This window comes from Chryseobacterium sp. GW823-FHT05E08 (assembly GCF_058795655.1).
On record NZ_JBXAHY010000004.1, the window covers coordinates 422628 to 537970 of the forward strand.

The 115343-nt window shown below is 33.4% G+C and carries 106 protein-coding genes, 3 tRNA genes and 1 pseudogene (1 of these 110 only partly in view); 48 read left to right on the forward strand and 62 right to left on the reverse strand.

Annotated elements, in window-relative coordinates:
* Positions 1-308: 308 nt before the first annotated feature.
* Complete coding sequence (locus AC1Q7L_RS15995; RefSeq protein ID WP_492307722.1) at positions 309-683, reverse strand: helix-turn-helix domain-containing protein; 375 nt, start codon at positions 681-683, stop codon at positions 309-311.
* Between the two features lie 589 nt (positions 684-1272).
* Between AC1Q7L_RS15995 and AC1Q7L_RS16000 the strand changes: the two genes are divergently transcribed.
* A complete protein-coding gene (locus AC1Q7L_RS16000; protein WP_492307723.1) occupies positions 1273-1461 on the forward strand; it encodes an ImmA/IrrE family metallo-endopeptidase in 189 nt (62 codons plus the stop codon).
* Positions 1462-1999: 538 nt separating this feature from the next.
* On the opposite strand, the gene AC1Q7L_RS16005 is transcribed toward AC1Q7L_RS16000, so the two are convergent.
* Positions 2000-2404: a helix-turn-helix domain-containing protein gene (locus AC1Q7L_RS16005; protein ID WP_492307724.1), complete on the reverse strand. Its 405-nt coding sequence runs from the start codon at positions 2402-2404 to the stop codon at positions 2000-2002.
* An 885-nt stretch (positions 2405-3289) separates the two neighbouring features.
* Here AC1Q7L_RS16005 and AC1Q7L_RS16010 point away from each other — a divergent pair.
* The 3 genes and pseudogenes from AC1Q7L_RS16010 to AC1Q7L_RS16020 all read left to right on the forward strand — a co-directional run.
* Complete coding sequence (locus AC1Q7L_RS16010) at positions 3290-3622, forward strand: hypothetical protein (RefSeq protein WP_492307725.1); 333 nt, start codon at positions 3290-3292, stop codon at positions 3620-3622.
* 366 nt (positions 3623-3988) lie between these two features.
* The gene (locus AC1Q7L_RS16015) at positions 3989-4168 is read left to right on the forward strand and encodes a hypothetical protein (protein ID WP_492307726.1); all 180 of its coding nucleotides are present in this window, start codon (positions 3989-3991) and stop codon (positions 4166-4168) included.
* An 82-nt stretch (positions 4169-4250) separates the two neighbouring features.
* Positions 4251-5186 (forward strand): annotated as a pseudogene (locus tag AC1Q7L_RS16020) (recombinase family protein); the annotation flags it as partial.
* Between the two features lie 589 nt (positions 5187-5775).
* Here the strand turns inward: AC1Q7L_RS16020 and AC1Q7L_RS16025 are convergent.
* Positions 5776-5846, reverse strand: a tRNA-Gln gene (locus AC1Q7L_RS16025).
* A 164-nt stretch (positions 5847-6010) separates the two neighbouring features.
* Positions 6011-6081, reverse strand: a tRNA-Gln gene (locus AC1Q7L_RS16030).
* A 99-nt stretch (positions 6082-6180) separates the two neighbouring features.
* Here AC1Q7L_RS16030 and AC1Q7L_RS16035 point away from each other — a divergent pair.
* The 4 genes from AC1Q7L_RS16035 to AC1Q7L_RS16050 are packed head-to-tail and all read left to right on the forward strand — an operon-like array spanning position 6181 to position 9340.
* A complete protein-coding gene (locus AC1Q7L_RS16035; protein ID WP_492307829.1) occupies positions 6181-7203 on the forward strand; it encodes an AMP-binding protein in 1023 nt (340 codons plus the stop codon).
* 39 nt (positions 7204-7242) lie between these two features.
* A complete protein-coding gene (arfB, locus tag AC1Q7L_RS16040) occupies positions 7243-7635 on the forward strand; it encodes an alternative ribosome rescue aminoacyl-tRNA hydrolase ArfB (RefSeq protein ID WP_492307727.1) in 393 nt (130 codons plus the stop codon).
* A gap of 47 nt (positions 7636-7682) precedes the next feature.
* Positions 7683-8339 carry a hypothetical protein gene (locus AC1Q7L_RS16045; RefSeq protein WP_492307728.1) on the forward strand — a complete coding sequence of 219 codons (657 nt, stop codon included), beginning with the start codon at positions 7683-7685 and terminating at the stop codon, positions 8337-8339.
* Between the two features lie 26 nt (positions 8340-8365).
* Complete coding sequence (locus AC1Q7L_RS16050) at positions 8366-9340, forward strand: deoxyhypusine synthase family protein (RefSeq protein ID WP_072410693.1); 975 nt, start codon at positions 8366-8368, stop codon at positions 9338-9340.
* Positions 9341-9717: 377 nt separating this feature from the next.
* Here AC1Q7L_RS16050 and AC1Q7L_RS16055 read toward each other — a convergent pair whose 3' ends face one another.
* Complete coding sequence (locus AC1Q7L_RS16055; protein WP_492307729.1) at positions 9718-9864, reverse strand: hypothetical protein; 147 nt, start codon at positions 9862-9864, stop codon at positions 9718-9720.
* 201 nt (positions 9865-10065) lie between these two features.
* On the opposite strand from AC1Q7L_RS16055, the gene AC1Q7L_RS16060 reads away from it, so the two are divergent.
* Complete coding sequence (locus AC1Q7L_RS16060; protein WP_410693033.1) at positions 10066-10362, forward strand: MGMT family protein; 297 nt, start codon at positions 10066-10068, stop codon at positions 10360-10362.
* 50 nt (positions 10363-10412) lie between these two features.
* On the opposite strand, the gene AC1Q7L_RS16065 is transcribed toward AC1Q7L_RS16060, so the two are convergent.
* The 4 genes from AC1Q7L_RS16065 to htpG form a co-directional block, all read right to left on the reverse strand.
* Positions 10413-11204 carry a hypothetical protein gene (locus AC1Q7L_RS16065; protein WP_492307730.1) on the reverse strand — a complete coding sequence of 264 codons (792 nt, stop codon included), beginning with the start codon at positions 11202-11204 and terminating at the stop codon, positions 10413-10415.
* 378 nt (positions 11205-11582) lie between these two features.
* Positions 11583-12137 carry a LemA family protein gene (locus AC1Q7L_RS16070; RefSeq protein WP_492307731.1) on the reverse strand — a complete coding sequence of 185 codons (555 nt, stop codon included), beginning with the start codon at positions 12135-12137 and terminating at the stop codon, positions 11583-11585.
* A 12-nt stretch (positions 12138-12149) separates the two neighbouring features.
* Complete coding sequence (locus AC1Q7L_RS16075; RefSeq protein ID WP_492307732.1) at positions 12150-13229, reverse strand: hypothetical protein; 1080 nt, start codon at positions 13227-13229, stop codon at positions 12150-12152.
* Between the two features lie 136 nt (positions 13230-13365).
* Positions 13366-15258, reverse strand: a complete 1893-nt coding sequence (htpG, locus tag AC1Q7L_RS16080) for a molecular chaperone HtpG (RefSeq protein WP_492307733.1) — start codon at positions 15256-15258, stop codon at positions 13366-13368.
* 307 nt (positions 15259-15565) lie between these two features.
* On the opposite strand from htpG, the gene AC1Q7L_RS16085 reads away from it, so the two are divergent.
* Positions 15566-18460 (forward strand): S9 family peptidase, encoded by a 2895-nt coding sequence (locus AC1Q7L_RS16085; RefSeq protein WP_492307734.1) that lies wholly within the window; start codon positions 15566-15568, stop codon positions 18458-18460.
* A 65-nt stretch (positions 18461-18525) separates the two neighbouring features.
* Here the strand turns inward: AC1Q7L_RS16085 and recA are convergent, their stop codons facing one another.
* The 8 genes from recA to AC1Q7L_RS16125 all read right to left on the reverse strand — a co-directional run bounded on the left by recA (position 18526) and on the right by AC1Q7L_RS16125 (position 27478).
* Positions 18526-19533: a recombinase RecA gene (gene recA, locus AC1Q7L_RS16090; RefSeq protein WP_410693026.1), complete on the reverse strand. Its 1008-nt coding sequence runs from the start codon at positions 19531-19533 to the stop codon at positions 18526-18528.
* Positions 19534-20012: 479 nt separating this feature from the next.
* The gene (locus AC1Q7L_RS16095) at positions 20013-21209 is read right to left on the reverse strand and encodes an oxygenase MpaB family protein (protein ID WP_492307735.1); all 1197 of its coding nucleotides are present in this window, start codon (positions 21207-21209) and stop codon (positions 20013-20015) included.
* Positions 21210-21349: 140 nt separating this feature from the next.
* On the reverse strand, positions 21350-22126 hold the full coding sequence (locus AC1Q7L_RS16100; RefSeq protein ID WP_492307736.1) for a helix-turn-helix domain-containing protein: 777 nt from the start codon (positions 22124-22126) through the stop codon (positions 21350-21352).
* 318 nt (positions 22127-22444) lie between these two features.
* The gene (locus AC1Q7L_RS16105; RefSeq protein WP_492307737.1) at positions 22445-22915 is read right to left on the reverse strand and encodes a hypothetical protein; all 471 of its coding nucleotides are present in this window, start codon (positions 22913-22915) and stop codon (positions 22445-22447) included.
* A 93-nt stretch (positions 22916-23008) separates the two neighbouring features.
* On the reverse strand, positions 23009-24013 hold the full coding sequence (gene gap / locus AC1Q7L_RS16110) for a type I glyceraldehyde-3-phosphate dehydrogenase (protein WP_072410691.1): 1005 nt from the start codon (positions 24011-24013) through the stop codon (positions 23009-23011).
* Positions 24014-24039: 26 nt separating this feature from the next.
* Entirely contained in the window at positions 24040-25026 is a 987-nt protein-coding gene (gene pfkA, locus AC1Q7L_RS16115; RefSeq protein ID WP_410693022.1) for a 6-phosphofructokinase, read from the reverse strand.
* A gap of 318 nt (positions 25027-25344) precedes the next feature.
* On the reverse strand, positions 25345-26103 hold the full coding sequence (locus AC1Q7L_RS16120; RefSeq protein WP_492307738.1) for a TIGR03915 family putative DNA repair protein: 759 nt from the start codon (positions 26101-26103) through the stop codon (positions 25345-25347).
* 115 nt (positions 26104-26218) lie between these two features.
* On the reverse strand, positions 26219-27478 hold the full coding sequence (locus AC1Q7L_RS16125) for a putative DNA modification/repair radical SAM protein (protein ID WP_066755147.1): 1260 nt from the start codon (positions 27476-27478) through the stop codon (positions 26219-26221).
* A gap of 336 nt (positions 27479-27814) precedes the next feature.
* Between AC1Q7L_RS16125 and AC1Q7L_RS16130 the strand changes: the two genes are divergently transcribed.
* The 7 genes from AC1Q7L_RS16130 (at position 27815) to AC1Q7L_RS16160 (ending at position 34734) form a co-directional block, all read left to right on the forward strand.
* The gene (locus AC1Q7L_RS16130) at positions 27815-29143 is read left to right on the forward strand and encodes a hydroxymethylglutaryl-CoA reductase, degradative (RefSeq protein WP_492307739.1); all 1329 of its coding nucleotides are present in this window, start codon (positions 27815-27817) and stop codon (positions 29141-29143) included.
* Positions 29144-29309: 166 nt separating this feature from the next.
* Positions 29310-30380: a hypothetical protein gene (locus tag AC1Q7L_RS16135; RefSeq protein WP_492307740.1), complete on the forward strand. Its 1071-nt coding sequence runs from the start codon at positions 29310-29312 to the stop codon at positions 30378-30380.
* Between the two features lie 2 nt (positions 30381-30382).
* A complete protein-coding gene (locus AC1Q7L_RS16140) occupies positions 30383-30769 on the forward strand; it encodes a DUF423 domain-containing protein (RefSeq protein WP_492307741.1) in 387 nt (128 codons plus the stop codon).
* Positions 30770-30824: 55 nt separating this feature from the next.
* A complete protein-coding gene (locus AC1Q7L_RS16145) occupies positions 30825-31514 on the forward strand; it encodes a hypothetical protein (protein ID WP_492307742.1) in 690 nt (229 codons plus the stop codon).
* Positions 31515-31579: 65 nt separating this feature from the next.
* The gene (locus AC1Q7L_RS16150; RefSeq protein WP_492307743.1) at positions 31580-32857 is read left to right on the forward strand and encodes a chloride channel protein; all 1278 of its coding nucleotides are present in this window, start codon (positions 31580-31582) and stop codon (positions 32855-32857) included.
* Positions 32858-32988: 131 nt separating this feature from the next.
* The gene (sucC, locus tag AC1Q7L_RS16155) at positions 32989-34179 is read left to right on the forward strand and encodes an ADP-forming succinate--CoA ligase subunit beta (protein WP_073295277.1); all 1191 of its coding nucleotides are present in this window, start codon (positions 32989-32991) and stop codon (positions 34177-34179) included.
* An 81-nt stretch (positions 34180-34260) separates the two neighbouring features.
* Positions 34261-34734 carry a hypothetical protein gene (locus AC1Q7L_RS16160; protein WP_492307744.1) on the forward strand — a complete coding sequence of 158 codons (474 nt, stop codon included), beginning with the start codon at positions 34261-34263 and terminating at the stop codon, positions 34732-34734.
* Positions 34735-34784: 50 nt separating this feature from the next.
* Here AC1Q7L_RS16160 and AC1Q7L_RS16165 read toward each other — a convergent pair whose 3' ends face one another.
* Positions 34785-35666, reverse strand: coding sequence for a mechanosensitive ion channel family protein (locus tag AC1Q7L_RS16165; protein ID WP_492307745.1), 882 nt, complete (start codon positions 35664-35666; stop codon positions 34785-34787).
* A 99-nt stretch (positions 35667-35765) separates the two neighbouring features.
* Here AC1Q7L_RS16165 and AC1Q7L_RS16170 point away from each other — a divergent pair, with 99 nt between their 5' ends.
* Positions 35766-36401 carry a peroxiredoxin gene (locus tag AC1Q7L_RS16170; protein WP_410693011.1) on the forward strand — a complete coding sequence of 212 codons (636 nt, stop codon included), beginning with the start codon at positions 35766-35768 and terminating at the stop codon, positions 36399-36401.
* Between the two features lie 106 nt (positions 36402-36507).
* On the opposite strand, the gene AC1Q7L_RS16175 is transcribed toward AC1Q7L_RS16170, so the two are convergent.
* The 3 genes from AC1Q7L_RS16175 to AC1Q7L_RS16185 form a co-directional block, all read right to left on the reverse strand.
* Positions 36508-37098: a hypothetical protein gene (locus tag AC1Q7L_RS16175; protein WP_410693010.1), complete on the reverse strand. Its 591-nt coding sequence runs from the start codon at positions 37096-37098 to the stop codon at positions 36508-36510.
* A 162-nt stretch (positions 37099-37260) separates the two neighbouring features.
* On the reverse strand, positions 37261-37776 hold the full coding sequence (locus AC1Q7L_RS16180; protein WP_492307746.1) for a hypothetical protein: 516 nt from the start codon (positions 37774-37776) through the stop codon (positions 37261-37263).
* A 94-nt stretch (positions 37777-37870) separates the two neighbouring features.
* On the reverse strand, positions 37871-40162 hold the full coding sequence (locus AC1Q7L_RS16185; protein ID WP_492307747.1) for a TonB-dependent siderophore receptor: 2292 nt from the start codon (positions 40160-40162) through the stop codon (positions 37871-37873).
* Positions 40163-40351: 189 nt separating this feature from the next.
* Between AC1Q7L_RS16185 and AC1Q7L_RS16190 the strand changes: the two genes are divergently transcribed.
* Positions 40352-41407 carry a Gfo/Idh/MocA family oxidoreductase gene (locus AC1Q7L_RS16190; protein ID WP_492307748.1) on the forward strand — a complete coding sequence of 352 codons (1056 nt, stop codon included), beginning with the start codon at positions 40352-40354 and terminating at the stop codon, positions 41405-41407.
* A 161-nt stretch (positions 41408-41568) separates the two neighbouring features.
* On the opposite strand, the gene abc-f is transcribed toward AC1Q7L_RS16190, so the two are convergent.
* Positions 41569-43461: a ribosomal protection-like ABC-F family protein gene (gene abc-f / locus AC1Q7L_RS16195; protein ID WP_410693006.1), complete on the reverse strand. Its 1893-nt coding sequence runs from the start codon at positions 43459-43461 to the stop codon at positions 41569-41571.
* 158 nt (positions 43462-43619) lie between these two features.
* Here abc-f and AC1Q7L_RS16200 point away from each other — a divergent pair, with 158 nt between their 5' ends.
* The 4 genes from AC1Q7L_RS16200 to AC1Q7L_RS16215 all read left to right on the forward strand — a co-directional run bounded on the left by AC1Q7L_RS16200 (position 43620) and on the right by AC1Q7L_RS16215 (position 47160).
* Positions 43620-43880, forward strand: a complete 261-nt coding sequence (locus AC1Q7L_RS16200; RefSeq protein ID WP_492307749.1) for a hypothetical protein — start codon at positions 43620-43622, stop codon at positions 43878-43880.
* A gap of 437 nt (positions 43881-44317) precedes the next feature.
* A complete protein-coding gene (locus tag AC1Q7L_RS16205) occupies positions 44318-44836 on the forward strand; it encodes a DUF1761 domain-containing protein (protein ID WP_492307750.1) in 519 nt (172 codons plus the stop codon).
* Positions 44837-45140: 304 nt separating this feature from the next.
* Positions 45141-46271 carry a GNAT family N-acetyltransferase gene (locus AC1Q7L_RS16210; RefSeq protein ID WP_492307751.1) on the forward strand — a complete coding sequence of 377 codons (1131 nt, stop codon included), beginning with the start codon at positions 45141-45143 and terminating at the stop codon, positions 46269-46271.
* Positions 46207-47160, forward strand: coding sequence for an alpha/beta fold hydrolase (locus AC1Q7L_RS16215; RefSeq protein WP_492307752.1), 954 nt, complete (start codon positions 46207-46209; stop codon positions 47158-47160). Before AC1Q7L_RS16210 ends, AC1Q7L_RS16215 begins: the two co-directional genes overlap by 65 nt.
* 1 nt (position 47161) lies before the next feature.
* Here the strand turns inward: AC1Q7L_RS16215 and AC1Q7L_RS16220 are convergent, their stop codons facing one another.
* The 3 genes from AC1Q7L_RS16220 to AC1Q7L_RS16230 are packed head-to-tail and all read right to left on the reverse strand — an operon-like array spanning position 47162 to position 49182.
* Positions 47162-48025 carry a glycoside hydrolase family 25 protein gene (locus tag AC1Q7L_RS16220; RefSeq protein WP_492307753.1) on the reverse strand — a complete coding sequence of 288 codons (864 nt, stop codon included), beginning with the start codon at positions 48023-48025 and terminating at the stop codon, positions 47162-47164.
* A 34-nt stretch (positions 48026-48059) separates the two neighbouring features.
* Positions 48060-48521, reverse strand: coding sequence for a hypothetical protein (locus tag AC1Q7L_RS16225; RefSeq protein ID WP_492307754.1), 462 nt, complete (start codon positions 48519-48521; stop codon positions 48060-48062).
* Positions 48514-49182: a hypothetical protein gene (locus tag AC1Q7L_RS16230; RefSeq protein ID WP_492307755.1), complete on the reverse strand. Its 669-nt coding sequence runs from the start codon at positions 49180-49182 to the stop codon at positions 48514-48516. The genes AC1Q7L_RS16225 and AC1Q7L_RS16230 overlap by 8 nt, the downstream gene beginning before the upstream one ends.
* A gap of 114 nt (positions 49183-49296) precedes the next feature.
* Between AC1Q7L_RS16230 and AC1Q7L_RS16235 the strand changes: the two genes are divergently transcribed.
* From AC1Q7L_RS16235 to deoC, 5 genes are all read left to right on the forward strand, one after another.
* Positions 49297-50559, forward strand: a complete 1263-nt coding sequence (locus AC1Q7L_RS16235; protein WP_492307756.1) for an NAD(P)/FAD-dependent oxidoreductase — start codon at positions 49297-49299, stop codon at positions 50557-50559.
* Positions 50556-51233, forward strand: a complete 678-nt coding sequence (trmD, locus tag AC1Q7L_RS16240) for a tRNA (guanosine(37)-N1)-methyltransferase TrmD (protein WP_410692999.1) — start codon at positions 50556-50558, stop codon at positions 51231-51233. Before AC1Q7L_RS16235 ends, trmD begins: the two co-directional genes overlap by 4 nt.
* 373 nt (positions 51234-51606) lie before the next feature.
* Complete coding sequence (locus tag AC1Q7L_RS16245) at positions 51607-52536, forward strand: endonuclease/exonuclease/phosphatase family protein (protein ID WP_492307757.1); 930 nt, start codon at positions 51607-51609, stop codon at positions 52534-52536.
* Between the two features lie 41 nt (positions 52537-52577).
* Positions 52578-53048: an Lrp/AsnC family transcriptional regulator gene (locus AC1Q7L_RS16250; protein ID WP_066755185.1), complete on the forward strand. Its 471-nt coding sequence runs from the start codon at positions 52578-52580 to the stop codon at positions 53046-53048.
* 3 nt (positions 53049-53051) lie between these two features.
* Positions 53052-53798 (forward strand): deoxyribose-phosphate aldolase, encoded by a 747-nt coding sequence (gene deoC / locus AC1Q7L_RS16255; protein WP_492307830.1) that lies wholly within the window; start codon positions 53052-53054, stop codon positions 53796-53798.
* Positions 53799-53856: 58 nt separating this feature from the next.
* Here the strand turns inward: deoC and dusB are convergent, their stop codons facing one another.
* The gene (dusB, locus tag AC1Q7L_RS16260; protein ID WP_492307758.1) at positions 53857-54852 is read right to left on the reverse strand and encodes a tRNA dihydrouridine synthase DusB; all 996 of its coding nucleotides are present in this window, start codon (positions 54850-54852) and stop codon (positions 53857-53859) included.
* A gap of 200 nt (positions 54853-55052) precedes the next feature.
* Between dusB and AC1Q7L_RS16265 the strand changes: the two genes are divergently transcribed.
* Positions 55053-57017 (forward strand): T9SS type A sorting domain-containing protein, encoded by a 1965-nt coding sequence (locus AC1Q7L_RS16265; protein WP_492307759.1) that lies wholly within the window; start codon positions 55053-55055, stop codon positions 57015-57017.
* 75 nt (positions 57018-57092) lie between these two features.
* Here the strand turns inward: AC1Q7L_RS16265 and AC1Q7L_RS16270 are convergent, their stop codons facing one another.
* Positions 57093-60290, reverse strand: coding sequence for a DUF8818 domain-containing protein (locus AC1Q7L_RS16270; protein ID WP_492307760.1), 3198 nt, complete (start codon positions 60288-60290; stop codon positions 57093-57095).
* A gap of 186 nt (positions 60291-60476) precedes the next feature.
* Here AC1Q7L_RS16270 and AC1Q7L_RS16275 point away from each other — a divergent pair, with 186 nt between their 5' ends.
* The gene (locus AC1Q7L_RS16275) at positions 60477-61247 is read left to right on the forward strand and encodes a T9SS-dependent surface endonuclease, AS87_RS02955 family (protein WP_492307761.1); all 771 of its coding nucleotides are present in this window, start codon (positions 60477-60479) and stop codon (positions 61245-61247) included.
* A 221-nt stretch (positions 61248-61468) separates the two neighbouring features.
* The gene (locus AC1Q7L_RS16280) at positions 61469-62335 is read left to right on the forward strand and encodes a lamin tail domain-containing protein (protein ID WP_410692993.1); all 867 of its coding nucleotides are present in this window, start codon (positions 61469-61471) and stop codon (positions 62333-62335) included.
* Between the two features lie 54 nt (positions 62336-62389).
* On the opposite strand, the gene AC1Q7L_RS16285 is transcribed toward AC1Q7L_RS16280, so the two are convergent.
* The 9 genes from AC1Q7L_RS16285 to AC1Q7L_RS16325 all read right to left on the reverse strand — a co-directional run bounded on the left by AC1Q7L_RS16285 (position 62390) and on the right by AC1Q7L_RS16325 (position 73626).
* A complete protein-coding gene (locus AC1Q7L_RS16285) occupies positions 62390-65215 on the reverse strand; it encodes a gluzincin family metallopeptidase (RefSeq protein ID WP_492307762.1) in 2826 nt (941 codons plus the stop codon).
* A gap of 52 nt (positions 65216-65267) precedes the next feature.
* Entirely contained in the window at positions 65268-66647 is a 1380-nt protein-coding gene (gene pyrF, locus AC1Q7L_RS16290) for an orotidine-5'-phosphate decarboxylase (RefSeq protein WP_492307763.1), read from the reverse strand.
* A 208-nt stretch (positions 66648-66855) separates the two neighbouring features.
* Complete coding sequence (locus tag AC1Q7L_RS16295; protein WP_410692990.1) at positions 66856-67203, reverse strand: YkvA family protein; 348 nt, start codon at positions 67201-67203, stop codon at positions 66856-66858.
* An 84-nt stretch (positions 67204-67287) separates the two neighbouring features.
* The gene (locus AC1Q7L_RS16300) at positions 67288-67827 is read right to left on the reverse strand and encodes a TlpA family protein disulfide reductase (RefSeq protein ID WP_492307764.1); all 540 of its coding nucleotides are present in this window, start codon (positions 67825-67827) and stop codon (positions 67288-67290) included.
* A 183-nt stretch (positions 67828-68010) separates the two neighbouring features.
* Positions 68011-68574 (reverse strand): thioredoxin family protein, encoded by a 564-nt coding sequence (locus AC1Q7L_RS16305; protein ID WP_492307765.1) that lies wholly within the window; start codon positions 68572-68574, stop codon positions 68011-68013.
* 14 nt (positions 68575-68588) lie between these two features.
* On the reverse strand, positions 68589-69659 hold the full coding sequence (gene aroC, locus AC1Q7L_RS16310; protein WP_492307766.1) for a chorismate synthase: 1071 nt from the start codon (positions 69657-69659) through the stop codon (positions 68589-68591).
* Between the two features lie 50 nt (positions 69660-69709).
* A complete protein-coding gene (locus AC1Q7L_RS16315; RefSeq protein ID WP_492307767.1) occupies positions 69710-71344 on the reverse strand; it encodes an LIC_10190 family membrane protein in 1635 nt (544 codons plus the stop codon).
* 55 nt (positions 71345-71399) lie between these two features.
* Positions 71400-71948: a glycine zipper domain-containing protein gene (locus tag AC1Q7L_RS16320; RefSeq protein WP_410692986.1), complete on the reverse strand. Its 549-nt coding sequence runs from the start codon at positions 71946-71948 to the stop codon at positions 71400-71402.
* Between the two features lie 850 nt (positions 71949-72798).
* Positions 72799-73626: a glycosyltransferase family 2 protein gene (locus AC1Q7L_RS16325; RefSeq protein ID WP_492307768.1), complete on the reverse strand. Its 828-nt coding sequence runs from the start codon at positions 73624-73626 to the stop codon at positions 72799-72801.
* A gap of 1040 nt (positions 73627-74666) precedes the next feature.
* Here AC1Q7L_RS16325 and AC1Q7L_RS16330 point away from each other — a divergent pair.
* The 4 genes from AC1Q7L_RS16330 to AC1Q7L_RS16345 all read left to right on the forward strand — a co-directional run bounded on the left by AC1Q7L_RS16330 (position 74667) and on the right by AC1Q7L_RS16345 (position 77058).
* Positions 74667-75308 carry a hypothetical protein gene (locus AC1Q7L_RS16330; RefSeq protein ID WP_492307769.1) on the forward strand — a complete coding sequence of 214 codons (642 nt, stop codon included), beginning with the start codon at positions 74667-74669 and terminating at the stop codon, positions 75306-75308.
* A 72-nt stretch (positions 75309-75380) separates the two neighbouring features.
* Positions 75381-76199, forward strand: coding sequence for a hypothetical protein (locus tag AC1Q7L_RS16335; RefSeq protein WP_492307770.1), 819 nt, complete (start codon positions 75381-75383; stop codon positions 76197-76199).
* Positions 76200-76297: 98 nt separating this feature from the next.
* Positions 76298-76591, forward strand: a complete 294-nt coding sequence (locus AC1Q7L_RS16340) for a hypothetical protein (protein ID WP_492307771.1) — start codon at positions 76298-76300, stop codon at positions 76589-76591.
* 2 nt (positions 76592-76593) lie between these two features.
* Positions 76594-77058 carry a hypothetical protein gene (locus AC1Q7L_RS16345; protein ID WP_492307772.1) on the forward strand — a complete coding sequence of 155 codons (465 nt, stop codon included), beginning with the start codon at positions 76594-76596 and terminating at the stop codon, positions 77056-77058.
* An 83-nt stretch (positions 77059-77141) separates the two neighbouring features.
* Here AC1Q7L_RS16345 and AC1Q7L_RS16350 read toward each other — a convergent pair whose 3' ends face one another.
* The 8 genes from AC1Q7L_RS16350 to thrA all read right to left on the reverse strand — a co-directional run bounded on the left by AC1Q7L_RS16350 (position 77142) and on the right by thrA (position 84886).
* The gene (locus tag AC1Q7L_RS16350; protein WP_492307773.1) at positions 77142-77411 is read right to left on the reverse strand and encodes a hypothetical protein; all 270 of its coding nucleotides are present in this window, start codon (positions 77409-77411) and stop codon (positions 77142-77144) included.
* 304 nt (positions 77412-77715) lie between these two features.
* Positions 77716-77786 (reverse strand) — tRNA-Cys (locus tag AC1Q7L_RS16355).
* Between the two features lie 60 nt (positions 77787-77846).
* The gene (locus AC1Q7L_RS16360) at positions 77847-78359 is read right to left on the reverse strand and encodes an RDD family protein (protein WP_492307774.1); all 513 of its coding nucleotides are present in this window, start codon (positions 78357-78359) and stop codon (positions 77847-77849) included.
* A 36-nt stretch (positions 78360-78395) separates the two neighbouring features.
* On the reverse strand, positions 78396-79760 hold the full coding sequence (locus tag AC1Q7L_RS16365; RefSeq protein WP_492307775.1) for a DUF4403 family protein: 1365 nt from the start codon (positions 79758-79760) through the stop codon (positions 78396-78398).
* Between the two features lie 37 nt (positions 79761-79797).
* The gene (gene folB, locus AC1Q7L_RS16370) at positions 79798-80166 is read right to left on the reverse strand and encodes a dihydroneopterin aldolase (protein WP_492307776.1); all 369 of its coding nucleotides are present in this window, start codon (positions 80164-80166) and stop codon (positions 79798-79800) included.
* Between the two features lie 5 nt (positions 80167-80171).
* Positions 80172-81476 carry a threonine synthase gene (gene thrC, locus AC1Q7L_RS16375; RefSeq protein ID WP_492307831.1) on the reverse strand — a complete coding sequence of 435 codons (1305 nt, stop codon included), beginning with the start codon at positions 81474-81476 and terminating at the stop codon, positions 80172-80174.
* 25 nt (positions 81477-81501) lie between these two features.
* Positions 81502-82428, reverse strand: a complete 927-nt coding sequence (locus tag AC1Q7L_RS16380; protein WP_492307777.1) for a homoserine kinase — start codon at positions 82426-82428, stop codon at positions 81502-81504.
* Positions 82429-82438: 10 nt separating this feature from the next.
* A complete protein-coding gene (gene thrA, locus AC1Q7L_RS16385; RefSeq protein WP_492307778.1) occupies positions 82439-84886 on the reverse strand; it encodes a bifunctional aspartate kinase/homoserine dehydrogenase I in 2448 nt (815 codons plus the stop codon).
* Positions 84887-84946: 60 nt separating this feature from the next.
* Between thrA and AC1Q7L_RS16390 the strand changes: the two genes are divergently transcribed.
* From AC1Q7L_RS16390 to AC1Q7L_RS16410, 5 genes are all read left to right on the forward strand, one after another.
* Entirely contained in the window at positions 84947-85120 is a 174-nt protein-coding gene (locus AC1Q7L_RS16390) for a hypothetical protein (RefSeq protein ID WP_410692976.1), read from the forward strand.
* An 81-nt stretch (positions 85121-85201) separates the two neighbouring features.
* On the forward strand, positions 85202-85414 hold the full coding sequence (locus tag AC1Q7L_RS16395; RefSeq protein ID WP_492307779.1) for a bacteriocin-like protein: 213 nt from the start codon (positions 85202-85204) through the stop codon (positions 85412-85414).
* Between the two features lie 7 nt (positions 85415-85421).
* Positions 85422-85643 carry a bacteriocin-like protein gene (locus tag AC1Q7L_RS16400; protein WP_492307780.1) on the forward strand — a complete coding sequence of 74 codons (222 nt, stop codon included), beginning with the start codon at positions 85422-85424 and terminating at the stop codon, positions 85641-85643.
* A 55-nt stretch (positions 85644-85698) separates the two neighbouring features.
* Positions 85699-85884: a bacteriocin-like protein gene (locus AC1Q7L_RS16405; protein ID WP_492307781.1), complete on the forward strand. Its 186-nt coding sequence runs from the start codon at positions 85699-85701 to the stop codon at positions 85882-85884.
* A 29-nt stretch (positions 85885-85913) separates the two neighbouring features.
* Positions 85914-86081 (forward strand): bacteriocin-like protein, encoded by a 168-nt coding sequence (locus tag AC1Q7L_RS16410; RefSeq protein ID WP_492307782.1) that lies wholly within the window; start codon positions 85914-85916, stop codon positions 86079-86081.
* Positions 86082-86116: 35 nt separating this feature from the next.
* On the opposite strand, the gene nadA is transcribed toward AC1Q7L_RS16410, so the two are convergent.
* The 3 genes from nadA to AC1Q7L_RS16425 all read right to left on the reverse strand — a co-directional run bounded on the left by nadA (position 86117) and on the right by AC1Q7L_RS16425 (position 88735).
* Positions 86117-87136 (reverse strand): quinolinate synthase NadA, encoded by a 1020-nt coding sequence (gene nadA, locus AC1Q7L_RS16415; RefSeq protein ID WP_410692970.1) that lies wholly within the window; start codon positions 87134-87136, stop codon positions 86117-86119.
* 92 nt (positions 87137-87228) lie between these two features.
* A complete protein-coding gene (gene gmk, locus AC1Q7L_RS16420; RefSeq protein ID WP_492307783.1) occupies positions 87229-87801 on the reverse strand; it encodes a guanylate kinase in 573 nt (190 codons plus the stop codon).
* 76 nt (positions 87802-87877) lie between these two features.
* A complete protein-coding gene (locus AC1Q7L_RS16425; RefSeq protein WP_410692968.1) occupies positions 87878-88735 on the reverse strand; it encodes a YicC/YloC family endoribonuclease in 858 nt (285 codons plus the stop codon).
* A gap of 227 nt (positions 88736-88962) precedes the next feature.
* On the opposite strand from AC1Q7L_RS16425, the gene miaA reads away from it, so the two are divergent.
* On the forward strand, positions 88963-89883 hold the full coding sequence (gene miaA / locus AC1Q7L_RS16430; RefSeq protein WP_492307784.1) for a tRNA (adenosine(37)-N6)-dimethylallyltransferase MiaA: 921 nt from the start codon (positions 88963-88965) through the stop codon (positions 89881-89883).
* A gap of 479 nt (positions 89884-90362) precedes the next feature.
* Here miaA and AC1Q7L_RS16435 read toward each other — a convergent pair whose 3' ends face one another.
* The 4 genes from AC1Q7L_RS16435 to AC1Q7L_RS16450 all read right to left on the reverse strand — a co-directional run bounded on the left by AC1Q7L_RS16435 (position 90363) and on the right by AC1Q7L_RS16450 (position 97550).
* On the reverse strand, positions 90363-91775 hold the full coding sequence (locus AC1Q7L_RS16435) for an efflux transporter outer membrane subunit (RefSeq protein ID WP_492307785.1): 1413 nt from the start codon (positions 91773-91775) through the stop codon (positions 90363-90365).
* 423 nt (positions 91776-92198) lie between these two features.
* Positions 92199-95381 (reverse strand): efflux RND transporter permease subunit, encoded by a 3183-nt coding sequence (locus tag AC1Q7L_RS16440; protein WP_410692965.1) that lies wholly within the window; start codon positions 95379-95381, stop codon positions 92199-92201.
* 45 nt (positions 95382-95426) lie between these two features.
* Positions 95427-96587 (reverse strand): efflux RND transporter periplasmic adaptor subunit, encoded by a 1161-nt coding sequence (locus tag AC1Q7L_RS16445; RefSeq protein WP_410692964.1) that lies wholly within the window; start codon positions 96585-96587, stop codon positions 95427-95429.
* A gap of 366 nt (positions 96588-96953) precedes the next feature.
* The gene (locus AC1Q7L_RS16450) at positions 96954-97550 is read right to left on the reverse strand and encodes a TetR/AcrR family transcriptional regulator (protein WP_410692963.1); all 597 of its coding nucleotides are present in this window, start codon (positions 97548-97550) and stop codon (positions 96954-96956) included.
* Positions 97551-97851: 301 nt separating this feature from the next.
* Here AC1Q7L_RS16450 and AC1Q7L_RS16455 point away from each other — a divergent pair, with 301 nt between their 5' ends.
* A complete protein-coding gene (locus AC1Q7L_RS16455) occupies positions 97852-98406 on the forward strand; it encodes a thioredoxin family protein (protein WP_492307786.1) in 555 nt (184 codons plus the stop codon).
* Between the two features lie 77 nt (positions 98407-98483).
* Here the strand turns inward: AC1Q7L_RS16455 and AC1Q7L_RS16460 are convergent, their stop codons facing one another.
* Positions 98484-98777, reverse strand: a complete 294-nt coding sequence (locus AC1Q7L_RS16460; protein ID WP_492307787.1) for a DUF3892 domain-containing protein — start codon at positions 98775-98777, stop codon at positions 98484-98486.
* A gap of 191 nt (positions 98778-98968) precedes the next feature.
* Positions 98969-99874 (reverse strand): AraC family transcriptional regulator, encoded by a 906-nt coding sequence (locus AC1Q7L_RS16465; RefSeq protein WP_492307788.1) that lies wholly within the window; start codon positions 99872-99874, stop codon positions 98969-98971.
* 122 nt (positions 99875-99996) lie between these two features.
* Between AC1Q7L_RS16465 and AC1Q7L_RS16470 the strand changes: the two genes are divergently transcribed.
* Genes AC1Q7L_RS16470 through AC1Q7L_RS16480 form a run of 3 tightly spaced genes read left to right on the forward strand, consistent with a single transcriptional unit; the run spans position 99997 to position 105164 of the window.
* Positions 99997-101226, forward strand: a complete 1230-nt coding sequence (locus AC1Q7L_RS16470; protein WP_492307789.1) for an MFS transporter — start codon at positions 99997-99999, stop codon at positions 101224-101226.
* A gap of 2 nt (positions 101227-101228) precedes the next feature.
* Complete coding sequence (locus tag AC1Q7L_RS16475) at positions 101229-102701, forward strand: trehalase family glycosidase (protein WP_492307790.1); 1473 nt, start codon at positions 101229-101231, stop codon at positions 102699-102701.
* A gap of 27 nt (positions 102702-102728) precedes the next feature.
* On the forward strand, positions 102729-105164 hold the full coding sequence (locus tag AC1Q7L_RS16480) for a TonB-dependent receptor (protein WP_492307791.1): 2436 nt from the start codon (positions 102729-102731) through the stop codon (positions 105162-105164).
* 348 nt (positions 105165-105512) lie between these two features.
* Here the strand turns inward: AC1Q7L_RS16480 and AC1Q7L_RS16485 are convergent, their stop codons facing one another.
* On the reverse strand, positions 105513-106151 hold the full coding sequence (locus AC1Q7L_RS16485) for an MBL fold metallo-hydrolase (protein ID WP_492307792.1): 639 nt from the start codon (positions 106149-106151) through the stop codon (positions 105513-105515).
* Positions 106152-106361: 210 nt separating this feature from the next.
* On the opposite strand from AC1Q7L_RS16485, the gene AC1Q7L_RS16490 reads away from it, so the two are divergent.
* A complete protein-coding gene (locus AC1Q7L_RS16490; protein WP_492307793.1) occupies positions 106362-107576 on the forward strand; it encodes a type IX secretion system plug protein in 1215 nt (404 codons plus the stop codon).
* Between the two features lie 88 nt (positions 107577-107664).
* Here AC1Q7L_RS16490 and AC1Q7L_RS16495 read toward each other — a convergent pair whose 3' ends face one another.
* The 5 genes from AC1Q7L_RS16495 to AC1Q7L_RS16515 all read right to left on the reverse strand — a co-directional run bounded on the left by AC1Q7L_RS16495 (position 107665) and on the right by AC1Q7L_RS16515 (position 111203).
* Positions 107665-107922 (reverse strand): hypothetical protein, encoded by a 258-nt coding sequence (locus AC1Q7L_RS16495; RefSeq protein WP_492307794.1) that lies wholly within the window; start codon positions 107920-107922, stop codon positions 107665-107667.
* On the reverse strand, positions 107922-108149 hold the full coding sequence (locus tag AC1Q7L_RS16500; protein ID WP_066755225.1) for a hypothetical protein: 228 nt from the start codon (positions 108147-108149) through the stop codon (positions 107922-107924). The genes AC1Q7L_RS16495 and AC1Q7L_RS16500 overlap by 1 nt, the downstream gene beginning before the upstream one ends.
* Positions 108150-108837: 688 nt before the next feature.
* Positions 108838-109860, reverse strand: coding sequence for a ferrochelatase (hemH, locus tag AC1Q7L_RS16505; protein WP_410692955.1), 1023 nt, complete (start codon positions 109858-109860; stop codon positions 108838-108840).
* Positions 109860-110315 carry a hypothetical protein gene (locus AC1Q7L_RS16510; RefSeq protein WP_492307795.1) on the reverse strand — a complete coding sequence of 152 codons (456 nt, stop codon included), beginning with the start codon at positions 110313-110315 and terminating at the stop codon, positions 109860-109862. Before AC1Q7L_RS16510 ends, hemH begins: the two co-directional genes overlap by 1 nt.
* Positions 110316-110324: 9 nt before the next feature.
* Entirely contained in the window at positions 110325-111203 is an 879-nt protein-coding gene (locus tag AC1Q7L_RS16515) for a NifU family protein (protein ID WP_410692953.1), read from the reverse strand.
* Between the two features lie 153 nt (positions 111204-111356).
* Here AC1Q7L_RS16515 and AC1Q7L_RS16520 point away from each other — a divergent pair, with 153 nt between their 5' ends.
* Positions 111357-111893 (forward strand): gamma carbonic anhydrase family protein, encoded by a 537-nt coding sequence (locus tag AC1Q7L_RS16520; protein ID WP_066755230.1) that lies wholly within the window; start codon positions 111357-111359, stop codon positions 111891-111893.
* Positions 111894-112083: 190 nt separating this feature from the next.
* On the opposite strand, the gene AC1Q7L_RS16525 is transcribed toward AC1Q7L_RS16520, so the two are convergent.
* Positions 112084-112539 carry a hypothetical protein gene (locus AC1Q7L_RS16525; protein ID WP_492307796.1) on the reverse strand — a complete coding sequence of 152 codons (456 nt, stop codon included), beginning with the start codon at positions 112537-112539 and terminating at the stop codon, positions 112084-112086.
* 84 nt (positions 112540-112623) lie between these two features.
* Between AC1Q7L_RS16525 and AC1Q7L_RS16530 the strand changes: the two genes are divergently transcribed.
* Entirely contained in the window at positions 112624-114750 is a 2127-nt protein-coding gene (locus AC1Q7L_RS16530; RefSeq protein ID WP_492307797.1) for a helix-turn-helix domain-containing protein, read from the forward strand.
* 56 nt (positions 114751-114806) lie between these two features.
* Here AC1Q7L_RS16530 and AC1Q7L_RS16535 read toward each other — a convergent pair whose 3' ends face one another.
* Both AC1Q7L_RS16535 and AC1Q7L_RS16540 read right to left on the reverse strand, forming a co-directional pair.
* Positions 114807-115256, reverse strand: coding sequence for a hypothetical protein (locus AC1Q7L_RS16535; RefSeq protein ID WP_492307798.1), 450 nt, complete (start codon positions 115254-115256; stop codon positions 114807-114809).
* A gap of 4 nt (positions 115257-115260) precedes the next feature.
* Positions 115261-115343: the final stretch of an exonuclease/endonuclease/phosphatase family protein gene (locus AC1Q7L_RS16540; RefSeq protein ID WP_492307799.1), read on the reverse strand. Its footprint extends 601 nt past the window's final position; 83 of the gene's 684 nt are visible here — the last part of the coding sequence; its start codon lies beyond the right edge, outside the window — the gene reads right to left on this strand; it ends in the stop codon at positions 115261-115263.

Here is a 115343-nt window from a genome sequence, read left to right on the forward strand (position 1 = left end):
AAGTTAGTGCTTCGATTAATCTTTGTTTTTATATCTCGTTCGTTTACTGCGTAAAATCAATTTATTAAGTTTTTCTTGAGTCTGGTGGTAATCCGATAATATAATTTTTAATAGCTACATTTAGAATCGTTTTGTGAGATTTTAATATTAATCAGAAGATAAAGTTCCAACCCCATTCCATCAATCTATGGACTCTCCAAGTTCCAACTTCCACTCCTTATTCATCATTTAGAAAAAAAGCTGGAAATATCATAATTACCACTATTATTGCGAAAATATAATTTTCACCTCTCTTTTCTATGGATAGCTTACAATTTCTCATTTTCATTGATATCATTAGAGAATAACTTCTTCCATTTTCTGACAGACTGCCTGCTTACTTGAAAATGTAATGCAGTTTGAGAATTATTTAAATGGTTTTTATTCTGGTAGTTAAGAATATGACAAATCGATTCATAGCTGTACACCTTATGTCGTTGATTAAATATAAAATCCTCTTTGCAGTATTCCCCGGATAATATTGTATTTAGATTGCTAACATCTAAAGTAGAAAGTTTATCTTTTTTTAAAATAGAATAACACTGACTTTTTAAATGAGGATATTTCCTTTCAATCATGTCAGTATAAATTTTTTTATAATCTGGAGAAGAGTTACTCCACTTTAACATAAGTCCTGAATCCATATCTTCATTTCATACATTTTCTCTATTTCAGTTTCCGTACACCCGAATACATTCACAATTCTGTCCATTACAATGTCAGTGTCCCTAACCCTTTGATGAATAATTCTTCCTATGTGGATTTCTTTGAAAATTAATTGCATTCGTAAAGATTTCTTTTATTTTAACTAATGGTCGAAGTTTTGATGCTATTATATCATTCTATTGATTATTATTACCAAAAAGAACTGTTTTTATTCATAAAAATACATTTTATAATTCAATAAAAGTATAATTTTAATAACTTTCAATTTATCGGATTGATATGTCATGTCATAGAAAATTTAGTTTTTATATTTGAGATTGTTCTGCAACAAAACTAAAAGTGATTATTTAATTCTATTGATAGTTTTCTATCTACGTTTCTACATTTTCTGTGGATGCTTCAAATGACAAAATAGGAAAGGAACAACTTCACCGGCTATAATGCTTGACATCCAGACAATAGGACAGTTATGAATTTCATCACACCAATGGTAACGTGAGAATGAGATCTTGCGTCAATGGTGAATAAGGTTGATTTGGAACAAATTGCAATCATAAACTGATTCTCATGACGAATGACATAAGAAAAGCGGCAATAGAAAAATTTGATGGAATATCAATTATAACTGATCAAGGTTATCCTGTGATTATTGTAAATAAAAATTTTTCGAATGACAGAAAACGCCGAAGTTTGATCCACGAACTTGGTCATATCCTGATGCACAACGAAGGAAATTATGCAATATCAGGATACTGAGATGAAAAGTGGCATGAAAATGAAACAGAGATTTTTACTAGCGAATTTCTAATGTCATCAGCTGAGATCGGAAGATCTTTGCAATATTTAAAGATGGGCGACTTACTTCCGCTCAAACAATATTGGTTAGTAAGTATGTCATCAATTATTCGAATAGCTGGAGATATTAGTTACATATAAAAAGAACCATACAGATTTTTCTCTATCGAAATGAGTCTTAGCTGTCAAAATAAAAATGAATTAGGAAATGTATATATTGATACACCTGTCTATTTTCAACAAACTTTTTTATAAAAAATGAACTTGAGTATAGTTACTCAGACATATCTAAAGCATTTGCTCTACCAATTAATTTATTAGAGGATATTTTTTATTTTAACAGGCCTGTAATCCTAAGAAAAGTAAAATAGATCAGATTATAAAACATAAATGAGAAATTTCAAATTTTTCAAATAAAAATTGCTGTCGAAACATATAAAAGGCTCAACTTATAGTTGAGCCTCTCTTATAAAAAGTAATTATCCGATTTACTTATATTTTATTTGTTAATAAGCTTCTCAAGCCTATCCATCATTTCATTTTTCTCTTTCAACATTCTTTCATATAAAGCAATCTTTTCTTCGTGCAATTGCATTAATTTATCAATAGGTTGAAATACTGGGTTATGATTATAAACAGCTCCATTACCATTATTGGTAATAGTGTTAGCAATAATATTTATTGCAGCTTGTTCATCAAAATTCTGAAAAGCCTCTACAGGGATTTTAAGAGCATTTGAAATTGATTTCAAAAGATCATCTTCTATAATATCCTTTTGCTCCAACAAAGAAATTTTCTTTTGATTCCATTCCTCGCCCAAATCAAAAGCCAAAGCTTCCTGCTTGATGCCAAGCATTTCTCTAAAGCGTTTCACATTTCTTCCTTGATGTATTTTCTGTTCCATAGCGGTTATCCAAAATTTCAAAGGCTTAAAGATAAAGCCATTTCTGTTAATTCGTGTGAAATGTAAAGTTAAAAAATTATCCTGTAAAATATCCTTTTAATTAGATATTTTATTCCTTAGCAGTATAGATTATTCACAGATAAGCTCTGAAATGAAAAGATAAAATATCATTGAAACTAATTTCTGGGCAATCGATGAAATTATAGATATATTTAAGCTGATCAATGCTTTCTTCAACTATTTTAATGTAGATCTTTATAAAAATACACTCAGCGAGATTAAGATGTATGTAACTAAAGTTGAAGGCTGTATTAAAGAATGCCCGGGAGACATTTTTTGATTTTCATATTGCTGTCAGATCATTTATAAGAGGTGTATATCTGCTAAACTTCAAAGTTAAAAGATTGGAAGTAAAAAAAGCTCCCAACGATTGGCTAATTATAAGTCAGGGATCTTTAAAAAGAAGATATCAAAATCCATTTCTTGTATTTGAAAAAGTATTTGAATGCAAGACTTTAGAAAAATTCGAATTTTTTCTTAATGAAATTGTTTACGTATCGCTATCTCCTTATTAAGGAACAATTTGATTATCACTTCACATATCCACTTAGTTAAGATGTCGGTTGCAGCGCAGATAATTAACAAAAGAGGTTTAAAAAAATCAAGAATAAGGCAACCAAGAATCCTGAATAAAATATTCTTTATCTGAATAGAATATCTCTTATCCCTTTGTCAACTTTACTACAGAAAAATTATTGACATTAAAAAGAACAAACACTTTAGTAAAGAGAAACAGCTTGTGCAAACAAAAGAGCAGGCTGACATTGCATTAAGTATTCTGTTTCAAAATTCTCAAAGAGAAGGTATTGAAGTTGGATATTTAGATTGTGTGATCAATTGAATAATCCAAAACTTACAGAACATCTGGACAGCTATCCAGATGTAATTCAGGATTACCAACTAGAAAAACTGTTATCGGGAGAGGTTGGTATCAAGGATATCAAAACAGCAGGAATTCTGTCCTGCTTGTTATTACTTATTCATTATTATTTTGAAGACATTTCCACCGATTTAAAAAAATCCGAATCTGATAATTTCAACAATTTCGATAGTATCAGCTATATATTAAATGCAACCATATCGGAAGAGTTTATTATTGAGTTATTACTTCTTTTCTTGTCAGTAGTAGTTGGAATAGATTACTTTGAGAAATTTTAGGAAAGATGAAAGACCCTGATTTATTGTGAAAGAGACAATAGAATTTGACAGCGACCCTGAAATGAATGAGCATGTTGATATGATGGTGTGGTTTGCCTTGGTTCGTTTATTTATTGAAGCTATCATAGTGGTTTTTGAATCTAAAAACACTCAGTTATAAAATATCAAATAAATCTTCATTTTCAATTCTCACTAATGAATTTAATCTGTGATAAAACGGAAATTGCAATACTAACAGAAAAACAAATTAAACATTTAAAAAAAAATTATCTAATTGAAGACTTTCTGTTCCTAATTATGCGGTGAGATACATAACATGGAATGAATGGAATTTCTCTAAATTATATTTAGGAAAATTCTGCATTTATGTCTCAGGCAAAAGAAATAAAAAAAATACGAATTGAGGAAGTAATTGAATATTTCCGATCAGAAGGCATGGAATTAACAAAAGAGGAAGCTGAACAAATAATGGAATTTCTGTATAATCTTACTTTAATGATCATCAAAAAATATTTCGATACTGATCAGAAATTTGCTACTCATTAATAGATAGTGACTGCTGATAGATCTGACATTCTATTATTCTACCATACTTCAATATTACTCAACAGAATTAAATTTAAAAATTATGAAAACAGCAGATCTATATATACGTGTATCGACAGATGAACAAGCAGATAAAGGTTATTCCCAAAGAGACCAGGAAGAACGTTTAAGTCGTTTCTGTTCACAGAATAATTTTACTGTAGGTAATATTATTTATGAAGATCATTCTGCAAAATCTTTTAACCGTCCCGAATGGAAGAAGCTTTTGGCTGAACTTAAGAAGAGAGGTTCTAAAACCAATGTCATTTTGTTTACAAAATGGGATCGGTTTAGTAGAAACGCAGGCGATGCCTATCAGATGATAAGCATCCTCTCAAAATTGGGTGTAGAATTACAAGCCGTTGAACAACCGCTTGATCTTTCTATCCCGGAAAACAAAATGATGTTGGCTATCTATCTGGCTGCGCCTGAAGTTGAAAATGATAGAAGATCACTCAATGTTTTTTACGGTATGAGAAGAGCTGTCAAAGAAGGTCGTGTTATGGGCAAAGCTCCATTTGGATATGCAAATAAAATTACAGAGAATGGTAAAAAGTATATTTCAATCAAGGAACCGGAAGCAACAAAAATGAAGTGGGCATTCAATGAATTGGCAAAAGGCATCTACGCAAGCAATTCTATAAGAACTAAAATTAATGAGTCTTTGAGAAAATGTGTCAGCAGGACTTCTTTTCATATAGCTATCCGTAATCCGATTTATTGCGGTAAAGTGTTTGTTCCAAAGCATAAAGATGAAGAAGCCTGTTTTGTTCAAGGTCAACACGAACCTTTGATAAGTGAGGAACTTTTTGATAAGGTACAAGAAATATTAGATGGTAAGAAACGACCTCAAAGACCGAACACAAAAATCACTGTTCAGGAAAACTTTCCTCTTCGAGGGTTTCTGACCTGCCCTAACTGCGGTAAGACAATTACTGCTAGTGCTTCGAAAGGTCGAAATAATCGATACTATTATTACCACTGTAATTCTACCTGCGGGTTCAGAGAAAGAGCGGAACTTGTCAATAAAGTTTTTGAAGATGGATTGATGGCATTTGAAATGAATACACCAGTTAAAAAATATTTAAAAATGCTTTTGACGGAGAATTATCAGAACTTCATTAACGATCCATTAAAAGAGAAAAAGAAAATATCTGACGAAATTGACTCACTCAATAACAAACTATCTTTTGCCCGAAATAAGTTTCTGTCAGAGATAATTGATGATGATGAATATCTGGAAATTAAAAGTGAATGCAAAGAACGGATTTTAAAATTGGAAGAAGGATTAAATAAAAATTCAGTTCCTCAAATTAGCAATATAAAAAAACTGCTCGAACAAGCCTTAGAGACACTTCAAAATATCGGAAAACATTACCAAGAAGGGGGCATTGAGACAAAGCGGGCAATAATTGGTTCGATATTTCCTGAAAAATTGGAATTTGACGGAAAACATTATCGAACCGCACGAATTAACTCAATAGCACATCATATATTTCAGATTAATAATGAGTTAGCGGGTGTAAAAAAAAAGAGAAATGATCAAAATGATCATTTCTCCTTGATTGTAGACCCACAGGGATTCGAACCCCAACTGACGGTACCAAAAACCGGAGTGCTACCGTTACACTATGGGTCTGTTTTATTTTGGTGATGCAAATTTACAGCTTTTTTCTTTATAGGCAAGAGCTTCATTGAAAAAATGCAATTTTTTTATGTAAAAAAGTATAAGTGATTGTCTTTGAACGGGATTAATTTTTGAAAATTATACACAAAAAAACCACCCTTAATAAGGATGGTTTGTAGACCCACAGGGATTCGAACCCCAACTGACGGTACCAAAAACCGGAGTGCTACCGTTACACTATGGGTCTGTTTTTATTTTGGTGATGCAAATTTACAGCTTTTTTCATTATTTGCAAGAACTTTTTAAACTTTTTTTTAAATTTACATAACTTTTTATGGTGGTAAATATGGTGATAGACTTCAATAATCTCAGAATTAACAATTTACATTCGCAGACGGAATTTGAAAAGAAAGCGACTTTTTTTTTAGAAGATTGGCTGTCGGATTCTGAAACAGTGAAAGTACAGACTTCAGGTTCTACAGGAATTCCGAAAGTTTTCGAAATTGAAAAAAAGAAGATGCTCAATTCTGCCGTTATGACCTGCAATTTTTTAGGTTTAAAAGAAGGTGATAATGCATTATTGTGTCTTCCCGTAGAATATATTTCTGGGAAAATGATGATGGTTAGGTCATTTGAAAGAAAAATGAAGCTAATTATTGCCAATCCATCCTTAAAACCACTTGAAAATTTAGATGAAGAAATAGATTTCTGTGCAATGACACCTTTACAGGTTGAAAATTCATTAGATAAGCTCTATTTAATTAAAAATTTAATCATTGGTGGAGCAACAGTTTCTGAAAATTTGAAGGATAAAATTTTTCAAACTCTTAAACTCTCAAATTCTCAAACCCAAATATTTGAAACCTATGGAATGTCAGAAACGCTTTCTCACATTGCGTTAAAACAAATTTCACCAAAAGCAGAAGATTATTTTACAGCATTTGAAAATGTTTCTATTTCGAAAGATGAAAGAGGATGCTTAAGAATTTTTGCACCGAATGTAAATGCTGAGGTCTTGCAAACTAATGATTTAGTTGAGATTAAGGATGGAAATAAGTTTAAATTTTTAGGAAGAATAGATAATGTCATCAATTCCGGAGGGGCAAAAATTTTCCCTGAGGAACTGGAAGCTTTGGTTAAAAAAGAAATTCCGAATGAAGTCGTATTTTTAGGAATAGATGATAACAGTTTGGGACAAAAATTGATATTAGTGATTGAAGGAGAAGAATCGAATGATTTAGTTGAAAAAATACATCAAATTCCATTTGAGAAAAATTTTCACAAACCGAAAGAAATTATTTTCATTAATGAAATCCCAAGAACACCGAATGGAAAAGTGAACAGGACAGAATTAAAAAACATATTGTAAAGTCTTTTATCTTTACTCTTTAATCCAATGATCTTAAAAATGAAAGATTTTTCAAAAGAACTCAATTTCAAAACTTCCCGCAGCAGTGGGGCAGGAGGGCAGAACGTCAATAAAGTTGAAACGGCTGTTACCGTACTTTGGAAAGTCGACGAATCTGAATTTTTTAATGAAAGACAAAAAGCTTTAATTCAGGAAAAACTAAAAAATAGAATAAATCTAGAGGGACTTTTATTCTTAACCGTTTCTGAAAGCAGAACACAATTAATGAACAAAAATAAAGCGATTGAAAAAATTATAGATATCGTTAATAAAGCTTTAATTGTTCCAAAAACAAGAATCGCCACAAAACCTTCCCGAGCGAAAAAAGAAAAAAGATTGGATACCAAAAAGAAAATGTCTGAAAAGAAAGAAAACAGGCGTTTCAAATTTTGATTTTGGATAATCAATAAAAACATTATTTTTGCCCAAAATTTTAAATAATGTTAAAAAAACTAATAGTCTTAGGAGCTTTTTCAATTTCTTTACTTTCTTTTGCCCAGCAAAATGAACCGAAAATTTCAATTATTCCTTCTGTAGGATACGCATGGAGAACAGCCAAAACGACTCCGGGATTAACAAAAGCAGAAAAAGATTATGTTAATGGCTTAAAAAGTGGAGTAAATTTCGATATTTCTGCCTATTATCATTTAAAAAATATCGTAGCAATTGGATTGAAATTTTCTAATTACAGTGCATCAAGTGACGGATTTCTTTTAGGATACGATATGAGCGGAATGCCTGTCTCTGCGGCTGTTACGACTAAAGATAATATCACTTTCTTCGGTCCGGCTTTGATGATTTCCAATTTTAGCGAAGCAACAAGACATAAAATGTATGTTGATATGGGATTAGGAGTAATTTCATATTCAACAAAAACAGGAAACGTAAAAGGAACTGGTTCTAATTTAGGCGCTGAAATTAATTTTGCGTATCAATATCAAATTTCCAAGAACTTTTTAATTGGTCCAAAAGTAGGACTAACAGCCGGAACACTGAATAAAATGAAGTTCAACGGACAGACAATTGAGTTCGGAGAAGATCAAAAAGAAGGCTTACACAGAGTTTCTTTAAGTGCTGCTGCTACATTCCGTTTTTAAGTTTTATCTTTGCAAAAATCAAAATAATGAGCAAACCGATTACTGAATTTATAGAGAAATATTACCTGCACTTCAATGCGGCTGCATTGGTAGACGCATCTAAAGGGTATGTTGCACATCTTAAAGATGGCGGAAAAATGATGATTACTTTGGCGGGGGCAATGTCAACTGCTGAATTAGGGAAAATTCTTGCTGAAATGATCCGTCAGGATAAAGTAGATTTTATCTCTTGTACCGGGGCGAATCTTGAAGAAGATCTAATGAATTTGGTGGCACATTCTCACTACGAAAGAGTTCCGCATTACAGAGATCTTACGGCTCAGGACGAATGGGCTCTTTTAGAAAGAGGACTGAACAGAGTTACAGATACTTGTATTCCTGAAGAAGAAGCTTTCAGAAGATTGCAGAAACATATCGTTGAGATCTGGAAAGATGCTGAAGCGAAAGGAGAAAGATATTTCCCGCACGAATATATGTACAAAATGATCCTTTCAGGAGTGTTGGAGCAGTATTACGAAATTCCTAGAGAAAACTCTTGGATGATTGCTGCAGCAGAGAAAAACTTGCCAATTGTAGTTCCGGGATGGGAAGATTCAACAATGGGTAACATCTTCACTTCTTACTGTATCAAAGGAGAATTACAGTTTTCTACAATGAAATCAGGTATCGAATATATGGCTTATTTAGCAGATTGGTACACTAAAAACTCAGGTGGAAAAGGAGTAGGATTCTTCCAAATTGGTGGAGGTATCGCAGGAGATTTCCCAATTTGTGTGGTTCCAATGTTGTATCAGGATATGGAAATGCACGACATTCCGTTCTGGTCTTATTTCTGTCAGATCTCGGATTCTACGACGTCTTACGGTTCGTACTCTGGAGCTGTTCCGAATGAGAAAATCACTTGGGGTAAATTAGATATCACAACACCGAAATATATCGTTGAAAGTGATGCAACCATCTGTGCACCTTTAATGTTCTCTTATATTTTAGAAAATTCATAAAGCAGGAAGACAGAAGTCTGAAGCTTGAAGTTATATAAACGTCCAATTTTTGTTGGACGTTTTTTTATTTTTATTAACCACAGATTTTCACAAATTTACACAGATGTTTGTGCTTATTCGTGAAAACTTATTTGTGAAATTTGTGTTTAAATAAACAGCATCAAAGAAAAATACACACAATTAACAAAGAAAATTAGAACACAAACATCTGTGTAAATTTGTGAAAATCTGTGGTCAAAATATTTATAAAAATCAGGGCGTGCCCCTCTCCAAAGCTAAACCCCAATCTCGGGTCGGGCTTCTCCGGGCTCCACTTCGTTTCGGTGCTTTGCACTGCTCCTTTCAGTCGCACCCTCCATATCCCTCACGCAAAACGATCAGTCCAAAGAATTAGTCAGCACGAAATATCGATAAGCCAAAATCCCTTTCTGAACTTTAGTCAGTGTATTCGGATCTTTATCACTCAATTTCGGTAAAATAGCTTTATTGATTTTATTTACGAGTCTAAAAAATGATTTTTTCATAACTTTATATTTTAATGAGAAACACCATTGAGACAAGTAGAGTTCAAAAATGATGCAAAAATAAAAATAAGGTGATCCCAACTTCGTTACTTTGCTGAGTGAAATGCCTTTGCGAACGAAAAATATTTTCAAACATTTCAAAAAAAACTTTGCGATCTTTGCGTTAAAAATAGGTAAGCGTTTCAAAATAAAAACAAAAAAATGGACGAAATATTCAAACAACAAGTCTGGGAAATTACCAAACTCGTTCCCAAAGGAAGAGTAACAAGCTATGGAGCTATTGCAAAAGCAGTCGGCTACCCCAATCATTCCCGTCATGTCGGAAAAGCAATGGGAGGTTGCCCGAAAGATGTTCCGGCTCATCGTGTGATTTCAAGTTCAGGAACCTTATCCGTTCCGGAATTTCAAATAAGATTAGAAGCAGAAGGAATCGAGGTGGAGAATTTCAGAATTAAAAATTTCAAGAGACTATTTTGGAATCCTTTGGACGAATTATAAGACTTTTACAGTTTGGTAAATAAACAGTGAAGGTTTGTTTGTAGAAGAAGTTATTTTGGGTTCTTCTTGCTGAGATTTATGAATCTTGTTTTGATGAGCTTCGATTTTTTGCTGCTTTGCTTAAAATTTTCTTTTTCAAAAAGCATCTTAAAATATCCGAATAAAGCAGGAATCAGAAATGTTACGAACAAACTGCAAATTCCCAAAGCCCAAATGGGCATGTCATCTCTTTTTCCTTGGAAATATTCCCAAATTACCCACGAAAGCACGATGATAAAAAACAGCATAGCGCCTGGAAAAACAATATACATCATAAAGCCCATAACAATTGTCCAGATAAATGAAATGTCGCGATTGAGAGCGTAAAGTGTAATTCCAATAATGGCGATGGTGAAGATGAAAAAGAATACAAGAACAAGAGATACAATCAATTTTTGCTCCCAGAAACTCATGTTTTTGATGTATTTATCTCCTTCTTTATAAGAGACTTTTATGGTTTTTCCAAGCTCGATAGGATGGCTTGCTCCATATCCAATTGATTTTTGAATGGTTTGATTTTTATCATTTTTAAACTCTACAATAGCAATAGGCACCGCATCTGATTCTGAATCTCCATCGGTATAATCATATTTTACCACCTTCGCATCGTATTTTTTCTCAAATAAATAAGCGTAAGCTGATTGACCAACAATTCCGGCTAAAAAAAAGAACATTCCTGAAATAACAAGGGTAGCAAGCATGGGCAAAATAAGTCCGGTTATCGAAATACTTGCTCCTGTTTTTTTCTTTTTGATGACAAGCAGAATGATAATAATGGTAGTAAAAATTAAAGTATACCACATAATTTAAGATTTATTAGCATTAAAGTTTTTCATTTTTGAAACTTCTTTCATAAAATTAATGCATTCCCGTTGATTGAACAGTGTAAATATCGAAACAAAAAACAGGATAATAAGATAAACGAGAGCAAGTTTCAGTTTTTCGGTTTCCAAAAATGCGGAGAAAAAGATAACGGGTATAAATAGTAAAATCGATAATCCATAGGTCAATAAAATGTATTGCACAATGTTTTTTAAGAATGTAATTTTCCTAACAATACTATATAAAACAAAAAGTCCGATGGTAACCACTGGGAAACCAATAGCCAATGATCCCCAAAATTTTCGTGAGTTCACGAAGTCTCCTATAATGCCTAAATCTATGACCATGTCTATTTAAATTTAAAGTTGAACACCGTTATATTCTATTTCTTTCTCTGAAAATTCCAGCATTTTCATTTTTTGATAACTCATTATTTTAGCAAACAATACATCCGGAAAAACTTGAATTCCCGTATTGTATAAATTGATTGAATCGTTAAAATATTCGCGACGGTCGGCAATCATATTTTCCAGATCACTTAGTCTTTTTTGCAGCTCCAAATAAGATTGTGATGCTTTTATTTCAGGATAACTTTCGATAGAAATTAGAAGAGATTTAATTCCTCCGTTAATGCCTTGTGCAATTTTTATTTTATCGTTCGTATTTTCTGATTGTAAATATTGACTTCGAAGTGCAACAAGCTCCTTCAGGGTTGTGTTTTCGTGCAGTGCGGTTGCTTTAACGACACGAACCAAATTGGGAACTTCATCTGCCCGCTGTTTCAGTATAACATCAATATTGGCGAATGCTTTTTCTACGTTATTTCTCAGAATTACAATCTGGTTATAAGATTTTACCAGAAACGAGACAACAGCAACAATCACAATGATAAAAATGAGTAAAGGTATGAGCATTGTTTATTAGTTTTATTTAAAGAAATCAAAAGGATTTTTAGAAAAATTTTCTTTCCAGTTTACCGATTCGAAGATAAGTTTAGTTCCACTGGCTTTTACAGGAATCAATATAATAAAAGCTGAAAAAAGGGCAATACATAATAGAGTAGCGACGGCTTTTAATTTTAAAGGTCTCCATTTATTAGCGAAATTAACCCATTCCAAATGAGCCATCCCGAAAAGCTTTTTATTATCGTCATATCTAAAAATGGTTTTTGCATCTTCATAGAAAGCTTGCCCGATCATCAGAATCTCTGTTTTTTCATCTAAAATATATTCGCGATACCGTAAATTTCCGGTTTCTATTTCTGTGACAGGCCAGAAACTGATCCATTCTATTTTATCAGGAATAACTTCAATACTTCCGGAATCATCCTCCAGTAAAAAATTATTAAAACCTATTTTTCGTTTAATTTCATGATAAGATTTACTTGTTTTTCCGTCGTCATCTCTAGATTCGGTAATTTCGTCTACCGTATAAATATATCCGACGCATTTTGTCGTGCTGTAAGATGAAAATACCGGTTCTATGGCTTTTGCCTTTCCACAAATTTCTGCCAAACCGATGGCAACGCTTTTAATTTTAGAGGTCGGAAGGTTTCTTTGGTAAAAGAAAAATCGATTTTTATTACTGGGTAAAATAGAACCGAGAATGATGATAAAGAAAATGATGAAAATAGAGTAGATCCCAAAATAGAAGAATCCCAAGTAAACGAAAAGGATTCCAAAACCACCTAAAATAATTTTCCAGACAGGCTTTTTCTCTTGTCTTGCTTTTTTGAAAGAATCATAAATGCTTTCTATTCCTTTCGTAATCATAGCGATGATTGCTAATAAAAAAACGGAAATAAAAAGCCCGATGAATATAAATCCTGATTGGTGAGGAAAGAAATAATATCCTAAAGCAATAATCAAAGGATCAATGATAAACATGATCCATGTTGGTCTGATCTTGAGCTCTAGTAATCCTGTCAGAATAACAGTATGAAAAAGTGCAATACCCAAACTGAAAAGCATCAGAAAAGGAAGCATTTGGATCGTAATCTCAAACATTTGTAATTGGTGTGTTTTGCAAATGTAAGATATTTAAAATTACTTAATAATGCTAAAAAAGGCTCAACAATAAAGTGATATAAAAAGTTTCGGGGTCGACTTTGTCGACCCCGAAACCACAATATAATTAATTAAACTATTTTTCCAGTTGTTTATAACTTCTTTGGATGAAGTCTGTAAGATCTTTTCCTTTCAATAAATTTTGAGAAAGTTTGGCCAAATCTAAAGCATGCTTTACCAATCCTTCTTTTTCTTCTGCATTTTCAGTTTTCAAGATCTGGTTGGCAAATTCACTGTTAGAGTTTACAACAAGATTATACATTTCAGGGAAACTGCCCATTCCAAACATTCCGCCGCCGCCGGTTGCCTGCATATCTTTCATTCTTCTCATAAACTCGGGTTGAGTAATGGTGAACGGAGCATCATTGCTGTCTAAATCTTCAAGTTGAACAGTGAATTTTTTATCTTGAACAGCGTCTTCAACATTCTTTTTTAATGATTCTTTTTCAGTTTCATTTAATTTAGAAATATTAGGCTCGTCTTTTTTAATCAGATTATTTACATGATCAGCATCTACTCTTGCAAATGAAATTTTCTCTTTAGAAGTTTCCAGTTTTTGGATCACGTGAGGAATGATATGAGAATCTAAAAGAAGAACTTCATATCCTTTATCTTTCGCAGACTGAATGTAGCTGTGTTGCTCATCAGCATTAGAAGCATAAAGAATGATTAGATTACCGTCTTTATCTGTTTGCGTAGGCTTCAGTTTTTCTTCTAACTCACTCCAAAGGAAATATTTCCCGTCAGTTGTTGGATATAGCGTGAATTTGTCTGCCTTTTCTGCAAATTTCTCTTCAGTTACAATTCCGTATTCGATAACGATTTTAATGTCATTCCATTTTTGTTCGTAATCTGCACGGTTTTCGTTAATTAAAGAAGTCATTTTGTCGGCAACTTTTTTAGTGATGTAAGAAGAAATTTTCTTTACAGCGCCATCAGCCTGAAGGTAAGAACGGGAAACGTTCAATGGAATATCCGGAGAATCAATAACACCACGAAGAAGCATCAAGAAATCTGGAACGATACCTTTTACTTCATCCGTTACGTAAACCTGATTTTGATATAATTGAATTTTATCTTTCTCAATATTTAAATTGTTGCTCAATTTAGGGAAGAATAAAATCCCAGTTAAGTTGAAAGGATAATCTACATTCAAGTGAATATTGAATAAAGGCTCCTCAAACTGCATTGGGTACAGCTCGTGATAGAATGTCATGTAATCTTCACTCGTCAAATCACTTGGAGCAACTGTCCATGCCGGTGTTGGGTTGTTGATGATGTTGTCAATTTCTTCAGTTTCAGCAACTGTATCTTCCGGAGCATCCTCAGGTAGAGGTAACGTGTGCGTTTTTGTTCCGAACTTAATAGGGACAGGCATGAATTTGTTATACTTTAATAACAGTTCACGGATTTTTGCTTCTTCTAAAAATTCTAAAGAATCTTCTGCAATATGAAGAATGATTTCAGTTCCTCTATCTGTTTTATCTGTCGTTTCTTCAAGAGTGAATTCCGGGCTTCCGTCACAGATCCAACGAACTGCTGGTTCATCTTTGTAAGATTTAGTTAAGATTTCCACTTTTTCAGCCACCATAAACGCAGAGTAAAACCCTAGTCCGAAATGACCAATAATTCCTGAATCTTTTGCGGTGTCTTTATATTTTTCCAAGAACTCCTCAGCTCCTGAAAAAGCAACTTGATTGATGTATTTTTCAACTTCTTCTGCAGTCATCCCAATTCCTTGGTCGATGATGCGAAGTGTTTTTTGTTCTTTATCAATTTTCACTTCAAGCTTCGGATTTCCGTACTCTACTTTTGCTTCACCAATACTTGTTAAGTGTTTTAATTTTAAAGTAGCATCCGTTGCATTAGAGATTAGCTCTCTCAAGAATATTTCGTGATCACTGTAAAGAAATTTTTTGATAAGCGGGAAAATGTTTTCCACAGACACATTAATATTTCCTTTAGTCATAATAATTTAGTTTTGATTTGTGTTGTTATTCACAAAAAAAATACCACACGCTAGAAAGTGACAGATTGACATTATTTTTTTTGCTGGAAGCAGGAAGTTTGAGGTAGGAAGTTATGTATTGTCCTTTCATTTCGGAGAAAGCCTCAATCGATCTAATAAATTATAAGGCTTAATTTTTAGCCGGATTAAAGTAGCTATGGCATTTTTGACTTCCTTTTTCCAGCCTTCCTCTTCTAGCAAAATTACAACTGTGTAACATGAATTTGTCAATGAAATGTCTTACTTTTAATCCTTAAATTTTTTTAAAATGAAGTTGAAATGTACAGTTTTTATTCTGCTCATCATGACCAGTTTTATGTATGGACAGAAAAAGCCTTTAGACCATTCTGTTTACGACAGCTGGCAAAATATTGGTGCGAGAAAAATCTCAAATGATGGAAAATGGATTGCCTATTCTGTGGATGCTCAGGAAGGAAATCCCAACCTTTTTTTATATTCGGTTAAAAATAAAACTTCGAAGCAGTTTCCTAGAGGAACGAAAGTAGAATTTACAAATGATTCAAGGTTTGGTGTTTTTCAAATCCGCCCTTTGTATAAAGATATAAAAGCGGTAAAGGACAAAAAATTAAAACAGAATAAGCTAACCAAAGACAGCCTTGCCATCATTGATTTTTCAAGTGGTAAAACGGAGAAAATTCCTAATGTAAAAGGGTTTAAAATCCCGGAAAAAGGAGGTTCTTATGTCGCCTATCTTTTGGAAAATATAAAAGATAAATCTTCGGATGATGCTTCTGATAAAGAAGATGGAGATGAAAAGAAAGAAGATGATAAAAATTCAAAGCCATTACAGTTAGTCGTTCGAAATCTTTTGGATGGGAACAGCACAATCTATGATAATGTTTTTCGCTATGAATTCAGTGAGAATGGGAAACAACTCGTTTTTGTAACCAAGAAACCGGAAAAGAAAACCAAAGATAAAAAGGAAAAGAAAGATTCGGCAGATGATAAATCTGTGGATAAAAAAGTTACGGACAAATCAAAGCCAAAGAAATATGCATTTCAAACCGTACAGGTAGTTAATTTACAAACAGGAGCGGTAAATAAAATTTCTGAGATGGAAGGCGATTTTTCGCAGTTATCTTTTGATGAAGAAGGAAATCAGCTGGCATTTGTAGGTACTTCTTCTGCACAGAATGATTTGGTGAAACTGTATCAGTTGTATTATTTTAATTTAAAAAACAATAAAAAAGAAATTGTAGCCAACGATAATTCGGAAATGAAAAAGAATTGGGTAATTTCTGAAAATCGGTTACCGAAATTCAGCAAAAATGGGAAGCAGCTCTATTTTGGTGTTGCTCCAAAACCTATTGCAAAAGATACCGCGATGATTGCAAACGATCATGCTGTTGTGGATATTTGGAATTATAAAGATGATTATCTGCAAACGGTACAGCTCAAGGAATTAAAAGATGATCTGAAAAAATCTTATGCAGCAGTAATGCAAACGGAAAAACCCAATTTATTCAGAAATATTGATGGAGAAGATTTGGATACTTTAAGATTGGTAAATGAAGGAAATGCTGAATTTGCGCTGGGTATTACCAGTTTAAATAACCGTGTTTCTTCGCAATGGGAGGGTTCAACAAAGAAAACATATTTCCTTATCGATAATAAAACTGGGGAAAGAACAGAAATCATTCACAATCTTAATGGCTCGGTCGCTGTATCGCCGCTAGGTAAATTCGTTGTGATTTTTGACAGAGAAAAGGGAAAGTGGTTCAGCTATAATGTGAAGACAAAGCAAACGCTTCCTTTGAATGGCGAATTATCAGTTTCTTTCGTAGATGAAGAGTTTGATATGCCAGATTTTCCAGACCCTTATGGGATCGCATCCTGGACGGATAATGATGAATCTGTGATTATTAAAGACCGTTACGATCTTTGGGAGTTTTTCCTGAACGGTTCAAAAAAGCCAAGAAATATCACAAATGGATTTGGACGTAAAAATAAAATAACATTTGATACTTACGATTTAGATAAAGATATTAAAAGTTTAAACCGAAAATCTTCTATTTATTTATCGGCTTTTGATAATACATCCAAAGCGAACGGAATTTTTAAAACATCTATTCATTCGAATACTGATCCTATAAAGATTCAAATGGAAAACGTTTGGGGATACCGTAGCCTTCAAAAAGCAAAAAATGCGGAAGAATATATTTTAATGAAAGAATCATATACCGATTCTCCAAATATTTTTGCAACATCAGATTTCTCGAAGCAGGACAAGCTGAGTGATACAAATCCTCAACAAAAGTTTTATAATTGGGGAACCGACGAATTGGTAAACTGGACAACCCCAAAAGGAAATTCATCTACAGGAGTTTTATACAAACCGGAAAATTTTGATCCGAATAAAAAATATCCCATGATTGTCTATTTCTATGAAAAACTTTCTGATAATCTGAATCGTTATATAGCTCCGGCTCCAACACCTTCAAGATTAAATATTTCTTATTTTGTGAGCAACGGATATTTGGTTTTTACTCCTGATATTTCATATATCGATGGTTTTCCCGGAGAATCTGCGATGGAATATATCAATTCGGGAGTTGAAAAACTAAAGCAAAATTCTTGGGTGAATGGAACTAAAATAGGAATTCAGGGACAAAGCTGGGGAGGTTATCAGGTGGCTTATCTTATTGCTCATACCAATATGTATGCAGCCGCATGGAGTGGCGCTCCTGTTGTAAATATGACTTCTGCATACGGAGGCATCCGATGGAGTTCTGGAATGAACCGTCAGTTTCAGTATGAAAAATCACAGAGTAGATTAGGGAAAAATCTATGGGAAGCACCGGATCTTTATATTAAAAATTCACCGCTTTTTACGATTGATAAAGTGAAAACTCCGGTAGTCATTATGAGTAATGATAAAGATGGGGCAGTGCCTTGGTATCAGGGAATTGAAATGTTTACCGCATTACGCCGTCTGGGGAAACAGGTTTGGCTTCTGAATTATAATGGCGACGATCATAATCTTATAAAACGTCAGAACAGAAAAGATATCCAAATCCGTGAACAGCAGTTTTTCGATTATTATCTTAAAGGTGCCAAGGCTCCGGCTTGGATGACCAAAGGTGTTCCTGCCACACAAAAAGGAAAAGATTGGGGATTTGAGCTAACAGACGAGAAACCTTAATATTCATAAATAAGAATCGGCGGCACCTTGGGTGCCGCCGATTTTGTTAAATATATCTTTAGAAATTACTGCTTTTTAATAGCAATTTCTTCTTTAATCTTATTTTCTAATTCCTCAGAAAGTTCAGGATTGTCTTTCAATAGATCTCTTACCGCATCACGACCTTGTCCCAGTTTAGTTTCGCCGTAGCTGAACCAAGAACCGCTTTTCTTCACAATTCCCATATCTACTGCAGCATCAAGGATTTCTCCTGTTTTAGAAACACCTTCACCATACATGATGTCGAATTCTGCCATTTTGAAAGGTGGAGCTACTTTGTTTTTCACAATTTTCACTTTTACACGGCTTCCTACAGCTTCATCACCATTTTTAATAGGCGCACTTGCTTTTCTGATGTCTACTCTTACAGAAGCATAGAATTTCAATGCATTACCACCCGTTGTCGTTTCAGGGTTTCCGAACATTACACCGATTTTTTCTCTCAACTGGTTGATGAAAATTACCGTACATTTTGTTCTAGAAATAGTTGCAGTCAATTTTCTCAAAGCCTGAGACATCAATCTTGCATGAAGACCCATTTTAGAATCTCCCATTTCACCTTCAATCTCCGCTTTTGGAGTCAATGCAGCAACTGAGTCAATTACTACAATGTCAATTGCTCCTGAACGGATCAAGTTGTCGGCAATTTCCAAAGCTTGCTCACCGTTGTCCGGTTGAGAAATGATTAAGTTTTCAAGATCAATTCCTAATTTTCCTGCATAACCTCTGTCGAAAGCGTGCTCTGCATCAATAAATGCAGCAATTCCACCTGCTTTCTGAGCTTCTGCGATCGCGTGAAGCGTTAAAGTTGTTTTACCTGAAGATTCAGGTCCGTAGATCTCAATGATTCTTCCTCTTGGATATCCGCCAACGCCTAAAGCGATGTCTAATCCTAAAGATCCTGAAGGAATAACTTCGATAGTAGTGTCGATTGCACTATCTCCCAACGTCATTACAGTCCCTTTTCCGTATGTTTTATCTAGCTTGTCAAGCACTAATGCAAGTGCTTTTTTCTTATCGTCTATGTTGCTCATCTGTTGTTAAAATAATTGCTCAAAAATAGTGAATTTTACCGTCAAAAACTAATATTATTTGTTACTGAGAATTGATTTTATAGTTAAAAAATGATAAAATTTAATAGGTTATATGGTTCAGAACGAATTGAATGTAGCATTAAAATCGTGTTGTTTATTCAGTGGTGAAAGTTGAAAATATTTTTATTGCTTAAATTCTCTTTCATGTTATTAAATTAACCACAAAGCTTGTCATTCTGTAGGAATTTAAGTTTATTTTGTAGATATAGAATCGGAAAAATCTTTGTTTAGATTCCTTTGAATGACAAATATTATGTTTATTTAGTAGTGAAGTTATACTTAGGAAGAACGACAAAATTTCCTTGGTGGCTGAGGTTCTCGAAGCCACAATCCCTGAAATCCTAGCCCCGATTGCAGTGAAAATCCTTTTTTGAAAAAAAAGATTGTAACGAAAAGCGGGAAATAGCTCCTAAAAAAAATTAATGAAAATTAGAATTTTTCGTAACCCTCAAATAGTCTTCCAATACTTTCAATTGAGCTTTGTTACCTCTTTTAATTCTGGTATTTCGATTGACCAAATTGTCATAAATTTTATTAATGATAATTTTAGTATTCGGAAATAATTTTCTGTTGGAAACATCTGGAATGTGCAATCTCCTGCAAACATCATCATCCAATAAAAACCATGTACAGCAAATGTGTAAATAGCGTAAATTTTTTCGTTGAAATTTAAATTTCAGAATAGGATTTTCCAAAGATTCATTTAAAAGAGAATGAGCTAATAAGGCAGAATCTTTATCGGCTGGTGGCTGGACGGAAGTCCATAAATAAAAATATTCCGTAGCCTGTTTTTTATCGTCCGGTAAAAGATTTTCGGGGATGCCTAATAGATATCCGACATATTTCCAAAGGTGAAAAAGTCCTTTTTCTTCTTCAACGGAAAATGTGTTTCCTAATTTTTTAAGACTGTGAAGAAAAACCAGACTGAAACCGATATAAGTCGCCATCATATCCCATGAATTGATGGGTTCACCCCAATTTTCAGTATCCCATTCTTTGTAATGTTTTTTAATGGAAAGTCTTGCGTAAGAATGAATTAATCTTGTTTTGATGGCGAATTCGTAACCTTTTGCGTGAATTTCCAAAGCGTTGTATCGGGTTGCATTTACCCAAAAATCCAATGTTTCAGAAAGTCGTTTTACAGCACCTTTCTTTAAAGCTTCAGTTGCAATTAATGGCTTGTTGAGATAAGCATAATCGTAACCTCCAATTAAGCAGTAATCTCTCAGAGAAATTAAAGAATCCAGATTGCTTCTCATACAAAGTTCAGCACCACTTTTCAGCAAGTCATAATTAAGCCACTCAGGAACATGTTGAGTTTGTGAAAACAATTTTTTTACACTTTTGGGAACGTCGTCGTTTTCTGAAACTCCATTTCGAATGTAGCCTTCAATTTCTTTCGAACCTTCACTGAATTTTTTAGTCAGATAAACGTCTTTTACAACTTCATCCCCGATTTCATCGACGTGATAAAAATAAGGAGCAAATTTTTCAAAATCTTTAAAACTCACTTCTGCTCCGGTAAAATCAGTAAGTTGTTTGCCGTTGCCTTTTATCCAAAAGTCTTTAAAATGTTGAGAATCCTTGAAACGAGGTTGTAAAATTGCTTTTTCCATTGAATATAAAAATACAAGTTTTAAGCCGAAATTCCCTGGTGAGATTTATCAGGATTTAAAAGTGAATATATAATGGTGAATTCGCTTTCCTTGTGAATTTTTGATAGGATTAATTCACAATTGATTATTCACAATTGACATCAAACAAGTCCCCATTCAAAAGCTTTTTTTACGAGTTCTTTGCTATTTCTGGAGTTTGTTTTTGCTAAAATATTCCTTCGGTGTGTTCGTACTGTATGTTCAGATAAGATCAACATTTTGGATATTTCAGCTCCGGAATATCCTTTGGCAATGAGGGAAATTACTTCGGTTTCTCTTTTGGTTAAATTCATGCAGGAATGCTGAGGTAATAACTGATTTTCAATTTTCATTTGATGAAAATCATTTCTCGGACCTATTCCCGAAACCAAAACAGTGTACGGATTTTGGGTAGTGATATGATGAATATTTGTATGAATGTTAATGGATTGTATAAGATGTCCGTTCTCGTCTTCTAACGTCGGAATTGCCTGATGATGAAATAATTCATAATTCCCATTGGCCGTTTTCATCCTGAAACAATAGCTCGCTTTCGTGAACAGTTGATGATCCAGACCAATTTCCAGCATTTTTTCAATAACCATTTGCTCTGCTTTCATAACAAACGGAATGTCGTCAGGGTGGGTGAGGTCTATCACTTCTTTTAAATTTTCCGGATATTTTTTTAAGCCATGAAGCTGTAAAATATTTTCATGATGATGAGAAAGTGTACTGTTGGTAAGGTTTAATACATAATAATAGAACTTTCCGATAGCGAACATTTCACCAATGATTCTTTCTATAGGAGGTCTTTGCAGGGTTTTATTATCGTTTCTCCTGATGCCTGGATAGCTATTCCATATTTCAATTAAAGGGTGTTCTTTCTCCGAGTTCTGCATGATTCAGTTTTGCTTAAAAATAGTTAAAATTTTCTTAAAAATACCTCAAAAGGGGGATTTTTTTATCGAGATAAAATTCTAAACTTTGTGTAGTTAATAACCATGAAAACTTTCTTTAAACTGTTTAGCTTTACAGTTGAATATTTCTTAACTTACTCTTGGTCTAGAAAAAATTTAATCAAACAATAAAAAATTAGAAATATGCTGTTTGCAGAGAACAGTATCCTAATGATAAAGTTTAAAATTTTCGTTAGCTGTTGAAAAGGATAAACTAAAAACCTCTCAAATTTTTTTGGGAGGTATTTTTTTGTTTTAAAACTAATTTATTTCGTAGGAAATATTATTTTCATTGAAAAATTCAACTAACGCTTCTTTGTTTTTTATGGAGAAGGATCTTTTCTTTCCGTTTTTTAATTGTAAAAATACGATGTCGTTACTTCCCATAATAAAGGATTTTCCATATTTTTTTGAAAGCCTAATTCCCCAACCTCCAAAATCGAAAAGAGGATTGGCTTTTACAATTTGGATTTCATTAATATCGCTCCATTCTAATTTTTTTGATGTAAAGGTGAAAGGGAATAAGCTGTATTCAAAATAATTTTTATTGAGATTTAATTTTAAAATAGAAAAAGTGAAAAGTAAAACAAGAGGAACGGTGATGTAGACTATAATCATATCAAATTCTCCATTTTTTCTAAGAATCAAGGTCGTTACAATTAACTGAAAGATAAGTAGCATTACAATAAATATCGGAAAACGAGATTTTTCCTGAAAAGTTTTTGAGCTCATTTGTGTATGTTTATTTCAAAAATACAAAATTCTGAAAACAAAAAAAGCCTTCCAATCGGAAGGCTTTATATATTGCTAATTAATTATTTCTAATTATAAAGAAGCAGCGTGTACAAGCATATCAACTAACTTGTTTGAATAACCCATTTCGTTGTCATACCAAGAAACAAGTTTTACAAAGTTAGGAGAAAGCATGATACCAGCGTCTTTGTCGAAGATTGAAGTTCTCTTGTCTCCGATGAAGTCCTGAGAAACTACAGCATCTTCAGTATATCCAAGAATACCTTTCAATTCACCTTCAGAAGCAGCTTTAATAGCAGCACAGATCTCTTCGTAAGAAGTAGCTTTTTCTAATCTTACAGTAAGGTCAACTACAGAAACGTCAACAGTTGGTACTCTGAAAGACATACCTGTTAATTTTCCGTTCAATGAAGGGATTACTTTTCCTACCGCTTTAGCAGCACCTGTAGAAGAAGGGATAATATTGTTTAGAGCAGCTCTACCACCTCTCCAGTCTTTCGCAGAAGGACCGTCAACAGTTTTTTGAGTTGCAGTTGTAGCGTGTACAGTTGTCATCAAACCTTCTACGATTCCGAAGTTATCGTGGATAACTTTAGCCAAAGGAGCTAAACAGTTAGTTGTACAAGATGCATTTGATAAGATTTTGATATCGTCTGTAAGTTCAGTGTGGTTTACACCCATTACAAACATTGGAGTATCATCTTTAGAAGGAGCAGAAAGGATTACTTTTTTTGCACCAGCGTTGATGTGAGCCTGAGCAGAATCTTTAGACAAGAATAAACCTGTAGATTCTACAATATAATCAGCACCAATTTCATTCCATTTTAGGTTATTCGGGTCTCTCTCAGCAGTTACTCTGATTCTTTTACCGTTTACCACAAGATCGTTACCTTCTACAGATACCTCTCCCGGGAAAATTCCGTGTACAGAATCATATTTTAACATGTAAGCCATGTATGTAGCATCGATAAGGTCATTGATTCCTACAACTTCGATGTTGCTTCTTTCAGTCATTGCTCTGAAAACAAGACGTCCAATTCTACCAAACCCGTTGATACCTACTTTAATTGTTGACATAATAGTTTGTTTTAAATTATAAAATATTAGATTGCTAAAATTTCTGAAATCAATAATAGATCTTTGTTGATTTCGTTATGTTTCTTAATGGCTTCTTCGATCGGTGTATATACCATATCGTTGGAACGCATTCCGGCCATTACGTTTGTTTTTCCTTCCATTAATCCAACGACGGCTCCGTAACCCAATCTGCTCGCCAGCACTCTGTCTGCGCAGCTTGGTGATCCTCCTCTCTGGATGTGTCCTAGAATAGCAACACGAATGTCATATTCCGGGAATTCCTGCTTTGTCTGTTCTGCAAGTTCGTAGATGTTGGCTAATTTTTCGCCCTCAGCTACCACAACAATACTTGAAGCCTTTCCTGTTTTTTCAGCATTTCTGAATGTTGCAAAAAGCTCATCCATACTGTCTTTTTTCTCAGGAATCAAAATATCCAAAGCACCTGTTGCTAATCCACTATTCAAAGCAATAAAGCCGGCATCACGACCCATCACCTCAACAAAGAAAACTCTGTTGTGGGAAGTTGCCGTATCACGGATCTTATCAATTGCTTCCATTGCGGTATTCAAGGCAGTGTCGTAACCAATCGTGTTATCAGTCCCGAAAATATCATTGTCGATAGTTCCCGGCACACCAATTACTCTGATCCCAAATTCTTCATTAAAGATCTTTGCTCCTGTGAAAGTTCCGTCTCCACCGATACAAACCAATGCATCAACACCGTATTTTACACAGTTTTCATAGGCTTTCTGACGGCCTTCTTTGGTTCTAAATTCCTTGGATCTGGCAGACTTCAAAATAGTTCCGCCTTGGTTGATTATATTTTTTACGGAACGAGGTCCCATTTTCAGGAATTCGTCGTGAATAAGACCATTATAGCCCTCTCTTACTCCGTAACATTCTATATTATAATAATTTGCGGTCCTTACCACCGCTCTTAATGCTGCATTCATACCCGGAGAATCACCTCCAGAAGTAAGAACTGCAATTTTTTTTACAGCACTCTCTTTCATCTAGTAAAAAATTTCGAACACAAATCTACAAAAACAAGTTCAGATTATCGTAGTAACTTCATAAGACTTTTGAATATAAATTATTAAAAATGTCTAAAATTTGTTGGTTTAAAAATATATCTCGCAGTTTTAGATTCGGAAGCATTAAATCAAACTCATATTAAGATGAAATATTTTCACTAAAAAAGGATTGGATAACAGGTGAATCGATTGAGCAATAGCTAAAAGCTAGCTGATTAAAATAATATTTTCAAACATCTGTGCAAATTTGTGTAATCTGTGGGAGAAAAAAACTGGACTATATAGTAAAATAAAAAATCAATTCTTCTCCGTCAAATACTTCCAATACCTCCTCGGAACATGCTGAATATGCAACTTCAAATTTTTCCTTTCCACAATATTAGTCTTCGTAAAATATCGTTGCCAAAGCTTTTGATATTGAGTTTCTTCATCATGAAACTTCTGTTGATATTTATTTAAGTCTAATTTTTCGTCAGAATAAAAGAAATCGCAGTTTTCCAAGTCGTAAAGAATTCCATAATTTCTTTTCAAGTCGTAAATCATCCATTTTTGATCTTGGTAACGGTCTTTAAAATGCTTTCGAATTAAAGGAAGTACATTAAAATCAGGATCTATTTTAGCGAAAAAAACTTCATCCTGCATTTTTTCAAAACGTACAAATGCGGTCATTCTATGTCTTTCTCGACTGACGGATTTGCAGATTTTAGATATTTTCAAGATTTCATTATCTGCATAGTTTTGTAGAATATTTTTATCTGGATGCTGTATTGATTGTTTTACAGCAGATAAAATAAGCTGTTCCAACTCCAAATCCTCGGATAAATAAACTTTCAACAATTCATGAATCCCGGATTTGCCGATATTTTGCTCTAATTTATTTAAAACTCTTTCTGCTTTTTCAGTTTGAGTAATAACCTCATGAATCTCTGCAAAAATATTTTCCTGATAAAACCTTTCTCGACTTATAATTTCCACATCTTTATAACGATATTCGAAAACTTCAAATATCGCGGTAAAAAGTCCGTCGAAACTTCCGTCGTAGAGTAGGGTAGTCATTTTGAGTTGGAGAGTTATAGGGTTTGAGTTTTAGTGTGAATTTATTTGGTATTTAAGTCACAGAATTATTAGTGAAATTCGTGAAAAATATTCGTGAAATTTGTGTTTAAAAAGTTTAAAATAAAGTCAACTGCTGCGAAAACTGATTCTGAAATTTAGACGTACTTCCTCCAATTAATAGTTTTCTGAGATTAATATCAGTCAAATGTCTCAAATGAATATTTCCTGCAGTAAAATCGATAAAATATTTGGCACGGTTTACAGCTGCTCCCAATTTTTTCAAATGTTCTATTGTCAAAACCTGAAAACGTCTTGCACTCACAATTTTCTGAGCCGTTTTTACTCCAATCCCGGGAATTCTTAAAATCATTTGATAATCCGCAGTTTGTAGATTAATAGGAAATTGATGCAAATGTCTTAATGCCCAACTCAATTTCGGGTCAACTTCCAAATCAAGAAACGGCATATTTGGATCTAAAATTTCTTCAGCTTTAAAACCATAAAAACGCATCAGCCAATCCGATTGATACAAACGGTTTTCACGAAGCATCGGAACTGCTGTGGTTAAAGAAGGCAATCTTTTATCTTCCAAAACAGGAACATAACCGGAATAATAAACTCTTTTTAGATTAAAATTTTTATAAAAATGATCGGCAACTTTAATGATTTGTAAATCATTTTCATTGGTTGCGCCAACAATCATTTGAGTAGATTGTCCGGCAGGCGCAAACTTCGGAACTTTTCTGAAAATTTTCTTTTCATCTTTATATTGAGCAATCCCGTTCTGAATATATTTCATCGGATTGAGCATATCCTGTCGATTTTTTTCAGGAGCCAATAATTTCAAGCCGCTTTCTGTTGGAATTTCAATATTAATAGATAATCTGTCGGCATACAAAGCAGCTTCCTGCATCAATTCGTCACTTGCACCGGGAATCGACTTTAAATGAATATATCCGTTAAAATTTTCTTCAAGACGTAATTTTTTCGCAACACGAACCAAACGTTCCATTGTAGTGTCGGCATTTTTGAAAATACCTGAACTTAAAAATAATCCTTCAATATAATTTCTGCGGTAAAAATTTATCGTTAAATCAACCACTTCATCAACTGTAAAACCAGCTCTTTTTATATCATTCGAACTTCTGGAAACACAGTAAGCACAGTCGTAAATACAGTGATTGGTTAAAAGAATTTTGAGAAGAGAGACGCATCGTCCGTCTTCCGTATAGGTATGACAAATTCCGCTTGCGGAACTGTCTCCTAAAGCGCCTTTCTTGTTCTTTCTCGACCCTCCGCTGGATGAGCATGAAACATCATATTTCGCTGCATCGGCAAGGATTTCGAGTTTTTCTTTCAGACGGTCAAAATTCATTTTTTTATTTTATTTTTACCACAAAAGCCACAAAAGATTTTAAGTTTAAATAAAAGTTCACAGAAGAAAAAATCAAAGATTTTTAAGAATCTTATGTTTACTTTTTTACAATCATGTATTTCTCTATGATGGAAAAGCTTTTGTTACTTTTGTGGTTTAAAAGTTCGGTTTTTTGTTCAAATGTAGTTCCAAAATTGATAAATGTCAATCTTTTTTCATGGAAGTTATCAACATATTACAGAGACAAAATTAGTATATTTACGGTCATCAATTTATGCGTTGAATCGTAAAATCGCGATTTTTCATCCATATAATAAGAAATAAAAATCTACCCATATGAACCATAAACCCGTTGAAGGTTTTTCCAAATTAACAAAGCAAGGAAAAATCGACTGGCTTGTCACAGAATATCTTGAAGGAAACGAAGAATATCAAAATATATTAAAACAATATTGGAACGAAAATGCTGATCTTCAGAAACTTCACGATGAGTTTTCTGAAAACACGATCTCCAATTTTTATATGCCTTACGGAATTGCACCCAATTTCTTGATCGACGGAAAATTATTCGCTCTTCCGATGGCTGTTGAAGAAAGTTCTGTGGTCGCGGCGGCTTCAAAGGCAGCAAAATTCTGGATTGATAAAGGTGGTTTTAAAACAACGATCATCAATACTGAAAAATTAGGTCACACGCACTTTATATTTAATGTTGAATCTCATAAACTGCTTAATTTTTTTAACTTCAATTTAAAGAAAAAACTGATTGAAGCGACCAATGACATTACGGCAAACATGAGAAATCGTGGTGGTGGAATTTTAGATATAAAATTGATTGACAAAACTGCTGAAATGCCCAATTATTACCAGCTTAAAGCAAGTTTTGATACGGTAGATTCAATGGGTGCGAATTTTATTAATTCTTGCCTTGAGCAGTTTGGAAAAACGCTAAAACAGGAAGTGGCCACAAGCGAATCTTTCACACAGGAAGAAAAAAATACATTACAGATTGTGATGAATATTCTTTCCAATTTTACACCTGATTGTATCGTAAGAGCTGAGGTTTCTTGTAAAATTGAAGATTTAAAAGACGATAGTGGAATTTCTAATGAAGAGTTTGCTAGAAAATTCAAACAAGCGGTTACGATTGCTGAAATTGAACCTTTCCGCGCGACAACTCACAATAAAGGCGTAATGAATGGAGTAGACGCTGTGGTAATTGCGACAGGAAATGATTTCAGAGCAACAGAAGCTTGTGCGCACGCATACGCAGCGAGAGACGGACAATACAGATCGTTAACGCATTGTACAACCGACAACGGAATTTTCAGATTTTGGATTGATCTTCCGATTTCTGTGGGAGTTGTGGGAGGTTTAACGAATCTTCATCCTTTGGTAAAATTCTCTTTAGCTTTACTTGGAAAGCCTTCTGCTCAGGAATTAATGAGTATTTTGGCGGTTTCCGGTTTGGCTCAAAACTTTGGGGCATTACGTTCTTTGGTGACAACGGGGATTCAAAAAGGTCATATGAAAATGCATTTATTCAACATTCTGAACCAAATGGGAGCTACGGAAGAAGAAAAGCAACATTTTGTGACATATTTTAAAGATAAAACAGTTACGCACCACGAAGTTATCAACGAATTTAACAGATTAAGAAATAAATAATGCTGCAAATTGCTTTACCAATCCTGTTTATCATATTTGGAATATTTTTAAAGAAAACAAACAATCCGGGTTTTAGAAGTTCAAAGAAATTTGCTATTATGTTTATTATTTTGGGGATTTCTACTTTGGTAGCCAGATTTATTACGCTCTATTTAAAATCTAAGTAATGAGAAGTAAAATTTTATTCTTTTTGCTTCTTTCAGGTTTAAGTTTTTCACAACAGAAAAGTTTGAAAATAACTGATTTAAAACCGAAGACTGAAGATTCTGTTTTTCCGTTGGTTTCTTATTCTGAAAACCCTAGAGTTGAAAACAAAATCAATACTTTCTTGCAGGTTGATCAATTAGAATATATTCCGGGAGCAGAAGGAAATCCTTTTAACCTGGTTTCAGCGGGAAAAACTTCATATTCCAATTACGTTTATTTTTACAGTTGGGAGAAATTAGAAACACCTAAAAATATTTTAAGTATTGCATTAGACGGTGAAGCTTCCGGAGCTTATCCTGAAAGTTTTTCAATCTGGAAGAATTTTGATTTGAGGACGGGAAATTTTATTAATGCTAAAGATTTATTTCAAGCCAATTCAATAAAAACAGTTGAAAATTTAATTCAGAAACAGGTAAAGAAAGAGGTTAATGATTTTCTTTCACAATTAAAATCAGAGAAAAATCCTTCAGAAGAGGTTTTGGATCAGATTGCCATTTATGAAGAATGTTTTACGGCATTTACTTTAGAAGATATCGGATATTATTTCGGAAAGGATAAAATAAGATTTATTGCAGGAAGATGTTCTAATCATGCAATGAGAGCATTGGATGAGCTGGACAGTCACGTTGTTGAATTTCCTTACAAAGAACTGGATAAATATTGGAACCCTTACGCGAAAAATTTGTTGTCAGGCTTGGAGCAAATTGATAAAACAAGTCTTAGCAATAAACTATATAAAGGAAAAATTGATGGAAAGTATCCTATTACAGTTTTAATCAAAAAGATCTATGATGATGGTAGTTTTTCTGCCGTTTATTGGTATGATAAAAATAAAAAACTAATCGAGTGGAATGGGAAGATACAAGGAAATCATATTGCACTTGTAGAAAGCGATTATTATAGTGAAGAAGCCAGGCAATGGATGCTGAGAGGTTTGATAGAAGCAGATCTGAAAGGCAATAAGATCATAGGAACCTGGCAGGATCATAAAACGAAAAAATATTTAAATCTAGAATTAGAAGAATTATAAAAATGAAAACAATAACTTTAGTCTTTGGTGCTGTTTACGGCATGTTGTCAGTGATTTTAGGTGCATTCGGCGCGCACGCTTTAAAGAAAATATTATCTGTGGAAAGACTGGAAAGTTTTGAAACTGGAGTAAGATATCAAATGTATGCTGCTTTCTTTTTATTGATCGTTGGATACATTTTAAAGTTTGAAACTTCATCAGAAAAATGGGTGTCTATTTTGATGATTGCAGGAACGATGTTGTTTTCGTTCAGTATTTATTTCTTGAGTATGCAAGATTATTTAGGAGCAAACTTGAAATTTTTAGGACCAATCACACCGCTTGGAGGTTTATTGATGATCATAAGCTGGGGAATGCTGATTGTTTATTTTGCTAAGAATAGAATTTAATCAAAAAAGTAAATCTGCGATATTTTGTGTAGATTGTTTGCAGAAAAATAAAACCATGAATCATCGCTTTTTATTATTTTTTATTTCGTTTATGATCTCTTCTGTAAGTGTTCAGAAAATGAATGCACAGGAGAAGAAACCATTAATGAATGGAAATATTTTAACTGAAGTAAAAAATATACAAAAACGTTTTTCCGATAGTGTTAAACGGTATGATTACAAAAAAGATGAGGTTTTATATAGTCAAAAGTATCGACTTTTTTACAGTGAAAAATTAAACAGTCTAAAAAATCTGTACCAAAAAGTCTATGACAAAGAGACGATGATCGGAAAGATAGATCCCAATATTTCATTTAAAACAGCAAGCGGGATTCAGACCGAAAATAATGTGCCTCCAGCAGTAGGAAGTAGGCCAGCTGAGGAAGTGAAAAATGCTCCTATTGATATTAGTCAAGTTGAAAATTTCCAACAGCTTGGAGAGTTGAAAAAACGCTTAACAGCTGATTTTCCTGTTCGTTTAATAGAAGATCTTGACGGAGGAACCTATCGTTGTAATTTGAATTTTGTAATTGATATCGATGGAAAATTCAAAAACGTGAAGTATAAAGGAGCATCTGATACAGAATTTGGTATCATCAGTGCATTATTCCTTTATGCGATTGGCGGCTTGGAAAAGCCTTTGCTGTATAATCAAAAACCAATTGTGCAAAACTTTGCACAGCCAATTGTGTTAAGATTTGAATAAATAATAGCTGATTAAAGCATTAAAACAAATGATGAGATTCTTTTAATGTCTAAAAATAAATTAAAATGAAAATCAATAGAAGAAGGCGAATTATCAAAACATTTGATCTCTTGGATCAACCCATCAGATTTAATCCGTTTGTGTTTAGTCGAACCTTTTTTATGTGGGCTTTTACAGGTCTTGTCGGTGGAGTTATTGCCGGATTATATTGGATCGTTCTTGAACATTTCACCGAATTTTTAGCAGAATTTCAAGGTTGGATGGTGATTCCGACGATGGCGATTTGTGGATTATTGGCCGGTTTGGTGATTCACTTTATCGGTGATCCGGGAGAAATTCATTTGATTGTTAATAATATCAGATTTAACAAAGGAAAATTAGAACCGAAAAATAATCCTTCCATGATTTTGTCGTCCCTTTTTTGTGTGGCATCGGGAGGGAGTTTAGGTCCTGAAGCACCTTTGGTTCAGGTGACAGGTTCTACAGGAACTTGGCTTGGGAAAATTTTCAGATTGAAAGGTGAGGAATTGCGTTCTTTGAGTATCGCAGGAATGGCATCCGGTTTTACGGCGCTGTTTGGCGCTCCACTTGGAGGAAGTCTTTTTTCATTAGAAATTTTGCATCATAAACACGCCGTTGAATATTACAAAGCCATTATTCCAGCTTTGGTGGCGAGCTGTTTCAGTTATCTGATGTTTGCTTTGATCATCCATTTGGGGATCGGGGCGACTTGGGATTTGAAGGCCTATCATTACACAGGAGTTTACGATTTTGCCTATGCAACCGCTTTTGGAATTGTAGGAACTTTATTTGGCTGGATCTTTATTTTTGTCGTAAAATTTTTCAAGAAAGTTTTTGAATACAGAAATTTACCAATTTACATTAAAACATTCGTGGGCGGAGTTATTTTGGGAATTATTGCTTTCTATTTTCCGATCACGAGATATTTCGGGCACAATGAGATCAATCAGATCATCAACGGAAATTTTGCATTAAACTTTTTAATTTTAATCTTAATTTTTAAAATATTAGCCATTGCAATCACCGTAACTTCGGGTTGGAGAGGTGGTTTCATCATTCCGCTTTTCTTTGTGGGAACAACATTGGGGTTGATTATCCATAATTTATTTCCTACCGTCGATACAACATTAGCAATTGTAAGTTGTATGGCTGCAATTAATGCTTGTGTAACGAGAACTCCGATGAGTACAACCATTATTTTAGGAACTTTGACGGGGTTTACATACTTTGTTCCGATACTTTTTGCAAGTTTAACGGGATATTTTCTGGCTCCGAGAATTCCATTTATTGGATCACAGTCTGAAAAATTAACTGAAGAATAAGGCAAATTTGGTAGATATGTTAAAAATCAAGTTCATTACGCTTTAATTTTTAAGTCAATAAACTTGAACTTCCATGTCTTTTTAGTAAATTTGTCAACCTTTAAAATTTAAAATAAAATAATAAAAATAATATGAATCTTCACGAGTATCAATCAAAAGAGATTTTATCAAAGTACGGAGTTGCTATCCAACGTGGTTTCGTAGCGAACAATGTAGAAGAAGCTGTAGCAGCTGCTGAAAAATTGACTGCTGAAACTGGGGCGCAAGCTTGGGTTGTAAAAGCACAAATTCACGCAGGTGGTCGTGGTAAAGGTGGTGGTGTAAAGTTCTCTCCAAACATGGATAAACTTAAAGAAAACGCTCAAAACATTATCGGAATGCAGTTGGTTACTCCACAAACTTCTGCTGAAGGTAAAAAAGTACACTCTGTTTTGGTTGCAGAAGATGTTTATTATCCGGGAGAAACTGAAACTAAAGAATTTTATGTTTCTATTCTTTTAGACAGAGCTGAAGGTAAAAATACAATCGTATATTCTACTGAAGGTGGGATGGACATTGAGCACGTTGCTGAAGTAACTCCTCATTTGATCCACAAAGAAATCATTGATCCTGCTTTAGGTCTTCAAGGTTTCCAGGCTAGAAAAATTGCTTTCAACTTAGGTCTTGAAGGAAATGCATTCAAAGAATTCACAAAATTCATTGCATCTCTTTACAATGCTTATACAGGAATTGATGCTTCTCTTTTCGAGATCAACCCTGTGTTGAAAACTTCAGATAACAAAATTATCGCTGTAGATGCTAAAGTAACTTTAGATGGTAACGCATTGTTCCGTCACAAAGATCTTGAAGCATTGAGAGATACAAGAGAAGAAGATCCAATGGATGTTGAAGCTGGTGAAGCTGGTCTTAACTTCGTAAAACTAGACGGTAACGTTGCTTGTATGGTAAATGGAGCTGGTCTTGCAATGGCAACGATGGATATCATCAAATTATCTGGTGGTAGCCCTGCTAACTTCTTGGACGTTGGAGGTACTGCTGATGCTCAGAGAGTACAGACTGCTTTCGGAATCATCTTGAGAGATCCAAACGTAAAAGCAATCTTGATCAACATTTTCGGAGGTATCGTAAGATGTGACAGAGTTGCTCAAGGTGTTGTAGATGCTTACAGAGCAATGGGTAGCCTTCCGGTTCCATTGATCGTAAGATTACAAGGAACTAATGCTGTTGAAGCTAAAAAATTAATTGACGAGTCAGGTCTTCCTGTACATTCTGCAATTACTTTAGAAGAAGCTGCAAACAAAGTAAAAGAAGTTTTAGCTTAAGACTAAAATTTTTATATAAAATTAAAACCGTTTCATTTTTGGAACGGTTTTTTCTTTTTAAAAATTAAATAATAATAATTGATGAAAAATCTACAAATTCCGAATCCTTGTTCCGAAAATTGGGAAATGATGTCTCCTCAGGAAAAAGGGAGATTTTGTTCTGTTTGCAGTAAATGTGTGATTGATTTTACACAAAAACAGCCTCAAGAAATCCTGCAAATTATTGATGAAAAGAAAGACGAAGAAGTTTGTGGGAGGTTTTACAGTCATCAATTAGCTAAAGAAGTTGAAAAATCTGAACGATTAAAAACCCAATTTTTAAAATATATTCCATCAAATTTTCAAAACAGTAGAATTACATTGGCTGTATTTTCTTTGATTCTATTTTTAACAGGATGTGCAAAACCCAAAGAAACTACTTATGCAACAACAGGAATGGTTGTGGTTGAAGAAGATTCTATTCCTAAAAATGAAAATTACGAAATAGGAAAAGTTATAAAAGAGAATGATTCCTGTGCTAAAATGCCTAAGAAAGATAGCTTAAAATTGAAATAATCTAATTTTAAAGATAAAAGAAAACCGCCTTTCACAAAGCGGTTTTTTTATTAATCGTGATTTTCGTTCAAAGTAGTTTCTCCATTGGTGATACTGATACTTGTTGGAGTTACCAATTGTATATTGTCTGAATCTAGGCGTTGTTTAATCTTCATAAAAGCCTCACTTTTTAGTTGAACCATATTTGCACCCACTTTCATCCAGAATTTCGCCTGTAGAGTGAATACCCCTTGTTTTAGATCGGTGAAAATAACTTCTGACGTATCTAGTCTGTCAACATTTTCTAAACCTTTTATGACCTCTAAAATACCTTGCTGAACTTTATTAAGATCTTCATCTCCCGGAATTTCAAAATTTAAAATAATTCTTCGTTGAGGTGAAGCCGTAATATTGTAGAAAGGAGCATTAAAAATTACCTGATTGGGAATATAAGCTTTCTTTCCATCGTCTGTGATTAGTTTTGTAGTTAAAAATCCAATTTCCTGTACGGTTCCGGAATGAGCGCCAATTGTAATGTAATCTCCGATTTTAAAAGCTTTATCAATCCCGATAAGCATTCCTGAAAATATACTTGAAACAAGATCTTTCAAGGCAACCCCGGCAATAACCCCGGCGACTCCCAAACTTCCGATAAATTTCCAAAGGAAACCACTGAATCCCATAATTTCCAACGCGATAAAAGTTCCCATAATCATAATCAGAAATCTGAAGACTCCGATTAATGTTACTAAAGAACTTTCTTTTTTGCTTTTCGGGAATAATTTATGGAAGACTTTTACAGAACCCTGACTTAAATATTTACTTGTAATTAGAAAAAAGGTGAAAACTAGAATCCCTACAATTAATTTCGGGGTAAGCTCTGCAAACCTTAAATACCAATTTTCCAGAACTTTATAAACAACATCGATGTAACTTAAACCATTTTTCTGCATGAAATGAAAATTTTATTAAATAAATATATAAATTCTTAACAAATATTTTGCCAGTATCAAAAAGTCTACTAAATTTGTAGACTAACAAAGCAGAATATTATGTCAATTAAATTAGGAGATACCGCGCCCAACTTTCAGGCAGAATCATCTTTGGGAGATGTAGATTTTTACAATTATCTTGGAGATTCTTGGGGAATTTTGTTTTCACATCCTGCAGATTACACGCCTGTATGCACAACAGAGCTTGGATATACTTCAAAACTGCAGTCAGAATTTGAGAAGAGAGGTACGAAAGTAATTGCATTAAGTGTGGATGGAGTAGAAGATCATCAAAATTGGATTAAAGATATTAATGAAACTCAGAATACAGATGTACAGTTTCCTATCATTGCGGATAAAGACAGAAAAGTTTCAGAATTGTATGATTTTATTCACCCGAATGCTTCGTTAACAGCTACGGTTCGCTCTTTATTAATTATTGATCCGGATAAAAAAGTAAGATTAATTATTACTTATCCAGCTTCAACGGGAAGAAATTTTAATGAAATTCTTAGAGTTTTGGATTCTCTTCAATTAGTTGACTCACATAAAATTGCAACACCTGTAAATTGGAAAGATGGTGAAGATGTTATTATCCCGCCTTCGATTTCAACAGAAGATGCAAGAAAAATATTCCCGAAAGGCGTTACAGAAATAAAGCCTTATCTGAGATATACACCACAACCAAATACGTGATTTATTTGATTTTTTATAGTTTAGTTTTAATTTGTACGAAAATCGCCTCGAAAAACATTTCGAGGCGATTTCATTTGTATACTATATGTATATGTGAAGTGATTTCTTATTTTGCGTCGTTAATGATCTGCTTACCTTTTGAAGTTGGTAAGTAAATACTGAAACCTACGTTGAAAGTAATGTTAGAGTTTAATCCCTCACTACCGAATCCTGACTGACCTTGGTATTTTACTAAACCTTCAAGACCGATATTTGGTGTGATGAAGTAAGAATAACCAGGACCAACACCGAAGTCTAAACCAGTTGTAGAGTTACCTCCTTCAACAGATCTACCTCCAACACCTAAGTTACCTTCGAAGAACCAACGACCGTGGTTTAATAAGTTGTCAACACCTTTCTCACCCGGAGATAGGAAATAACGACCTAAAGCACCAACACCGTAAGTGAAGTCTGTCGGGCTTCCGTTTGTTACTTTACTGATACCTAAATTTACATATCCACCAACTGCAACATTATCTTTAATAAAATATGCACCTTTTGGCTGTAATCCAATGCTGTAACCACCACCAGTATTTAATCCAAAGTTACTTGATACAAGGCTACTACCTACCATCCAGTTACCTTCCTGAATTTGAGCATTCATTGTAGTAGTTAATCCCGCTACAGCTAATATTCCTGATAGAATTAGTTTTTTCATAATTTATAATTTTTAATAATTAATGTTTATTATTCTTAAAGTAAGGATTAAACAACAAATGTGCCAGACTGCTCAATGTCAGGTGTTTTTTTGGAACTGAAGCGTGAATTAATGATTTTTATATCATATTATTTTAACGTTTTAACGAATAATTTTATGATATTAAATAAATAAGAGAATAATAGAAACTACAAGTCCTGCAATGGTGAAAATCATTCCTCTTTTGAATGCTTTTGTCTTTGGATTAAACATCCAGAAACTTGATATGACAAAGAAGAACAAGGCTATGCCAAAAAAGGTATTTAACGGTGATAATGTGTCTTTCGATTGCGCTTTGTGAAGTTTTGTCATCTTATCTAAAACAAAAGGAAGCTCTTTTTTAGAGTATTTAGCCTCTCCTGTAGCAGAATTATAAGTTCCCTGTTTGAATTTCAAAATGTCACCTTCAGTTTTTTCTACTTCGAAGTTTTTCATTTTTAATTCCTTGCCTAATTCTTTTTCATTCAAATTTTTAGCAATTGTTTTTTCATACTTTTTTTCTTTTTTCAGAAAATCAGTATCTCTGTAAACCAATAAAACGCCACTTACAGCATAAACCGCCATAATTCCCGCAAGGAAATATCCTAAATAACGGTGGGTAATTCTCATGAAAGTTCTTGTGTCCTTAATCTTATCCATGTATCAATATCTTTGTTTATTAAATTTCAAAAGTGGAAACTGCAAAAATGCAACTTCCACTTTGAATGATGAAATTATTAATAATATTAAATTATTAAAGTTTATATGTTAATGTGAAATAGTAATTTCTAGGTGTAATAGGGTTTACAGAATAATTTTCGTGAACATTGTAATTTACAACATCAAATAAATTACCCACTTTTCCTTGGATTGAGAATTTGCTCCATTCGTAACCTACAGATAGTGAAACGGTCGTGTAGTCTTTTAAATCAAACATTCTGCTTACTCCATTTCTTGAAGCTAAACTGTTTGCCCCAGTTTTTGTATCATTCCATCCTGCGATTCTATCACCAATATAATAAATACCTGCACCTACTCTTAATCCTTTTACATAATTGGTGAATTTATAGAAAATTGAAGCATTTGCTGTTGTAGCAGGTGTTCTTACCAGTCTTTGCTCTTCAACATATCCGAAAGCTTCCGGTGTATCAAGATATACAGAGTTGTTATATGAAATACCTCCGATTATGGAAAGGTTTTCAGTAGGATTTCCAGTAATATCAAGCTCTACACCACGGCTGCGCATTTTTCCAGCAAAATCTTTAATCAATCCGTTCGGATCTAATTGAAGTCCTGCATCATTTAATGCTACCTGATAATAGTTTCTATATAATATTTGATAAACAGTAAGATTAATTGCTAAAGCATTGTTCCAAAGGTTTTTCTTAGCTCCGACTTCATATTGATCAATATTGGTTGGAGTTAAAGCTTCATTATTTCTTAATGTACCTGTATTAGCGACGAAAGAATTCGTGTAGGTAGCAAAAACAGATAGATTATCATTGGGAGAATAAACCAATCCAACTTTTGGAGATATTGCCTGATCTGATGATGCCGTATTATCTACCAATCCTTTACCCGTTGTTGAATTAGGGTTAACAACTCCACTTTTATTAGTTTTGAATTTAGTGTTTATTGTTGGCATGTTTTCAATATATGACCAACGTAATCCTGCTATTACTTTAAACTCTTTGGTAAGGCTAATGTAATCCTGTGCGTATATTCCAATTCTTCTGGTATTGATACGGTTCTTTTCTAATGTTGAAGCATCAGGAGTTGTACCGCTTGCCCAGCTTGAAGGGTCATCAAGATAAACTGTTCCAAGACTGTTTCCGTTTGTTCCGTAAAAATAGTTATTCCCGAATGCCAGATTATTAGTTGGATTATAATAAGTATAAGAATCTGCAGCACTGTAATCTGCATCTGCTCCAATTAATACTTTGTGATTAATTTTTCCTGTATTAAATTCACCATTAAGGTTTACCTGTGCAGAAGTATAATTTTGTTCGTTATACGTTTTATTTAAAGGTCTTTTCCATGAAAGACGGTTCGTGGTTTTTTCATATCCCCACTGTACTCTTTCCGTAGAAAAATAATCTTTCGTATAGTTTTGATAAGAAGCTGTACTGTTTAAAGACCATTTTTCATTAAACTGATGATTAAAAGTAACATTCGTTGAAACCTGTTGAACGTTTTGATATTGCCAATCTGTTCCTAAAAATGCACTTCTTGGAAGCAAATCATTTAATTCATAAGTAAGACCATCTTGTTTTGTAATAGAACCAATCCCAAAATCAGGGGTAATGTCATTTTTAAGATAATCAGCCTCAACAATTAATTGTGATTTTGGACTGATATTAAATAAAAATGAAGGATTAAAATAATATTTTGTAGACTTTACGACATCTCTGAAACTTTCTGCATATTCATAAGCGCCATTCATTCTAAATGCAATATTTTTGGATAATGGCCCGTAAATATCTACCGTAGGTTTGTAAGAATTCCAGCTTCCGCCATTCAATCCAACACTTCCACCGAAATTGAATTTAGGCTTTTTAGTAATCATATTAATAATACCTCCGGCAGCTGCATTTCCGTAAAGCATTGCGTTGGCTCCTTTTAAAACTTCAACTCTTTCTAAACCACTTACCTCAGGGAAAACTCCACTATTAATTCTTGATCCGTTTTTGAAAATATTATCGTTTCCAAAAATAAAACCACGTCCTCCGAAACTGTCTTGTGAACCACCTCTTGCAGAAGTAAGATAAACACCATTTACGTTTTGAAGTACATCACCCAATTGTTTTGCCTGTTGCTGCTCAATAATATCGTGACTGATGATAGCAATTGGCTGTGGCGTTTCCATTACCGTAAGGTTTGACTTGGTAGATAATGGTTTTGCTTTATTTGGATTTCCAGTTTTATAAAGATTTACGTCTTCTATGGTCTGGATTCTAATTGTATCATTTTCAGGGGTAAACTTCATTTGTGCACTGGCTGTGGCTGCCAATACAATGAAGCCTAAGGTAGTAATTTGTCTTTTCATTTTTACTTAATTTAGAGTGGTTTTAAATAAGGTGCAAATGTAGGTATTCAGATAATGTTATTTAGACTAATTCAAAATAAATGTTGTGATTTTTGTCATGTTTTTAATGAGTAATGAATTGTCTCTATGAATATTGTAGACTATTCATCGGGAATTTAATTATGAATATATTTGTTTAAAATTAAAATTATGCAATTGGTAAAAGTTGGACTTTGTGCTTTTGGGATGAGTGGAAAAATTTTTCATGCACCATTTTTAAAAGAACATCCGGGATTTTTTATGTCGGCTGTTGTGGAAAGAAGCAAAGAAGAGTCAAAAGAAAAATATCCTGATGCGACAATCTATAAATCGGTAGAAGAAATGTTGACTAATGCTGATATTGAATTAGTTGTAGTAAACACGCCTGTTCAGACCCATTTTGAATATGTAAAAATGGCTCTTGAAGCAGGGAAAAATGTAATTGTTGAAAAACCTTTCACCGTAAATGTTGCTGAAGCGGAAGAATTGGTAAAATTAGCCGAAGAAAAAGGATTATTTCTAAGCGTTTATCAAAACAGAAGATTTGACCGCGATTTTCTTCAGGTTCAAAAAATAATGAGTGAAGGAAAATTGGGTGAAATCAAAGAAGCAGAAATTCGTTTTGACCGTTTCCGCACAACAGCAAGCGGAAAAGCACATAAGGAAGATCCTCAGGCAACTGGTTCTGGCTCGCTTCATGACTTGGGATCGCATTTGGTAGATCAGGCGGTACAGTATTTTGGTTTTCCGGAAAAACTTTTTGCAGATGTATTTTCAATGAAAGGGGATGAGTTTGCCAATGATTATTTCGAAATTCTTTTGTATTATAAAAATGATTTAAGAGTAAGATTAAAATCCTCTGTTTTCAGTAAAGAAGCACATTACGCTTATGTAATTCATGGCGAAAAAGGAACTTTTTTACAAGAAAGAACAGATAATCAGGAAAATGAATTGGTTGCAGGATCAATTCCTGTTTACGGAAAAGACTGGACGATTCCTTTAAAAGAAACTGACGGGATTATAAACATTTTAAATGAAAATTCAGAAACAGAAAGAATACTTACTTCAAGCGAACCAGGAAATTACATGAATTACTATCAGAATATCTATGAACACATCGTTTTCGGATATTATTTACCATCGCCGGCAGGAGAAATTATTCAGAATATGAAAATTATTGATGCAGCTTGGGATAGCTCGAAACAAGGTAGAGTAGTTGAATTGTAAGAGAGATTTTGAGTTGGAGGGTTTTAGGGTTGGAGGGTTTTAGAGTAAGAAGATTGGAGTGTTTGATGTATTACATTCAAATTTTAAAAACTTGATGCTGATGACAAGAATTATAACATTCTCACCCTAAAACACTCCAACCCTAAAACTCTCCCACTCAATTATATCTCCTGAAGCTCCAACCATCTCATTTCGTGGTTTTCCAATTTCTCAGAAATCGCTTCTAATTCTGCAGAAAGTTTAGCGATTTTATCATATTCGCTTTCATTATTAAGTTGCTCAAGAATCTTGGCACGTTGCTCTTCCAATTGAGGAATTTCCTTGTCAATAGTTTCCAATTCTCTTTGTTCTTTAAAAGAAAGTTTTCTTTTTGTAGCCTGTGACTGTGGTGTTGAAACTGGAGCAGGAGCCGAAACAGGAGCTTCAACTTTTTTCTCCACAACAACTTTAGGACTTTTCTCTTCTAATTTTAAATTTTCTCTGTATTCTGAGAAATTTCCGATAAAATCTCTGATTTTTCCTTCTCCTTCAAACGCTAAAATATGGTCAACAATTCTGTCCATAAAATATCTGTCGTGAGAAACAATAATCAAACTTCCCTGGAAGTTCAATAAGAAATTTTCCAATACAGTCAATGTAGGAAGGTCAAGATCATTTGTAGGTTCATCAAATATCAGAAAGTTTGGATTTTGATATAAAATGTACATCAAATGCAATCTTCTTTTTTCACCTCCCGAAAGTTTTGAGATTGGTGAATATTGGGTTTGATCGTCAAATAAAAATAACCTCAAAAACTGCGATGCAGAGATCGTTCTTCCATTCGCTAAAGGAAAGTTTTCAGAAATTTCTTTGATGAAATCAATAACTCTTTCGTCTTCCTTATACTTAAGTCCTTTTTGCGAAAAATAACCGAATTTTATAGTTTCTCCGGTTTCAATTTCTCCGGAATCTTTTGGTTCAAGACCTTGAATGATATTTAATAAGGTAGATTTCCCGGCACCATTTTTTCCTACAATTCCTACTTTTTCACCTCTTTGAAACTGATAGCTGAAATCTTTTAGTAATAATTTATCACCATAACTTTTAGAAATATCTCTAAGTTCCAGAATTTTATTTCCTAGCCTTTTCATTTCGAAATCAAGCTCAAGAGATTCTTTTCTGGTATCGGTTTTAGCTATTTTTTCAGTTTCGTAAAAATCATCCTGTCTGGATTTCGATTTTGTAGTTCTCGCTTTTGGCTGTCTTCTCATCCACTCCAATTCCTTTCTGTAAAGATTGTTGGCTTTGTCGATGGTAGAGTTCATATTGTCCTCACGAATCATTTTATTTTCAAGATAAGTCGCATAAGAACCATTGTGGAAATACAGATTTTTATCTTCCATTTCCCAGATAATTCCACAAACGGCATCTAAGAAATATCTGTCGTGAGTTACCAGTATTAAAGTGATTTTAGCCTTACTCAAATAACTTTCCAGCCATTCTACCATTTCCACATCAAGGTGGTTGGTAGGCTCATCCATAATAAGAAGGGTGTGACGGTGCTCAGCTCTGGTTTCAGTCAATAGTTTTGCTAATGCAACACGTTTGATCTGACCTCCGGAAAGAGTTCCCATTTTCGCATCCAGCTCTGTGATCTTCAACTGAGACAGAATTTGTGCCATATCATTTTCCAAATCCCAGGCTTTATGGATTTCCATTTCGGCTAAAGCTTTTTCAATGAAATCATAATCTGTGGAAAGGAGTGATTTATGGTAATTTTTCAATGCCTGAATTGGCGCTGAATCAAGCGTCATCATAAATTCGTCGATCGTTAAGTCAGAATCAAACTCGATTTCCTGATCAAACAAAACAACCTGAATATCTTTATTAATAACTACAGTTCCGCTGTCTGCAATTTCTTTGCCCATCAAAATTTTAAGAAGGGTAGACTTTCCACTGCCATTTTTGGCAACAATGGCAATTTTGTCTCCTTCATTTACATGAAAAGAGATATTTTCGAACAAAACTTTGATGCCATAAGATTTGGTAAGGTTTTCGACAGAAACGTAATTCATTGGAATGTAATGGTTTGATTTGAAATTTTCAATTGAGCCGCAAAAGTACGAAAATGTAACAAGAAAACTTTTAAATAAACTAATACTAAAAAATTATTAACAAGATAAAAAAACTATCCTCAATTCCCAAAGAAAGCTATTGGGAATATTTTATTTTAGTGGCAAGGTTTTTACTAGCTGCTACATTTTTCAGCTATGGATGCAGCAAACTTATTGAAAACGGACAATTTGGAATCTCACCTCAGGAAATGGCAACCCCAATCAAGGATTTATCTTTATTTAGAGTGATGTGGTATTTATTTGATCATGAGCCTTTTAAGACGACAATCGGCGTTCTTCAGATGATAGCCGGAATTTTACTTCTTTTTAACAGGACTGCAATTTTAGGAGTAATGTTTTTTTATTCCTATTGCCGCTAATATTTTATTAATGGACATTAGTTTCATGCCTGAAGGTTTAGCAATGGGCTTTACAAGAAGGTTTATCTGGTATTTTATTTTATGCTTTTTAATCTTATGGAATGATAAAGAAAGAGTGAAAACCATCTGGAATGCTATGATTAAAAAATTCTCAATGAAACTTAGATTCCCAATATTAATATATTTATTAGTTCCTCTATTTGCGCTGATTCTAGAGATCATACCAGGGATTCCACAGTTACTTTTTTATTTTTTTACCGAGCCAAATAAAAGTTTAAACTCCATCAAACAGGTATTTCATTTGTTATTTTAGTATTTAATGTTAAAATTATTAATTTGCTTATTGAAATCTCATTAAATGTGTTTTAATTTTGAATTAATTTACAATTGTATTGATTTTTAATGTAGATTTGATATACAAATTAAAATAAAAAACTATGATGCAAATTAACTTTCTGGCTATTGCGGTAGCCGCATTAGTACCCCTAATTATGGGATTTATCTGGTACCATCCAAAAATTTTCGGAACTGTTTGGATGCAGGAAGTGGGATTAACTGAAGAGAAAATGAAAGGATCAAACATGGGATTTGTCTTTGTTTTCGCATTTATCCTCTCTTTTTTGATTGCTTTTTTCTTACAAATGATCACTATTCATCAATTCGGAGCTTTAGGAATGATTGGTGGAGACGAAACAAACGCAAAACCTTCATTTTTTGCCTTTATGAAAGACTACGGAACAGCTTATCGTTCTTTTGGTCACGGTGCTTTGCATTGTTTCATGGCTGGAGTTTTATTTGTATTTCCACTTACGGCAATCAATGCCATGTTTGAAAGGAAATCCTGGAAATATACCTTCATTAATACAGCATATTGGACGATAACGATCACAATCATGGGTGGAATTGTCTGCGGTTGGTATTCTCCGGGAGGTTTTAATTGGGTTACACAAAAATAAAATTCTAACGATCGAAATTATAAGGCTACATTTGTGGCCTTTTTTATGTTCTATAGCTCTTTGTGCAGTTGAATACTTTGTTTTTTAAATATAAGTCAAACATCCATGTTCAGGTTAATCTAGTATATTCTAAATAGTAGCTTTTATTTTGCGTTTAATTATTGCAAGCATAAACAAAGATAGATTGAAAAATAAATCATTTAATTAAAGAAAAAACAAAGCTCATTCGTTTATGTAAGTAAAACGAAAATAAAAACTATGGATTATCAATTATTTAAAATTTTATTTCCAAAATACACAACTGGTGCCATATAATTTAAAGATATATAATAGTGTTTCGGAGCTACCTTTACAGTGGAATTCTGTAATTGGAAATCACAACATCATGCTTTCTAAGGAATATTTCCATGTCTTGGAATCGTCTAAACCAGATAACATGCAATGCTATTATGTTGGTTTTTTCGTTGATAATGAATTGATTGGTGGTGCTTTATTTCAGTATTTAAATTTTAAAAATCATGCTACTTTTCAGAAAAATGAAGTTTGGTGCAACATCAGAAATTTCTTTGGTAGAAAATTCAGTAAAGATGTTATGATCTTGGGAAACAATATGTTGACAGGGCAAAACGGATTTTATTTTGATGCTTCTAAAATTACTTTAGAACAAGTTATTCTGCTTTTGGATAAGGCGGTTCAGAAAATGCAAAAAGAGATCAGAAAAACATCTTTGATCATTTATAAAGATTATCAGTCTAATTTTGTGAAGTATTTTCAAGATAAAAATCATCAACCATATTTTCAATTTTCAGTTCAGCCGAATATGATGTTGAAATTAAAAGAAAACTGGACTGTTTTTGAAGATTATTTAAATGATTTTTCTAAAAAATACAGAACAAGAGCCCGCTCTGCCAGAAAGAAATTTGATGGAATTGAAAAGTACGAAATGAATTTTGATGATATAAAAAAACATCAAAAAGAAATGAATGTTCTCTATCAAAATGTGGCCGAAAATGCTCCTTTCAATACGTTTTTTCTTGCTGAAAATCATTTTGAAAGTATGAAGGAAAATTTAAATCAAAATTTTAAAATCTTTGGATATTTTTTAGATCAAAAATTAATCGGATTTTATACTTTAATTCTCAATAACGAAGATATTGATACCTATTTTTTAGGCTATGATAAAGAGCTTCAAAAAGAAAAGCAATTGTATCTGAATATGCTTCTAGGCATGGTGGAATTTTCAATTAATAACAAATTTAAAAGAATAATTTTCGGAAGAACAGCCTTGGAAATAAAATCCACCATTGGCGCAGAACCTATTGAGATTTTCGGGTTGATAAAACATAATAATATTCTCATAAATCAGTTCATTGGAAATATATTTTCGTCACTCAACCCTAAAGCTGAATGGATCCAGAGAAGACCTTTTAAGTGATTACGGAGATTGGGAAAAAATAACTTTGGCCGCTCCGGCAATAAATATTGATGTAAAAGTTGATAAAAACGGAAAGAATGTAAAAGACGAAACGGCTGTTTCTGATGAAAATCTTACAGACCTTATTCCTGATCTAAGCAAATATAATATGGAAAAAGAAAATTCTATTTACGGTAAAAATTCTTCTGTAGGAAAGGTTTTAAAGCTGAAAAATACAGATCTGTATTATGAAATATATGGTGAAGGAGAGCCTTTGGTTTTACTTCACGGAAACAGCGGAAGTATTCAGGAATTTTACCAACAGATTCCTGAGCTTTCTAAATATTATAAATTAATTGCAATAGATACAAGAGGTCAGGGGAAAAGTACAGATTCATCAAAAATGGATTTTACCTATAAAATTTTCGCAGATGATGTAAAAGCTTTGGTTGACGAATTAGGTTTGAAAAAAGTAAATATCGTCGGATGGAGCGATGGCGGAAATACCGGTCTTGAGTTTGCCCTGAAATATCCAGATCATCTGAAAAAGCTTGTAACAATCGGAGCTAATGTTTTCCCGGAAGGAGTAGATTCGCGACTTTTGCATAATATGAAAACTCAGCTTCAGGTTTTTCAGGCTGAAAATGATCCTGCAAAATTCAATGAAATACGTTTGCTGAAAATTATGCTGAAAGAACCGAATATAACGAAAAATTCTTTAAATAAAATTCAAAATCCTGTTTTTGTAATTGCCGGAGAAAATGATGTAATTAAAAAAGAACATACGGAATTTATAGCGAAACAACTTCCAAATTCTGAGCTTAAAATCTATAAAAATGCAACACATTTTATTCCTTTAGAAAACCCGGAAGAATTAAATGCTGATATTTTAGAATTTCTGAGAAAATAATTTAATCTATCGTCAATCTTTTCAAAGACCACAAGCTGCCATTGTAAATATCCAAATCTACCTTTGTGTTGATTCCGTGAACGATTCCGCTTTCTGTAAACTGCCAGAAATCCCAATTGCCCTCTGGAGATGGAGTAGGAACATCATTATAATTGGCCAGCCAAAGAGGATAATCATCAAATTCGCCTTTTAAAAAATCTTTATAATAATGATAATAGGTATAAATAATTGGTTTTTCACCGTAGGTTTCCTCGATAATTTTGCACCAAACTTTTAAATCTTCAATTAATTTTTTGTTGGTTTTTCGCTTCGGAATTTTTTCAATATCTAAAATTGGGGGAAGATCTCCGCTTTCCAATTTTACATTAGCCAAGAAATTATTAGCCTGAATTACAGGGTCTTCATCAGCTCTGTAAAAATGATAAGCGCCACGAATTAATTCGTTTTTCTTTGCCTGCTGCCAAAATTCTTCAAAATGTTTGTCGGCATTTCGGTTGCCCATTGTGGCTCTCATTACAACAAATTCCAGCGGAATGGTTTTGTTTCCGATGCTCAGGCTGTCCCATTTTATATCTTCTCGGTTTTGATAATGAGAAATATCAAAACCATACGTTTTATCGAGATTATTACTAAGAATTTTTTGAATTCTTAATGTTTCCCTTTCGTTATTATGGAGTTTTTTATGACTGAATTTATTAAAATATAAAGCGTAATAATAGCTTATCGATTGTTTTAAGTACAATCCCGTGCCCAATAAAGCAACAAATAAAATGGCTAAGACAATTTTGCGACGGAAAAAATAATTTTTTCGCCTGTTGTCATGAATCTTTTTGGCAATTTTTTTTTGGTACTTTTTTTGTGTCATAAAAACATAGCTATAAAACTAAGTTAAATAACTATTAATCGGCAATATTAACCTTATAACCTGAAAGTTCAAAATATTCTATAATATATTTTTCTTGATTGTAACTATCACCATATCTACCAGATTTTTGATTGATAACAATTCTGGTTTGGTCTAAGAACCATAGCTCACCTCCCTGATACGCTTCATCGCCACCTGTAATATTAGTATGACATACATGACCTCTAGGCGATATCGAATTAGCCGTTTGTTCTAAAAGTATTAAAATATCTCCATTTTTATTAATGACCCACAAATAGGTACTTTCTTTTAGGTTGTCATTCTCTTCAGAGTTTTGATAATATATTATATCTTTTGGAGAACCACCATTATTAGCATTATATGATTCGAATAATATTTTTTCACCTTCCAAGGTTCTTCTAGATGGTAATGTACTTCTTCCAAATGGAATTGTTAAAGGACCAAGTATTGAAAGAAGTTCCAATTTCCTATTCATAACCGATAGAGCCTTTATCAATTAAATTCTCAATTTTGTTAATGTCTAAATATGCTAATAATTCATATAAAGAAATTCTTTCATAATGAGAATTTGATGAAATTTTGCTTGTTGAGATTTTTCGAGAAAATTTATCAATATAAAAATAGTGCATAGATTTTCTAAATATTACTTCTATGAATTTTTTAGTAATTTGATTATTAAATTCGTTTAATGTTTCTTCGAAGAGATCATCACTGTCAATTATATAGATGATTTTCCATACATCTTTTTCTGACCATATATAAATGTTTTTTTCAAAAACAACATTAAAATATTTTTCTTCAAAAGGAGATTTGATTTGGTATTTAATCTTATTGTTAGATTTGCGAATACCATATTTATAATTTATTGGATAACGATGCGATTCTTTGTAAACTAATATTGATTTTCTTAATAATTGTATTTCTCTTTCTAATCTTTCCAATCTTTTATTGTTAGCAACATGAATAAAGATATCTTTTTCATGATGTAGAATCCCAGAAGTTTTTAAGAGAGAGCCTTCGTTTTGAGGAGCGTAATATCCAATTAAATGTGGCAATTGACTTATATAAGATGATCCCTGCAACAACTTATTTATTGCATTTTCCTGTTCTTCTTTTTGTGATATTGTATTTGACATTTATTAAACTGTTAATCAAATGTTTAAATTTAGATACTTACTCAAAGTTATAATTTATAAATTAAATTTACAAGAGTAATGCCAATAACTTAATTCTTTGTAAATTTGTATAATATGGAAACACGCGAAAAGATCATCATTATAGGAGGAGGATTTGCGGGATTACAACTTGCAAAAACGTTGAATAACAAGAACAAAAAGGTAATTGTTCTGGATAGAGTTAATCATCATATGTTTCAGCCGCTCTTCTATCAGGTAGCGTGTGGGAGGATAGAACCTTCCAATATTTCTTTCCCGTTCCGGAAAATTTTTCAGCAGTCAAGAAATACTCAGTTTCGTTTAACGGAAGTTCGGGAAATTGATGCTGCAAACAATAAAGTGATCACCGATGAAGCCGAATTCACCTATGATAAATTGATTATCGCGACAGGTTGTAAAACTAATTTCTTCGGTAATAAAGATCTTGCAGGAAGAGCTTTCGGAATGAAAAATACTCAGGAAGCAATCGGAATCAGAAATCATGTTTTAATGACTTTTGAAAAACTGATTATCGAAAAAAGCCGAAGCGACGATGGAAACTGGAATATCGTTATCGTAGGAAGTGGACCGACAGGTGTTGAGCTAGCCGGAGCTTTCGCTGAAATGAAGAAAGAAATCCTGCCAAGAGATTATCCGTACATGAATTTTGATAATCTAAAGATCATTTTAATAAGTTCGACAGAAAAACCACTTGCTGTAATGAGTCCGGAAGCTCAGGTTCAATCTGAAAAATATTTGAAAGATCTGGGAGTAACTTTCATGAGTGAAGAATATGTTACTGAGTATGATGGTGATAAAGTTCATATGAAGAGCGGGAAAAGCATTCCGTCAAACAATGTGATCTGGGCGGCAGGAGTTACCGGAAATGTCGTAGACGGTTTTCCGGAAGATAAATTAAACAGAAACAGATATATTGTTGATCGTTTTAATAAAATAAAAGGATACGATAATATTTATGCAATAGGAGATATTTCCTACATGGAAACTCCAAAATATCCACAAGGGCATCCTCAGGTTGCGAATGTGGCCATTAATCAAGCAAAAAATTTAGGTAAGAATTTCTTGAAGAAAACCTCCAGTGAATGGAAGGAGTATGAATACGAAGATCAGGGATCTTTAGCAACCATCGGAAAACACAGGGCAGTTGTAGATTTACCATTTATAAAATTCCAGGGCTTTTTTGCTTGGTATTTTTGGATGTTTTTACACTTAATGTTGATTTTGAGTGTAAGAAATAAACTTGCAGTGTTCTTCAACTGGATGTGGAGCTATTTTAATAAAGATTCATCTTTAAGACTAATTATTTTACCGAATAAGAAAAACGAAACATTACAATGAGAATTGATATCATAAGCGTACTTCCTGAGTTGATGGAAAGCCCTTTTCAAACTTCTATTTTAAAAAGAGCTGTGGATAAAGGATTGGTAGAAGTACATTTTCACCAATTGAGAAATTGGTCAATTAATAAGCACAGACAAATTGACGATGAGCCTTACGGAGGCGGAGCGGGAATGGTGATGATGATCGAGCCGTTGGATAAATGTATCTCGGAGCTTAAATCTCAGAGAGAATATGATGAAGTGATCTATCTGACGCCGGATGGAGTTACTTTAACTCAAAAAATATCCAATACACTTTCTATTAAAAACAATCTGATTTTTTTGTGCGGACATTATAAAGGTATCGACCAAAGAGTGAGAGATCTGCATATTACAAAGGAAATTTCGATCGGAGACTATGTTCTTACGGGTGGTGAATTGGCTGCGTGTGTACTTGCAGACTCAATTATCCGTTTGGTTCCCGGAGTTTTGAATGACGAGCAGAGTGCTTTAACTGATAGCTTCCAGGATGATCTTTTGTCACCACCAATCTATACAAGACCTGAAAATTATAAAGGTTTAGAAGTACCTAAAATTTTATTAAGCGGTAATTTTGCTAAGATTGAAGAATGGCGACACGACGAGGCAATGAGGATTACTAAAGAAAAACGTCCTGATTTACTCTCGAAATAGTTACTTAAATTCGTTAATCAGAAACATTTTTTTCACTTTTTGAATAATTAATTCGAAAAATGGAATAATAATTGCAATAACTGCGATTAAGATTTAAATATGATTACATAATCCTATTTATAATAGATTATTATTCTAATTATTTTAAATTTTATATACTGTTTTGATTTTGTTTTGAATGATAGAACTTGGAAATGATTAAAAATTTTAATCTAATGTTTAAAATTAGTTATTTTTATCATTAAACTGTTATTGTTTTAAGTATGAAATTAATGTAAATATATTGTAAATAAATTAACCATATTTGAAAAAAAATAATAAATTTACATATCGAAACTAAAGTATAAAAAATAAAGAATAGAAATGCGAGGCGATGGAGTTGTTCAGTTTTTACAATGTTGAAAATTTATTTTTGCCCGATCCTGCACCAATTCATAAATTGGATCCTACAAAATCAGGATTAAGAGGTTGGGACGATAAAAGATACAGGAACAAACTTTTAAAAATTGCGAACGTATTTCAATTAATGAAGGAGGAAAATGGGGTACTGCCATTTATGATAGGTCTGTCTGAAATTTCCGGAAGGAAAGTATTGGAAGATCTTGTGGAATTGCAGCCCTTTAATTCAGAATATGGCATTATTCATTACAATTCTATGGATGAGAGAAATGTAGATGTTGCCTTATTGTATGATAAAAACAAAGTAGAAGTAATAGACTCAGAAACCATTACTTTCTTCTTTGAAATTATAGATAAAAACACAGAAAACTACGACACAACAAGAGATGTATTGTATTCTAAAGTGAAATATAAAGGAGAGATTATTAATGTCTTTATCGCGCACCTTCCCTCAAAGCGAGAAAAAGATATTAATAAACCAAAAAGAGCTTTTATATTGAACGAGGTTCGGGGGCGGATCTTGAATATAATAAATGAAAAGGAGCATGTAATCTTGTGTGGTGATTTTAACGAAAACCCAGATGATGAAAATATAGTAAAAATTCTCTATGACAACGCCAGCGAGAAGGTATTAGAAAACCCTTTCCAGCAGTTGTTTTCCACAAGAAATTATTCTACTTTTCATTATAAATCCGGATTGCTGTTTGATCAGATTATATTATCAAAATCATTATTTGATAATGTTGGTTTGTCATTTCAGGAGGCTGAAGTGTTCAACTCTGAGAAAATACGCAGTAGGAACAGGAATTTTGAAGAAAGACCCTTTCGAACTTATGCCGGTACACGGTATTTGGGTGGGTACAGCGATCATTTTCCGGTTTTTGTAAAATTTAGCGATTTATAACACAATTTTAAAAACATAAATAATTAAAAAAAGTAGAAAAAATGAAAAATTCAACAAACGCAAACTACCATTTAGATTCAATCGACAAGGAGATCATCTATATGTTGATGGATAATGCTAAAACTTCTTTAGCTCACATTTCAAAAAATGTAGGAATTTCAACAACCGCTGTACACCAGAGAATTAAGAAGCTGGAGCATGCAGGAGTTATTGAAAATTCAATCTCTTTTCTGAATCCTAAAAAGATCGGATATAAAGTAATTTCTTATATCGGTGTATTTTTGGATCAGCCAAGTCATTACCCTGAAGTTGTGAAAGCTTTAAAAGAGATCAATGAAGTAGTAGAAGCGCATTACACCACAGGAAATTACACGATTTTCTTGAAAGTTCTTTGTAAGGATAATGATCATTTAATGATGATTCTTAGCAAACTTCAGAAGTTAAAAGGAGTGACAAGAACAGAAACTTTCATATCTTTGGAGCAAGGTATTTACAGACAATTGAAAGTATAACAGATTATGAATATTGCTCAATATTTGGATTCAACATATTTGAAAACTCCGGCACAATCGGGTATTTCAAACGAAGAAACTTTACAGAAAGACAAAGATCTTGCACAGGAAGCTATTGATAATGAAATTCTTGCGGTAATGATCCGTCCGGATTATGTATCCGAGATCAAAAAGTATATTCAGGAAAGGAATTCAGATGTTATTGTAGGAACTGTAATTGGTTTTCATGAAGGAACTTATTCTGTTGATGAAAAACTTGCAGAAGCCTCAAAAGCAATACAAGACGGAGCAGACGAATTAGATTTTGTTATTAATTATAATGCTTATCTGAAAGGAAATCTGGAATTAGTAAAAGAAGAATTTGTAAAGTGTACACAGCTGTGTATCGAAAATCAAAAGGTTGCAAAATGGATCATTGAGATCGCAGCTTTAACTGATGAACAGATTGCTGATCTTACTAAAAAGATATCCAATTGGGCAGAAGAAAATTTCTCTGAAAATGATCTTCCGAATATTTTCGTAAAATCTTCAACAGGCTTTTATGAAACTACCGGTGGAAAGCCGAACGGAGCAACATTTGAAGGTGTAAAAATTATGCTTGATAATGCCGGAAAACTTCCTGTGAAAGCAGCAGGAGGGGTAAGAACTCCAGAAGATGCCGAGAAAATGATCAATTTGGGAGTGAAAAGAATAGGAACTTCTTCAGCATTAGGATTAATTAAAAATCAGTCTTCTTCAGAAGGATATTAAAATATTTAACTTTAAATAATAAAAGAAAAACCATCAAATATTTGATGGTTTTCTTGTTTTATACTTGAGCCTGATATTCTTCGTAAAACGCTTGAGTTTGTTTAATTACTTCATCCATTTCTTCCAAAGTATATACTTCTAAGAATTTTCTTCTGAAATCTTTAAAATGAGGAATTCCACGGAAATAATTGCTGTAATGCTGTCTCATTTCTATCAGTCCTAATTTTTCACCTTTCCATTCTGCGCTCCATTCTGCGTGTTGGCGAACAGCTAATAATCTGTCGAAGATTGTAGGTTCAGGTAAGTGTTCTCCTGTTTTAAAGAAATGTTTTATTTCATTAAAAATCCAAGGATAGCCAATGGCTGCACGACCGATCATGATTCCGTCGCAGGCATATTTTTGTTTGTATGCTAAAGCTTTTTCGGGAGAATCAATATCACCATTTCCAAAAATTGGAATTTCAATATTGGGGTTTTGCTTAATTCTTGAAATATGTTCCCAGTCAGCCTCACCTTTGTACATTTGCGCACGCGTTCTTGCGTGTATTGTTAGTGCCTTAATTCCTGTTTCTTGTAAACGTTCTGCAACTTCATCTATATTGATAGAATTACTGTCCCATCCTAAACGTGTTTTCACAGTTACAGGCAGGTGAGTAGAGCTTACAACAGCTTTTGTAAGACGTACCATTAAATCAATATCTTTTAAAACTCCGGCTCCGGCGCCTTTGCAGACAACCTTTTTTACGGGACATCCGAAATTGATATCAACAAGATCCGGGTTTACCGTCTCTACAATTCTTGCAGACATTGCCATTGCTTCTTCATCTCCTCCAAAGATCTGAATGCCGACAGGTCTTTCGTAATCGAAAATATCTAATTTTTTTCGGCTTTTCATAGCGTCACGAATCAACCCTTCAGAAGAAATAAATTCTGAATACATTAAGTCTGCACCATGCATTTTACACAAGCGTCTGTATGGAGGATCACTTACATCTTCCATTGGAGCTAACAAAAGCGGAAATTCCGGCAGTTCTATGTTGCCTATTTTTATCATGATGCAAATTTACGAAATTATAAAACATTTAGAAAAGTTGTTTTATCATGTTTAAGTTGGGAATAAAATATGTGTTAAAAATTCGTAATTGATTGGTTTTTATTTAGTTTAAAAGTGATTTATTTATGTTAAATTAATTTATTTTGATTTTAGTTTGAATATTTTACATATATTTATAATCCAATTCAAATAACAATAACATGAAAAAAATTCTATTTTTTATTGCTGTAAGTGCTGCAGCGATAAACTTAAATGCACAAGTGAGTTTAGCTGCAACGTCAGGCACAACGACAGGAACATATACTACATTAAAAGATGCATTTGATGCAATTAATGCAGGAACCCATCAGGGAGCTATTAATATTAGTATTACAGCAAGTACTACGGAAACTGCGACGGCGGTTTTAAATGCAAGTGGAGGAACAACAAGTTACACTTCTGTTGCTATAAAACCTGCAACGGGAGCAACTCCAACAATTTCGGGGAATTTGGCAAGTTCAACGCTTGTAAGAATTCTTGGAAGTAATATTACGTTGGACGGAAGTAATACCGTCTCAGGTACAACGCGCGATCTTACATTTACCAATACAGCCACAACAGCTCCGCAGGTCATTAACTTCATAGCGACAACTGCAGCGGCTGCCAATACGAATATTGTTGTTAAGAATTTAAATATCGTTAATGGTATCAATACTTCTTCAGCTTTTATCATGTATGATGGGAATACAACACCTACGGGAGGATATTTTAATAATGTTACCCTTCAAAATAACTCCGTAAAAAAATCTTATATAGGAATGTATCTGTTTACAGCAATCGCTGCCGGTAACGGAGCAAATACTTTGGTTACAGGAAATGATTTTACTGCAACAGGCGCAGATGCGAACCGATTGGTAGGAATATATCTGCAAGGATTAGACGGAGCAACAGTTACCAATAATACGATTGGGAATTTTGAAACCGCAAATGCCGAAATCAAAAGAGGTGTTTGGTTTGCAACGGGAACGGTGAACTCATCAATAACCTCAAATACAATTACAAATCTTGGGTATACTGGTACATCTGCAGGAGGAGCAACAGGAATTACGGTGACATCGGGAAATACAGGAGCGTCAGCAGCTGCTAATGTTATCATAAGAAGTAATAATATTAACAATTTTACTTCAAGCGGAACGGGTACTATCTTTGCCGGAATTTATGTAGCCGGTACAGCTACGAACGGGGTAATTATCGATAAAAATAAAGTAAGTACAATTAAAAATACGAATATAAATGGCTACGGTTCACAAGGTATTTATGTAGCTTCTACAAATGTTGCTGCAAATACTTTGGTATCCAATAATATTGTAAATGGTATTTCAGGATATGGATACGCTGCAGCTGGCGGAGTAAATGATAACGGTAACGGAATTGTAGTCGGCGCAGGCGGCGGTTATAAAATATATTACAATACTGTTGTGATGGACGCGAGTCAGACCGTAGCAGGAAGACCTTCTGCATTTAATGCTTTGTCAACTGTGACTGCTGCAGGAGCAATTGATTTAAGAAATAATATTTTTGTAAACAGCCAAACACAGGCAGGCGACAGATATACAGTTTATTCAAGTTCTGCGAATACAATTTTCTCTAATATTAATTATAATGATTATTATTCTTCAGGAACAAGTCTTGGGTTTATAGGTTCTGCAAGAGCTACTTTAACAGATATGCAAACAGGTTTCGGAGGAAACGTGAATTCTCTTAATATTCTTCCTGCGTTTGTTTCTGCTACAGATTTTCATTTAGCTTCTTCGGGTAATTCTACTCTTGATAATAAAGCAACACCGGTTCCGGAAGTTACGGTAGACGCTGATGGTAATGCCAGAAACGCAACAACACCGGATCTTGGAGGTTATGAGTTTGTTACAACTGTTTTAGCGGTACAGGATGTTGCTAAGAAGAAACTTAATTATTATCCAAACCCTGTGGTAGACTTTATCTCCATTAATGATGTGAATAAAATCAAAAATGTAGAAGTATACAATACGGTTGGACAAAGAGTGATTGTTGAGAATGTAAATTCAGATAAAGCATTAATTGATATGAGAAAAGTACCTACTGGAACTTATATCTTGAAAGTTAATTCTGAAAAAGAATCACAATCCATAAAAGTTATAAAAAGATAAAACCAAATAGAATTAAAATTATGACCCGGCTTTTAAGTCGGGTTTTTTGTTTCTTTTAAGTGATAAATAGTGAATTTAGAAACTTGCCTTCACCTGCATACTTCCGATATGTATGGTTCTGTCTCCGGAATTTCTTCCTTCGTAATTTAAGTTCAATTGTAAGAAAGAATTGATCGCCTGTTGAATGAAAACACTCCAAACCTGGTTTTTACCCGGCTTTAATCCATCCAACATTTGGTTTCCAACGATGCTGAAGTTATTTCCATTAAAATTATTATTAATGAAAGAGAAATTCCCTCTGATGGAAGTTTTCTTGCGATCCCATTGTATCGTTCCTGTGATGTCAAAAGCCTTCAATAGTTCCTCGCCGTCCATTCTTTGCTTTTGACGGAAAGCAGACGATAATTCAGCCTGAATGGCATCCGTAAATTTATAAGTCGCCTTTGGCTTAGTCTCAAAATTATTCAAACGATAATCTCTCGTTGCAAACAACTGTGAAGAGTTTTGAATATCATGAACAGAATTTTCCCAATCTACCCTGAACTCTTTATTAAACCAATATCCAACATTTAAGAAATGAGAAACCTGCTCTCTTTCTTCATTACTGAAATTGGCGTTGATGAGGTTGTCGTTGGAAATAAAACGGTAGTTACCATTCCAGCCGGATTTTTCTGTCGGACTGAACTGAACCGAGGCTAATATGTTTTGATTTTTTAGAATTTGGTCAGCATTTTTCTCAAACGGATTTATTACCAAAACCTTATCTTTTTTGTAGAATGAGTTTTGAGAATTTAAGGAAATATTAAAATTCCAACGCTTTAAAAATTTATTTTCAGAATTAAAAACAATAGACGGATTTACAAATAAAGCCAACTGAATTTTATTTTTATTGGATGGAATATACCGCACAGAATTCGTGTAAACTCTTATGTATTGTGCTAAATCCGAATATTCTGCAATTTCAAATTCGTCAAGCTGCTGAACGCCGTCACCATTGTAATCGGTCCATTTATAAATACCTTGTCCGTCCGTAACCTTTAAATATTGGAATTCTCTTTGCGCTTCCTGTCCGTTTCCTAATTCATAAAACGCCTGCAAACGCATACCGTTTCTGAAAAGCTGTTGATTGTAAAGAATATTCCCAACCACGAAATCATTGTTTCTTGATGCATCAATATCCTGATTTTGATAGAAGAATTTTCTGTAATGAATTAAAGCGTTTAAAGTTGTTTTTTCAGTTTTGATGATCTGACTTTCTGCCATGAAACCTAAAATATTATTCATGTTTTGAAGTCTGTTGTCACGCACCGAGTCATTATCTCTCATGTAGACTCTTGCCAACAATTTCGTTCTGGTACTGTCTCCGATTTTCTTCTGAACAAATAATTCTTTCCAACTAAAACTTGTAACATCCATCAATTGGGTGTCGTTATATTTTTTCTCGTTGTGTTCCATACTTCCACCGACTGCCCAGCTTCCTTTTGCACCTGTGAATTCTGTAGAAACACCACCTCTGATGAATTTTGTATCCTGCTGAATAGCGTTTGTATTCAAATAAGATAAATTTCCTTTTGTGAAGAATTTTCCTTTGATCCAGCCAAAATCCAGATCATTTTTCATTCCTTTATAAGAATCCTGTTCGTCCAGATAGTTGATGCGGTAGTTTAAGGTAGATTTATTATTCCATTTGTTTAAAAAGCTGAAAATAAATCTGTTTTGCGTTCTTCCGCTAAATTCCTGAGCTAAATTGAAATCTCTCGAGAATTCAACATCATTAATTCTGTCTAAAATATGGAATTGCTTATCTATATATTGATACTCAAAACTTGGAGTACCTTTCCAGTTATTTTTTGTGAAAGTTTTATTCCCGAAAATACGTCCGGCATACCCAATATTTTGGTCTGAATCTTTTGAAGAGAATAAGTTTAAATCATAATTACTCAATGAAAAATCCGCTCCTATTTTTCCATCTTTTAGTAAAAATTCAGAATTTACAGAATAGACCTGAGATTTTTGTGGTGAAGGCAATTTTCTCACGGCTCTGTAATCTCCCGCATTTGGTCCTACATATTCGAAAACACGACCGTTATTGGTAGTTTGTGTAATTTTATAATCTCCAAGATTGATCCCGAAATAAGTAAACGAAACCTGATAAAGCGTTTCATTAGGATCTGTGGAAAATTCATAGAAACTTCCATTGCCGTTTTGTGATAATTTGTATAAAATCTTATTGACATCATATTCAGTAATCACACCTGACGGAGCATACATTAAATTAGGATCATTTCCTGCGTTGGCTAAGATCTGTTCGTCTTCTTTAGAAAGATTAAGAGCTAGCGGAGCATTTTTGTTATCATTTTCCATGAACCAGCTTAGGCCGACTTTTAATTTTTCTCTCTTATGCTCAAGTTTTCCTGTGAATAAATATCTCGAATAATTTCTATTCGCGTAATTATAAGAAATAGTAATAAAGTTTTGCTGGAAAATTGGTCTAAAACTGGTAAAAGTTACCTCGCCCGTATTATAATTGATTATATAGTCTTGGTTTTCACCACGCTTCATTAAAATACCGTCAATAAAAACCTGTTCAGAACCTGAGATCAGGGTGATAAACTGTTCGCCATTTTTCCCTGTTAAACGATAAGGCCCTTGGTTACCTTCAACCCCTTGAAAACGAACTCTATGGAACTCACTTCGAGCCACACCCATTGATACATCTACAAAAGTTTTATTATCCTTTCCGAATTCTGTCTGGAACTGAAGTCCCATGCTTCGTCTCTGGTATTTTGCGAAATAGTTTTTAGATTCATTAAGATCAAGATGCCCGGCTCTAAGAATAGATTTATCCTTTATATTAAGCTGCATGTAAATCTTATCAAATTCCTCTAAAGTCTGCGTGTATCCATCTGCCTGAATTGGTAAGTTATGATCAGAAATACTGGCTAAAATAGTTACATCTTTAGAAAGTCTCCCGGAAATTTGCAGATCCATCGAACTTTGTACAGACTGTCCCTGATTGTTACCAAAAGTTATCCCTCTAATAATAGAACCTTTAGAATTTAGTTCGCCCAAAAATCTTTTTTTATCATTTTTAGCAAGAACCGCTTCGTCTACAATAATTCTGTTGCTGGTTCTTACAAAGTCTAAAGTATCTTTTGTGAAAATATCCTGTTCAAGTCTTGCGGCGAGAATACTGTCCTTTTTTATACTGTCTTCCGGAATGTTAGGATTTTTCCACGAAAAAACCTGAGCATTTCCCAAGAATAGGCCCATGAAAAACAACGAGAATAATAGAATAAAATTCCGCAAGGTTTTAATAATAATTGGTAAAAATACTTAAAAAATGTTAATGGTAAGCCTTTTAGCATTATTAACAAAAAATTAACCTAATTATTGTTTCAAATAAAAAAATCTACGTAATTTTGTCATGTAAATTATTAATAATTAAAAATTTAAGTTATGAAAAAAATCTTTACAATTTTAAGTATTGTACTTATTTCGGCTATTTCAAATGCTCAGACAGTATTTAGCGCAACATTTGATGATGTATCAGGAACAGGTGGAAATGATGGTGGATGGAGTGGAAGTGTAGCTGCTTCTGGATTTGCAGATGGATCTACATCTTATACAACTGGAGGAGCTTGGACTTTGGCAAAGGCTTACAAAGGTAACCAGTGTGTTAAAATGGGAACAGGTTCTTTAAAAGGAACAATGACTACACCGTCAATCACTTTAACAGGAAACGGTACTTTAAGTTTTAGAGCTGGAGCTTGGAATGGAGCAAGTGAAGTTACTACTTTAAACATCTCTGCTACTGGTGCTACATTAAGCCAGGCTACTGTAACTTTAGCTAAAGGGGCATTTTCTACTTATACGGTAAATATTACAGGTGCTACAGGTGCGGTAACTCTTACTTTTGAAGGAAGTGTAGCTGCAAATAATAGATTCTTTATTGATGATATCATTGTAACTACTGGTTCTTTGGCTACTGCGGATTTTGCTAAAGCAAAAGGAAGCTTCGTTAAAAACACTTTCGTTAAAAATGAAGGAATTACTTTCGGATCTCAGGCTAAAGATGTAAAAGTTTACAATATGTTCGGACAAGTTGTAAAAACTTCTTCTGTAAAAGAAAATGAAACTTTAAACGTTGCTGAATTAGCAAAAGGTAACTACATCGTTACAGGAACTGTAAATAACCAACCGGTTTCTCAAAAAATCTTGAAAGACTAATCTGAAATATTTTTTAAATATACAACCGCTGTTTCATTGAAGCAGCGGTTTTTTTGTTTAATTAAATCTTAATTAAATGCATGTATTAATAACAGATACTATTATTTAAAATTAATTATGTTGTGTTTAATTTAAAAAATTCAATATATTATTGATTTTAATTAAAGTTTTTCGGTATTGTTTTTGCATTTTCATGATAACACCACAAAAATCGTATTATCATGAAAAAACTTTTTACTATTATCGGATTAGTTTCGACGGTTGCATTAATGGATGCTCAGATTGTTATCAGCGAAATTTACGGCGGCGGCGGAAATTCGGGATCAACATTAAAGAATGACTTTATAGAACTGAAAAATATTGGTTCGGCGACAGCTACTTTAACAGGAGCAACCATTCAATATGCTCCGGCTGTTGGAGCTTTTACTCAATATCATAATTTACCAAGTATCACTTTGAGCCCCGGACAGGCTTATCTTATTCAGGAAGCAACTGGGGGCGGCGGAACGGTAGATCTCCCAACTCCGGATTTTATCGCTACAACGGTTATTAATTATAATGGAACTCCAAATCCTTCGGTCGGAATCGGAATAGCCGTTACTTCTGGAAAAATTGTTTTAGCTAGCAATGCCACGCAGGTTACTGGACCAACAGCTACAAATGTGTTAGATTTTGTAGGCTATGGACCTACAGCGGATCAATTTGAAGGTCCGGGACCGGCTCCATCACCAACTACGACAACTTCAATTACAAGAATCTCGGGTGATACCAATAATAATGTAGTTGATTTTACCATTGCAACGGCTTCTCCGGGTAATTCTTCCGGTGGAACATTGGCTGTTACTGATATTTATAATAATACTGGGAAATTCAATTTCATCCAAAATGGATTTGTCAAAGAGAATGAATTGATGTTCGGAACTGAAGTGAAAAATGTGAAAATCTACAACTCTGTGGGAGCGATTTTAAAAGCTACTTCTGCGAAAAATATTTTAAGTTTAGATGTTTCTGATCTACCAAAAGGAAATTATATTGTGACAGGAACTATTAATAATGAACCTGTTTCTCAAAAGATATTAAAAGATTAGTTTAAATAATTTTTGTACATGAAAACAGCTGCCATTCGTAGCTGTTTTTCTTTTTTAGTACCAACCTCTTCTCGCAGCATTGATGATTGAGCCTAAGTTAAGAACCAATGTATATCTAATTCTTTTTGCGTAATCTTTAAATGAAGGTTCAAAACCTAAAGAAGACTGAATCGGGAAGTATACCTCAAGGAAATCAGGAATTACTCTTACTTTTACGCCTGTATCCCAAATAAACTGTGTCGGTTGATCTTTATTTTTATAAACACCTGCATCAGCATACACATGAAATATTTTCCAAACACTTGAATCTACGTTTACAGAGGTAACCCATTTATTGACACTTCCGGGAATAAATGATTTGAAACCACCATCAGCCAAAATAAACTGCTGGGATAAAATTCCACTGTTGGCACTTTGACCTAAAAGATTATAAGAAAAAGAGTAGTCGGAAACTCTGGAAATACCGTAGTTGAAAGTATTATTTCGGGTTTCATTTCTCAGGAAATATCCTCCGAATAATCTTACACTTAATTTTTGTTTTGGAGCAAACTCCCATCTGTAAAAAGCTTCTGCGGTGATTTTGTTAAAATCTTCCATTCCTTGCGTACTTACGCTTAAACTTTTTTCGTGAATCATCTGATTGTCGGAATATCCATAACCCACACTCCAGAGATTGTATTTATCATAATCGCGATTGGCAATCATTAAAGGGCTTAAATCTCTTTCAAAATAAGTATAAGAAAGACCAATTCCTCTGCTCACCGTACTTCTCGGGTTTTTCCTGAAATTGATATTAGAAAAAATAGACGCTTTTCTGTAAGCAAGATCATAATCATAATGAAAATAAGATCCCGAAACTCCAAAGGTTAAACTCCTCAGAATACTTTCGGCAGGCAGAAAAGAGTAGGAGACAGATCCTGAACCAGTCAGTTGCCCTGTACCTGTACTGTAAGTTGGAGTTACAGAGTATAAAAACTTCTGATCAAAAAAAGATTGATTTTTAAAATTAAATCCGATCAAAAATTTGTCATAGGTATTATTAAAACGAACTCTTGGACTTACATAAATTTCATTGAATTCAGGATTCGGAATATCTTTTATCAGTTTTAATTTGATCTTTTTTGTATTTGAAAAGAATCCTTTTGCATAAAGAAAATTATCTCTATACTTCGATTCAGGAAAAATAAAATCGTTGTTTAAAGTGATCTTGTAAATATCTAAAGCTGGAATAGAAAACATTTTTGTGTTTTCATTTTCGTCGGTTTCTATCCAATATTCTTTTTTCTCTTTTGTTTCCTTGGTTTCGGTTTCCAGCTTCACAGGAATTGAGGAAAGCGTGTTTTTGTAGATATTGATATTTAAAGAGTCATCTTCTTTTTTAAATCTTTTCAGTTTAAAATTAACCCTGTTTTTATGTTCAAGAAAATCAGTTAAATAACTTGTTGTTTTATCTTCCTGAGAAAGTTCTTTTAAGAAATCCTTTGGATTAATTTGTTTATCGGTGTTTTCAGCAATATAATTCTTTAACAGGGTATTGAATTTTTCATAACCCATTTTATCAGCCGAATAATTGAACAGACTTCCTGTTTCAAAACCACTGATGGCCATGTCATTAAAATTACTTAAAACAGTAAATTTTTCATCAATTTTCTGATCAAGATTTTGAGACATGATATATTGATACGCTAAACCGTAACGGTCAATCAACTTTACTTTTGAAGCATGGAACAGTTTTAAAGGTTTTACGCCGAAGACTTTAGTTTCGGGTAAAGTTCCTAAAAGTTTTGTTTCAGAGTAAAATTTATTTAAATATTGAATTTCAAGATAAGATTTTAAACCATTTTTAAACCAATGGTTATCCTGCTTGTCTGTGATAATACTTTCGTCAAGAATTTTTTTAGCAATGATCCCGAAATAATCCATATCCGTTTTTTCAGCTTCGGTAAAAAGTCTGAATCTGAATTTCAAAAACGTAATGTCATTGTTTCCGAAGAAATCCTCTTTATCTCTGAACTTTTCTGAAATAAATATTCTTTCAGGAATAGAACCTATTTTTTCTTTAATGAATTTTAAATGTAATGGTAAATAAAATTCTAAATTTTGTTTTTCTTCCGGTTTTAAATTATATCCAAATTTAACCTCAGTGTTGATGTCGGAAGTATTGATTTTTATGGAAGGAAATTCATTTTGTGAGATCAGGAATTCAGGGTCAGAATCTAAATATCCTTTAAAAGAGTTCATCTGGATCTGTTGAAGATTACTTTCGATGAAATAATTTACAGGAATGTCAAAATTGACCGTCCAAAAGGTATTGAAGCTGATAGATTCCTCAATATCATGATAATTTCTCTGAGAAATATTGTCCGGATCAAAATGATCCGGAACAATAAAGAAATATTTTAAAGCTATATTTTTATCAGATGTTCCGTAGCCTGTAAATTTTTTATCAGGTAGCTGCATCTGATATTGCAGTTGTAATTTTACGCTTTCGCCGGGCTTTAAAGTCTTAGTCAAAGGAAGAAAAAGATTCTCTTCTGATATGTTATTTACAGAAATATCCTGATTGTCGAAACTTTTAATGTTTAAACTTAAAAGTTTTCCCTGTTCTTCAGGTTTTGCGAAATGCAGATCATTATTTCTGTCTTCCAGTTTTCTGTAAACCAGCGAAGTTCCTCTTTTTCTGTAAGCCGAAACCCAGTTTAAAAGCTTTACGGTATTTAAATCTTTTTCGGAATTATTGTAATAAACGAGTTCCTGATTAATGTTCAGCGTTTTTTTATCCGAAGACAATTTGGCTTCAATATAAATGCTGTCTTTTTGCGCAGAAACCTCTACAACACCCAAAAACAAAACAAGACAAATACTAATACTTTTTTTCAAAATTCTGATAAAGTACCAAATATAACTTATTTTGAAGAGATTTCGTAAGATTTTAGTTCTGAATTGCTTTTTTTTCTAAAGAATTCAAATATGCTTTCCAACCTTCGTTTTTATACGTGATAGAAGCCTGTTCAGGATTATCAGATTTATAAATTCCTCTTCCTACAATAATAAAATCTGTGTGAAGCGTTTTAAATACATGCTCCGGAGTATTATATTGCTGTCCTTTTCCGTCTCCTGAATCTGCTAAATTCACTCCCGGAGTAAACAATAAGATCTCCTCAGGAATAGCGTTTTGAGAAACACCTCCAATTACATTTGGATGAGATAAAGCTACTTTAAGCGCTTCTTCTCTATAACTGTTGGTTGTTAAAGTTCCTTTTGAAGACATTCCGATGATGGCAACAACTCCTACATTTTTGAAACAATCCAACGATTCAAAACCTCCGATAACTTGAGAAGTCACGAAATCTGCCCAATCTGTAATTTTGAAAACTCCACTTGTGAACTGTAATTCCTGAGTGTTTCCGATGTCAGCAAATTTTCTGTCTTCCATTAATAAAAACTGATATTTTTGAGCCAAAGCTTTTAATGGAACGATTGTTTTTTCGTAATCGAAATCAGAAATAATATCGATGTGAGTTTTTAATGCAATAATATTCGGACCTACTTTTTCTGCCAATTCCAACAATTCCTGAGTTGTAGTAACGTCAGCAGAAGCTATAAGGTTTGATTGTTTTGCTAAAGCTGTCTCTAATAATTTTTTAGAAACCGAATGTTGAGCATTTTGTAATTTCTGTTCGTAAGAAGATCTTGTTTTTTCTTCAAACTGAATATGATTCCCTTGAAGGAAATCCTGAATTCTTTTTACTTCTTCATCGCTAAGATCTCCAGTTTCCTGAAGAATTTCGCAAACTTCTGAAATGTTGAAAAGGGTATGAACTCTAAATCCTTTGTTTTCTAAAAGTTGTTTTCCGCCTTGTTCTCTGTCTAAAACGACAACGATGTCAGCAACTTTAAGGTCTTCCTGCTCGATTTCAGCGATGGTTTCTACTAAAGATTTTCCGGAAGTAATTACATCTTCTACCAAAAGACAGTTTTGTCCTTTCTGGTAAATTCCTTCAATCATTTTTTTAGTACCGTAATCTTTTGCTTCTTTTCTTTTGATAATCAATGGAATGTAGCTTTCCAAAGACATAGCTGTTGCCATTGGAAGTGCAGCGTAAGGAACTCCGCAGATCAAATCAAAATTATCTAAAGGAAGCATTTCCAATAAATAATTAGCAAGATTTTTTAAAATTTTAGGATCTGAGGCTAAAGGTCTTAAGTCTACATAAAACGGACTTTCAATACCACTTTTTAAAGTGAATCTTCCGAATTTAATGATACCTAGCTTGTAGCACTCCAAAAAGAATTCTTTTTTACTTTCCATTATTTTTTATTAGATGTTGCAAATTTAAGGATTTGAAAGGGAACTTTAAAATGTGAAAGGGGAATTGTCAATTTTGCTTTGCAAGTGAATAGTCAATTGTCAATTGTTTGCGGTTATTTGCTAGTTTAAATTATTAAAATTGACAGCGAAGCTAATTGACTTATTCACTATTAACAAAAAACCATTCCTTTTTCGGAATGGTTTTTATTTATTTTAATATTTGCGCGTCAATTACTTTTGTTTGACCCGAGCTGTATTCCTTTTCGGCTTCCCAAAGTAAAAACTTGTCGACTTCTTTTACCAATTTAGGAATCGTTAGTGACAAAACTGCCAAGTCATCCAAAACTCCCAAAACAGGTATTGCAACCTCTGGTAGTAAATCAATTGGTGAAATTACATAGACAAGACCTAATAATGGTAGAATAATATCAATGGAATTCACGGGATAATCTCCTTTTCTCCACATTTTTATCATCCTGAATATATCAGGGATTTTTTTTACGAAACCTTTATGGCTAATGGCTTCTTTTGCCAAATTTAATTTTGAATACTTCATTGTGTGTTTAGTTTTAAAATAATTTTTTCAACTATACAAATTTCGCAAATTCCGTACCAACTCAATAAAAATTTTAGTTAAATATTACTTAATAATATTATCAATGAATTGATGGGTAGATTCTGTGTTCCAGTCTCTTGAAGCATCTTCTTTTATAAGGATTCTTCCGCTTTTATCTAAAAGAAAAGTAGTAGGAAATACTTTCGGCAACAGTTTTTCTGAGATCGGACTTTGAGCGATATAAACGGGAACGTTATATTTATTTTCTTCTAAAAACTTTCTTACAGCCGGTTCCTGGTCATTCATTGCAATTAAAACAAAATCTACATTTCCTTTTCTTGTGTCATATAATTTTTGAATTGAAGGCCATTCTTTTCTACAAGGCGGACACCAAGTTCCCCAAAAATTCAAGAAAATTGGTTTGTCTTTGAAGTTTTTAAGATTCGTGCTTGGAACATTGATTCCTTTTAATTCGATATCATAATCTTCTTCACTGATGTGTACCGCATTTTCAATCGTCGCGATCGGGAAAAACAAATCTTTAAGAGTGTCTTTGACTCCCGGAACAAAAGCGATCACGCCGATAATGGCGATCAAGACTATATAAATTATATTTTTTTTCATTTTTATTTTTTGATAAAAATTGTTTAAGCTTAAAAATTAGGTTAAACTTATGAATTTAAGCGCTCATTTTATCATTCCGTAGAAATCTAAACTGTTTTAAGATTCATTATGAAAAATGCTTTGTTGAGATTCCTACGGAATGACAAAGAGAGTGCATATTTACTAATAATTAAATTTTAATAATTAAAGTAATTCTAAAATCTCCTGAACAGCGTCTTTACCTCTGTTTTTAGCATAGTACAACTGCAGATCATTATAAAATTGATCTTTTGTATATGCTTCCGGATCGGCTTTGTATTTCATTAATAATTCCTTTCCGAATTTCGGTCTTGGTCCCCAAGAATTTTTTACGCTGAAATCTTCATCCAATATAATAACTTTCGGAATAGATTCTGTTCTGTTGGTTTGAAATTGGCTGATCAGACTTTTATCGCTGTCTCTTAAAAATATTCTTACTTCGTTATGACCTTCGAAAAATTTAACCAAAGCAGGAACAGTTGCACTTGCATCACCGCACCAAGTTTCAGAAATAATTAAAATTTTTCCGTCGAAATTTTTAGATTCTAATTCTTTTAATTGTTCTTCATCCGGAGTATACTTTTTTAAAGTTCTTTCCATTCTTTGAAGTCCCAATTCGTAATATTGTTTATAATCTGTGTCTTGTTGAGTGGTTGGATTTGCTAATCTTTCTTTTCCTGTATTTACATACTCTTCGAAAGAAATTCCTTTATCCCAGTAATTTTCCATACGATTAATTGATATTAAAAATTATTGATGTTTCTAGTTTTGTTGATCAAAAATAAGTCTGCCAATACAAAAGCAGCTAAGCTTTCTACTACAGGAACAGCTCTTGGAACCACACAAGGATCATGTCTTCCTTTTCCTTCCACGATGGCTGGATTTCCATATTTATCAACGCTTTCCTGAGGTCGTAAAATCGTTGCTACAGGTTTGAAAGCAACACGGAAATAAATATCCATTCCGTTAGAAATTCCACCTTGAATTCCTCCAGAAAGGTTAGATTTCGTCGTGAAATCTGTGTTGAAACCGTCATTGTGCTCACTTCCTGTCATTTTAGCTCCACAAAATCCGCTTCCATATTCAAAACCTTTACAGGCATTGATATTTAACATTGCTTTTGCTAATTCTGCCTGAAGTTTAGAGAAAATAGGCTCTCCAATTCCCACAGGAACGTTTTTGATGACACAAGTAATCGTTCCTCCGATCGTGTTTCCTTCTTTTTTGATCTCTTTGATTCTTGAAATCATTTTTTCTGCTGTTTCTGCATCTGGGCAACGAACTTCATTGCTTTCAGTTTTAGAAAAATCTAAAGCCTGATACGGTTTTTCACAGAAAATATCGCCTACAGAAGAAACGTAAGCATTGATTTCTATATTTGATAAAAGTTGTTTTGCAAGCGCACCTGCAACAACCCAGTTGATTGTTTCTCTCGCTGAAGATTTTCCACCGCCACGATAATCTCTGATCCCATATTTTTGATCGTACGTGAAATCTGCATGACTCGGACGATAAGAATTAGCGATGTGATCATAATCTTTTGATTTCTGATTTTCGTTTTCGATGATAAAACCAATTGGAGTTCCGGTTGTTTTTCCTTCAAACATTCCTGAAAGAAATTTTACGGTGTCACTTTCTTTTCTTTGTGTAACAATAGCCGATTGACCTGGTTTTCTGCGATCTAATTCATACTGAACTTTATCAAGATCGATTTCCAAACCTGCCGGAAAATTATTGATGATTCCACCGTAAGCCACACCGTGACTTTCTCCAAATGTTGTAAGACTGAGAAGATTACCTAAAGTATTGAACATAATACAAAATTACCGATTTTTCTCCACATAATAAAGTTTACGGATTGGTTCTATTTATTGGTGTTTTCGATAGTATTTATAACGTTTTGGGCTTCTTTTTTCTCTTTTGGATTCATTTTTTTCCAGATAAATCCTTTTTTGATATTATTTTCATCAATAAGTTGCGGGAAAATTTCTGCTTTTACATCATCAGAAATATAACTTGATGAGATAGCAGGAAGCTGAGTATCAAAATTAAAAGAATATTTTTTAGATATATTAAACTTCAAATTTCCAACTTTTTGTGTACTGAAATTATTATAAATATAACTTGACGGTTTGTATAACTGTTCTTTTTCAAACGTGCCCATGAATTTACTTAATCTGAAACTTGGCATATATTTTTGAATAAGATTCGGGAAAGATAAAAATCCGATGAAAAATATACTTAATGATGCGAAGACAATAAATGATTTCTTTTTGGTGAAATAATTATTGAATATTACAAAAAATATCACAAAAAAAACATCGATAAAGAATCTGTATTGTGCAGAAAACAGAAGTACTAAAACGGTTTTTATAATTAATGAAATACAAATTAATGTAATGATCTTATTTTTTTTAATAACTGTAAAACCAATAAAGATTAATAAGCTTATAATAAAAAGAATGTTGATTTTTGATTTAATTCCATTTAGGAAAAGCCAGTTTTTAATATAATCTATCGTAGAAAATTGTTGAATTTCCTGATAGGAATATTGCATATCATAAGTTTTCAAAATAGCATATTGAGACGAAATTTTTAAAACTTCGGGATTAGGTTTCCAGCTTACTCCAATATCACCAATTGAAACTGGAAAAATTGGATAACCGAAAGTCCAGATGTTTTTAATTAAGAATAAGATAAGAATTGAAATTCCTAAAATCAGACTTTTGAAATTTGATTTAACAATGAAAATAGAGTAGAGGAAACTTAAAATCGGAAGCCAGATCATAGTAGGTTTTATAGCAAAAACAAAAACCGAAAATCCTATTAATAATGATACATTTTTATTTCCCGAAAGAATCTCTTTCAAAATAATCATTGAGAATATAATGACAGGAAGATCCGGACTTGGGGATTGCGAAAACAAAAGCAAAATTGGAATGAAGCATAATTGAATCCAACTTCTCTTTTCGATAATATAAATTGCATAGACAATCAGTAAAATCGTATTAATTCTTAAAAAAGGATCAGAAAAATTAGAAAATCCAGCCTGAAAAATATGCCAGACAGACATTTGTCCCAAAGTGAGATCCAGATTTGAAATTCCTTTTATCAATCCGTATTCTGTGAGCCATTTTATGGTTGGAAGATAGTATCCGAAATGATCTAATATATAAGGATAATAGGAACTTGCTAAGAGAATTATAAATGAAATTAATGCAATTGGAATTGTATCTTTTCTTGAAAAACTATAAAATTCTTGGTATAATTTATCTTTAAAAAAATAAAAAAGTCCAATTAAAAGGGTAATAATTTCTACATAAATATTCAAGGGAATAAAAAATGCAAGAATCGTCCATATTAAACTGATTCCCAATATTCCGGAAAAAACTTTTGAAGAAATTCCATTAAATAAAGAACCTGAAAAATTTTCCACAATTTTCCCAAAACCCAGCAAGGTTGGAATAATAAGAATCGTAGAAAGTAAAATTAAAATCATAAAAAAAGATTGCCTAAAAATAAGCAATCTTTTAAATTTATTGTGAAAATATTAATTATTTTGGTTGAACTCTACCATCTTTTCTGTCACCAGCTCTACCAATTGTATATCCTGTTGCTCCACCAACTACACCACCAATTACGGCACCAAGACCTCTGTTTTTCTTAGCAATGATCGCACCTGCTGCGGCTCCACCTACAGTACCGATGATGGTACCTTTTGCAGCTTTACTCATTCCTTTTTTCTTGGTTGCAGTTGTTCCTGTTGAACTATTTCCGTTATCTGCATATGTTCCATTATTAGAGCTAGAGCTTGATTCTCTGTCTCTGTAAATGGTTTTTGTTTCTCTTATTACTTGTGGTCTTGAATTATTAGCTGCCGCAGTTTTAGCTTTTTGAACTTCAACAATACTATCAGCCTTTTTCTGAGCCTCATAAGCCATTTTTTCTTTTTCAATGGCTAATTTTTGTTTCTCTATATCCAATTGTTTAGCTTGAAACTCGATTTTCTGTTGTTCAAGAGACTTTTCAGCAACTTGATCATCTTTCTTACAGGCTGTCAATAAAAAAACTGACAAAAGCCCTGTTAATACTATATTTTTCATAACTCAAATTTTAATAGGGTTGTTCTAGTCGAATTGACTTTAACTATTATAATATTTTCAATTATGAAGCCAACCTTAAGTTAACTAATGTTAAATGTTCTAAAAAAGTATTAAAGTGCTGTGTAGCTGATTGCAAAATTGGAGCAGTATTTATTTAATTTTAAATGAATTTGCTTTATTATCAAATTTTTCTACATCTTTATATAGACAATGTTTTTTCAGATGAATTTAACATAAAGAAATATTAACTGTTGATTATCATTGAATTAATATAAAATTTATATTTTTGAATTACCAAATTGTATGCAATTAGAACTCAATAGTTAAAATTTTAGCTTTTGTTTGATTAATAATAATCTTTGGAATGATATAGTTTAGATGTGATGGGGTAATTAGGCTGGAAGAATGCTTTCTGATACTCAATTAAATGCAGATGAATATGTTGCATTTTATATTTGTATTGCATGGGAGGAATAATAAAAATTAGTTTATATTTGCAGTGGTAAAATCTTAGATTAGAATTTTTTATATATAAAGTGTTCTAATAGCAATTATTATTCATATGTTTTAGTGATTGGCTGTAAATTAGGATTTTTAACTAATACTTTATTGTTATAAATTTTTAAAAGTTTATAATTTAAAAAGGAAAATGAAGTAATGTGAATTACTTTTACAATATTCTATTCGGGTTTTCATTTCCGGATAGATTTTTTTCATCATTTGTGTTTTTACGGTCTCCCGCAAGGGAGACCTTTTTTGATGAATATTGATAATAGAATTGTGGGAATTGGGAAAAATAATACAGTTAATATTTATTTTGGGAACAAATATTTTCATCTGTTTTTAGAATCTACATGAAAGCAATATTGAATTTATTTCTTATTCTGAATAATGGTTCGGTCTGATATTCTAAAAGTTTATAGATCTCATGTGCGTTGGTAAATTGTTCCGGAACGTTTTTGCTATGAATTCTTTTAATTCCTCTTCGTTTCATCGCTTCATGAATCACTTTTGCAAACGAGTCTTTTGCGCCCTGTCTTGAGTTGTGCTGAGAAATTCCATCTGCGTGAAGTCTGTATTTGTATAGATTTTCATTGATAAAGGCAACATCTCCAAGTTCAAGGATTTTGAGGTATAAATCCTGATCTACTGCACTTTTTAATTCAGGATCAATTCCTTCGGTTTGAAAATATATTTCTCTTTTGAAAGTGAAAAAATGAGCAAATTGTATCGGGCAATTGAAAAAATATCTATCATTAAAAATTCTTTTTGTGGCACTAAAGGTTTTTTGAGGGTTCAGATTTTCATCGCACAACATCATTTTCGAGTAAGTGGCAACAATTTTATTATTAAATAAATATTCTTCAGCCGATTCTTCTAAAGCAATAGAATAGAGTGCGTCATCAGGATCTAAATAAGCACATATTTCTCCTGTTGCGTACTTCATGCATTCTCTTTTGGTATAGCCGCAACCCTTGTTTGTACCGTTTTCATACAATTTAAAACGGCTGTCATTTGCTATAGTATTTTTAATTATTTCTATTGAGTCATCAGTAGAAGCATCATCAACAATTATGACCTCCCAGTTTTGATACGTTTGATCAATAATTGAATTATAACATTCCAGAAAGTATTTTCCGTTGTTATAATTTGCGATGAGAAGGGAGATTTTATTCATATTTGTGTGAATTATATTTTCACATCAAATCTAACGCTTAATAAAATTGAAAATTATGACCTAGATCAATGTATTTTAATTAATAATTTTCTATTTTATAGTTATTGTTATGTATTTAATATTGATAATGAAATTATATGTTTAAATTATTATTTTTAGAATATTAAGTTATTGATTATATCATTTAACAGTGAATTGATAAGTTATTTGAATTTTTTATGCGAATTTATGTTTTGACTTATTAATTATTCTTTTAATTCTAATAAGAAAATTAAAATTTTACGGTGTTGCTATATTTTATATTATAAAATCATAATGGAGTTGATGTAGTTTTAACAAATATTTAAGCAAGCTTGTGATTGTACTCATAAGAAAACTATTTTCCACACCATAACTTTGTTAAAGAATTAAATGGATTAATATCTTTCGATATAATTTTATTTCATCATTTGTGTTTTTTAACCTCCTTCCCAGGAGGTTTTTTGTTAAATGAAAGGATGTGAGGTAGTATTTTCAGAAAATAAAATAGAAAAATTTATAGAGATATAAAAGTTCAATAACTTCTCTTTTTATTATTACATTTTTTTTCATTGTATAAAATTGCGAGTATTGATTTAATTTTTGATTTGTAGTTCGTCGAATTTTCGGAGTCCATATGCACGAGCGCAACGTTTCATTTCGTTTTTGACTTGGCGTAAGGATTCTTGGCTTCAGCTAAAGGAAATATTTTCCAGAATTGTATTTTTAATTTTGCGAGTCCATAAAAAGAAAGATCATCCGGATTATTTAATATTGCTGTAAGGCGTAACTTTTTATATTGGTATGTATGCAGTAGCAATATTTGATTATTGAGTTTTATTTTCTTCAATTGTCTGTTTTTGAAGACTGCAAGAATCAGACATACTAAAAAGTTTGCATTCCTATTTGGGAAATCGGACGAGTTAAAAGATATTTCTTAGAGGAAAATAAAGAAAAATTACGTGTTATTTTGTAGACTCAATAATTTTTCTATCTTTGGTGACTTAACAAAATTAATAACTATGAAAAAATTACTTCTGCTAGCAAGCAGCATGTTGCTATTTTCTTGTGCAACAAATGATGAGCTACAAAACGAAGAAACTTCTACATTATCTGAAGCAAAAATCCAAGCTTTTAAAAAAGGTTCAGAAGAGGGTTCGCCTGCTGATCCAATCACTTTCAAATGTGGTTCAAGCAGTTACATTAATCCTATCAATGTTAATCCAAACTATCCGTACATCAGCAATTATGAGGTTTTGTATAAGGAATTAACTCCAATGTGGGGAAGAAATCAAATATACCTAGATCATTTTGTTGCGCAGGCTTTATTTCCTGCACCGACGGGTCCTTTCTTTGGTGGTCCTACAATTTATTACGGTTATAATGCATACAATGATTTCCTAAATGATCCTGCTTACTATAACGATTATCAGGAGTTCTCCTATGGTCAGGATGCTGATAATGCATCATACTACGGAGATATTTTTCCGTACAATCAAGGTATGACAAATGATGCTGCGAATACTGTTTACCATAATTTTAAAACTTATATTGACCAGTATACATCTCAAGGTAAAACAGTTGTGGCAGCACACATTTTTACTGAAAGTTATCTTTGTATTCCTGCCGCTAAAGGTATTAGAATAAGGTTGAGATTTAATTAGAATAGCTAAGCTAACATACTAAAAACCACCTGCAGTAGGTGGTTTTTTATTATATTTGTGAAAAATGGAATTATGACATTTGGAAACCAAATTTATAAACTCGTAAATGAGTCAAAATTAATAATGTTTGATATCGCGGAGAAGATAGCAATATCTAATTTAGCTTTTAATTATTACATAGATAACATACAATCAGAATCAGATAACATTAATGTAAAAACACAGCTAGGAATCTTAGATGATGGACGAATTATTGAAGGTGAATATAATTACACAAAAAGCGACATAAAAAATAGAATTAGAAAATTATGCATTGATGAATTACCGATCGACGGCTTGTACAAGATGGTTACTATGGTAGAAGGCATTTTTGTTATTGTAATAAACAAACTATTACAGGAGTATCCAGAAAAAATAGGAAGTAAAATCAAAATAGATGCAACAATAATTTTAGAATCACAGTCACTTGATGAATTGAAAAACTATCTTTTTAAAAGGATAATAAATGACCTAACATATAAATCACCTGAAGATTTCGCAAAAGATTTCAAAGATATTTCAGGTATAGATCTTATTAGATGTAAATCTTATAAGCATTACATAGAATTAAAGGCCACTAGAGATTTATTCATGCATAATGATGGTATAATTAATGATATTTATTTAAGAAAAGTTAAAGAATTAAAAAGAGGAAATGAGGGTGACAATATCATCTGCGATTATGAGTATTTTCTCAATTGTTACGAGCATTGCCAACAGGTAGTAGAATATTTAATAGATGAATTAAATTTAATTTGGGAAAGCTCAGATTATTTTAGTTGGAAAAAAGCAATAACTGAAAAAGTAAAAAATAAAATTAACAATGAGAAGTTAATTAATTTTAAAAATTAAAAACACCCGAGCGTAGCCGAGGATAAAACTAATAACCTTGAGTTATATTTTTTATCGAGTAATAAACTTTTGTATATTCGGAAACTAAAAATAAAAACATGAGAGAACGATTAAAACAGCTTCTATTTGAAAGAGCAATTAATAAATCCGAAAGTTTAGGATTGCGTTTAACTAAGGAAACTGAAGAAAGCCTTCACAAACTGATTGATATTGCAGTAGATAGAATGAGCTATGGTGAAGCATCATCAGTTGTAGAAAATACTAGAGCGCTTTTAAACACAGATATTCTTATCGAACGTTTAGCTAGTAATTCACGCTCTGGAAGTCAGATTGACTATAAAAGCTTTAACAGTGTAAGAGATGTAATTTGTCCACTTTGGCCATTCTGCTAGTTATGACTGATGAAGAGAAAAAAGCGTTTGATTTTGCAGCTGATACTGTAAAGCAACTTATAACGCTAGCAACAGGGATAATTGCACTAACTATCACTTTTTCAAAAGATATATTAGGCCCATCAATATTAACAAATTCAACTCTCATAATAATTTCATGGGCATTGTTTATTTGTTCAATCCTAAGTGGAATCTTCTCATTAATGGCTTTAACAGGTACTTTACAACCAACGCAAAATACTGCATCAGTTACTCCGAATATTTACTCTTCAAACGTTCGAAATCCGGCTATGTCACAAATTGTATTTTTTGTTTTAGGATTAATTTTCACCGTTATATTCGGTGCTATTTCAATGAGCAATACTAAATCAGAAGAAAATACTGGGGATAAGATAGAAGTAGTAAAGAAAACTGAGTATCAAATTTTAAGTCCACAAAAAACTGAAAAAGCAAGTTATTCAAAATAAAACCAGAAATAAAATTTATTAGAAAAGAATTAGATGGATTTATCTAGTAAATAAAACAGTCCCCATAAGTGACTGTTTTATTTTTAATAGTTATCAGCTATATCATTAACTACTATCTGGACTTCAAAATTAAGTCTCGAAGTTATTGCTTTTAGTTCTTCGTCACTATTGTAAAGAATTGAAACTTTACAATAGTGAGCGAATTCTTCTGCAATTTTTATTTTGTTAAGATATTCCAAAGGATTTATTTTTCTTCCAACACTTTTAGTTAACCTCTTTTTATTTTTGAATTCTTCAAAAGACTTGGCTACTTTTTTCTTGATTTCATCTTCTTTTTCTATTGATAATTTCATGTGTAATTAGTTTAATGTAAAGTTAATTCTTTTCCTTTAAGTGCGAAGAAACAAAATTTTAAGACTACTAATAATATTATCAAAACTAGACGAATCAAATACCTTAAAAGGATTGTACAAAGCAGTGCATTGATCCCCAATTTAAGTGAGCATAGATGTATTATTAATAAATATAAATCTGGATTTACGTATCGAATATCCCCACCATTAAAATCAGTGAAAAGAAAATATGACTTGTGGTTGACACAAATATTGACACATTTTAAAAACAAAAAACCTCCAATCAATAGATTAGAGGTTTTTGAGGTACCTAGCGGATTCGAACCGCTGTAGATGGTGTTGCAGACCACTGCCTAGCCGCTCGGCCAAAGTACCATGGTTTACCATTTTTGAGGTGTGCAAATATAATAAAATATATTACGCTACAAAAGGTTTTTAAAAATTTTCTTTTGCACCAAGGCTGTTTATATCGTCTTTTGTCTGTTTTTCAGCAACATAATTTTTAATATTAATTACTCTTGTATCACTCCAGTTGTCATGCCATCCATTTCCTTCTCCTAAAAAAGAGAACGCATCAAAAGGAACGAACCTTGAAATATTTCGAATAAAGCACTCTTGAAGGGTAGGTATCGTCCCTTCTGTTGTTACAACCTTCGTTCCGGTAATATATTTTCCTGCCGTTCTTCCTTTGGTAAAATATTCCATTAGAAATAGATAGATGAAATAAAATAATGATGTTACTATAATATCTTCAATTCTACTCAATTGTGTGAGTTTATCTGTAATATTCAGGAAAAAATCAATATTTAATAATTGATGGATTAATACGGAAAAGGTTCCGAAAAGGAAGAATAAAATATAGACAACAATTCTGTCGATCACCAGATTAGCAAATCTGGCACCTTTAGAAGCTCTATTATCTTCAATAATTCTTAAAATTTTTCTCATGGTTTAGTTTATGGTTTTAAATTTAGTTTTTTTAATTTACATTCCGTTGACGATTAATTTTAAAGTAGCATTAATGTCAATAACGGCGGTAATTCCTGTTGGGTTTAAAAGAATATTAGTTGGTTTTAGGCTGAAAACCTTTCCTCTCATATTCAAACCTTTATAATATTCTTTATTAAAGGCTTCTTCAATACTTTTTCTTGATGTTTCTTCGAGTTCCTGAGTAGGAATTCCGTATTCTTCCTCAATCATTTTAACAATTTTCCCCTGGAATAAAACGGAAGCTGTCTTTTGAAGAATATTCATAGTTTTCAGCTTAAACTTAGTATTAGACAAAACAATTTTTCTCTTGGTTTCATCATACACAGGAATTCCGGAAATGATGGCTTTCCCTTTTACGTAGCCATACGTTTCAGCTTCGATCATGATTTTATTATCCAGTCCATAAACTCTGATGTCAGTAATTTTTACTTTAGAACCTTTTAAATCAAACTCTTTATTCAGAAAAGTTTTTCTTGCAATATTGGAGGCTTCCGTAAAAGGAATATTTGCAGTCGTCTGAAGTGAAAATTTATCTGCTAAAACAGGAATTGAGTTAAAATTACTTGCCGTTTTTATAGGTTGAGAAGATTCTGGTTTGCTTCCCGTGAAAGTTTCAGAATACACATCAATTCCAATATTGGTATCGATCTGGTTTCCGTAAAATTTTAATGGAGTAATATTAATATTGATAGGCGTCACTTTCAACCAAGTATTATATTCTTCAGAAATATTGAAAGGCTGTGTAAAAACATTCCACGCCATCATCGCATACTGTTGAAAATTCAACTGTGTAGCCATTTGCTGGTCAAGGGTTTTACAGAATTTCTCCTGCTGTTCTTTTAAGCTTTTTTCAACCAAAGAAGTGATTGGGATTTTAATTTTTCCATAATCTAAAACAGGTTTTGTAACCCATTTAAAACCATTAGGTTGCGTATTGGTCATAATAGTCCAGTTATTTTTAAAACTTAAAGACGTGTTGAACGACATCACTGTTTCAAAAGTTGTGTTCTGGTATGTGTAAACTCCCAAAGTTCCGATGCCTTTTTCTGCCCAGATTTTCAGTGGAACTTCAATCAGTAAATTTTGATTAGTCCCTCCAACTACTCGGATAGCACGGGTTTTCCAGACTTTTACTTTGAATTGGTCATTGTTGTTATCGGTGTAAGAATCATCCTGATAGATGAGGTCTTTCACAGAAGCGTTGATCATATTGTTGATTTCCGAAAGCGGAATAGTCACCGGCATCGTAATACTGGATTTTATTTTCGGAAAATTATACACCGCCAATTGATTATCAACATTGGTCTGCCCAAAAATATTGATACACGTTAATAGAAATAATATTTTAATGAATTTCAATTTCTTATGTTTTTTAGGATACGAAAATAAGGATATTTTAATTTTCAGGTTTAAAACTTTTTTCCAGTTCAATACTTGCGCCTTTCATTTCGCCTTGCATTGGAGGAGCTGTTTTGGTTATTTTTAATTTAATATAAGAAATCTGAGAAAAATTTTCATGAATTTTTAAAATAATTCTTCCTGCAACATGCTCCAATAATTTCGATTTGATTTTCATTTCATCATGAACAATTGCGTTGATATCAGCATAACTTATCGTATCATTCAAATCATCCGACTCTGAAGCTTTCCACAAATCCGTGTGAAGTTCCAGATTCAATATATAGTAAGTTCCGATGATATTTTCTTCTGGCAACACTCCGTGATAGGCATATATTTTTACATCTTCAAGATAGATTTTGCTCATTGCTTTTAATTTTTATCAAGCAAAATTCGTTTTAATTCTTCAAAATCTGCGTTAATTTCTACAGTTTTTTTCTCTTTCTTCATTAATTCAGCCAATGATTCCGGAACTTCAATTTTAATGTTCGTAGCTTTTTCCACGGCATGAGGAAATTTTACTGGATGAGCTGTTCCAAGAATAAAGCCTTTTTTATTAGGATTTTCTTCTAAATATTTTTCTAACGAAGCAAAAGCAACCGCGCTGTGAGGTTCCAAGGTATATCCGTAATTTTTGTAAACCTTTGAAATGGTTTTTAAAGTTTCATCATCATGAATAGAATATCCTGAAATTGTATTCTTAAGATTTTCAAATTGATTTTCAAAGATCTCCAAAATTCTTATAAAATTACTTGGATTTCCAACATCCATCGCATTTGAGAGTGTTGCAACAGTATCTTTAAATTCTAAATTTTGAGTATTTAAATAATTCGGGACAACATCATTTTCATTACAGGCTGCTATGAAATGTTCCACAGGTAATCCTCTGAAATGAGCTAAAATCCCTGCGCAAATATTACCGAAATTTCCACTTGGAACACAGATTACAGGATTTTCATCATTGTTTTTTTTCCATTGTTTTAAAGCTAAAAGATAATAAATCTGCTGCGGAAGCCATCTCGCCACATTGATGGAATTGGCTGATGTTAAAAACAGATTTGAATTAATTTCCTGATCAGAAAAAGCCTGCTTCACCATATTCTGACAATCATCAAAAGTTCCGTTGACCTCAATTGCCGAAATATTTTCTCCCAATGTAGTCAATTGCTTTTCCTGAACCGGACTCACTCTATTTTTTGGATATAAAATCACCACATTCACTCCCTGAGTTTTGTAAAAACCATGAGCAACGGCACCGCCCGTGTCGCCTGAAGTTGCTACCAAAACGGTAACTTTCTTATCCTCATCTTTTAAAAAATAGGAGAGACATTGACTCATAAACCGAGCACCAATATCTTTAAACGCCAACGTCGGACCATGAAAAAGTTCTAACACAGAAATTTTATCATTGATTTTTTTCAACGGAATTTCAAAATTGATTGTTTCGGCAACTATTTCTTTTAATAATGATTCAGGGATCTCATCACCAACAAAATCTTTCATGCATCGAAATGCAATTTCTTCATCCGAGAATTGATTTAAATTTTCAATAAAATCTTTTTCAAACTGGGGAATTTTTCCGGGAAAAAATAAACCTTTTTCGTTTCCCTGTCCTTTAATGGTGGCTGTTTTAAAATTAACCTGTTCTTTTTTATCTTTTAAATTATAGTAGATCATTTTCTTGGTTTTAATTGGATTAATTCTAATCTTCATTAATGATTTCAATTCCTGCCGGATTGATTTTTGAGACATACACGAAACTTTCTATATCAATTTCATCATAAATAGATTTCATCATTTTAGCAATTTTCTGTGCAGTTTCTTCTTTTTCTGCCAGCATAAAAATAGATGGGCCAGAACCGGAAATCCCACCGCCCAAAGCTCCAAGCTGTAAACTTTTTGCTTTAACTTCATCAAATTTTGGAATCAAAATACTTCGGACAGGCTCAATAATAACATCGTTGAGGCTTCTTCCGATCAAAGCATGATTGTTTTTTTCAATTCCTGCAACCAATCCTGCGATATTTCCCCATTGTTGGACGGCGTCTTTCAACAATATATTTTTCTTTAAAATTTGTCTTGCGTCAGATGTTTTTACTTCAACTTGTGGATGTACTGCCGCAACAAACAAATCAGGACATCGCAGCGGAATAATATCAATAGGATCTGTTGATTTCACTAATGTTATTCCGCCCAAAAGGCATGGTGCGATATTGTCTGCATGTCTTACTCCAGAAGCCAATTCTTCTCCAAACATCGCAAAATGAATCATTTCGTTTTGAGATAAAATATTCCCTAATAAAGCATTAGCTCCAAAGGCGGCTCCGGCGGCGCTAGCCGCACTGGAGCCGAGCCCGCTTCCCGGTTTTATATTTTTATGAATAATCACTTCAAAGCCAATTTTTAAATTCAAATGCTCCTGAATTTTTAAAAGGACAACTCCGGCAACATTTTCTTCCGCTTTTTCAGGGAGTCCGAAATTATCTGTATGTTTTATGATAATGTCAGGGATTTCCAGTAATTTAAACTCCATTTCATCATACGGTTGATTGATCGCCATTCCCAAAATATCGAAACCACAAACCAAATTAGCGACTGTTGCAGGAACTCTTATTTTTATCTTTTTCATATTTTATTATTTAAATTGAACGAACAATATCTGCAAAAACACCGCTTGCTGTTACTTCCGCGCCTGCACCTGCACCTTTTACAACTAATGGCTGCTCAGAATATCGCAAAGTTTTTAGAATAACAATATTGTCTTTGCCGTAAAGATGAAACAGGTCACTTTCCGGTGCGATGTGCTGTAGTCCGACTTTGGCTTTTCCATCTTTAAATTCGGCAACATATTTTAAAATTTTCCCGTCTTTTTTAGTTTCATCTAATATGTTTTTAAAATGGTCTTCATATTGAATCATCATGATGTAAAAATCTTCAACAGTTCCGTTCATACAGTCTTCAGGAAGAAATTGGATGTTTTCTATTTCATCAAATTGAAGTGGATATCCGGCTTCTCTTGCTAGAATTAAAATTTTACGCGCAACATCTGTTCCTGCCAAATCAAGTCTTGGATCTGGTTCTGTAAAACCTTGTTTTTGTGCTTCGGCTACGATCTCAGAAAATGTTTTGCTTCCATCATAATTGTTGAAAACAAAATTTAATGTTCCACTCAATACCGCTTGAATTGAAGTAATCTGATCTCCGCTTCTTATCAGATCATTAATGGTTCCGATAATGGGAAGACCGGCTCCTACATTGGTTTCAAAGAAAAATTTGCAACTGTGATTTTTAGCAATATTTTTTAATGATTTATATTTTTCAAAATCAGAGGAAGCTGCAATTTTATTGCAGGCGACAATATTTATGCTTCTCTTTAATACAGTTTCATAAATTTCAGGAACTTCTGCGTTGGCGGTTACATCTACAAAAACTGAGTTTCGAAGATTTCGGGAAATAATTTCTTCTGCAAATTTTTTGATAGAAGCTTGTTCGCCATTCTCTAATTTTTCATTCAATTCATTTTGTGAAATTTCCTGATCTGAAAATGCCATTTTACGACTGTTGGAAATCCCTGCAATTCTTAAATTAATCAAAAGGTTTTCCTGCAAATATTTATTTTGATCATAAATTTGCTGAATCAGTTTTGAACCCACATTTCCTGTTCCGCAAATATAAAGATGAACCTGTTTTATTTCTGATTCAAAAAACTCTTCATGAAGAACATTTACAGCTTTTTTAATATCTTTTTCTGAGATTACAATGCTGATATTTCGCTCGGAAGAACCTTGAGCAATAGCTCTGATATTAATTCCATTATTTCCTAAACAGCCAAACATTTTGGCACTTACACCGCTTCGGTTTTTCATGTTTTCTCCGACTAGAGCGACAATTGAAAGTCCGGATTCTATTTTTACAGGAGAGATTCTTTTTAATTTTAAATCATCCTCAAAAGAAGAATTGATGGCATTTTCTGCATTAAAAGTATCTTTTTCATTGATCGCAATCGTAATTGAATGTTCCGAAGAACTTTGAGTGATGAGGATTACATTTATTTTTTCGTGACTAAGACATTGAAACAATTTTGCCGAAATACCGGGAATTCCAACCATTCCGCTGCCTTCTAAAGTAAGTAGGGCAATGTTGCTCATATTTGAAATTCCGACTGCGACTTGCTGTTCTTCACCTTCTGAAATTTTAATATTATGAGATATTAAAGTTCCCAAAGCTTCAGGATCAAAAGTATTTTTAATTCTTAAATCAATATTTTTCACCATTACAGGCTGAATTGTTGGTGGATAAAGAACTTTTGCTCCAAAATGAGAAAGTTCCATTGCTTCCTGATAAGATATTTCCGGAATAGGTTTCGCGTTGGGAGAAAGTTTTGGATCTGCGGTCATCATTCCGCTTACGTCAGTCCATATTTGAAGTTCTTCCGCATTGAGTAATGACGCAAATATAGATGCTGTATAATCTGATCCGCCTCTTCCTAATGTTGTCATATTTCCGTTGTGATCTTTAGCAATAAAGCCTGGAACTACAGTAATTTGATGCTGGTTTTCTTCAAAATATTTAATTAAATTTCTTTCAGTGGCTTCAAAATCAACTTTTGCATTGGTGAAATTGCTATTTGTGATAATGTGATCCGCAGAATTCATCCAGACAGCATCTAATTTTTCAAATTTAAATCTTGCAGCAATAATATTTGACGATAAAAATTCTCCGTAAGAGGTAATTTTATCTTTTGTACGACCTGTAAATTCACCTAAAACAAATATTCCGTTGCATAGATCTTCGATGTCATTAAAATGTTTTTTTACAAAACTTAACCACGCGCTTTGTTCTAAAATCGGGATAAGTTCTTTTACAAGATTTAAATGTTTTTCTTCAATTGTTTTGATGATTGAGAGATAGCTGTCATCATTACTTGATGCATGTTCTGCTGCTTTTATTAGCATGTCAGTTACACCATGCAAGGCTGAAACGACAACAACTATTTTCTCTGAAGATTCTTTTTTAATGATATTTTCTACTTTCAGAATATTTTCTGAATTGGCTACAGATGTTCCGCCGAATTTGAGGATTTTCATCATTTTTTGATTTTGAATTATTGAAATAAGATTTTTCACTCTTTAAAAAAAAGAGCACAGGTGCCGGTGATAATATGTGAAAATGTACCCCGTTATGGGGTAGTAGTTGTAGTCGTAGAAACAGAAGATACTTCAGAAGTAGAAAACTTCGGAGTAGAAATATCAGATATGTTTCTTGTAAATTTCATTGTTGTAAAACAAATGTACAAATTATTTTTAAATATCAAAATGTAAAGTAAAAAGATTATTTTTCAACATAATGTGATTTATTAAAAATATTTATTAAATTTATAAGCTAAACTAAATCAAATTATTATGAAAAATCTAAAAAGATTAAACAGAAGAAATTTAGAACAAATCAATGGAGCAGGAGTACCGCCAATTACACATTGCAATGGTTGTCCGACAGGCGCCTTTGGACCAAATGATACTCATTCTTGTGAAGCGTATTGGGGACTTCCAGAGACTTGCAGAAAATGTGTTCTTGTTAACATGAAGTGTTTTGAACTAGTTCCAATATTAAAATAAATGTATCATGAAAAACTTAAGAAAATTAAACAGACAAAATTTAGAACAGATTAACGGAGCTGGAGTTTCGCGTTGTGAAGGATGTCCTTCCCATCTTGTTTTTGGACCTGATGGCGGATGGCCTGATACCTCTAGTGCTTCTTGTGCAGCTTATTTTGGGTTATCCGAGACCTGTAAAATGTGTGTGATGGTGAGTGTAGATTGCTTTGTTCAAATTTCTGCGATCTAAAAAAATGTTTTAAAAACTGAAATTTATATTTTAAACTAAACCAAATCAAAATATTATGAAAAATCTAAAAAGAATTAACAGAGAAAATTTGAGATCAATTAACGGTGGTGCAACTTGTAATTATGTTTGCCCTCCAGGACCTTACGGGCCAGGGCTTCCAAGATCATGTGAAGCTTTTGATGCTTTGCCGTCATGCTGTAAATCAAAAGTTTTAGTAAGTATGGATTGCTTTCCTCAATAATGACTTAAATATCCAAATTCAAATAAACTATGAAAAATCTAAAAAAACTTTCCAGAATAGAACAGACAAAAATCCAAGGGGGTTTCACTCAGGTTCAGATAGATGCCTGCGGAGGTGAAGCTTATGTATGCTTCCGTCCGGGAGGGTGGGGATGCTGGCGAAAACAGGGTGGAACTTGCTACACACCTATGGTTTAATAAAGAAAAAAGCACTGTAAAACAGTGCTTTTCGTTTATTTTATACTTTTCGAAAGATCAAGCATCGCCTCAATTGGCTTCAATGCTCTCAAACGAAGTTCTTCGTCGATAAGGATCTCAGGAAGTTCATATTTCATACATAAGTACAACTTTTCCATTGTATTACGTTTCATGTAGAAACATTCTGAGCAGTTACAGCTTTCGTCAAAAACCAAAGCAGGAATCAATTCTTTATGCGGTGCGCGTTTTCTCATTTCGTGAAGAATTCCTTCTTCTGTAGCAATGATGAAGGTCTGGCAGTCGTCTTTTTCTACATAATCTAACAAAGCAGAAGTAGAACCGATAAAATGAGCCAGTTTCAACACGGCTTCTTCACTTTCCGGATGTGCAATCATTTTAGCATTCGGATGATCTGCTAACTGTTGTGCAATTCTCTCCATAGAAAAGGCTTCGTGAACGATGCAGCTTCCATCCCAAAGAATCATATCACGTCCCGTTTTTTTAGATAAATATCTTCCTAAGTTTTTATCCGGAGCGAAAATAATTGGTCGGTCTTTTGGTAAAGCTTCAATCACAGTTTCAGCGTTTGAGCTTGTTACAATAATATCACTTTCAGCTTTTGTTTCAGCGTTGCAGTTGATGTAAGTTGCGATCAGAGCATTAGGATGCTGCTCACGCATTTTTCTCAAACCTTCTCCTGAACATCCGTCTGCCAAAGAGCATCCCGCCATGGTGTCTGGAAGAACTACTTTTTTAGTTGGGTTCAAGATCTTCGCCGCTTCTGCCATGAAATGTACTCCGCAGAATACAATCATATCAGCATTGGTATCTTTTGCCTGTCTTGCCAATTGCAGAGAATCTCCCAAGAAATCGGCAATATCCTGAATCTCTCCAGGTTGGTAATAATGCGCTAAAATAACCGCATTTTTTTCTTCTTTCAATTTAAGAATAGCTTTCACCAATTCTTCTCCTTGAGGAATTACCAAATCTTTTATATCCAAAAATCCTCTTACAGGAATCGCAGATTTAGCTTTTTCTAATGTTTCGGTACTCATATCAACCTCAATGTTTTTTGATTGTAGAAGTTAGAGTTTAGAAATTAGTTGTTAGTTAAAATTTTTACGTTTCAAAAACTAACTTCTAGCTTCTAATTTCTAGTTTCTCCTACAAAATTTTTTATTAAACTTTCTATTTCTTCTTTTGCAATATCCAAATCGTTATTGATCACGATTTTATCAAATTCTTTTGCGTAAGACATTTCTTCTTCTGCCTTTTCTACGCGGGTTTTGATAGTTTCTGCATCATCTGTGTTTCTGGAAATCAATCTTCGTTCCAATTCTTCAATGGAAGGTGGTTCAATGAAAATAGATAAGGCTTTTTCTCCAAAATATTTTTTTAAAGAAATTCCACCTTTTACATCAACATCAAAAATCACTACTTTCCCCTGATTCCAGATCTTTTCAACTTCAGATTTTAAAGTACCGTAATATTTATCAGTATACACTTCTTCAAATTCTACAAAAGCATCTTCCGAAATTTTTTGTCTGAATTCATCAGGACTTAAAAAATGATAATCCACAGCATGAGCTTCATTTCCTCTCGGTTGTCTCGTAGTACAAGAAATTGAAAATTGGAGCTCATTAAATATCTCCAAAGAATGCTTTACTAATGTAGTTTTTCCGCTTCCTGACGGCGCTGAAAATATGATAACTTTATTCATATGGTTGTTGGCTGATGAATTTTAGTTGATTATTACGGATAAAACACACAACAATCAACCAAAAACAATCAACTAATTATAATACGTTTAACGTTTGTTCTTTAATTTTTTCCAAATCATCTTTCATCATCACTACCAATTTTTGGATCTCAGCGTGATTGGCTTTTGAACCTAATGTATTGATCTCTCTTCCGATCTCCTGGGAAATAAAACCTAATTTCTTTCCGTTGAAATCTTCATTATCCATTACTTCCTGGTAATATTTTAAGTGTTGAGTTAATCTTACTTTTTCCTCAGCAATATCTAATTTCTCTGTGAAATAAGCCATTTCCTGATAGAAACGAGTTTCATCAACGTTTTCAAATTCTTTTAAAGATTTTTGGTAACGTTCTTTTACACTCTGGATTCTCACCTCTTCAAAAGGAATGACTTCAGATAAATATTTGTCGATATTTTTAATATTCTTCTCAAGTTCCAGATGCAATGTTTTCCCTTCTGTCTTTCTGAAATCTTCAAATTTGTCAACAGCATTATTAACAATTTTTGCTAAAGATTCCCATTCACCATCCGTTAATTCGTCTGGTCTTGAGGTAATTGCATCAGGAAGTCTTACGGCCATTTTAAGGTACTCAAATTCAGGAGCATCAGAAGCAATATTTCGAAGCTCATTCATGTAAGAATCAATCAGTTTTTTATTGATTTTCACATCATTGGATTCTTCAAGATTTTCTATATTGATATAGCAATCCACTTTTCCGCGGATAATTCTATCGTTAAGAATTTTTCTGATCTCGAATTCTTTCTCTTTATAGCGTAACGGTATTTTTATATTTAAATCAAAGCTTTTGCTGTTCAGTGATTTAACATCTACGGTTATTTTTTTTCCTTCAAAAACATCTTCGGCTCTACCGAAACCGGTCATTGATAAAATCATAGTTTTTTATTGTCGTACAAAGATAAACATTTAAGTGTATGTGTTCTCACTATATTCAATTTTAACCACAAAAGTCACAAAAGAAAAGTTTAGAAATATTTAGTTTTCAAAAGAGCAAAAAAGTTTACGTTCTGCTTTTTTGAGCTTTTAAATATCTAAAAATCAAAGAAAGTCTTTTGTGACTTTTGTGGTTGAAAATAAAAAATCAATTTTTGTAAATTAGCGCTGTGAAAAATAAAAATTTAATTTCTGTTGTAGGCCCTACCGGAATTGGAAAAACGAGATTGGCAATTGATTTGGCTAACCATTTTAGCACAGAAATTATTTCTTGTGACTCGCGTCAGTTTTTTAAAGGAATGAAAATCGGTACCGCTTCACCATCGCCAGAAGAATTGGGGGAAGCACCTCATCATTTTATTGGAAATCTTTCGGTTGAGGAATATTATTCTATCGGACAATATGAGGAAGATGCTTTAAAAAAACTCAACGAACTTTTCAAAAAATATGATACTGTCATTTTAGTTGGCGGAAGCATGATGTATGAAAAAGCGGTGATTGAAGGATTAAATGATTTACCAGAAGCTAATGAAGAAAACCAAAGAAAACTTCAGGAGATTTTAGATAATGATGGAATCGAAAAATTGCAGGAAATCTTGAAAGAACTCGATCCTGAGTATTTTGCAGAGGTAGATTTTCATAATCACCGAAGACTTTTTCGATCTATTGATGTTATTTGGCAGACCAATAAAAAATATTCTGAATTAATTGCTGTTTCACAAGATTCCAGAGATTTTAATGTGATCCGAATCGGTATTGAAGCTCCCAGAGAAGAACTGTATGACAGAATCAATAGGAGAGTGGATATTATGATGGAGAAAGGCTTGTTGGAGGAAGCAAAAGGTCTGGAAAAATTTAAAGGATTGACTGCTTTAAATACCGTTGGATATGCAGAATTATTCAAATATTTTGAGGGAGAATGGGAATTGGATTTTGCGGTTTCTGAAATCAAGAAAAACAGCAGAAGATATTCGAAACGTCAACTGACTTGGTACAGAAAAGCGGATGATATTCATTATTTGCAATTGGGATATTCTCAGGAGGATTTTGATGGTTTGATTGAGTATATAAATCAGGAAATTGGCAAGTAATTTTTTTAACGCAAAGATTTATTTTTAATTCTGAATATTTAAAGGAGCAAAGAATTGAATCAATGAAATTGATTCTTAACAAGCTAGCTTCATCAGCGACTTTGTCGTTCTTCTTTGCTCACTCAAATATTAGTTTTCCTATATTAAAACTTTGCGTTTAAAAATAAATGCAATTTTTAACCATTAAGATTTTGGTTAAGAAGTTAAGATTATTAAGTTTTTAGCGCATGTTGGTTTTCGCAAAGACGCAATTTTTTTCAATTTGAATATATGAAAAAGGCGCAAGGATTTTATCTTCGATAAAATTTAATACGTTAAACTTGCTGAAAATCTTTGATTTTCTTGCGCCTTAAAACAGTCTTTTATTAAAACTTTGCGCCTTAGCGTTTCTCCAACCATTTTATTATCATTGAAGATATTTTAAACAAAAAAAGTGCGATTCCGAAAAACCGCACTTCAAACAATATTAATTTAATTGACTACTTCCAACCGCCACCTAGAGCTCGGTATAAATCTACAATACTGCTTAATCTCTGTCTTTTTACGGATGCAAGATTTAGTTCAGCCTGTAAAGAATTTCCCTGAGCTGTAATTACTTCCAGGTAATTTGCCATTCCGCCTTTGTAAAGCATTTCGGCACTTTTAATTCCGTTTTTCAACGTTGCAACTTGTTCGGTTGCTTTTTGTTCCTGAACTTTTAAGCTTTCGTTTGAAACTAATGCGTCAGAAACTTCACCTACTGCATTTAAAACAGATTGACGGAACGCTAACACGTTTTTCTCTCTCTGAATTTTAGCAACATTTAAATCGGTTTTCAATTGTCTTTTCTGGAAAATAGGCTGAGTTAATCCTCCTAAAACAGAACCGAACAAAGATGCCGGAATCTGAAACCAGTTATCAATTTTAAATGAATTTACTCCACCGTTTGCTGTGATTTTCAATGCAGGATACATATTTGCCTGAGCAATTCCAACCATTGAATTGGATTCCAACAACACCAATTCCTGCTGACGAACATCCGGACGACGACTTACCATTGCTGCAGGAAGTCCTGTAGAAATATTTTGAGGTAAAGAAGTGTCGGACATTTCGATGGTTCTATTCACTTTATTTGGATTTTCACCCACCAAAATACTCAATGCATTTTCCTGAATCGCAATATTTTGTTCCAATTGAGTGATCAAAAGTTCCGTAGATTGCTTTTGAGCAGTTGCCTGCTGAACACCCAATGAAGTGGTGTCGCCACTTTGCCACATCTTTTCTGTGATTGATAAGGTGTTATTGCTTAATTCTAAATTAGATTTTGCAATATTCATTTGTTTGTCAAGCATCAACAGATTATAATATCCTTGAGCAATCGCTGCAACAACCTGTGTCTGAATTGCTTTTGTAGCTTCATAAGTCTGAAGATATTGCATTCTAGAAACCTCTTGTTGATTTTTAATTTTCCCCCAAATATCAGCTTCCCAAGATAAATTAAAGGCTGCATTGTAATCTTCAACATGGCTTTGACCTAAAAATAAATTTAAGCTTTGTCCATTCATGCTGTTTTTTGATGGTTTTGAAATCTGCGCTGAAACCCCGAAACCAACATCAGGATATTGAAGATATTTTGCCTGTTTCAATCTTTCCTGTGAAGAAGCAACTTGCTTTAAAGCAATCTGAAGGTCATAATTATGGTTAATTCCTTTTTCAATTAAACCTTGTAAAATTGGGTCGCTGAAAAATTGTTTCCATTCCAGGTTGGCAACACTTGCAGTATCTGCGGTTGCCGTGTATTGGAATTTCTCTGGAAGCTCAAGCTCCGGTTCTGTATATGCCAATTTAGAGACACACGAAACCGAGCCAATAGCTAATATAAATGTGAGAAAAATATTCTTTATTCTTTTCATATGGAGATATTTATTTTATTAAAAGGTCATATGTAATCGCTGGATTTTATTGAAATTTTCGTTTCCAAGTGATGGCGATTTCATAGTTTTTTAAACTTTTAATTGAATACAAAACTTTGAGAGTTTTTATTTTAAAACAAAGATGTCTTTAGTAGGAGAAAATACTTTGCTTTTATAATATTAGTTTGAATAGTTGCTGCTCTATTTTTTTAATTTTTAACGCAAAGGCTTATTTTTAATTCTTAATATTTTAAGGAGCAAAGTTGTAATCAATTAAAATTGATTTTAAGAAGCGAACTTTTAATCATTTAGCTTCATCAGCGACTTGTCGCTTTTCTTTGCATCTTTAATAAACATTATATTTAAAATTCTTTGCGTTTAAAATTTCAATTTAAATCTCTCAAAGTTTGTAATTCATTTTTATTAATGAGCAGTTGCTAAAAGTTCTTCCTGTTGTTTTTGTTTTAACAGTCTTTTTTGTTTTCTGCTTGGCATTTTTTCATGTAGATATTGGAAGATCACATACATCACCGGAATGATGAAAATCCCGAATACAACTCCTGTAAACATCCCTCCAACTGTACTGATACCGATAGAGTGGTTACCTTTTGCAGCTGCACCTTGTGACCAAACCAACGGAAGCATACCGATGATGAAGGCAAATGAGGTCATCAAAATTGGTCTTAAACGTAATCTTGAAGCCTGAAGTGCAGATTCAATTAATGTTTTTCCTGCTTTTCTTCTTTGTACGGCAAATTCTACAATCAAGATGGCGTTCTTCGCTAACAATCCGACGAGCATGATTAATCCAACCTGAACGTAAATATTATTATCAATTCCAGCTAATCCTGTGAAAGCAAATACCCCGAAAACTCCTGTAGGAATCGTTAAAATAACGGCAAACGGAAGAATATAACTTTCATACTGAGCTGCCAGTAAGAAATACACAAATAAGATACTCAACATGAAAACAAAAGCTGTTTGTCCGCTTGTTTTGATCTCTTCACGGGTGATACCTGTCCATTCGTAGCCGTAACCTCTAGGAAGTGATTTTTGAGCAACTTCTTCTACAGCTTTAATCGCATCTCCGGTACTGTAACCAGGTTTCGGAGTTCCGTTAATTGTCACAGCGTTGAATAAGTTATTTCTTGTCACTGTTTCAGGCCCGAAAGTTCTCTTTAAAGTCACTAAAGTCTTTACGGGAACCATTTCGCCTGTCTTATTTTTAACATAAATTCCCTCAAGAGAATTCGCATCTGTACGATAAGGAACATCTGCCTGAGCCATTACTCTGTAATATTTCCCGAATCTGTTGAAATCTGAAACGAAGCTACTTCCGTAATAGATCTGCATCGTTTGCATCAATTCTGTCACAGAAACTCCCAGCTGATTTGCTTTATCTGAATCTACATCAATTGTATATTGCGGGTTTCCTGCTGCATACGTTGTAAAGGCAAATGCAATTTCAGGACGTTTCATTAATTCTCCGATAAATGCCTGAGTTGTTGTTCCCAATTGCTCAAACGAACCGCTGGTTTTATCCTGAAGCATAAATTCAAAACCGGAAACGTTACCAAAACCTTGTACTGTAGGGAAGTTGAAGAAGAATGCGCTGGCATCTTTCACCTGTGCTACTTTTCCTGTCAATGCAGCTGCAATTTGATCAGGATCTTTCATGTCGCCACGTTTGTCATAATCTTTAAGTTTAATAAAACCTGCAGAATATGGAGACGCGTTGGCATTACTGATGAAGTTCAAACCATCGGCTACCCAAAGGTGATTGGTTGCTTTTTCACCATTTACAATCTTATCAATTTGTTCTGTTGCTCTGTGTGTTCTTTCCAATGAACTTCCTGGAGGTGTATTCACAGCATATAAAACGAAACCTTGATCCTCTGTAGGAATAAATCCTGACGGAGCTTTTTTAATTAAGAAAACACTTGCTCCGGTGATTAAAGCTAAACCAGCTATACCCACCCATTTGTTTTTAATTAAAAATTTAAGACTGTAAATATATTTTTTAGTCATATTATTAAAGGCAACGTTGAATGCGTTGAAAAACTTCGCACCAAAACCTTTTTTATGACCGTGATCTCCATGTTCTCCCTGAGGATCATTTAATAATAATGCACAAAGAGCAGGACTTAATGTTAAAGCGTTTACCGCTGAAATCATGATCGCAATAACCAATGTAAAGGCAAACTGTCTGTAGAAAACCCCCGCAGGACCCTGCATGAAACCAACCGGAATAAACACGGCACACATCACCAATGTAATGGAAATGATCGCCCCGGAAATTTCACTCATTGAGCTTGTTGTAGCTTGTTCTACAGGCATTCCTGTGTGTTCCATCTTGGAATGGACGGCTTCGACGACGACAATCGCGTCATCCACCACAATACCAATCGCAAGAACCAATGCAAACAAAGTCAACATATTGATACTGAAACCAAATAATTGAAGGAAGAAAAATGTACCGATAATCGCAACCGGAACCGCAATCGCAGGAATTAATGTAGATCTGAAATCCTGAAGGAAAATAAATACTACAATAAATACCAGGACAAATGCAATCACTAAAGTTTCTACCACCTGATGAATTGATGCATCCAGGAAGTCTTTAGAGTTATACATGATAATCGGTTTTACTCCTTTTGGAAGCGTTGTTGAAAACTGATCAACCTGTTTTTCAATTTCTGTTAAGATCTCGTTCGCATTGGAACCTGCTGTTTGGAGGATCGCAAAACCCGCTACAGGCTTACCATCCACTCTATTAGCTGCTGTGTATGTATATGAACCGAATTCTACTCTCGCTACATCTTTTAATCTTAAGAATGAACCGTCATTATTGGCTTTAATAGCAATATTTTCGTAGTCTTCGTTTTTGTTTAATTTACCTTTATATTTAAGGATATATTCGTAAGTTTCCTTACTTCCCTGTCCAAGACGTCCCGGAGCAGCTTCAAGGTTATGATCTTTAATAGCTGCCATAACTTCCTGTGGAGAAAGACCATTGGCTGCTAATCTGTCTGGTTTTAACCAAATTCTCATCGAGTAATCTCTCGTCCCGAAAACCTGAGCCTGAGCAACTCCCGGAATACGCTGAATTTGTGGAATTACATTAATTTTAAGGTAATTCTGTAAGAAAAGCTCGTCGTATTGTTTAGGATCATCACTCGAAAGTCCCATAAACATAATCATACTGTTCTGAACTTTCTGCGTCGAAATTCCCGCCTGTACAACTTCTTGTGGAAGCTGGCTCATCGCTTTTGATACACGGTTTTGAACGTTTACGGCTGCATTATCTGCATCTGAACCTTGTTTGAAAAATACGCTCAAAGTCATTGTACCGTCATTACTTGAGTTTGACGTCATGTAAGTCATATTCTCAACACCGTTCACCGCCTCTTCAATAGGAACCGCAACCGAACGGGCTACAACTTCCGCATTCGCACCCGGATAAAATGCCGTCACCTGTACGCTTGGTGGCGCAATATCCGGAAACAGGGTAATCGGAAGGTTGAAAACCGATAGCGCTCCCAAGAGTAAGAGTATGATGGAGATGACCGTTGAAAGTACCGGTCTTTCTATAAATTGTTTTAACATAAGAAGTTTATTTTTTTAAGTCTTCTGTTTTTTTGAAAAGGATTGTTACAAAGGTTTTGCTCTAAGCAAACTATCAGAAGAAATGACTTTTGGCTGAATGGCAACACCGTCTTTCAATGCTCCGATTCCTGTAAATACGATTTTATCTCCCACAGCAAGTCCTTCTGAAATGAAGTAATAACTATCTGTTTTTCCAGAGATTTTTACAGGTTTTCCGGTTACTTTTTTATCCTTTCCAACTACATAAACGTAGGTTTTGTCTTGGATTTCAAAAGTTGCTTCTTGTGGAATAACAAGTGTACTTGTGAATAATTGAGGCATACGAACTCTACCCGTATTTCCGGTTCTCAACGTTCCGTGTGCATTCGGGAATACGGCGCGAACGCTGATTGCTCCTGTACTTTTGTCAAACTGTCCGTCAACAATGCTCATTTTACCTTTTTCAGGATAGGTGCTGTTGTCTGCAATTACCAAGTCTACCATTGGCATGTTTTTCAGTTTCTCGTTTAAAGTTGCTCCGGGATATTTATTTTGAAAAGCAATAAAATCCAGTTCGCTTAAAGAGAAATAGGCATAAATTTCGCTGATGTCAGATAACAGAGTCAATGGACTTGGATCTGTTCTTGAAATTAGGCTTCCTTTTTTGTAAGGAATTCTTCCGATGTATCCGCTAACTGGTGCTGTGATCGTAGTAAATCCTACATTGATTCTAGCTCCGCCAACAGAAGCTTTTGCCTGAGCTGCGGCTGCCACAGCTGCGGCATAATTTGCTTTTGCAGTTTTCATCTGTACATCAGAAACTACTTTCGCGCTTACCAAAGGCTGAAGTCTGTCAACCTCAACTTTAGCTTTCTGAATGTTTGCATTGGCAACTTGTAAATTAGCTTGTGCCATATTCATTTGCTCACCATAAGCTCTTGAATCTATTTTAAATAAAGGTTGTCCGGCTTTTACATAAGCGCCTTCCTCTACATAAATTCTATCTAAATATCCGTCAACCTGAGATCTGATCTCTACATTGTTTTTTCCTTCTAAAGCTGTCGGGAATTCCTGATAAACTGTTGCAGGAGATGTGATTACGGTATAAACTGGCAATTCTGGTGCAGGTGGAGCAGCGTTTGATCCTTCGGCTGCCTTGGTGCAATTCTGTAAAAGGATAATACTTGAAATTAGTATGATAATCCTCGTTTTTGCAAGTGTTTTCATTTTAAGTTTAAATTTTTAATGAAGTGTTAGATTAAGTAGTATTGTTTTTAATTTAAATTCCGTTATTTTTCCTAACAGTGTTAATGGTTAGTTCAAAAAAAATTACAGAATTCTTAATATTGAGTAAATTATTGTTTACATGATTACAATTTTTTTAATGTTGATTTTAAATGTATAAATAATGTGTGTAGTGTTATTTTTCCTAACGGTGTTAATGATAAGGAAAGAAAATTACATAAAGTAATGCTATAAAATTAGTCTTCATTTTTAAAGTTTTTTTCTTTTTTAGTTTAAAAAAAAATTGAATAATGTTAATTATTCTGTGTTACTTTTCCTAACGGTGTTAATTTTTGGTTCAAAAAAAAATTACAAAGATTTAACAAAAGCCGCAACCGTTTCGTCTAATGTTGTTTTATTCATTGTAGAAGGGATATCATCGTTACGCATCATCATAATAGAGATCAAACCATGCACCGCAGAAAATAAAGCGTGAGAGGAGTGACAGGCATTATCAGGATTTGAACCTTTTTTCTTGATGATTTCATAGGTACAATCATAGATCATATCCTGAAACGAAGAAAATTCTTCTTTCATCAAACCTTTTCCGCTGCATTGCATTCCAAGACCAAACATTAGCTGGTAATATTCTTTATTTTTAAATGCAAACTTCCAATAAGCATCAACAATAGCTGTAATCTGCTCTTCGGGAGTATCGTGCTTTTTCTGAGCCTTTAATAATTCTATGTGTAGACAATGAAAACCGTTCAGTGAAATTTCAAACAGAATTGCTTCCTTGTTTTCAAAGTAATCGTAAACTACTGGCGCACTGTATTCTATAGCGTCTGCAATTTTACGTATTGAAAGCGAGGCCCAACCTTCCGTTTTAGCCAAAGAAAAAGCCGCATCCAAAATATTGGCACGTATTGATTCTTTTTCTCTTTGACGACGTTCATGTAAGCCCATGATATTTATTTTACTAACAGTGTTAGCAAAACTACAAACTTTTAAGTATAACTTCCAAATGTTATTCTATATTTAACACTAACGAATGATTTTAAAGTATTTTCATAAATAGGCTGAAAGCTGCAAGAATGGGAGTTTATGTAAGTGATTTTGAAATTATTGTAAAAAGTAATGGGATAAATAGCCTAATTCGATTGGATTATAATTGTTTTTCAAATTATGTAACTTCTTCCTTCTGCTTCAAGCTTCTTTACCTATATAATAAAAGAAATATTTATCTTTGTGGCTAAATAAAAAAGATATGAATACTCCCTCAAATATGATCGCATTAGGAACAAAAGCTCCTTTTTTTGAGCTTCCGAACCCTTCAAAAAGTAATGAAATTCAATCATTGGATGATTTGAAAGGTAAAAAAGGAACATTGATGATCTTTATGTGCAACCATTGCCCGTTCGTTCTTCACGTAATCGACAAATTGAATGAATTATATGAAGACTATAACGAAAGAGGAATAGAATTCATCGCGATCAACGCTAATAACGTAGAAAAATATCCGGATGATTCTCCAGAGAAAATGATCGAATTCCAAATCGAAAAGAACTTTGATTTTCCTTATTTATATGACGAAAGTCAAGCGATCGCAAAAGCATACGAAGCGGCATGTACACCGGATTTCTTTTTCTTTGATGAGAAATTAGACCTTATTTACAGAGGACAAATGGATGATTCAAGACCTGGAAATAATAAAGATGTTACGGGTGAAGATTTAATTATCGCTTTTGAAAATCTTTTATTAGGCGAGCCTCAGGAAGATATCCAAAGACCAAGCATGGGTTGTAATATTAAATGGAAATAAATTTTCATTTTGTTTAAAATATATGAAAGCTGTTCTATAAAAGAACAGCTTTTTTAATTCAAGATAGAATGGTGATTTTATTTACATTCAGGAAGTGATAATAGATTGTTTTTTGTTGAGTTATCTGCTTCTGTTTTTAAATATTTGGTTCCATTATTAGTTTCAGCTGTAATAACTTTTACTTCATTATTATTACTATCTGTAACATAAGCTTTACCATTTTCATCCTTTATCCAATTGTATATTTGCAACCTAGTGTGTTTTCCAGTTTTTTTGGTTTCTTCATTTATCCAGCCTAAGTCTGTAATTGCTAAATTTGGATTTTCGTGGTATCCATTGTCTTTGTTGATACATGTAATTCTAATTGCCATAATTTTGTAATTAATATTGTTAATAAATTATTTCCTACGAAAATAAATTATACTAATTACTATTCCTTATGGTTTTCCGTAAACGAAAAAGGTAAATTTTATTATATTTCGTATATATTTTAATGTATTGATTTCTATTGTGTTTAAAAGTTATTAACACGGTTATCCACAGAGTTATCCACAATTTTAAATTAAAAACTAGCCTTGATTTTAACTTCCTTTTCAATCTTCAAATCGACATTCACCTTACTAGGAGAATAATTTTTAATAAACTCAGAAGGCGTTTTTTGGGTGTATTTTTTAAACATTCTATTAAAATAAGTCACATTATTAAAACCGCAACTGTAACTGCATTCTGAGATGCTTTTATCCTGAGCCATTAGCAAACAAGCCTTATTAATACGATATCGGTTCACAAATTCTGTAAACGTAATTTGTGTGGCTTTTTTGAAAAAATTACAGAAAGCGGGAAGGGTGAGATTCGCAAGTTTTGCAACATCTTCGATATTAATTTCCTTGTCATAATTGTGTTCAACAAAGGTGAAAATATTTTCCAGACGCGTTTTATTTCTTGAAATGATCGTGTACGGCATAATTTCTTTATTTAAAAGCTCATAATCCGTACATTTTGAAAGCTCGAAAAGAATTTCAAGCAACAATAAATATCTTTTATAGCCTTCAGATTCCAGCATTAATTTTAACCTTGGAAGCATTGCTTTTTTGACCTTAGTATGAAATTGAATCCCATATTTTGAAAGCTCCAACAGATTTTTAATAGATCTTGCTTCAACTTCTTGCTGGGGAAACTGCAAAATATCTTCCTTGAACTGCAAAACAATTTCTTCATGCGGATCAATAGAGTTTAATCCAAATCCGGAGTGTGGAATATTAGAACCAATTAATACCAGATCGCCGTTCGTATAGTTGCTTTTGTGGTAACCAACGTGGCGTGTTCCGTTCCCCGAAATCACGCACACGAGTTCAATTTCGGGATGGTAATGGTATTCCCATTTAAATTCCGAAATAGGTGAGTTGTTGTGAATTGTGCGAAAAGAGCTCTTTTCATCGGGGATCACTCGTTCAAATGTAACTTTCATTCAGTTAATCGTATTTTATCGACTAAAATAATAATTATATTAATATAGTTCAAATATTCATTTACTATGTTAAATTAACGTTAAGTAAAATGCTTCTATCTTAGCCACCAAGAAATTATTTAATGAAAAATTTCAACATAAAGGCGGTTTTATTTTTAAATTATTTTGTTTTTGCAATTCTATTGAATTCTGTGGGAACGGTAATTTTACAGATGCAGCAAAATTTCGGAATTTCGAAATCTTCTGCAAGTATTTTGGAGGGTTTTAAAGACTTGCCGATTGCTATTTGTTCGTTTATTTTAGCATCTTTTTTACCAAAAATAGGAATCAAGAAATCAATGTTGATTGCATTGTTTTTGGTGAGCTGTATGTGTTTTGTAATGCCTTTTTCTAATGATTTCTGGTTTTTCAAATTGCTGTTTACGATTGTCGGAGTTTCTTTTGCTTTGATTAAAATTTCGGTTTTTACATCTATCGGATTGGTGACGAATACAGATAAAGAGCACTCAAGTTTTATGGGATATCTGGAAGGGTTTTTCATGATCGGAGTGTTGGTTGGAAATGTTTTATTCAGCTTATTTATAGACGACCATAATCCGAAATCTACCCATTGGCTGAATGTTTATTGGGTGTTGGGCGCACTTTCCGCATTATCATTTTTGTTTCTTTTCTTTTCTAAATTGAATGAAAATGAAGCAAAAAGTGAAAAAACAGACCTGCTGGGAGACTTAAAAAACAGCGCAAGTTTATTCAGTTACAGAAAAGTGTTGTTCTTTTTATTATGTGCTTTTCTTTTTGTTTTGGTAGAGCAGAGTTTCCAAACTTGGACGCCAACTTTTTATAAAGAAATCCTAAAAGTTCCGACTTCGATGAGTATTCAGGCGGGTGCGGTTTTGGCGGGTGCTTTTGCGCTGGGAAGATTTTTATCAGGGTTTTTCTCGAAAAAATTCAGTTGGATTTACGTTGTTTCCTTTTGCGTGATTGGTTTTGCAATAAGTATTTTATTGGTTTTACCTTTAACTCACAATATTCATATCGACACAGGAACAACTTGGCTGAACGCTCCATTAGTTGTGTATTTATTTCCATTAATGGGCGGTTTATTAGCTCCGATTTATCCAAGTATTAATTCTGTGATTTTAGCATCAATTCCAAAATATTTACACAGTGCAATGTCTGGTTTGATTGTCGTTTTTTCTGCAATCGGAGGAACGATAGGTTCGATAATTACAGGTTTTGTATTTGAAAAATTTAGCGGACAGCAGGCGTTTTACCTTTCATTAATTCCACTTTCAATGTTGATTGTTTCGGCAATTTTCATGAATAAATTAAAAATAAATCCTAAAAAATAAAAATGAGTAATCAACTTTACATAAACGAAATTCAGGTTCTTTTTGATGATGTTCAAAGATCTAAAGTTTTTGAAGATCAAAAGATGATGACAGATGCAGTTCCATTATTTTCTATTGCTGAAATTAACTCAAAATATGAAAAGGAAAAAGATACAGAAGGTTTCTATTTAAAAGCTTTTGTAATGTCAAATTTCGATTTTTTGGGCGCTAAAATTTCTATCACGAGAGAAAAGCAGTTGCCAATTAACGAACATATCGAAAAATTGTGGGATGAACTGACAAGAACTGCTTACGAAGAAAAAGGAACATTATTAAAACTTCCAAAGCCTTATGTTGTTCCTGGAGGGCGTTTCAATGAATTTTTCTATTGGGACAGCTATTTTATTATGCTTGGTTTACAGGTTTCAGGAAGAGTGGAAATGATGGAAAATATTATTGAAAACTGTTCTTATTTAATTCAAACAGTTGGATTTGTGCCGAATGCGAGCAGAACTCATTTTTTGAGTCGTTCTCAGCCACCGTATTTTTCGTTGATGCTTGATTTGCTTTTTGAAACTACAAAAGATGAAAATATTTACATCAAATATCACGATACACTGGAAAAAGAATATGCTTTCTGGATGAATGGTGAAGAAGGTTTAGAAAATGGTTCTAATACAAAAAGAGTTGTAAAAACAGTTGACGGAGATATTTTAAACCGTTATTATGACGCAGAAAATGAACCTCGTCCTGAAAGTTATTTAATTGATATTGAAGACAGCGAAAATACAGGAGACGAATTTTACAGAAATATAAGAAGCGCCTGCGAATCGGGTTGGGATTTCTCCAGCAGATGGTTTGCAGATGGCGAAACGATACAAACAATAGAAACACTGAACCTTGCTGAGGTAGATCTGAACTGTCTTTTATGGCATTTGGAAAAAACATTGGCAAAATCTTCAGTGCTACAAAATTTAACAGAAAAGGAATTTTACTTTACTCAAAGAGCAGCAAAGCGAAGACAGATGATCGATAAATACTTTTGGGATGAAAACATGTATAAAGATTATCACACAAAAAAACACACAACAACACCGTCTGAACATATTGCTGCTCTTTATCCTTTATTCCTTGGTTTGGCCAGTGAAGAACAGGCGAAATCTGTTGCAAAAAATATAGAAGAAAAGTTCTTGTATCAAGGTGGATTGGTTACTACAACCAAAAACTCAGGGCAACAATGGGATTTACCGAATGCTTGGGCGCCTTATCAATGGTTAGGTTTTAAATCAATGAAAAATTATGGATTTGATGATCTTGCCGAGAAAATTAAAAATAACTGGTGTTCGAATGTTGAAAGAGTATACAACAACACCGGAAAATTAATGGAGAAATATAATGCATTAGACACGGAAACAATTGCCGGAGGTGGAGAATATCCAAATCAGGACGGTTTCGGTTGGACGAACGGTGTTTATTTAAAATTAAAACAAAATTAAAACTAACTATAAAAAAATCATATGGCTATGAAAAAAAAATCGATCTTTTTAATTGCCGGTATTGCAACGCTTTATTTCAACAATGCGTATGCTCAGGAAACTCCACAGGATTCTACCAGATCGGCGTCTATTGAACAAGTCGTAATTACCGGGAACTCAAATCCTAAAAAGAAAATTGAATCCAGTACCGCAATTTCTACCTTCAGTGCAAAAGAAATTCAGAAACAAAACCCGATCAGTGCGGCTGCTTTATTACAGAGAGTTCCGGGGTTTGCCGTGGAGACTTCTGGTGGTGAAGTAGGAAACAACCTTTTCGCAAGAGGTATTCCTTCTGCAGGAGCTTATGAATTTGTGCAGGTTCAGGAAGATGGATTACCTGTTTTCGAAGATGGAGCTTTACAGTTTGCTAACGCAGATAATTTCTTCCGTGTTGATAATTCAGTAAGTAGATTAGAAGCTTTGAGAGGAGGTTCAGGGTCTATTTACGCAACGAACTCTCCCGGAGGTTTGATCAACTTTATTACAAAAGAAGGAGGTAACGATTTTAAAGGAACTGCAAAACTTGAAACGAGCACTTACGGATTAATGCGTACCGATGTCAACTTGGGTGGCGCTTTGGTTCAGGATAAATTGTTCTTCAATGTTGGCGGTTTCTACAGAAGCGATGACGGAATCAGAAAAACTGGTTTTAAAGCCAATCAGGGTGGACAAATCAGAATGAATCTGAAATACGTTTTTGATAAAGGATACGCTAAAGTTTATTATAAAAAACTAGACGACAGAAATACATTCTATCTTCCGATTCCTTTGGTGAGAGACGGAAATGATATAAAAGAATTCGGTGGTTTTGATGCTAATTATGGAACTTACAGCTACAGAACGATCAGTCAGTTAAATATTCCCCAAGCAGGCGGCGGATTTTTCAACAGAAATTTAGAAGATGGAATTCATCCGAAAGTTGATGTTTTAGGAGCAGAATTTAAATATGATCTTGGAAATAATTTCTCCGTTTTAAACAAAACAAGATATACCAATATCAATATGAATTACACGGGAATTTTCCCGGCTGGCACACCTCAATTGGCGTCTGATTTTGCTAAAGCAAATGGAATTGCCGGAAACAATTTCCAATATTCATCAGTAAGCTCAGGAGCAATTATGAATCCGGCTTATGTTCAGGAATTAGGTTTCTGGGCAATTGATAAGCAGATGAATAACTTTGTAAATGATTTACAATTCAATTATAAATTTGACAAAGGAAATGTAACGGCAGGTTTCTATAAATCAAACTGGAAATCCCACCAATACTGGAACTGGAGCAATATTCTAACAACAGCAACAGACAGACCTGAGCTTCTTAATTTAGTTGATACTTCATTAACACCAAACAGTGTTGGATATTCTAAAACTTATAATGGAGTTACGGATATGACTTTCCTTCAGAGAGATACACAGACTCAAGGAAGTCTGAATGATCTTTATGCAAATTTAGACTATAATATTACGGATGATTTAAGTGTTAATGCAGGACTTCGTTATAGTCATGATTATTATAAAGGAAATTTTGCTAATACAACGACTGCTAATCTTAATAACTCAGGATTAACGACAGATGGAACTCATAGCTTTTTAACAACAACGGCAGACGATAATATGAGTGTTTTAGGAAATAAATACACGTATTGGAATTATAATATTGATAAAGTTTCTTTCACTCTTGCCGCAAACTATAAGATTAACAGAGAAAACGCAGTGTATGCTCGTTTTTCTAATGGTTTCAGATCTCCGAATGAAGAAGCGTATTATAATTATTTCTCCAATCCGACACCGGATCAGCCTTTGAAATCTGTATCAACCAATCAGTTTGAAGTTGGATATAAATATTATTCAAGAACATTTGATATTGCTGTAATTCCTTTTTATTCTACACTTAAAAATCTTTCGTTTACAGATGTTTTCTCTAACGGAACTTCAGAAAATACTTTTGCTAATACCAAAAACTTTGGGGTTGAGTTAGAAGGATATGCAAGATTGTTTGATAATGTATTGGAACTTACCTTTAACGGAACAATTCAAAATCCAAAATACGATGGTTTGGAAGCAGGAAGTGTTTTGGAGGGGAATGTAGTAAGAAGAATCCCGAAATTATATTTTAATATTTCACCAGCTGTAAATATTACAAAACAATGGAGAACTTATGTAAGCTATAATTATTATGGTAAGCGTTTTCAGGATCAGACCAATCAGGATACTTTACCTGCATTTGGTGAAGTTGGAGCCGGAATGTCTTATCAGCTAGGAAAAATACGTTTTGCGGTTGATGGAACGAATATTTTCAATACGATCGGAATTACAGAAGGAGATCCAAGATCACAATCTGTACAACAAGCAGGTAGTACGACAATTATGGCTAGACCAATTATGGGAGCTGCTGTAAGAGCATCAGTTGCATTTGATTTCTAAACAATTAGTTTTTTTTCATATCAAATTAAGAAACCGTCAGAAAAAATCTGACGGTTTTGTTTATCAATAGGAACGGGCTTTAGCCCGTTTATTTAAATTTTAAAATTCAATTGGCTTTAGCCAAAACTTATTTTGAAACGCAAAAAACGCAAATATTTTCACAAATACCCACAATCATCTGTGTAAATCTGAGTAATCTGTGGGAGAAAAACTATACATTAAGTTTATCATTTCGACGAAGGAGAAATTTATCACATAGATTCTTCACTTTCGCTCATTCTGAATAATAATGTAGTTGTAAAAACTCTAAAACCCTAAAACTTTCCCACACTAAAACCCTCAACCTCATTACTTCAAAAACGGATTATACTGCTTCTCAAAACCAATACTCGTAGGATTTCCATGACCTGAAAAAACCTGTGTTTCATCATCTAAAATGAAAAGTTTAGTTCTAATTCCATCAATTAATTGCTCGTAATTTCCTTTGTAAAGATCGGTTCTTCCGATACTTTGTTCAAAAATAACATCACCGGAAATCATAAATTTCTGATTTTCATTATGATAAACCACACTTCCCGGAGAATGTCCCGGAACATGATAAATTTTAAACTTTTCTCCATCAAGTTCTAATTCATCGCCTTCATTTACATATTCTATATCAACTTTTACAGGATCAATTTGAAAACCAAATCTCATTCCGCTTGCCTGAAGCATATCCAAAACTTCCTGATCTTCTTTATGTAAACTCACAGGAACTTTAAATGTATCAAAAGCCCATTGCAACCCCAAAACATGATCGATATGAGCATGAGTCAACAATATTTTCTGAATCTTTAATTCATTTTCTTTAATGAAATTATCGATCGCTTTTGTTTCCTGTTCGTTCATATTTCCCGGATCGATCAACCAGGCATTTTTGTTTTCATTATAAACGATATAAGTGTTTTCGCTTGCAAAATTGAATACGAAGCCTTGAATCTGAAGCATATGCTGAATGTTTTTATTAGGACAAATTTAACCACAAAAGTCACAAAAGCCTTATTTAAACTAAGATTATTTTTAAAGCTTCAAGATTATCATAGATTTTAATGAGAATATTTAGAATGTAACTTTCTGTCTTATTTGGCTGGTGTTAAACTTTAAAAACTTTTGTGCCTTTTGTGGTTTAAAAATTGATTTTTCGTTATCTTCGTCATAATGAAAACTTTGCGCATACTTTTACTTTCTTTGAGTGGTTTGGTTTTTGGACAAAACATCCAAAGTATACAATTGTTCAACCCACAGACGAATGATGAAACTCCGGTGATCAACCTTAATCAGACCTTGGTTTTAAGTTTTGATGATCTTACAAATTCAAGTGATATTTTTAGATATACGATCAAGCATTATGACAGAAACTGGCAGGATGATAATCTCTTCTTTACAGAATTTGCTAATGGAAGTTTAAATGGAATGATAGATAAATTTCAATATTCATTCAATACATTACAGGCCTACACACATTATACGCTGACGTTTCCTAATGATAAAATGCAGCCAAAGGTTTCAGGGAATTTTGAATTGATCGTTTATAAAGATTCTGCAGAAAAACCTCTTTTTAAAAGAAGATTTTATGTGGTTGAAGATAATGCGAACCTAGCTTTAAATATTTCAAGAATTTCGGATGCAAGAAATCCAAATGCGAACCAAAGGGTAGAGGTACAGGCGGTATCAAAAGGTGGAGACCTTTCTTCTAACGTCAATTCAATGAGTTTGAATGTGATGCAGAATAACAATCCGAACGTTACAGTCAATAATTTAAAACCAAGTGCGACTTTAGGAAATAAATTACTTTTCCAGCAAATGAATCTTGTTTTCCCCGGAAATAATGAATTTTATTATTTCGATAACAAAAACATGAATTTACCTGCAGATATGGTTCAGGCAACAGAATTGAAGGATGGGGTGAATCAAACCTATCTTCATCCGGTTTGGGCGTTTCCTCTGAATTATCAATATCAGCCGGACGTAAACGGAGCTTGGTATTACAGAAGAAACGACATCGGGCTTGAAAGAAATGCAGAAAGAGAAGCGGATTATTCTTGGGTATATTTCTCTCTGGAATCTGATCCTGTGGATAAAGAAATTTATGTGTTGGGAGGTTTTAATAATTTTAAACCAAGCAAAGAAAACCAAATGCAATATGATGAAGCGGGGAAAAAATATGTTGCTAAAATATTCCTGAAACAAGGTTTCTACAACTATATTCTGGCTACAAAAAATCCTGATGGTTCATTGAATTTCGGTGAAGTCAACGGTAATTTCTGGCAGACGGAAAATCTTTATCAGGCATTTTTATATTATGCGCCTTTCGGAAGAAGCTATGATGGTTTGATGGGGTATGGCGAGTTCAGAACTCCTGTGAGGAAATAAAAAACCTTATAGGTGTCAACTCCTATAAGGCCCTACATATAAAATAGTCCTGAAAAATGTGCTAATATTTTATTTAATCATTTTCAAATTAATTAATCTCCTTAAAGATTGCAGTAATAAATAAACTCTCATCATCTTCAAAAATATAATGAATGTGAACGGGGAAGTTCTGCATGCTCATTTGTTGGAGCTCTGTTTCGGGATCTTCAGAATTTTCTACAATTTGTTGGATTGATTCTTTCAGATCTTCCAGAAAATAGGCTCCTTTATGTTCTTTTTCTGCATTAAAAACTCTCATAAGAAGTCTTATATCGTTCTTTGCAATGGAGGACAAAAATACTTTCATCAGGCAAAATTCTTTTCCAGCTCAGAAATATTTTCATAAAAATCAAGTTTTGTCTTCGGATTCTCGTTGTGAAACTGAATTCTGTACAAAACTTCATCCATCTGAAACTGAGGAACGGAAAATCTATTCTGCATTTCTAACTTTTCTACCATTCTTGCCAAAGTTTGAAGCAATTCGGGAGTGAAGCTTTCGATCTTGTGTTTTAAAATTTCGGCAGTTGCATTCATCATTTTTAATTTTTATGGTTAATGCTTTTCTTTTGATAGGGTAAAGTTAAGAAAAATATTTAAATTTTGTAATTTTATTTAAAAATAATAGGGGTGTTTGTTTGAAATTGATATTTATTTGAAATTAAGTATCAAAATTAACGGGGTGGTTATAGAAAATATTGTTTTTTATTTTTTATTTGAAGCTTTTTCCAGCTTTCCGCTATATCTTTTGGGTTACGGGCTCCGCTTCGCTCTGCCCGCAACCCAAAAGGATGCCGCTGCAATCCGGGCTAGGGTGGTAGTCGTTCTTTCAAGATCCGTCATTGGTGAAGCAATCTCATAAAATATTTAGTGAAAAATAGATGCTTCGACTCCGCTCAGCATGACAGCTCTAATACTAACCATCTTATTTTACGGTAATTTGTAGCGATGTCATGCTGAGCGTAGTCGAAGCATCTATTAAATAAAAGTATATAAGTCAGATTTTAACCCAAAATATAAGTTGAAGCCGTCGGAATTTCCGACCATGCAAGTCAATATAGGTTTAAGCTGTCGGAAGTTCCGACGAGAACAATCAAATTAAGTTTAGACTTTCGGAGTTTCCGACGATAAGAAATTAAAAAGGTTTGAGCTTTCGGGAACTCCGACAACGCAAACCTATATTTACACAAAAAAATAACCCTCGTTTCCGAAGGTTACTATATTTTTAAACTAAATAAAATTCATTGAGTTTTTCCTCACAAAGTGTTTTCACGACTTCAATCCAACGGTCTTCATCGTTCAGACAAGGAATGTAATGGAAATTTTCTCCACCTCCGTGTAAGAACTGTTCTTTTCCTTCCACCGAAATCTCTTCTAAGGTTTCCAGACAATCAGAAACGAAGGCCGGACAAACAATTGCCAGGTTTTTCACTCCTTTTTTGCCGATACTTTCCAAAGTTTCGTCTGTATAAGGCTCCATCCATTTGTCGTTTCCTAATCTTGACTGGAACGTAACCATCACTTTTTCTTTGGGTAATCCTAATTTTTTAATGACAGAATTGGTGACATCAAAACATTGGTGACGATAACAAAACTGATGACTCGGATTATCTTTACGCGAACAGCAATCGTTTAAATTACACGTGTTTGTAGGGTCGGTTTTATAAATGTGCCTTTCCGGAACTCCGTGATAAGAGAACTGTAAAGCATCGAAGTTTTCAGGAAGTTTTTCTCTGATACTTTCTGCCAGACAATCGGTGTAGATCTCTCTATTGTAAAAAGGCTGAATATAATTGATTTTTATATTTGGGAAGCTCTTTTTTCTAACTTCTTCTGCTTTATCAATAACAGTTTCGGTTGTACTCATCGCATATTGCGGGTACAATGGGAAAAGTACGATTTCGGTAACGCCTTGATCAACCAATTTTTGAATTCCAGCTTCAATACTTGGTTGAGCGTATCTCATCCCGATTTCAACAGGAACATCTACCAGTTTTTGTAGCTTCTTCTGAATTTTTTCAGTGATCACAATCAAGGGTGAACCTTGCTCTGTCCAAACCGTTTTATAAGCTTCTGCAGATTTTGCAGGTCTTGTATTTAAAATAATTCCACGCACTAAAAGGGCTCGAAATATCCAACGATAATCAATTACCTTTTCGTCCATCAGGAATTCGTCAAGATATTCCTTTACATCATTTACCGCCGTTGATCTTGGTGAGCCAAGATTTACTAATAGAATTCCCTTCATTATTTATTTAGATTTTCCAGTTGTCCATCAACAGTCGGACCATAGTTTTTCTTTAAGTGAAATATATACACTTCTCTGGCAAGCATTTCCTCATCTTTTGTTATTCCAAAAGTGGCAAGGTATTTATCGTCTTTCTCAGAGATTATTTTGGTGAACAGTGCAAAATACTCTTCAGGATGTTCACTTAAGAAATTTTCTCCCTTTGATTTTTTTATTTCGTCCTGAGTTTCTTTGTCAAGCTTATAATAATAGTGAACATAGTAATCCAGGAAAGTCGTATTCTTTTTATTAAGCTTATCAAAAACAACATCCATTTTCTGAAGGCTGTCTTTGGCTAAATTAGATTTCACAAGATCTTCATGAAATCCGGCATTAATATTAGAATGCGACTCAGTTTCTTTCTTACATGAAAAAATACTTAGGCTGAAACAAATTAAAAGAAGAAATATTCTCATATTTAATAATTATCCGTTTACAGCTTCCACTTTTTCAACCAAATCGGGAACGAATTGTTTTAAAATACCTTCGATTCCGTTTTTCAGAGTAGCGGTAGAACTTGGGCATCCTGAACAAGCACCTTGTAAAAGCATTCTTGCTGTTTTAGTAGATTGAACGTATTCCATTAAAGAAATTTTTCCACCGTCATTTTCTACAGCAGGAGCAACGTATTCATTTAAAATATCAGAAATTTTCTGCTCATCATCTGTATAATCTCTGTTGATGATCTTTTCTACAGGATTTTCGTGTGTTTGAGCTTCTATTGTGGAGATTTCACCACCGTTTTGTAAATAGTCAGCGATCAATCCACGAACAGCCATCATTACTTGGTGCCATTCTACAGAATTATCTCTTGTTACTGCCACGAAATTATCAGAAATAAAAACTTCTTTAGTGAAATCAAACTCTTTAAAAATAGCCTGAGCCAAAGGAACTCCATCCGCCTGTTCTCTAGATTTTACTTCAACAAAACCTTCCAACAACAGCTTGCTTGAAACGAATTTCATCACCGCCGGATTTGGTGTCATTTCTGCATAGATCTGATACATTTCCTTTTTCTTTTGAAGGTAAATTCTCGGGTTAGCCAATAATTCATCTTCAATGATGTTTTTCAGACTTTCAACAACGTGTTCCCACTCTACAGTATCTTGTTTTGCTACGGCTACAAAATTTGCCGTAATAAAAATTCTTTCAACAAAAGGATAGTTAAAAAGTTCTTGTGCTAAAGGAATTTCTGAGATGTCAGAATCTCTGTCCAGCTCCAAAGACCCGGGAATCAAGTTGTAGTCTGCTACAAATTTCATCACTTTTGGGTTTTCGGTTGGTTCTATAAGTATAGTATGCATTTTTTCGTTAAATTTGAGATACAAAAATACGGATTTAGAAGTTAGAAGCTAGAAGTTAGAAGTTAGATTTTTGCTATCGACATCATTTAAAAATTGTGAAGTAAAAATTTAATTGCTAAATCGGCTCATTTTTCAAATTTTCAAAATAAAAATATGGCACTAATAAAAGAACTTTTAGGGAAAACACCGCAAATAGGAGAAAACACTTTTTTAGCTGAAACCGCAACGATTATCGGTGATGTTGTGATGGGTAAAGATTGCAGCATCTGGTATAATGCGGTGATAAGAGGAGATGTAAATTACATCAAAATGGGGGATAAAGTAAATGTTCAGGATAATGTAATGTTGCATTGTACGTATGAAAAATATCCTTTAATTATAGGAAATAATGTTTCGGTGGGGCATAATGCCATTGTTCATGGATGTACGATTCAGGATAATGTGTTGATCGGGATGGGTTCTATTGTAATGGATGACTGTTTGGTAGAAGAAAATTCTATTGTGGGTGCAGGTTCTGTGGTAACACAGGGAACACATATTAAATCCGGTGAAGTTTGGGGCGGAGTTCCGGCAAGAAAAATTAAAGATATTTCTGCACAGCTATTAGAAGGGGAAGTTAACAGAATTGCTAATAATTATGTAAAATATTCTTCTTGGTATAAAGAGAATGCGAAAGAAGTTGAAAGATAGTTTGGATGTGAATTGTGAATTTTCTTCGAAGTCAATTAACTTCGTTGTCAATTTTTTAGCACAATAAATTCACTTGCGAAGTAAAATTGACTATTCACATTTTAATAATTCACAAAAAAGCATTGTCAAAATTGACAATGCTTTTTTTATCCTTAGTGAGAAAACTCCTGATTGAGTTCGAGTGTTTATTTTATTCTACAGGGTAAACAACCTCTGCTTTTCCGTTGATACATCTAATTCCTGCCGGTTCTCCAACCAATGAACAGTCTGATGTGATGTTGTATTTTTTATTAAACTCAGCTTCTTTTGTATTGTAACTTTCAATTTTCGGTAAAATCTGAGCTTCTAATTTTGCTGGATAAGCGATATAAGATTTCGGTCCACCACAAGCTTTAGATCCTATTGGAGCAGGCTTCCATTCATTTGTTGTAGCATCAGTACATTTTTCTTTAGAAATTTCGGCATCAATTTCAGCTCTCAGTTTATCTAATTGTGCCTGATCGTATTTCTGACTGTTTTCGTCAGCAGGCCTTTCTGCAATGTCTTTAGGTAAATTAGTATTAGGGTCAACTTTCGCTTTACATGAATTCAAAGCAAAAACTGAAAATAATACTAAAAGTGGAACCTGAATGAATAATTTTTTCATAAAATAAACTTTTTCTTTCCTGTAATTTTCAAAACTTGTGCCAAGATAAAAAATTCAAATTCATTTTCCGTAATTTTGCCGGCGATGAACAATCATTTTTTTGACTTAATAGAATATACCAACAGAAGCATTTTCTTAACAGGTAAAGCAGGTACAGGAAAAACAACTTTCCTGAACGATTTTGTAAAACGTACAAAAAAGAAGCACATTGTTGTGGCTCCTACGGGAATTGCTGCGATTAATGCGGGAGGTGTTACCATTCACTCGATGTTTGGGTTGCCTTTACGAACCTTTTTACCGACAACCGACCGTATCGATACCAGTTTGGCGAATAATATTGCCGACCTGATGCCGCATTTCAAATACAGAAAAGATAAACTTAAACTTTTGCGTGAAGTGGAGGTTTTGATTATTGATGAGGTTTCAATGTTGAGAGCAGACGTCTTGGATATGATGGATTTTTCTTTACGATTTATCAGAAGAAATAGCCAACGTTTTGGAGGTGTTCAGATGTTGTTCATCGGAGATTTGTATCAGCTTCCACCTGTGGTGAGAGACGAACATATTTTAAAAATGTTTTATAATTCTCCTTTCTTTTTTGATAGCCATGCGATCAAAGAGATTCCTTTGTTGACGATTGAATTAACAAAAGTTTACCGTCAATCTGACGAAAGCTTTTTAGATATTTTGAATGCAATTCGTGATGGAGATGTAGGAAGCATAGATTTCGAACATCTTAATGAAAGATATGATCCCACATTTGAAACAGGTACTGAATCTTACGTTTATTTGTGTTCTCACAACAGAATGGCAGATGAGATCAATCAGGAAAAATTAAAGGAAATAAAAGTGGACCCTTCTACTTTTGAAGCGAAACTTTTCGGTGAATTTAAGGAAAATCAGTTTCCGAATGAGCAGTTTTTAGAATTGAAAATTGGCGCTCAGGTGATGTTTATCCGAAATGATATTTCCGGAGAAAAAAGATATTTTAACGGAAAATTGGGTGAGATTTCCGCTTTAGATGAAAATGAAATTAAAGTAGTTCTCGACGGAAGCGAAAGAGAAATTACCGTAAAAAGAGAAGTTTGGGAACAGAAAAAATATTTTCTGGACACCGATAAAAATATTAAAGAAGAAGTTTTAGGAAGCTTCGAGCAGTTTCCAATAAAGTTGGCTTGGGCAGTTACCATTCATAAAAGTCAGGGATTGACTTTTGATAAAGTCATTATTGATGCCGGAAAAAGTTTCACCGCGGGTCAGGTATATGTTGCCTTGTCGCGTTGCAGAACATTGGAAGGAATTGTATTGAAATCTAAAATTACGCCTGAAGTTATTTTTAAAGATAACAGAATTCTGCAGTTTCAGGGATCTACTTTTGCGAATGACAATGTGGAAGCTATTTTAAATCAGGAGAAATACGATTATAGCATTAAAAAAGTGCTTCGTACTGTAGATTCAAGATGGATTTTAAATGAAGTGGAAGAGTGGAATAGACTTTCAATCACGACAAAAAGTATTGATACGGTAAAAACCAATCAATTATATATTCAGCTAAAACATGAAGTAACCCAATTGGGGAAAATTTTCGAAAAGCTGGAAAAAGTGATCTCTCAAAAAGTAAATAATTTCATCGATCAAAAAGAAGAATGGTCTGAAATTGAAGGCAAAACAAAAGGAGCCGTTAATTTCTTTTTTACGGAAATCAGAGATAAAGTTTTCAGTCCTCTAAAAGAATTTTATGCTGAAATAAAAGGGGCAAAAGGCTTAAAGCAATATAACGAAGAATTTAGAAACTGGCTGGAAGATATTGAAGAATATCTGAATAGTTTAAAAGAAGCTCATTTATTAGAAACTAAGCTTTTAGAGGAAAAAAATGACAAGGAAGTCAGCATGAAAATTGCAAAAGTTCCTTCACAGGTTCTTACTTTTCAATTGTTTGAACAAGGGAAAACTATTGCTGAAGTTGCATTTGAAAGAGGTTTAGTCAAAGAAACCGTGATCGGACATTTGGCGAAATTTGCCGAGCAAGGATTGTTGGATATTTCAAGAGTAATTACTTCGGATAAGATCAAAGCTTTTGAAGATATGTTCTACAAAACTCCTCACGAAACATTGACGGAATGGAAGAGTGCTTTACCAAATGAGTTTGAGTTTAATGAGATTAGGATTTTGATTAATCACTATAATTTTAAGAAGGAGAAAAATAAATAATAGTATTTAAAAAGGTTTAATAAGTGACTTCAAATTCATTATTAAACCTTTTTTATTTAAATATTTAATATTAATTTCCTGTGATTATTGTCCAAAAAACTTGCGCTACGGCTATTATCTCTATATTCAATTTCAATATTTTCCAGTTCATTAAATCGACTTTTATCAGTTTTGATAAACTCAATTATCGTGAAATATTTTTCATCAATGTTATTAAAATCAACAAGTTTTAAATATTCATCAATCGAATTTTTATCAATCATAATTTTTCTGCTACCATATTGATGGCGATTTTGTCCATTCTTTTTCACACCTGAAACCCAATATTCTTCTCCGGTTTCTATGTCAAAATGATTTCCCCAAATTCCTGTATTTTTAAGTTTTTTCAACGCTTTGTTATTAAAATAAACCGTTTGACCGGATTTTGAAAATTCTACAAAACCAATCCATGCCAATCCGTGATGACCTGAAGATTTGTTTTCGATGTACATTATTTTTGATTTCATGGTTTTAATATATATAAACTCCTTTATGATCGCTTACAACATCTTTATCAACAAAAGTTTTAGCTTCGATATTATTTTCCATAAAAG

Excerpts from the sequence above, each read along its gene's own strand:
- AC1Q7L_RS15995 (WP_492307722.1), bottom strand. The coding sequence starts at position 683 with ATGGATTCAGGACTTATGTTAAAGTGGAGTAACTCTTCTCCAGATTAT.
- AC1Q7L_RS16000 (WP_492307723.1), top strand. The coding sequence starts at position 1,273 with ATGACGAATGACATAAGAAAAGCGGCAATAGAAAAATTTGATGGAATA.
- AC1Q7L_RS16005 (WP_492307724.1), bottom strand. The coding sequence starts at position 2,404 with ATGGAACAGAAAATACATCAAGGAAGAAATGTGAAACGCTTTAGAGAA.
- AC1Q7L_RS16015 (WP_492307726.1), top strand. The coding sequence starts at position 3,989 with ATGTCTCAGGCAAAAGAAATAAAAAAAATACGAATTGAGGAAGTAATT.
- AC1Q7L_RS16035 (WP_492307829.1), top strand. The coding sequence starts at position 6,181 with ATGGTGATAGACTTCAATAATCTCAGAATTAACAATTTACATTCGCAG.
- arfB (WP_492307727.1), top strand. The coding sequence starts at position 7,243 with ATGAAAGATTTTTCAAAAGAACTCAATTTCAAAACTTCCCGCAGCAGT.
- AC1Q7L_RS16045 (WP_492307728.1), top strand. The coding sequence starts at position 7,683 with ATGTTAAAAAAACTAATAGTCTTAGGAGCTTTTTCAATTTCTTTACTT.
- AC1Q7L_RS16050 (WP_072410693.1), top strand. The coding sequence starts at position 8,366 with ATGAGCAAACCGATTACTGAATTTATAGAGAAATATTACCTGCACTTC.
- AC1Q7L_RS16055 (WP_492307729.1), bottom strand. The coding sequence starts at position 9,864 with ATGAAAAAATCATTTTTTAGACTCGTAAATAAAATCAATAAAGCTATT.
- AC1Q7L_RS16060 (WP_410693033.1), top strand. The coding sequence starts at position 10,066 with ATGGACGAAATATTCAAACAACAAGTCTGGGAAATTACCAAACTCGTT.
- AC1Q7L_RS16065 (WP_492307730.1), bottom strand. The coding sequence starts at position 11,204 with ATGTGGTATACTTTAATTTTTACTACCATTATTATCATTCTGCTTGTC.
- AC1Q7L_RS16070 (WP_492307731.1), bottom strand. The coding sequence starts at position 12,137 with ATGCTCATACCTTTACTCATTTTTATCATTGTGATTGTTGCTGTTGTC.
- AC1Q7L_RS16075 (WP_492307732.1), bottom strand. The coding sequence starts at position 13,229 with ATGTTTGAGATTACGATCCAAATGCTTCCTTTTCTGATGCTTTTCAGT.
- htpG (WP_492307733.1), bottom strand. The coding sequence starts at position 15,258 with ATGACTAAAGGAAATATTAATGTGTCTGTGGAAAACATTTTCCCGCTT.
- AC1Q7L_RS16085 (WP_492307734.1), top strand. The coding sequence starts at position 15,566 with ATGAAGTTGAAATGTACAGTTTTTATTCTGCTCATCATGACCAGTTTT.
- recA (WP_410693026.1), bottom strand. The coding sequence starts at position 19,533 with ATGAGCAACATAGACGATAAGAAAAAAGCACTTGCATTAGTGCTTGAC.
- AC1Q7L_RS16095 (WP_492307735.1), bottom strand. The coding sequence starts at position 21,209 with ATGGAAAAAGCAATTTTACAACCTCGTTTCAAGGATTCTCAACATTTT.
- AC1Q7L_RS16100 (WP_492307736.1), bottom strand. The coding sequence starts at position 22,126 with ATGCAGAACTCGGAGAAAGAACACCCTTTAATTGAAATATGGAATAGC.
- AC1Q7L_RS16105 (WP_492307737.1), bottom strand. The coding sequence starts at position 22,915 with ATGAGCTCAAAAACTTTTCAGGAAAAATCTCGTTTTCCGATATTTATT.
- gap (WP_072410691.1), bottom strand. The coding sequence starts at position 24,013 with ATGTCAACAATTAAAGTAGGTATCAACGGGTTTGGTAGAATTGGACGT.
- pfkA (WP_410693022.1), bottom strand. The coding sequence starts at position 25,026 with ATGAAAGAGAGTGCTGTAAAAAAAATTGCAGTTCTTACTTCTGGAGGT.
- AC1Q7L_RS16120 (WP_492307738.1), bottom strand. The coding sequence starts at position 26,103 with ATGACTACCCTACTCTACGACGGAAGTTTCGACGGACTTTTTACCGCG.
- AC1Q7L_RS16125 (WP_066755147.1), bottom strand. The coding sequence starts at position 27,478 with ATGAATTTTGACCGTCTGAAAGAAAAACTCGAAATCCTTGCCGATGCA.
- AC1Q7L_RS16130 (WP_492307739.1), top strand. The coding sequence starts at position 27,815 with ATGAACCATAAACCCGTTGAAGGTTTTTCCAAATTAACAAAGCAAGGA.
- AC1Q7L_RS16135 (WP_492307740.1), top strand. The coding sequence starts at position 29,310 with ATGAGAAGTAAAATTTTATTCTTTTTGCTTCTTTCAGGTTTAAGTTTT.
- AC1Q7L_RS16140 (WP_492307741.1), top strand. The coding sequence starts at position 30,383 with ATGAAAACAATAACTTTAGTCTTTGGTGCTGTTTACGGCATGTTGTCA.
- AC1Q7L_RS16145 (WP_492307742.1), top strand. The coding sequence starts at position 30,825 with ATGAATCATCGCTTTTTATTATTTTTTATTTCGTTTATGATCTCTTCT.
- AC1Q7L_RS16150 (WP_492307743.1), top strand. The coding sequence starts at position 31,580 with ATGAAAATCAATAGAAGAAGGCGAATTATCAAAACATTTGATCTCTTG.
- sucC (WP_073295277.1), top strand. The coding sequence starts at position 32,989 with ATGAATCTTCACGAGTATCAATCAAAAGAGATTTTATCAAAGTACGGA.
- AC1Q7L_RS16160 (WP_492307744.1), top strand. The coding sequence starts at position 34,261 with ATGAAAAATCTACAAATTCCGAATCCTTGTTCCGAAAATTGGGAAATG.
- AC1Q7L_RS16165 (WP_492307745.1), bottom strand. The coding sequence starts at position 35,666 with ATGCAGAAAAATGGTTTAAGTTACATCGATGTTGTTTATAAAGTTCTG.
- AC1Q7L_RS16170 (WP_410693011.1), top strand. The coding sequence starts at position 35,766 with ATGTCAATTAAATTAGGAGATACCGCGCCCAACTTTCAGGCAGAATCA.
- AC1Q7L_RS16175 (WP_410693010.1), bottom strand. The coding sequence starts at position 37,098 with ATGAAAAAACTAATTCTATCAGGAATATTAGCTGTAGCGGGATTAACT.
- AC1Q7L_RS16180 (WP_492307746.1), bottom strand. The coding sequence starts at position 37,776 with ATGGATAAGATTAAGGACACAAGAACTTTCATGAGAATTACCCACCGT.
- AC1Q7L_RS16185 (WP_492307747.1), bottom strand. The coding sequence starts at position 40,162 with ATGAAAAGACAAATTACTACCTTAGGCTTCATTGTATTGGCAGCCACA.
- AC1Q7L_RS16190 (WP_492307748.1), top strand. The coding sequence starts at position 40,352 with ATGCAATTGGTAAAAGTTGGACTTTGTGCTTTTGGGATGAGTGGAAAA.
- abc-f (WP_410693006.1), bottom strand. The coding sequence starts at position 43,461 with ATGAATTACGTTTCTGTCGAAAACCTTACCAAATCTTATGGCATCAAA.
- AC1Q7L_RS16205 (WP_492307750.1), top strand. The coding sequence starts at position 44,318 with ATGATGCAAATTAACTTTCTGGCTATTGCGGTAGCCGCATTAGTACCC.
- AC1Q7L_RS16220 (WP_492307753.1), bottom strand. The coding sequence starts at position 48,025 with ATGACACAAAAAAAGTACCAAAAAAAAATTGCCAAAAAGATTCATGAC.
- AC1Q7L_RS16225 (WP_492307754.1), bottom strand. The coding sequence starts at position 48,521 with ATGAATAGGAAATTGGAACTTCTTTCAATACTTGGTCCTTTAACAATT.
- AC1Q7L_RS16230 (WP_492307755.1), bottom strand. The coding sequence starts at position 49,182 with ATGTCAAATACAATATCACAAAAAGAAGAACAGGAAAATGCAATAAAT.
- AC1Q7L_RS16235 (WP_492307756.1), top strand. The coding sequence starts at position 49,297 with ATGGAAACACGCGAAAAGATCATCATTATAGGAGGAGGATTTGCGGGA.
- trmD (WP_410692999.1), top strand. The coding sequence starts at position 50,556 with ATGAGAATTGATATCATAAGCGTACTTCCTGAGTTGATGGAAAGCCCT.
- AC1Q7L_RS16245 (WP_492307757.1), top strand. The coding sequence starts at position 51,607 with ATGGAGTTGTTCAGTTTTTACAATGTTGAAAATTTATTTTTGCCCGAT.
- AC1Q7L_RS16250 (WP_066755185.1), top strand. The coding sequence starts at position 52,578 with ATGAAAAATTCAACAAACGCAAACTACCATTTAGATTCAATCGACAAG.
- dusB (WP_492307758.1), bottom strand. The coding sequence starts at position 54,852 with ATGATAAAAATAGGCAACATAGAACTGCCGGAATTTCCGCTTTTGTTA.
- AC1Q7L_RS16265 (WP_492307759.1), top strand. The coding sequence starts at position 55,053 with ATGAAAAAAATTCTATTTTTTATTGCTGTAAGTGCTGCAGCGATAAAC.
- AC1Q7L_RS16270 (WP_492307760.1), bottom strand. The coding sequence starts at position 60,290 with ATGGGCCTATTCTTGGGAAATGCTCAGGTTTTTTCGTGGAAAAATCCT.
- AC1Q7L_RS16275 (WP_492307761.1), top strand. The coding sequence starts at position 60,477 with ATGAAAAAAATCTTTACAATTTTAAGTATTGTACTTATTTCGGCTATT.
- AC1Q7L_RS16280 (WP_410692993.1), top strand. The coding sequence starts at position 61,469 with ATGAAAAAACTTTTTACTATTATCGGATTAGTTTCGACGGTTGCATTA.
- pyrF (WP_492307763.1), bottom strand. The coding sequence starts at position 66,647 with ATGGAAAGTAAAAAAGAATTCTTTTTGGAGTGCTACAAGCTAGGTATC.
- AC1Q7L_RS16295 (WP_410692990.1), bottom strand. The coding sequence starts at position 67,203 with ATGAAGTATTCAAAATTAAATTTGGCAAAAGAAGCCATTAGCCATAAA.
- AC1Q7L_RS16300 (WP_492307764.1), bottom strand. The coding sequence starts at position 67,827 with ATGAAAAAAAATATAATTTATATAGTCTTGATCGCCATTATCGGCGTG.
- AC1Q7L_RS16305 (WP_492307765.1), bottom strand. The coding sequence starts at position 68,574 with ATGGAAAATTACTGGGATAAAGGAATTTCTTTCGAAGAGTATGTAAAT.
- aroC (WP_492307766.1), bottom strand. The coding sequence starts at position 69,659 with ATGTTCAATACTTTAGGTAATCTTCTCAGTCTTACAACATTTGGAGAA.
- AC1Q7L_RS16315 (WP_492307767.1), bottom strand. The coding sequence starts at position 71,344 with ATGATTTTAATTTTACTTTCTACGATTCTTATTATTCCAACCTTGCTG.
- AC1Q7L_RS16320 (WP_410692986.1), bottom strand. The coding sequence starts at position 71,948 with ATGAAAAATATAGTATTAACAGGGCTTTTGTCAGTTTTTTTATTGACA.
- AC1Q7L_RS16325 (WP_492307768.1), bottom strand. The coding sequence starts at position 73,626 with ATGAATAAAATCTCCCTTCTCATCGCAAATTATAACAACGGAAAATAC.
- AC1Q7L_RS16330 (WP_492307769.1), top strand. The coding sequence starts at position 74,667 with ATGAAAAAATTACTTCTGCTAGCAAGCAGCATGTTGCTATTTTCTTGT.
- AC1Q7L_RS16335 (WP_492307770.1), top strand. The coding sequence starts at position 75,381 with ATGACATTTGGAAACCAAATTTATAAACTCGTAAATGAGTCAAAATTA.
- AC1Q7L_RS16340 (WP_492307771.1), top strand. The coding sequence starts at position 76,298 with ATGAGAGAACGATTAAAACAGCTTCTATTTGAAAGAGCAATTAATAAA.
- AC1Q7L_RS16345 (WP_492307772.1), top strand. The coding sequence starts at position 76,594 with ATGACTGATGAAGAGAAAAAAGCGTTTGATTTTGCAGCTGATACTGTA.
- AC1Q7L_RS16350 (WP_492307773.1), bottom strand. The coding sequence starts at position 77,411 with ATGAAATTATCAATAGAAAAAGAAGATGAAATCAAGAAAAAAGTAGCC.
- AC1Q7L_RS16360 (WP_492307774.1), bottom strand. The coding sequence starts at position 78,359 with ATGAGAAAAATTTTAAGAATTATTGAAGATAATAGAGCTTCTAAAGGT.
- folB (WP_492307776.1), bottom strand. The coding sequence starts at position 80,166 with ATGAGCAAAATCTATCTTGAAGATGTAAAAATATATGCCTATCACGGA.
- thrC (WP_492307831.1), bottom strand. The coding sequence starts at position 81,476 with ATGATCTACTATAATTTAAAAGATAAAAAAGAACAGGTTAATTTTAAA.
- AC1Q7L_RS16380 (WP_492307777.1), bottom strand. The coding sequence starts at position 82,428 with ATGAAAAAGATAAAAATAAGAGTTCCTGCAACAGTCGCTAATTTGGTT.
- thrA (WP_492307778.1), bottom strand. The coding sequence starts at position 84,886 with ATGAAAATCCTCAAATTCGGCGGAACATCTGTAGCCAATTCAGAAAAT.
- AC1Q7L_RS16395 (WP_492307779.1), top strand. The coding sequence starts at position 85,202 with ATGAAAAATCTAAAAAGATTAAACAGAAGAAATTTAGAACAAATCAAT.
- AC1Q7L_RS16400 (WP_492307780.1), top strand. The coding sequence starts at position 85,422 with ATGAAAAACTTAAGAAAATTAAACAGACAAAATTTAGAACAGATTAAC.
- AC1Q7L_RS16405 (WP_492307781.1), top strand. The coding sequence starts at position 85,699 with ATGAAAAATCTAAAAAGAATTAACAGAGAAAATTTGAGATCAATTAAC.
- AC1Q7L_RS16410 (WP_492307782.1), top strand. The coding sequence starts at position 85,914 with ATGAAAAATCTAAAAAAACTTTCCAGAATAGAACAGACAAAAATCCAA.
- nadA (WP_410692970.1), bottom strand. The coding sequence starts at position 87,136 with ATGAGTACCGAAACATTAGAAAAAGCTAAATCTGCGATTCCTGTAAGA.
- gmk (WP_492307783.1), bottom strand. The coding sequence starts at position 87,801 with ATGAATAAAGTTATCATATTTTCAGCGCCGTCAGGAAGCGGAAAAACT.
- AC1Q7L_RS16425 (WP_410692968.1), bottom strand. The coding sequence starts at position 88,735 with ATGATTTTATCAATGACCGGTTTCGGTAGAGCCGAAGATGTTTTTGAA.
- AC1Q7L_RS16435 (WP_492307785.1), bottom strand. The coding sequence starts at position 91,775 with ATGAAAAGAATAAAGAATATTTTTCTCACATTTATATTAGCTATTGGC.
- AC1Q7L_RS16440 (WP_410692965.1), bottom strand. The coding sequence starts at position 95,381 with ATGTTAAAACAATTTATAGAAAGACCGGTACTTTCAACGGTCATCTCC.
- AC1Q7L_RS16445 (WP_410692964.1), bottom strand. The coding sequence starts at position 96,587 with ATGAAAACACTTGCAAAAACGAGGATTATCATACTAATTTCAAGTATT.
- AC1Q7L_RS16450 (WP_410692963.1), bottom strand. The coding sequence starts at position 97,550 with ATGGGCTTACATGAACGTCGTCAAAGAGAAAAAGAATCAATACGTGCC.
- AC1Q7L_RS16455 (WP_492307786.1), top strand. The coding sequence starts at position 97,852 with ATGAATACTCCCTCAAATATGATCGCATTAGGAACAAAAGCTCCTTTT.
- AC1Q7L_RS16460 (WP_492307787.1), bottom strand. The coding sequence starts at position 98,777 with ATGGCAATTAGAATTACATGTATCAACAAAGACAATGGATACCACGAA.
- AC1Q7L_RS16465 (WP_492307788.1), bottom strand. The coding sequence starts at position 99,874 with ATGAAAGTTACATTTGAACGAGTGATCCCCGATGAAAAGAGCTCTTTT.
- AC1Q7L_RS16470 (WP_492307789.1), top strand. The coding sequence starts at position 99,997 with ATGAAAAATTTCAACATAAAGGCGGTTTTATTTTTAAATTATTTTGTT.
- AC1Q7L_RS16475 (WP_492307790.1), top strand. The coding sequence starts at position 101,229 with ATGAGTAATCAACTTTACATAAACGAAATTCAGGTTCTTTTTGATGAT.
- AC1Q7L_RS16480 (WP_492307791.1), top strand. The coding sequence starts at position 102,729 with ATGAAAAAAAAATCGATCTTTTTAATTGCCGGTATTGCAACGCTTTAT.
- AC1Q7L_RS16485 (WP_492307792.1), bottom strand. The coding sequence starts at position 106,151 with ATGCTTCAGATTCAAGGCTTCGTATTCAATTTTGCAAGCGAAAACACT.
- AC1Q7L_RS16490 (WP_492307793.1), top strand. The coding sequence starts at position 106,362 with ATGAAAACTTTGCGCATACTTTTACTTTCTTTGAGTGGTTTGGTTTTT.
- AC1Q7L_RS16495 (WP_492307794.1), bottom strand. The coding sequence starts at position 107,922 with ATGAAAGTATTTTTGTCCTCCATTGCAAAGAACGATATAAGACTTCTT.
- AC1Q7L_RS16500 (WP_066755225.1), bottom strand. The coding sequence starts at position 108,149 with ATGAATGCAACTGCCGAAATTTTAAAACACAAGATCGAAAGCTTCACT.
- hemH (WP_410692955.1), bottom strand. The coding sequence starts at position 109,860 with ATGAAGGGAATTCTATTAGTAAATCTTGGCTCACCAAGATCAACGGCG.
- AC1Q7L_RS16510 (WP_492307795.1), bottom strand. The coding sequence starts at position 110,315 with ATGAGAATATTTCTTCTTTTAATTTGTTTCAGCCTAAGTATTTTTTCA.
- AC1Q7L_RS16515 (WP_410692953.1), bottom strand. The coding sequence starts at position 111,203 with ATGCATACTATACTTATAGAACCAACCGAAAACCCAAAAGTGATGAAA.
- AC1Q7L_RS16520 (WP_066755230.1), top strand. The coding sequence starts at position 111,357 with ATGGCACTAATAAAAGAACTTTTAGGGAAAACACCGCAAATAGGAGAA.
- AC1Q7L_RS16525 (WP_492307796.1), bottom strand. The coding sequence starts at position 112,539 with ATGAAAAAATTATTCATTCAGGTTCCACTTTTAGTATTATTTTCAGTT.
- AC1Q7L_RS16530 (WP_492307797.1), top strand. The coding sequence starts at position 112,624 with ATGAACAATCATTTTTTTGACTTAATAGAATATACCAACAGAAGCATT.
- AC1Q7L_RS16535 (WP_492307798.1), bottom strand. The coding sequence starts at position 115,256 with ATGAAATCAAAAATAATGTACATCGAAAACAAATCTTCAGGTCATCAC.